A 98125-nucleotide genomic window follows, 5' to 3' on the forward strand; every position below is an offset into this window, starting at 1 on the left:
CATTTTTTAAGCGACCATAATTCTTCTTTTTTTAATGGCTTGAGTCAAGTAAGAAATTGCTATCTTTGCCCATTATTTTAAACCTAAAAATAATGATACAACTTCACGATAAACAATTTGTTCCGTTCATTTCGGCTACAGAAATAGAGTTTGCTATTGCTAAAATGGTGTCGCAAGTAGAGGCAGATTTTGCTGATGAAACACCCGTTTTTGTTGGAGTATTAAATGGTGCTTTCATGGTAGTTGCTGATTTTATGAAGCAGTATAAAAAACCATGCGAAGTGTCGTTTATTAAAATGGCATCTTACGAAGGAACAACTTCTACCAACGAGGTAAAACAATTAATTGGAGTTAATCAAGATTTGACAGGGCGCAGTGTTATCGTTATTGAGGACATTGTAGATACTGGTAACACCTTAGTAGAATTGAAAGAATTGTTTAAAAAACAAAATGTGAAGCATTTTAAAATTGCAACACTTTTTTTTAAACCTGAGGCTTACAAAAAAGATATCAAAATTGATTACGTAGGTATTCGTATCCCAAACAAATTTATTGTAGGGTATGGTTTAGATTATGATGGATTAGGCAGGAATTTACCTGAAGTTTATAAATTAAAAGAATAACGAAACAACAACATGACGAACATAGTTTTATTTGGAAAACCGGGTGCAGGTAAAGGAACTCAAGCTGAGTTTTTGAAAGAAAAATATAAATTAACTCACATCTCTACTGGCGATGTGTTTCGTTTCAACTTAAAAAATGATACCGAATTAGGCAAACAAGCCCGCGTATTCATGGATGCAGGTGATTTGGTACCTGACGAATTGACAACCAAAATGTTAATTGATGAGGTAAACAAGCACCCAGAAACAAATGGGGTTTTGTTTGACGGTTATCCAAGAACAATTGCTCAAGCAGAGGCTTTGGATGCTTTTTTAGAATCAATTGGATCAAAAGTAGCGGCTACAATTGCACTTGAGGCTGATGATGAAATTTTGGTACAACGCCTTCTAGAACGTGGTAAAACAAGCGGACGTGTAGATGATCAAGACGAGGAAAAAATCAGAAATCGTTACCAAGAATACAACGAAAAAACAGCTCCTTTAATGGACTACTACAATGCACAAAACAAGTTTTATGCGGTAAACGGAATAGGCTCTATTGCCGAAATTACAGAGCGAGTAAGTGCCGTAATTGACCAATTGTAATTTGATTGCTTTGGCACAACACACTATATCAACCAACTTATATCTACTTTGGAAATACTCATAATATTTTTGCTAATCCTTCTTAACGGTGTTTTCTCTATGTCGGAGATCGCTTTGATTTCGGCTCGAAAAAACCGCCTTGAAACCGCTGCAAAAAAAGGGAATAAAAGCGCTAAAATCGCACTTGATTTAGCCAATTCTCCCAATAAATTTTTATCGGCAGTGCAAATTGGAATTACCCTTATCGGAATTCTTACGGGTATCTATAGTGGTGATAAAATCACACAAGATGTTGAACTATTTGTGAGTGGTTTTGATTTGCTTAAGCCTTATGCTCAGCCAGTTGCTGTGGGTGTTGTGGTAGTGATTTTAACGTTTTTCTCTTTGGTTTTAGGTGAACTATTGCCAAAACGTATCGGACTTAATCATCCCGAATCTATCGCCAAAGCAGTAGCCTTACCAATGAAAATTGTATCGATTGTAACGGCTCCGTTTATTTGGTTGCTTACCACTTCGACTGATTTTTTATTGAATGTGTTGCAAATAAAACCAACAGCAGATGGTAAAGTAACCGAAGAAGAAATCAAAGCTATCATTAAAGAAGGTACTGAAGGGGGCGAAGTTCAAGAGATTGAACAAGATATCGTGGAGCGTGTTTTTCATATTGGTGATCGCAAGATTAATTCGTTAATGACGCATCGCAAGTCGGTTGTTTTTCTCCCGCTTCATGCCGATAAAGAAAAGGTTAGAGAATTCATGTTGAAAGAATTACACTCTATCTACCCGGTTTTTAATGACAATTACGATGATATTGTTGGGGTTGTGAACTTGAAAAATATCTTTTCGAACTTCGAAAATGATAATTTTAATTTAGCTAATATCATGACCGAGGCGCCATTTATGATGGAACAAACTACGGCCTACGTAGCGCTAGAAAATTTCAAAAAAACAGGAATTCACTACGCTTTTGTTTCTGATGAATATGGAGTTTTTCAAGGAATAATTACTTTGAATGACATCTTGGAAGCGTTAGTGGGTGATGCAGCCGATTTTTATAAGGATGATTTTCAATTGATAGAAAGAGAAGATGGCAGTTGGTTAGTTGACGGTCATTATTCTCTACATGATTTTTTAACTTATTTTGAATTGGATGAGCTCATTAATGATTACGAAGTAACTACTGTAAGTGGTTTGATTATGACTGAGTTGTCTCATATCCCAAAACAAGGAGAGAAATTAATTTGGCAAAAATTTGAGTTAGAAGTCATCGATATGGATGGTGTTAAGATTGATAAAGTAATGGTAAAATCCATTAATGTTTAAGAATAAATTGAGTTAAATAGCAAGGTAAACTGCTTGTAAAAAGCAAAATACTAAAGGAATATTCAACGGTAAAAAAAAGAAAATGACAGAAGGAAATTTTGTAGACTACGTAAAAATATATGTTTCATCCGGTAAAGGTGGTAAAGGATCTACGCACTTGCACCGTGAGAAATTTATTCAATACGGTGGTCCTGATGGAGGTGATGGAGGTCGTGGAGGACACGTATACATAGTAGGAAACAAAGGATTGTGGACTTTATTTCACCTAAAATTTGCCAGACACATTAAAGCGGGAAATGGCGGAGATGGTAGTGGCGACAGAAGTACGGGTGCTGATGGTGAAGACAAATACCTCGAAGTACCTTTAGGGACGGTAGTAAAAGACAAAGAAACAGGTGAGATTTTATTTGAAATAACCGAAGACGGTGAAAAAAGAATATTGTCTCGCGGTGGAAAAGGTGGATTAGGTAACTGGCATTTTAGAAGTTCAACCAATCAAACACCAAGATATGCGCAGCCAGGTTTACCAGGCGTAGAGATGGATGTTATTTTAGAATTGAAAGTTTTAGCTGATGTTGGTTTAGTAGGTTTTCCTAATGCAGGAAAATCGACTTTATTATCGGTTTTGACTTCGGCTAAGCCAAAAATTGCGGATTATCCTTTTACCACTTTGAAACCCAATTTAGGTATTGTGGCTTACAGAGATTTTCAATCATTTGTAATTGCTGATATTCCCGGAATTATTGAAGGTGCTGCCGAAGGGAAAGGATTGGGGCATTATTTTTTACGTCATATTGAACGCAACTCGACTTTATTATTTTTGGTGCCTGTAGATACGCCAGATATTAAAGGCGAATACGATATTTTGGTAAACGAATTGACCAAATACAATCCGGAAATGCTAGACAAAGAACGTTTGTTAGTAATTTCTAAGTGCGATATGCTAGATGATGAATTGAGAGCAGAATTAAAAACAGAGTTAGACGCTTCGTTTAAAGATATTCCGTATATGTTTATTTCGTCTGTAGCGCAGCAAGGACTTACCGAACTAAAAGATAAATTATGGAAAATGCTTAATGAGTAAGCTATTTTCTATTTCTACAAAAAAAGGATTTCAGTACTGAAATCCTTTTTTTGTTTAACATTGTTTTGTTCTAGGATTATTGTTAGTCGTGGTAAGTGTCAAATAAATATTGAAGTGTATCAGGAATAGAATTGGCTGGCATGGTAGGATAAATGGTTGATGCATTTAGCCAATTTTCGATTGTGATTTCAAAATCTTTCCCTACATCGTAGCGCACAGGAACTCCTAGTTGTTGCAAAGCCGCAGCATTGCACTCTTGCTCATAATGGTTGCGAATGGGTATGCTGAGTATCTTTTTTCCTAGATGAAGCGCTTCAGCGGGAGTTTCAAAACCACCACCGGTAATGATTCCGTGGCAATGAATAAGACTGTGGTTGAATAGTTGTTGATTGACTGGGAAATAGGTAATATTCCCGAGCGTATATGGTTCCTTGATATCTCCTAAAAACCAATGAAAGTGTATTGTGGGCATTTTATTAAAGGCTTTTTCTAAACATTCTTTGTCAAAAGAAGGAAGATAAACCGTAATATGTTCTTGGTCTTTCGGTTCCGCATTTACAATTTCATCTTTTATGATTGGCGGATGTATGAACGAATCGTACTTTTCAAAATGCAAACCAATATGTTTAGGTGACGGTGCGTAATGCTTTAAAATCAGTTCTCCCATGACACTTTTCTTTTCAGGCCGTGGCGTTTTCTCAGATTTAAAACTAGCTTGGTGTCCAAATTGTACCGAATGCACTTTTTGAATTTTACAGGCCAAAGCGGTAACAGAATCAAAATCGTTGATCACTACATCGTAATTTTTTAAAGGTAAACTACTAGCGTCTTTATAAATTTGTAAGGGTCTAAAATTTTTAGCAATGTTCCAGTAATGAAGTCCTCCGCAAGTGCTATAATGCAAACTACATCCTTTACTTCTAAACGCCACAGGCAAATTAATATCGAGGCTTGCATTGTTTCCGCTTAAAAAAAAATCTACTTCACCAAACTTTTTTAAGTACGGATACAGTTGTGTTGCTCTGCTAATGTGGCCGTTTCCTGTGGCCTGTATGGCATAAAATATTTTCATAAATAAGGAATTTATTTAATCTTTTCTGGAAATATGATGACTTGTTACGCTAAAATTTTTGAGACAATATCAGTCGTTACTAGATTCTCATGTAAATCATCGGTCATAAAATCTGTTTTACGATAATGGTAAATGCGCCATTTTTCTTTTCGATATTCTAATGCGGTCAAATTTTCAACCCAATCGCCACTATTCAAATACAGCACTTGTCCGTTCTCATTTTTGACAATCTTTTTTTGTGGCATGTGAATGTGGCCACATACTACATAACTGTATTTTTTTTCAATAGCGATTTCTGCCGCCGTTGTCTCAAAATTGGATACAAAAGCAACTGCTTTTTTGACACTATTTTTTATCATTTTTGAGAAGCTTCGTTTCTCTTTACCCATCGATACCAAAATCCAATTGATAAAACTGTTAATTAATATAAGTAAGTCATAGCCTTTACCACCGAGTTTAGCTACTATTTTGGCGTAGCCTTGCGTTGAAGAGTCAAATACATCGCCGTGAAAAATCCACGCTTTTTGTCCGTCAAGGTCTAATACTAGCTTATCAACTAGTTCTAAATTTCCAAGTATAAAATCAGAATATTTTCGGAGTGCTTCGTCATGGTTTCCGGTAATGTAGATTACGCGGGTGCCCATATTTGACATTTTAATAATGTAACGCAGCACTTCCATGTGTGCAGCAGGAAAGTAACTTTTGCTAAAGCTCCACATGTCAATAATGTCGCCATTTAAAACTAAAATTTTAGGTTTGATGGATTTTAAATAATGGAGTAGTTCTTTGGCGTGACAGCCGTACGTGCCAAGGTGAACATCACTGATAACAACTAAAGGTATTTTTCGCTTTCTTTTCATAAAAAGTTTTTACGAATGTACTCTTACAATGTTATGCCAATGTTGGTTTAGCGTTATGATTTAGAATTGTAACTGTTTTTGAGTTTGTTAGAAGTTTTTTAATGGAGTTGCTCCTTTAAATGGGATGAAAAAAATCCGTTTCCTGCACGAGAAAACGGATTTCTGCAAAGGATTTTTTTTTTATTATTCTTTAACAATAACTCTAATTCCTTTGGTATGGCTAGAATATTCTGGAGCGTACATGCTTTGAATGGTCGAAATTCCGTTCGAAAAATCGCCTTTGTTGTTCACGCGAACAGTATATTCCAAAACATATGTTCCTTTGTCAATCTTATCAAAAAAGAAATGAGTTGCTGCATCTTTTGTACTTTGATAAAATCCTAATCCACCTTTATATTGGTAAGTAGAAAGCACATCGGTAGGCTCAAAACAAGACGCTCGCATGTCTTTTAGATGTACAAATTCCATAGATTCTTTGGCGTTTATTACTAATCGAACGGTAACCAAATCACCAATTTGTAGCGGATTTGCAGCAGTGATTTTGTTTAATTGTTTGCCATTTGCCGTATCCTTGCTGAGATATAATTCTTTTAATACAGTCAGGTTTTGATTATCGCTGCTTTTAATTTGATCTAAATCTTCAAAATATTGCCAATAAATTCCGCCATAACCTGGAACATTTGATTTGTTTTGAATGTTGACGGTAGCCATTTCTTTTTTGATTTCAGCTGCTTTCCAAGTGAGTTTGAGGTATCCTGTTTCAGCTTCTTTATCTGTTTCGGAGCGTTTTTTGGTCAGTATTTTTTCGTCTCCAATCTTAACGACGGTATTGTCTTTGACACTCAGCCAATCTGTGCCTTGCATGAGTAATGCATAGATGGCTTCAGTAGTTGATTTTGTAGTTGGCCAATTTTTTGTTTGTTTATTTTTGAGCAACCAAACCTTCATGTCATCAACGGATTTTTTATCGTTTGTCACTTCTGTGAAAGCTTCAATGAGCAAAGCTTGTGTTTCAATAGGAGCCTGATACCAATACCAACCTGATTTGTTGGCAACCCAATACATACCCCAATCTTCATTATTCGAGGCTGTTTCCTTTAAGCTTTCAATTATCTTTTTGGCACTTTCTTGTTCGCCAAAACGATTTAATGTTAGTGCAGCTAAGCCCTTTTCATACAAAGAATAAGTCAACCATTCTTTTTTAACAGCATCAAGATATTTGTTGATGGTTTTAGTCAGCGTATCCGAAGTTGGATTTGTTTTTAGGAAAAAACTTCTGCTGAATAAAAAATGTAATTCAGTGTATGGGTTGCGCCAAATCAAAGTGGAATTATTAGCAGCGCTATTATTATGGCTTCGCAAAAACTGTTGGTCTAAGTACGGTACCGCTGTCTTTGTAATTGTACTGATACTTGCAGTAGTTTTTTCGTCAGAACTTAATTTTTGTAAGTGACCTAAACCAGCTACAATATGTCTGGTAATGTATTCGTTGGCATCGCTGCCATCAAACCAAGCAAATCCGCCAGATGATTTTTGCTTTTGTTTTAGTTTGTCAAATGTAGCTTCATGCGATGATTTCATTTTTTCTAAATCAAAAAGTGTGGCTAGTCTTTGTTTTTTTTCTTCCTCCGAAGTAGCATCACGGAGCCAAGGTGTTTCGGCCAAAATAATGGATTTGAGAGTTTCATTAGTTTCTAATGGACTGTTTTTGGTTCCCTTTTGACGCCAATTATCAAAAACTTGAGCAATTTTTGGGTTGCTGTTGATGATGTTCGTTGCTAGTGCATTAGCATAAAAACGAGCGAAGGTTTGTTCAGCACATTCGTGTTCGTACTCCATTAAATACGGTAATGATTGTACGGCGAGCCAAGTAGGATTTGAAGTATATTCAAAGGTGAATTGATGGTTTTTTAAAGTAGATGAAGAGTTGTTTTTTAAGTTATTAAAGGTGAATTCTTTCTTAGAATTATCTCTCACCCAAACCGGAATACTTTCTGTGACAAGCATGTTGTTTGTTAAAACGGGTACAATATTTTCCTCGCCATCTGAAAAATCTCCTGCTTTAGCCAAAATTTTATACTGTACACCTTGCAAACCTTCTGGAATGTAGATTTTCCAGCTTACCGTGGTATTACCAAAGGGAGCAATTGTAAAGTTTTTGGTCGGTTTGCTATTTGCCATTTTTAAATCAATTGACTGCATATTTGTGGCATCATACAATTGAAAAATTGCGATTCCAACTTTTGGATCTTTGGTGATATTGGCAATTTTGGCAGTGATGGTAATACTGTCTTTTTCTCTAAAAAAACGAGGTAGGTTAGGGGTTACCATCAACTCTTTTTGGGTAACAACTGTTTTTTCTAAATAGCCAGAAACCGCTTCTTTATTATGCGCCATTAAACGTAGTTTCCAGGCGGTAAGTGCTTCGGGTGAGGTAAATGAAAATTGTACTTTGCCCTTGGCATCACTTTGCAAATGCGGATAAAAAAAGGCAGTTTCAGATAAGTTAGTTCTTGCTTTTACTTCTGTTAAAGCTTGCAACGCATTTTTTGTGGTAATTATAATCACGCCATTTTTGCCCTTGTCGCCGTATAAGGCAGTTGCTTTAGTATCCTTCAGGACTTCAACATTTAGTATGTCAGCTGCTGGTATCGCCTTAATTTGTTCCATGCTCATAGGTACACCATCAACGATACATAGCGCATTTAATGGTGCCGAGGTACTAGCTGCTCCACGAATGATGATTTTGTCGTTAGCGCTAGTGATAGCAAGTCCTGCAACTTTGCCTTGTAGATTTTTGTCAATTGCTGCTGCGTTGTATATGTTATTATCAGCTTCCACTATGGTGACAGCTGCAGATAATGCTTTACTTTTTACACTGCCGTATCCTGAAACTACTACTACTTCTTCCAGAGAGTTTTGTTCTTCTTCCAACTGAATATCCAGTATTTTGCCATCAACAATAATTGTTTTTGCTTTGAAACCAATAAAACTAACGGTTAATGATTCTCCTGTGGCAGCTTCAATTTGGTAATATCCATCAAAGTCTGTTTGTGTACTTCGGTCTAGTCCGTTGATGGTTATTGATACACCAGGAAGTGGTTCATTTCCATCAGTGACTATTCCTGATATCATGGTTGCAGTAAGTGGTTTTCTGCTTTTTCGATTCAGTTCTTTTCGGTAAATAGCCTGCTGGTTTTGGGTAAAGGAATCGTTGAAATTAAAACCAAACCATAAAAGGTGTAAATCCTCATTATCCAATTCAAAATTATTTTTAATTGGGTTTAAATATCGAATGCTGCAGTATCCTTTTTCAAATCCTAAACTTGTTTTGAAATTTGTTGAATTATCAGTATAATTAGTAAAATTCAATCCTTCCCAATTTCTATATGTAAATTGATCTAAAGAACGATCGTACATTGAAGCAAGAATTTCAGCCTCTTGACTGTTGTTGTTTGCTTTTAATTGAAAAGACCATTTTTCGAGAGTTCCAGGTTGCAATTTGTCTCTAAAAGTCGCCACGTTAAAGGCTAAAGATTTAGTTTCTTTCAACAGTTCAACAGGAATTTCATCCGTAAATATTTGATTTTCAAAAAGGGTTTCTAGACCAATGATAACGCTATTTTCGAAGGTATTTGCGAAAGGAATTGTTACTATGGCTTGGTTGTTTTGCAATGGAACTGCTTTTTCAAAAAACAAATCTTCATGATAATTACCACTTACGTTTATAAAAAGTTCTGGAATTACAGATTGTAGCTGTAGTTTTACGAATCCATCCTTTTTAGGATTATTGTTTATGATTTTGGCTGTAATGATTTTACTTTTATCCAAGACATCACTACTTTGAATTAATTTAAAGTTCGTAGTAGTTTCAATCTTATTTTTCAAATGATCTACAGCCGAGAATACAATTTTATAAAAACCAGATTGGTATTTGGAAATGAAATCTAAAGCTATTTTTTTGTCTTTTTCGGTGTTAATTTCTTTGGTATAAAGAAGCAATTCTTTGCTGTTGGAATTATTCACTTTTTCATTTTTTTCAAAAGGAAACAGACGTTCAAATTCATCATCGCTGATGGATTGTATTTCGGGTTGCGGAAAAATTCTATCTTTAAACTTGCTAGTAAAGCTTCGAATAAAATACAGTTTGATTTCACCTTGAGTGGGAACAAATTGTCCGTTTAGATTCGTACTACTTAAAATGATTTCATTTTTATTTTTGGTTTCAATTTGTCCGGGTAGACTTGCATTAAGGACTAAATCGTGGTAACCTATTTTTAAATTAGTAGTTGCCGAGTGTGTTTCTCCATTGCTATCGGTTACGGTTGCGGTCACATTATAATTGAAAACAGGAAGCTGTTCTTTGATAGCATTTACTGGAGGAATGGCGGTAAAATCGATATTGAATTTTCCCGAAGCATCTGTAGTCGTTTCGCTGGTAGCAACAATTTCGGGTGCATTGTCGCCATAATATCTGTTTTGATATTGCGTAGATAGCTGTACCGTATATTTTACGGGTACATTTGATAGGTTACTGCCTGAAAAAGCTTTGGCTTGCCCAGTTACAGTAGCTTTGGTGCCCAATTCAAATCCTTTTTTTATGGGTTCAAAAGTAACTTCAAATTTTGGTCGTTTGTATTCTTCAACTTGAAATGAATGTTGACTATTGTCAAAATCAACATTGTCCCAAAAAGGATGTTCATCTTGCTCTAAATTATAAACGGTGTCTTTTTCATAATCATCAGGTTCTTCTGCAAGAATGCGAAAAGTTCCCGTTAAGGTCGAAGCCGGCAAAACAAATGAGCCTGAGAAAGATCCAAATTCGTTGGTAGTAGCTTCTATCTCTTTTATGGTTGAATTGTTGGTGTCTTCTATTACAATGGAAAAGGATGTTTTTGGAACTATAGTCGTTTTTCCTTTGCTTTTTTGCACTGCAATACCTTTATAAAACACAGTTTGCCCAGGGCGGTAAATGGCGCGATCCAAATAAAATTCAACTTTTCCTTTTACATCTTCATCATCGGTTTCGCTATAATCATCGATCGAAGAAATGTAATTTTTGTCTACTTGAAGTGTATCAGTTTCATGAATAATCGTTAGCGTTTCGTTGCTATAACCATAGTCTTTTTTTAATGGATCACGATAGGTAGCAATACCGTTTTTTCCAGTTTCAATTCGGAATCTAGGCGATTCCACAATAGCATTTGCTATAGGTTTACCTGTTTTTCTATTTAGTACTTGATAATTATCCGTTGCTTTTTTGTTCCATCCCAAAACTGATAAATTACTCACGGTTATGGTTTCGTACGCAAATGCTTTTTGATTTTCGGTTCCAGTTTCACTTTCTGTAAAAACTAAATAACGCCCGGTTGGTAGAGGCGGTAATACAATTTCTGTAGTGTAGTTAAAATAATTTTTTCGGTCTTCTAAACCATAGTTTTTGCTAATTTGAGGCTTTGTGTTTTTGGTCAAGGCAAGCATCAAACTGTCATTTTTCAAGCGATTGCCATTCAATTTATTCAGTATTTTTTGGTCCACTTTATAAAAAGATACTTTGATATTATCCGTATTGGTATAGGTGATAAAAGCCCTTGTGTTTTCGTTAGAATAAGTAAATTTTTGAAGTTGCATGTACAGCGATTTTTCTGTAATGGCTTGTTTTCTTTGTAGTGCTTGTTTGTATGCGTTTGATCGGTTGTTGATTATTAAAATGCTATCAAGCAAACTAATTGCCTGAATATTGTACTCAGGATGCACTGTTTTTGATGCCGAGTTATTAAGCAGTATTGCTTTTTCTAACTGAATTTTTTGAATTAAAGTTGCTTGTTTGGTTTGCTTTTGTAGCGTATTCAATGCCTTTGCGTAAAGTTCATTATTCGGCAATAACATGCTATTAAAGAATTGAATGCGCTCTAATTGCTTGCTTAAGTCATTTGAATATTTCTCTTGTTTTTGAAATAAGTGCAAAACTCGTTTTAACTTTTTATTTTTTATGGAGTCAAAATTCAAGGCTAAAAAATCAATAGATTTTCCAAACAAAGGCTGCTCTATTGGTTGAAAGTCTTTCTTGTCAATTTCCCAATTATATAATGTTTTGCTTATCGTTGCAATGTTTTCTTGAATAGCATAATTCAGCACGTTTTTATTTTCTAATTGCTCCTCATTTCCCAAGTCAAAAATGGCCCCAAATTTCTGTATTGGAGTTGCAAGTAATGCGTTTTCATCCGTAAAAGATTGTTCTAAGGCAGTTGCTATTTTTACTTGAAAATCATTTTGAGACCAAGTCATGAATTCGGAATCAATTCCTGTTGTATTTGTTCTGCTATCGATCAAATAGCCGTTTTTATTCTGATAATCTTGTAAGCATTTAGCAAAAATTAAGTTCAGGAGTGCTTTGCTGGCAGGGCTTCCTTGCTTGATTTCAAACTGCAAATTTTCAATGATTTTTGCTTGTGCGTTTTCGTCGACTACCTGCAGGTATTTTGATTTATAAAAAAAGCATTTGATAATTTGCTCTTCGTTCTTATTTTGGACTGCTTTCTTGTAAATTCTATCAACGAGTACAGAGGCAGATTTTATTTTACCCTGATTTTCGTTTGCAAGCACTTCTTGCCATTTTTTGTCAAATTGTTGCGATTGCATTACTGTGCAGGTAAAAAGCAGGAATAAAAGAATACCTCTCATAAATGAAGTTTTGTTTTAATAAAAAAGTTTTTCTTAGTAAGAATAGTATAAAAGTAGTGTATTTTCTTCTTTTTTTTATATGGGCTCCTAAATAAAAAAGCGATCTCCTTAACTGAATTAAGAAAATCGCTTTTGTGAAGTTTTTTAGTTTAAAAAAGGTTACTAGAGTATGGAATTAAACTACTTGCTGGCAAATACCGAATGAATAACCCAAGCTGGTCCAATCAACAAAAATTGTAAATCTTTTATGAAAGAGGGTTTTTTACCTTCAATTTTGTGTCCGTAAAACTGACCAATCCAACCAACTGAAAATACAATTACAGAGAAAAATAATAATGGAATAAATTGAGCAGCAATATAATTTCCTACTAAGCAAATAGCTGCAAAAAGTAGCATTTTTAATCCCATGCTGAACGATAATCTTAAATAAAAAAGTAGTACAAATACAAGAACTACAAAAGCCCAATTAGCAGTTATAGGATGTATAGCTGCTAGTGGAGCAAGTATTTCGTTAGGGAAGGTCATGAATAAACCTACCACCGAAAAGAAAATTACAGGTACACAAATGTAATGGATTTGCTTATTGGTCACATTTTGATGACTTACACTGTATTCCTCGAACCAAGTTTGTAACGATTTCATAAACTGATGTTTTGAGCTAATGTAATAAAAAGTTATTAAAATCATAAAACCACCATTAATTTTTTAAGGCTTCAGACTTTTCAATCTTTAGATTCCAAATATTTGGCAAGAACTTTGCAACCAACGCTTGTAATTCCTTTTTTCAAAGAAGAGGATTTCGAAGTGTATTCAGTTTAAAAAGGGATTGCTTTTTAAATTGTTGCTCTTATTTATTTTAATTACCTATTTTTGAATTATGAAACAATTTCTTTATTTACTTTTATTGCTACCAGCGATGATATGGTCTCAGTCTAATTTTGATAAAGCAGAAAAACTCTTCAAAGAAGGCAAATACAGCCAAGCCGAAGAGGGTTTTTTATCTTGTTTAAAAAACAATCCAAACGATTTAAAAGCAATTGAGTATTTAGGAGATATTGCAGGTCAAAATAAAGATTGGGATAAAGCGATATCCTATTACAAAAAATTAAAGGTAAGCAAGCCCTCAGAAGCAAACTACTTTTATAAATACGGTGGTGCCCTAGGTATGAAAGCAAAAGATGCCAATAAATTTAGGGCGTTAGGAATGATTGATGAGGTAAAAACTTCATTTGAAAAAGCAATAGCACTCAACCCGAAACACATCGATTCAAGATGGGCTTTGATAGAATTGTATATTCAATTACCCGGAATAGTAGGAGGGAGCGAGTCTAAAGCCATTAAATATTCGAATGAATTGTTGCGCTTGTCACCTGTAGATGGATATTTATCGCGCGGGCACATTGAAGAATATTTTAAGCGCTATAAAAATGCCGAAGTACAGTACAAAAAAGCCATTCAGGTAGGCGGTTCAAAAACCAGTTACCAAAAATTAGCTAGTTTGTACAAAAACAAAATGCGCGAACCAGAAAAAGCAAAAACTATTTTAGAAACCTATTCGAGCAAACAACAAGATTAAAATTCTTGTTTAAGCCAATAATTATAAACTCAATATCAGAATGCGTACACATTTTATAGCTATCGGAGGCAGTGCCATGCACAATCTTGCTTTAGCCTTACACAACAAAGGATATCAAGTAACAGGTAGCGACGATGCTATTTTTGAACCTTCAAAATCACGTTTAGAAAAAAAAGGAATTTTGCCTGTTGAATTAGGTTGGTTTCCTGAAAAAATTACACAAGATATTGATGCCGTAATTTTAGGAATGCATGCCAAAGCAGACAATCCTGAATTGTTAAAAGCACAAGAATTGGGTTTAAAGATTTACTCTTACCCAGAATTTTTATACGAGCAGTCTAAAAATAAAACGCGCGTCGTAATTGGTGGTTCACACGGAAAAACTACTATTACATCAATGATTTTACATGTAATGCATTACCACGATATTGCAGTCGATTATATGGTTGGTGCACAATTAGAAGGTTTTGATACGATGGTACATCTCACAGAAGAAAATGATTTTATCGTACTCGAAGGCGATGAATACTTGTCGTCACCTATTGATCGCCGTCCAAAATTTCATTTATACCAGCCGAATATTGCTTTGATTTCAGGAATTGCTTGGGATCACATTAACGTGTTTCCAACGTATGAAAATTACGTGAATCAATTTGAGATTTTCATCGAAAAAATCACCAACGGAGGTATTTTAGTTTACAATGAAAATGATCCGGAGGTAAAACGAGTAGCTGAAGCGGCAACTAATCCTATCCGTAAAATGGCATACAGCACCCCTGATTACACAGTTGCTGACGGAGTAACTTTATTAGAAACCCCTGATGGAGCAATGCCTATTGCAGTTTTTGGCGCTCATAATTTGAATAATTTAGCGGGAGCCAAATGGATTTGCCAAAACATGGGTGTAGATGAAGCTGATTTCTATGAAGCCATTGCTAGTTTTACAGGAGCCTCTAAACGTTTAGAAAAAATAGCTGAAGGTAAAGGCAAAGTTGCCTATAAAGATTTTGCACATTCGCCAAGTAAAGTGTCTGCAACTACAAAGGCAGTAAAAGAACAGTATCCGAACCGAAAATTGGTGGCTTGCTTAGAGTTGCATACCTATAGCAGTTTGAATGCTGAATTCTTAAAAGAATATGAAGGTGCATTAAATCACGCTGATGTCGCAGTAGTTTTTTATTCGCCAGATGCGGTAAGAATTAAACAGTTAGAAGAGGTGACTTATGAGCAAATTGCCAAGGCTTTCAATCGCGAAGATTTAGTGATTTATACCAATCCACAAGATTTTAAAGACTATTTGTTTAATCTTGATTTAGACAATTCAGCTTTGCTGTTGATGAGCTCGGGTAATTATGGCGGATTGAATTTTGATGAGGTAAAACAAATTATTCAATAATTCAAAAAAGATGAATACGTTGTATCGTTTAGAAAATACCAATAGTGATAATCCTGATTTCAGAAAGTTAGTGAGATTGTTAGACCAAAGCTTATGGGAAACCTATCCTGAACTAAAAGCGGATTATTGGGGTAACAATATTATTGAATTCAATCCGAATGTTGTGTTGGTATTTCGAAATGATGTAGCGGTAGCCTGTGCTTGTTTTAAAAAGTACGATACCAATTCGGTCGAAATCAAGCGGATGTTTGTGAGTCCTGAACATCGAGGTTTCGGTCTTGCACAGCACATGTTGCAGGAGTTAGAAAAAAATGCAGCAGCTTTAGGGTTCACGAGTTTAATTTTAGAAACTTTGGTGAAACAAACAGCAGCTATTGCTTTATATAAAAGTTTTGGCTTTGATGGAGTAGAGAATTATCCTCCGTACGAGGGCCGAGATTTAAGTGTTTGTATGCGTAAAACAATTTAAAGGATATTCAAATGGGGGAGCAATCTTTTTTTCCGATTACTAATTGGTCCGAAGACGATAAACCTCGGGAAAAATTAATGCTCAAGGGCAAAAGCGTTTTAAGTGATGCAGAGCTGATTGCTATTTTGATTGGATCGGGTAGTCGAAACGAATCGGCTGTTGCTTTGAGCAAACGCATTTTGGCTAGTGTCGACTCTAATCTAAATGCACTCGGAAAATTATCATTGGCTCAATTAACCCAGTTCAAAGGAATAGGCGAGGCCAAAGCAATTGCCATCATTGCAGCTTTAGAATTAGGTAGAAGAAGGCGTGCAGAAGAAGCCACGGAGCTCACCAAAGTAACTTCAAGTAAAATTATTTTTGAGATCATGCAACCCATCATTGGCGAATTGCCGCACGAAGAGTTTTGGGTGATTTACATGAATAATTCTAACAAAGTAATTTATAAATCGCAACTCAGCAAAGGAGGAATCACAGGAACCTTGGTCGATGTTCGATTGGTTTACAAAATGGCACTAGAAATGGGCGCAACAGCATTAATATTGTGTCACAATCATCCATCGGGAACTTTAGTGCCGAGTGATGCCGACAAACAAATTACCAAAAAAGTAAAAACAGCAGGCGAAAGTCTCGAAATAAAAGTGTTAGACCATCTTATTGTAACTGAAAGAAGTTATTTTAGTTTTGCTGACGAAGGATTAATGTAAATTACACCATGAAAAATAACACAATTACAGATGTTTTTTTTGACCTTGATCATACCTTGTGGGATTTTGACAAAAACTCAGAACTAACATTTGATAAAATATTCAAAAATCGTTTTCCCGAGGTACATACACCACACTTTATTGAGCAGTATGTTCCTATTAACCAAGAATGTTGGAAGTTATACCAATTTGACAAAATTACGCACGACGAACTGCGTTATAACAGATTAAAGCAATCATTTGATGCTATTGGTTATCACATCACTGATGCTGAAATTGAAATCGTAGCGAACGACTACATTACTCTTCTACCAGAGAACAATCATTTATTTGAAGGAGCCTTTGAAATTTTAGATTACCTTTCCGATCGCTATCAACTTCATATTATTACCAACGGTTTTGCTAAAGTGCAAGAAAAAAAGATGGCTAATGCTAATTTAGTCAAGTATTTTAAGACCTTAACCAATAGTGAATTGGCGGGTGTAAAAAAACCGAATACTGCTATTTTCGAATATGCATTAGAGGTTGCAAATACTTCTAAAGAACGCAGTGTTATGATTGGTGATAGCTTGGAGGCCGATGTTTACGGAGCACTTAATGCCGGTTTAGATGCTATTTTCTTTAATGAAGCAAAGCTAGAAGTTCCAAACGACATCAAACACATCACTCATTTATTAGACCTAAAAAAACATTTATAATCATGAAAAAATATTTATTAGTTGCCCTTATGTTGGTTTGTAGCTTGTCTAAAGCACAGTCTATCAATGATTACAAAGCTGTGATAGTTCCCGTAAAGTACGATTGGCTAAAACAAGATAATCAATATAGACTCAATACTTTGACCAAGTTTAATTTAGAAAAAGCAGGATTTCAGGTTTTTTACAATAAAGAAAGTATACCAAGTAGTTTTAATGACCGTTGTAATTTGTTGTATGCTACTGTCCTCAATCAAAGTAATTTTTTGACTACCAAATTAGTCGTGCAATTAAAAGATTGCAATGAAAAAGTGGTATTTGAATCTGAAGTTGGGAAGAGTAAAGAAAAAGAGTATAAAGTTGCGTATACTGAAGCTTTAAATGAAGCGTTTGAATCGGTTTTAGCTTTAGCATACCAATACAGTGGCGCAGCAGTAGTTGCTCAGGAAATAGTTGTCGCAAAACCGGTGGAGCAAATGAGCGCTCCAAAGTCGAGCGAGGTTGTTGTTGCTCCTTCTGCTTCCACAGCGTCTGTGACTTCGGGTGCTGATTTGTTGTATGCGCAAGCAACAGCGACTGGGTTTCAATTGATTGATAGTACTCCGAAAGTAGTGATGAAATTAATGAAAACTTCTCAGCCTAACTCATTTATTGCAATCAAAGGAGAATTGCAAGGTTCTTTACTTTTAAAAGACGGACAATGGTATTTTGAATATTATAAAAATGATGTCTTACTATCCGAAAAAGTAAACGTCAAGTTTTAAATTTCGTAATTGTCACACAATAAAAAAGCCAGAAATTGTTCTGGCTTTTTTTATAGTTTTAATATCCGTATTTGTCTTTCCAGCGATTTTTTAAAAATTCACGAATACTGTTTTCTCTCGAGTTATTTCCAGGAACATAAATTGGAGTTTTGCTCAAGGCATCAGGTAAAAATTCTTGTTCAGCAAAATTATTGTCGTAATCATGAGAGTATTTGTATTCTTCCCCATATCCCAGTTCTTTCATGAGTTTGGTTGGTGCATTACGCAAGTGAATGGGCACTGGTAAATCTCCAGTTTGCTTTACGAGCTGCTGCGCCGTTCCTATGGCTAGGTAAGAAGCATTACTTTTAGGCGAGGTAGCCAAGTAAACCGCACACTGACTGAGTATAATTCTACTTTCAGGATAGCCAATAGTACTTACGGCTTGAAAAGTGTTATTCGCCATGATAAAGGCGGTAGGGTTGGCGTTACCAATATCTTCACTCGACAAAATAAGCATCCGTCTCGCAATAAATTTTACATCTTCGCCACCTTCGATCATTCGCGCTAGCCAATACACGGCTCCATTAGGATCGCTCCCTCGAATAGACTTGATAAAAGCGGATACAATATCGTAATGCTGTTCACCTGTTTTATCATACAAAACGGTATTTTGTTGTACCAATGAAAAAACGAGATCATTGGTTATGGTAATATCTTCAGATGCTGAGGCGTTAATCACTAGCTCAAAAATATTCAATAATTTTCGGCCATCGCCACCAGAAAGTCGCAGTAAGGCTTCTGTTTCTTGCAAAACAATATTTTTGGTTGCGAGTATTTTATCTTGTTTGATGGCACGTTCCAACAAGGATTCTAAATCATTTTTTGTAAAGGCATTTAAAATATAAACCTGACAACGCGACAAAAGTGCAGGAATTACTTCAAAGCTTGGGTTTTCAGTTGTAGCACCAATAAGTGTAATCCAACCTTTCTCTACAGCGGCTAATAACGAATCCTGCTGCGATTTGCTAAACCGATGAATCTCATCAATAAAAAGAATCGGATTTTTAGCTGTAAAAAGTCCGCCACTTTGCTTGGCTTTTTCAATGACATCTCTGATATCTTTTACACCAGAATTAATGGCGCTCAATATATAAAACGGACGTTTTGATTCTTGTGCTATGATTTGTGCCAAGGTAGTTTTACCCGTTCCAGGCGGTCCCCAAAATATTAAAGAGGGAATACTGCCACGGTTGATCTGTTGTGTTAATGACCCTTCAGGTCCTACAAGGTGTAGTTGGCTGATGTAATCCTCCAGTTTTTGGGGGCGTATGCGTTCTGCAAGTGGAGCGTCCATTGAGGTTTGTTTGCTTACAAATCGCTCACTTTTGTAAAAATGTAACGATTTAAATTAAAATGTAAAATTACTATTTTTATTAAAAGTCTTTGGCTTTTTGTTGTTAGAACTGATTTAAGTTGATAAGATGTCAAAAAAGCATAAATTGATTTTGATGCCTTGCTGACAAAATAGCACGCTGTGTGGTTTGGATACATTTTTGAAGTTGGTTTGAAACAATTTTGTTAATTATGGAAAATGAATTTAAATATACAAACAAGGTTGTTTGGTTTCCTTTCGTCTTTGTTTTTATGATTTGGTTGGTTTATTGGTTACAAATTCGATTCGATTTTGATTTTGTAGAAAACGGCATTTTACCTCGAACAGCTTCAGGGTTGCAAGGCGTGTTGTTTAGCCCATTTATTCACGCTGACTTGGAGCATCTTTATAATAATACTATTCCGTTGATTGTTTTGTTATCTTGCCTACAGTTTTTTTACGCAGGTCAAGCAAACAAGGTGATTGTATTAGGAATCTTAGGTTCAGGACTGTTGACGTGGTTAATTGGTCGATCGAATTACCACATTGGCGCTAGCGGATTAATCTATGTATTGTTCAGTTTTATTTTTTTTAAAGGAATCCAAACTAGATATTACCGATTAGTAGCGCTCTCATTAGCTATCATTGTAGTTTATGGTGGTTTGGTTTGGTACGTTTTTCCTATGCCTGACGTTACAGAAGGGCAGTCTGTTTCCTGGGAAGGGCATTTGTCTGGATTGCTAACGGGCTGTTTCTTGGCGGTTAGTTTTGCAACGCCAAAGTTTAAAAAAACACCAAAATACGAATGGGAAAAGCCAGACTACGACCCGTCCGAAGATAAGTTTATGCAGCGGTTTGATGCAAATGGAAATTTTGTAAACTTGCCGCCTCCAGAAGAGCCAGAAGTGCTTGAGGAACAAGTTACAAGTTTATCTTATTTTACTTCAAATGCATTGGTGGTATATCATGTAAAACAAAAAAATGAACTAGAGCCGGAGCAATAGTTCATTTTTTATAATGTGATTTTGTTATTTATTGACGTTGTCTAACCGCTTCATACAAAAATGCGCCACAAGCTACAGACACGTTTAATGATCCTATAGTTCCAAACATTGGTAGTTTAGCTTTTTCATCAACCAACTTCAAAACAGATGGGTTTACACCTCTATCCTCCGAACCCATGATAATAGCCACTGGCTCATTTAAGGCTATATCGTAAATGTTTTGGTCCGTTTTCTCAGTGGCAGCGACTGTCTTTATTCCGCTAGCTTGCAGTAAAAAAAGCGCGTCTTTAATATGTTCTACTTTACAAATAGGAATGTTAAAAACTGCTCCGGCTGAGGTTTTAACGGTGTCACCATTTACAGGTGCTGAACCTGCTTTTTGAACAATTATTCCATTAACGCCGGTACACTCTGCAGTTCTTATGATGGCACCAAAATTACGTGCGTCAGATATTTGATCTAATATTAAAAACAAAGGCTTTTTGCCGTTTTCAATAACCGTTTCAATTAATGTTTCTAGGTCAAAGAATGAAATAGGGGAGATGGTAGCCACAGCACCTTGGTGATTGTTTGGTGTTAAGCGGTTGAGTTTTTCGACAGGAACGTAAGAGAAGTTAATATTGCCTCGCTTCATGACTTTCATTAAGTCTTTCATGAGTTCGCTACTAGCCTCTTTTTGAATGTATACTTTGTCAACCGTTGCGCCAGATTGTATGGCTTCGATTATTGCTCTTATTCCAAATATTTGATGTTCTTTTTCCATGTGGCAAAGATATAAAAAAAAACCACCCCGAAAAAGGGGTGGTTTTAGTTGTAAAATTCATCACTTTTTTAGCGTGTGAAGATTGCTGGCCAATTGGCACCACCTTGTCTAGTGATTGTAGTTGTACCTGAATCGTTATAAGTACTTCTCCAGTTTAAAGTAATTGTATTGCCTGAAGCAGCTGTAATGGTGTAAGTGTATGAGTCACCATATTGGTCTGTACCACTAGCAACTAAATTATTACAAAACCAAGTAACTCTTGAGCCTGCACTGTTCGCTGGATTGTCACCGTAGCACGAAGATCCGAACATTCCAAATGATAAATCACTTATAGCGTAAACTCCTGGTGTTGCAGTCTCAGTAAATCGAACTGTTCCAGATACTGATGTCCCGCAAGCCGCTCCTGCAGCCTTCATATTTGTAGTAACGTACGTATGCGTACCAGCTAGACTTTCTGTTATTGGACAAACCACATTGGCACTGTACTGAAATGGAGATGCAAAATAAGCGCCTCCAACTACGTTGGTGTTTGAATTAGACCTTGTAAATACGCGCCCGTCTTTTAGAACTTGTGCCAAACGAATTACAAATTGATCTCCACCGGTGTACTGTGCATCAGTTAAGCCAAGTTTAGTTTTCAATTCTGCAATTGTTACACTGATAACAGCTTGAGGTAATTCTCTTGTTCCAGCTGTAAAGTTTGCTGCTGCAATTGATTTAAGTAGTCCTTCAGCTTTTGGATTTGTACCATTTCCGGCAGAATTGTCAACAAATGAAACGTAAACATCAACTCTTTCAGTATCCTTGCCATCGTTTTTGTCTTGAACTTCTAGGGTTACTTGAAACTTAGCGTTTGCATCTCCAAGAGCGATACTTGGGTTGTCTACTTTAATTGTGCGAAGTGCTCCACCACCATTTACAGTGTTTTCTAGAACAAAGTCTACAGGATTATCTCCCTCACTACATGAGAACAAATAAGTAGATAGAACTACAACGCTAAGGTATTTTATTAATTTTTTCATGATTTATTTTTTTTAGTTACCAAATGGGAAACCTGTTTCAGGATTAGTATCCCAAAAAACACGTTGCGTTACTTTAGCTTTCTGTTTTATGTTTGGATTAGTACCAGTTACATCTGCAGGATATAAGAAAGAGCGAATGAAACCATCTGCTTTTTCATCTATGTTTGGTTGAATTCTTCTAGGAAATCCCGTTCTGCGGTAGGCATTGTAAGCATCTGTACCATTTCCAAAAAGTGATATAAAAAACTCTGTAATTACAACATCTAGTCTTTCGGCGTTACTTGTTGCAGCTTCATATTTGTCTGTTACAGCATTTATATAATTCGTATCTGCGCTTAGAGCAGGTGCAAAAGAGGCAATTGCAGTTTTATCTCTTGTAATAAATCCTCGTACTTTAGTCAAGGATTTTTGGATACCTGCGGTCATAAATGCTCGAGCATCACCAGTTCCTCCTGTAGATAGCGCTGCTTCAGCTCTCCAAAAATCAACTGTAGATGCTAAAACTATTGGCGTTATTCCACCTCCAGCTGCACCAAACGTAAGGCCGTTTATTGCTCTAAAAGTATTGTCATCAAATTTACCTCCGGCTGGATAAACACCAACAGCGGTACGTTTTTGTCTGTCATTTGGAATTCCTTCGTCATTTCCATGGTCTCTTCCCCAGTATCCTTGATCAGAGTCAATACGACAGTATACATATCCGCCAGCTGCATAGTGCGCAGGTGCAGGCTCTACAGTACATCTTAAGTCTTGCTCACTCACAGGAACTGTGTTTACTTGTCTGTAGAAGTAATATCTCATTCTTGGATCTTGAGCTGTTTTTCCGTTTTTCATTTCATTCATCAACCAGTTAGCTTGGTAACCATCCTCTATTCCTGAAGGAGTGTAATTGGCGATGTAAAGCGGATGCCTAGAGTCAGGATTTGAATTGCTAATACCCCAGTTGAATTCAAAATCTTCTCCTGTACCTATGAAAGAACCTGATGAAATGATGGTATTAAACTTTGTTATTGCAGTTGGATCAACTAGCTTAGTTTGCAGATAAATTTTAAGTTTTATTGTGTTTGCTAATTTAATCCATTTTGCCCAATTTTTATCGTAATAGAAATCGATTGCTGGAGTAGCTGTTGAAGTTGCATTGAAGTTAACAATTGCTTTATCTAATAATGATAAGGCTGCAGCATATACATCTCTGCCCGCGTCCAGTTTTGGAGTAAGGTTTGTCGTGCTTACTGCTTCAGAGTAAGGAATATCTCCAAAATAATCCACAAGAGTTACAATTGTGTACGCCTCGATTACCTGACCTATCGCGATGTGCTTGGTTAAACCTTTTTCTTCAGCAATAGGAGCTATTAAACGATTGTTTTTCAAAATTACTGCATACGCACTTGCCCAAGTACCGTTAAATGTGCTTGCCGAGTAGGCGTCATCTTGATAACTTCTACCAAACATGTATTTTAATCGGCTCACTTCAGCTCCAACTGTACCGAAACTTTGCATTGCTACTGCAAACTCTGTTTGTACTTTGTTTAATAATAAGTCTGGATTAGCTGCAGTTTCCGGTAATGCGTTCGGATCTTCTGTTAATTCTAGGTTTGTGGTTTCGCACGAGGAGAAAGTCACGATACTTATTAGTGCAATAAGTAAACCTGCTGTTTTTAATATTTTTTTCATAATGTTCATGTGTGTTTTTTAGAAAGAAGCTTTTATACTAAAACCATATCTTTTACCGCTCGGCCCGTTTAAGAAATCGAAACCTCTTCCGTTTCCTACTCCGGTACCAACAACGTTTGGATCAAAATTTACGCCTTTTGGAGTGTTGAATGCGTTATAGTACAAGTTGTAACCTGCTACGCTAAAACTAAGTGAACCGAAAGGTGTTTTTTCTAAAAATTTAGTTGGTAATGTGTAGCCCAATGATACCTCGTTCAAACGTACTACAGATCCGTCGTAAACGCTAAGTTCGTCCGGTCCGAAAGCAATATTGTTAAAGTAGTATGTTGAGTTGTTGATTTGAATATCGTTTGGTGTTCCGTCTTCTTTTACGCCAGGTAAAACGAACGTTTGTAATCTGTCAACAGTATCGGTAGTTAAACCTCTACCTAGCAACGCGGCAGTAGTTTGAGAATATACATCACCACCACTTACATAGCTTATTAAGAAGTTTAAGTTAAAATTCTTGAAAGTGAATGTGTTAGTAGTATTCAAAGTAAAGTCAGGATTTGGGTTTCCAATGATAAATGGACCTGCTTCAATAGCGTAATCACCCACGCTGTTAACTACAAAATTACCATTAGCGTCTCTTTTAATTCTAGACCCAACCATAACGCCAACTTGTTGGCCTTCGATAGCTTGGTTACCTAAGTTGGTAAAACCTGCCGTTGTAATTCTTTCTAATTCACCAAGATCTTTTACAATCATTTCTCCCTTGAAGAAGTTTGTTGATAAGTCCCAATTGAATCCCTTATCGTCATTTTTCACTAGGTGAAGATCAAGTTCAATTTCTAAACCATTACCTTTCAATAGTCCAATATTAGTAAAAGTAGATAAGAAACCACTTGATGGATCAATAGGTGTTTCGGTAATTAAATTTTTTGTTTCTCTTAAAAAATAGGAAGCATTTAAGCCAATTCTGTTATCGAAAAATTTCGAATCAAATCCAAATTCGTATTCACTGAGTAATTCAGGTCGCAGGTTGCTATTTCCTAAGCGTGAACTTGCCTGTTGTGAAGCGCTTATGACGCCGTTAATGTCTGAAAATGCTCTCGGATTTCCTTCAATAGTATTAGCAACTGGGTATGAATCTGCGAATCCGGCAGAAGTTCCATAACTAGCACGTAATTTTAAGAAGTTTAATCCTCTGTTACTTGTCATTGAAGAGAAAGCTTCTGTTGGAATAAAAGAGATGCTTCCTGCTGGGTAAATTATACTGTTGATAAACGTGTTAGAAACCCAGTCTTTTCGAGCTGACAAATTTACATACAAGTATTTTTGATAATTGAACTCAGCCAATCCATAAATACCAACGATGTTTTTGTTTTCGGTATATTGAATAGGTGATTGAGTACTAAAGTTATAATGTCTTTGAATTCCAAAAACTTGTTGACCTTCACTAAATACACCTTGTCTGTCATAAGATTGATATCTTGAAGTAGCACCTGCAGTAAAGTTAAGCCCTATTTCGTCTGTTAAATCATAGTTTCCATTCAGCATCAAGTTGTGATCCCAGATCAAATTGTTGTTATCAACTGTTCTATAGTTTCCTAAAACCGGTCCTCTAGGAGCACCAACATTTGTGTAAGAGCTATTTCTTTCATTATAAAAGTCAAATCCTAAACGGTAGTTTAATTTTAAGTTGCTGTTTATTTCATACTCCAATGCAGTGTTTCCAAATGTTCTGTGCGTTAATTGGTTTACTGACGAGTTGTTAAGAGTCCAATATGGATTCACAATGTCGTTTCCAGAACGATAGCTTAAGTTTGCTCCAGTTATAGGATGCTGTGATGGCCAGTTTTGCAAATCAACGTTTCGAGGTGTATAGAAAATATCAGCAAAAATAGACAAACCTGAACCGGCAACACCTGAACCGTTACTTCTAGCTACTGGTGGAGTTGTAAAATCAGTTCTTGAGAAATTCATTGTTCCGCTGATAGTAAATTTATTACTCAATTTAGATCTTCCTCCTGCACTAAAAGAGGTTCTTTGCAAAACATTTCCAGGAGTAAACCCTTCGTCATTTAAGTTTCCAAAGTTGAAATTGTATGAAGTGTTTCCGTTTTCAGATGCGCCTGCTAAGTTTACACTAGTATTGACAACAGCCCCAGTTCTAAAAAAATCTTTAACGTTATTAGTTGCTGGTTTATATGGTATACGCAAGCCTTGGTATTCTGGAAAAACAGACGCTAGCGCAGGTCTACTATAAGGGTGTAAAATGGTTCCATCAGCCGCGATTCCTGATCCTGTTGCGGCATAACCACCTAGGCCATCTTTATAAAATCCAGGTCCCCAGTTTGAAAAGAAGTTTCCGTAAGCTTGGTCAAATCCGTTACCAAATGTATTTTGATAGTCTGGTAAAGAAGCTATTTCATTAAAAAATAATGATTGGTTTACTGTTATCTCATTTTTCTTACTTCCTTTTTTAGTTGAACCACCTTTGGTAGTGATTAAAATTACTCCATTTCGTCCTGCTGTACCATATAGGGTAGTGGCAGCATAGCCTTTTAGGATATTTACGTTTGCGATGTTATTAGGATCTAAGTCAAGAAAACGGCTTGACCCTGAGTTTCCATCGGCAAAGTTCCCAGATGCATTTGTGTCACTTGAGAAAGGAACTCCATCCACAATGAATAATGGTTGTGTGTTTCCAGAGATTGAATTCAGTCCTCTAATGTTAATACTTGTACCAGAACCAGAAATACCACTAGTTTGGTTGATGATAACACCGGAGGCTTTTCCAGTTAAAACCCTGGCTACATCGCCTTCAGCTCTTTGTTCAATTGCTGCAGATTTGATTTCACTAACGGCATAACCAAGAGATTTTTTCTCTCTTTTAATACCTTGGGCAGTTACTACTACACTTTCAAGTTCCGTAGTTTCGTTCTGCATTTTAACATTCAGGTTTGCTGATTTCGCAACAACCTCCTGATTTTTCATCCCAATAAAACTAAACAATATGATGCTAGTTGGGCTTGCTTTGATAGAAAATTTTCCGTCAAAATCAGTCTGAGTTCCAGTTGTAGTTCCTTTGACTAATACACTTACGCCTGGTATTGGCATGCCTGCATTGTCCGTCACAGTTCCCGAAACTGCTCTCTCTTGCGCAAAGGTTAGTTGCGCTAGTAGTACTGCTAGTAGTACTAAAAATCCATTGAACTTTAGTTTCATTATTTAATTGTTTTGATTAGTAAGGCAAAACTCTTAATTATTTGTTAACTTTCCTAATTAAATTGTTATAAATTATCTTTTAACAAAAAATGTTGTGAATAATGTGTGTTTGTTGTGAATTATTGTGTTTATAGTGTAAGATTAATTGTATCTATACAATGTTGAATATTCCCGTTTATTACTGTTTTTGGAATAAGAGCGATGCTTCAATTAGGCTAAATGGATGTTGAATTTTTCAACTAATAAGTAGCGCTTATCTCAAGTGGGTATTGGTTTCATGGTTTAAGCAATAATTGAATTTATCTCTTATCGCGAGGCAGAATTTACTCTTTGTCTTAGAGCTAATTTTGGATTTATCCTCAAATGTTTTTTTTGGGGTTACAAAGTGATGTGGCTTGGGTTAGAAGTATTTTTAACTTTTGTTTTTCGAGGATTATAGTCAAAAAAAAACCACCCCGATAAGGGGTGGCTTATTAATCAAAATTAAGAGTTGATTACTCTAATCTACGAATTACTTCATAGAATTCTCTTGGTGCAGCTGGATTGTATCCGACAGTAAGTTTAATAACGTCTTTTCTGTTGTTTGTTCTTTCGACAACATTAGAAGTCCCACATTTAGAAAGTGTCAAGCTTGTTGGATTTGTTTCACAAGAAATTGCTGCAACACCGTTTAATAATGTTGGCTCGCCTGTAAAAGGATCCTTTGTTAAAACAGTTACTTTGTTATTGGCGTCAACTGTAAAATACCAGTTGTTTCCAGAGAAATTACCAACATATTCAGTATGCTTGTATAAAGTTTCGCTTAACGCTTCAATTACACGCGTCGCTCCAACTGGTGAAGCACTCCCTGGAGTATTTACTCCAATTCTGAAGTAAGTTCCTTCTAACACTTCATATCTACCTGCTAAACTGTTTGCTCCAAGTGCTTTCACTGTGATAGTAATCGTATTGTTTTCTGCAACTGACTCTGATGAGTCAACGATTTCTAAAACAATATCTTTAAAATCAAACGGTACCAAACCACCAGTTAGAATTTTTACAGATGCTTGAGCGCTTGTTTGCCCTGCAGGAATTGTAAATGTTTTCACAGGTAGTTCAAATTCTACTCCTTCTTTCGCTTCTGAAGTAGATTTAGTAGCTATAGTTACGGTAACATCTCTGTCTAAAGCAACGTTTTTACCGCCTGCGTAAGAGATGTCAAAACTAAATGTTTTTGGAGTGTTTGCTGCATCTTTAATGATGTTCACTTCTGTTGCCGTTTGTGCAAATGTTGTCAAAACTGGACCTTTTCCAAAGTCTGTTTCGTCTTGGTCTAAAATAGCATCACATGAAGTAAAAGATACTGCAAGTACGATCGCTGCTATGGTTTTAGATAATAAATACTTTTTCATAATTATATATTTTATTTCCAGAATGGATTATCATTGAATGCTGATGCAGCTGTTTGTGCTGGTACATTTTGAGAGTTTCTTGAAATCTCTGAAGAAGGATATAAAAGTCTTACTGGTCTCTTTCCTCCACCTTCTGCAGGTTGTGGTAAGTTTGCAGGGAAACCTGTTCTTGTTTTCTCAATCCACAATTCAATAGATGATGTACCGTTTAATGCAACCCATTTTTGGGTAATAATCGCTTGAACTTTGTTTGGCGATGAATCCCATGAAACGTTAGGGATATCTTGTGCTAAATAAGTTGTTGCAGCAGTAGCAGCATTAGGAACAGCTAATCTTGTAAATGAAGCACGTACTGCTTGTTCGTATTTCGCTTTTGCAGCAGCATCACCACCTGCTATGTAGCCTCTAGAAATGGCCTCAGCTTGAAGTAATAAACTTTCTGGTAACGACATAATCGTTTGGTTTTGAGTAGCACTCACCAATAATCCAGGACCAACTTTTGCTAAGTCTCTAGATGTGAATCCAGTACCTGGCAGCGTTGTTGTTTGAGGAGCACCTTTGAAAGCGCCTCCAGTTGTAGCTCCAGCATAAAGTCTAGATAATCTTGGGTCATTTGTTGTAGTTAAGTATCCAACTGTATAGTCAGATGCTACAGTAAAATCTCCTCTGTCAGTTTCTAAACCAGTTGATGGTCTTCTGAAGTATCCGAAAAATGGGCTTTGTTTGTTAGTATCATCTACATAACCAGGATTAGCAGCAATATCACTTGTAATGTATCCTGCTCCGTTTGCATCAATTAATGCTATTTGTGCACGAATGTAAGCATCTTGGTTGGTGTTGCTTAAACGTACTAGCATTCTCAGTTTTACAGTGTTTGCGAATTGAGCCCATTTTGTCATGTCACCACCATTGATGATGTCTTTTTCATGTGGATTCTCCGCATTAGCAGGTACACTAAGTGCTGTAGTAGCAGCCGTTGTTAATTCAGCAATAACTGCTTTGTATACAGTTTGTGCATCATCATACTTAGGAGTGATGTTTCCTGCTCTTAAATTAGCTTCTGTGTAAGGTACATTTCCGTAAAGGTCAACAAGGTATTGGTATTGAAAACCTTTTAAGATTGTAGCGATTGATTTGTAAGCGCTATAATCAGTTGAACCAGCAGGATCTGTGTAATTTTGAACGTATGTTAAATCTCTAAAGATTGTACCATAAGACGTTTCAAAAATTCCAGCATAAAATCCAGAGTTTACAGTGTATCTTGAAAATTCTTGATTTGACGACCAGTTTGATGGTGTTGCCCAGTTATATGCGATATATTGACCTAAGTAGGTCATTTGAGTTGCATTTAAACTTGCAAGATCTCTTTGTGCTACTGGTAATGTTAAGCCAGGAGTTGAAATACCAGGGTTATTTGGATTGGTGTCTACATCTAAATAATCACTGCAACTTGCAGTCATCACGGCTGCTAAAGTTAGCAGTGTACATGATTTTATGATTTTTACTATGTTCATGTTTTTAGGTATTAAAAAGTTAAGTTTAGGTTTACCCCAAATTGTCTTGTTGGTGGAGTTTGTGCTTGAGTACCAACTCCTACTGCATTTCCTGTAGTGAAGTTAAATTCAGGATCTGTTGTTGTATTTTCTTTCGGTCTTAAGGTAAGTAAGTTTCTACCAAAGAAACCAATGCTCAATGCATCGATACCCGCTTTTTTGATGAAGTCAGAATTGAAATCATAGTTCAAAGAAACCTCTCTTAGTTTTAGTGTAGTTGCATCAACAACATAATTTTCTTTCACTGTGTTGTATTCATCCCAGAAAGCATTTCCACCGCTTGCAGTCAAACGGTTGTTGTTTGCTACAAATCCGCCATTTCCATCAGAGTAAGATGAGTTAGGAAATACGAAAGGTTGTCTACCTGCTGAGGCGCTGTGTTGCGTTAATCCTGTAAACTCCAAGGCATCATTTAAGTTGTTGTAAAATACGTGTCCGGTTCTGTAGTCAGCAACAGCGTACAAGGTCCAGTTTTTATAGGTAAGCGTAGTGTTTAAACCTAAAATGTACTTAGGTGCAGTTTGCCCTTGTGTTCTGTTTTGAGAATCTTTAATAGGGTTACCATTATCACCAACAATTACTCTTCCTTCAGAATCTCTTAAGTATGAACTAGTTTTGATTAATGGGTAAGATTCGCCAACTTTTGCAACGATTTCTGCATCAGCAAATCCACCAATACTAACTTCGTCAAGGCCATCTGTTAGGGACATTACCTTTGTTTTTATACCAGTGTAGTTAACTCCTGCTTTCCAAGTAAAATCTTGATTTTTTATAAGTGTTCCTTTTACATCAAGTTCTAATCCTCGGTTTCTGATTTCTCCAATATTTGTTAGAATTCTTGAAGCTCCTGAAGCTAAAGAAGTGTTAATTGGAACAATTTGATCAGTACTGTTTGTTTGGTAGTAATTACCGTTAAAAATTAATCTGTTTTTGAACAATCCTAATTCAATACCAAATTCTCTTGAAAAAGTAAACTCTGGATTTAAATTTTGATCTGGATCAGTTGAGCTCTGAGATAAACCCGTTGTGGCTCCGTATGGAAAGCCAATTGGAGTTGCGAAAATTGCTTTCGTAACATATGGTTCACCGCCATCGTTTCCTACTTTTGCAATATTCAACGTCAATTTTAAATTATCAATCCCATTGTCGCTTTTTATACTTGGGAATGCTTCAGATGCTAGGAATGACAATCCTGCACTAGGATAAAAGAAAGATCTATTTTGAATTGGTAATCCAGATGACCAATCGTTTCTTGCTGTTGCACTAAGAAACAAATAATCTTTATATCCTAAAGTTAATTCAGAATAAACACCTTGTCTTCTGAATAAGGATCTGTTTTCTCCTCCTAGAAGTTCACCAGTTCTTGTTCCAACATTATAAAAATCTGGAATAGTTAAGTTGTTTCCACTTACGTTTACACTTGAACTTGAAATTAAACGTGTGTTTGCTCCTGCGGTTAATTTAAGGTTAAAGTTTTCGCTTAAATTTTTATCAAATTTTAAGATGATATCATTGTTTAAACGCTGACCAACTCCTATTCTTGATGCAGTACTAGCTCCGTAGGGGTCCATTGAAGAGTAAGTGTTAGCTAATTCAAAAGCGTATGTAAATGCTCCGAACTCTCTTTTGAAATCTTCTGAAAATGAAGTGTATCCGGTATTAACAGATAATGTTAAATAGTCTGTAAATTTGTAATCAATGTTCGAAAGTACATTGAACTCAGTATAATCGTTTTTCTCTCTTTGTGTGTCAAGAATGAAGTAAGGGTTTTCGTAGAATCTGTAGAAAGATACCTCGTTTCTGGTAAATTGTCCTGTTCTCCAGTTTTTCATTTGGTCCAAAGGAATGTGTAATGGCGTATTTAATACGTTCCAGTATACTGGTCTTCCTTGTCTTCCTGCTGTTTCACTTACTTGGTTTGAGTGAGCTCTAAAGAAACTTACGTTTCCACCAACAGTTAATTTATTGTATTTTCTACTACCTTTTAAACGTACGTTTGTTCTGTTGTACGTATCGTTTGGTACAGTTCCTGTTGTATTTGTTTGGTCAATAGAGAATAAAAAGTCACTGTTTTCGTCACCACCTTTAAATGTGATACCGTGTCTAGCAGAAACTCCTGTATCAAAAAAGTTACGGATGTTGTTTTTTACAGGTGTAAAAGGAACTTGCCATACTGATCCGTCATCTAATGTTTCACTTGCGTCAACTAGTCTTCCGTCAAAACGAGGTCCCCAGTTTACGTTTTCCAATGGGTAAAGTGTTCCGTCAGGAAATCCACCAACTCCAAATTCGCTTTGTACTTTTGGTAAGTAAGCTACTTGCTCTAATTGCAATGAGCTGTTGTAGTTGATAGAAAGTTTACCGCTTCCTTTTTTAGTTGTGATGATCATAACCCCGTTAGAAGCTTCTGCTCCATACAATGCAGATGCGTTAGCACCTTTAAGGATGGTTACGTTGTCAATGTCATTTGGGTTAATTCTGTCAAGTACTCCTCTCGCAGATGGAAATCCATCGATAACGATCAATGCTTCGTTGTTTCCTAGTATAGATCTGTTACCTCTAAGGACAACTCTTGTACTTGGGTTAACACCATTGTTTACTACGTTAACTTGCAAACCAGAAACTTTACCAGATAAAGCTGTAGCAACGTTTACGGCTCTTGTTTTAGTTAAATCTTCACTTTTGATGTTTTCAACCGCGTAAGACAATTCTTTTGGTTTTCTCTTGATACCCATTGCGGTAACAATTACACCTTCAAGTTCAACTGAGTCGTCTTTCAGTGTAACTTTTAAATTTGTTGAACTAGCTGCTAGCTCTTGGGTTTTCATCCCAACGTAGCTAAATACTAATACTTGACTTGCACTTGCTTTGATGGTAAATTTTCCATCAAAATCAGTTTGTGTTCCAGATTTTGTTCCTTTAACCAATACGCTTACTCCTGGTATAGGTAAGCCTGCATTGTCAGAGACAACTCCTGAAACCGCTCTCTCTTGCGCAAAAGTTATTTGCGCCATTAGTGCCAACAAAAGCACTAAGATTCCATTGAACTTTAGTTTCATTTTTTAATATTTTGAATTAGTCTCGCAAACCTCTTAATAATTTCTTAACATTCCTAATATTAGTAAAACCATTTAGTGTTAAAATTTAAAATTTAACATTGTAGCTTAAATGAATAATGCTGTTTTGGAAATTGAATTTATCTTCTAACGTTACTCCGTTTGCAAGCGCTAGTTTTAAAACTCCGTTTTTAGTTTGTAGTCCAATGCCGAAGCCAATACCCAATCGTGATGTTGTGTTAGTGTTTGGCAATGAATTGGATTCGTCCTTTGCGAGGCTGTAGTCTAAAATAGTGTGGAAATATAATTGGTTGTTTAGGTTGGTTCTGAATTCAGTTTGTAATACAGTTGCTATTGATGCTTGGAGGCTGTTTTCGTTAAAGCCTCTCAAGCTGTTAAATCCGCCAAAGCGGTATAATTCATTTTGTAAAATATTTTTGCTTTTCAATAAGTAGCTGTTTGATTGTAAAATGATATTGTTTTTTTGTGTTAATGTGATCGTGTAGTTCCAATTTATGCTTGCAGATAATTGTTTTTGGGTTTCGGGGTTCGCTGTGTTGGTTAAGTCTCTCTTTCCTAGTCCGAAATTCACTGATAGGTGATTGGGGTTTGTGTTGTTTTGTTTGTTAGTGGCTACTTTGTAATTGTATCCAATTGTTAAAAAGGAGTTTGAATAATCGTTAATTATTGCACTGTTGATGTTTTGGATGTCACTTGATGTTGTGGTTTGATATCCGAGTGTTATTTTTTGTCGCGACTTTAGATCGTAGGTAGCCGCGATCATGGTTTTGGTATTTTGAAACGTACTGTCTTGTCTGAATAAATTCAACTCTGCTTTTAGTCCAATTGGAGAGTTAAAAATAAACGGTAGTTCAAGGCTGGCGTCAAATGTTTTTTGATCTTGTCCATCACTTTTCCAGTCGATGTGAATTTTTTCGCCTCTTTTAAGTATGTTTTGTAATTCGATGTTGGCATATCCGTTGAATTGAATTTTTTGAGCATCGTTATTTCGAAAACCGATAAAGCCATCGAAAGTGTTTGCGTTTTGTTTTTCGAGGTAGACATACACTGCAGTTGAATCGGTTGTAAGTAGGACCTCTGGGTATTTACTGTTTTTTGCAAATCCTAACGTTTCAAATTGATTGTATATGTTGGATAATGTCTCTTTGTTGTAGGTTTTGGTTAAGTATTTCTTTTTGATTTGGGTCAAGAGGCTTTTTGGTAGTTGCAGATTGTTTGCTTGTTCTACGATGATATTGGTTAATTTTCTACTCGAGCTTTTATAAATTTCAAGTTCGGCTTGCAGTAGATTTTTTTGTCTTTCGATGTTTTTTAGTCTGATATTAGCAAGAGCGTTGCCTTGTTGTTCATAAATGGAAAGTATGTTGCTTAAAAATTGGTCCAAATCTTCGTACTCGATTGTGTGTGTTTTTTTAGTTTTGCTAAAAGGAGGTATTTCAAAATTATTCGGTGCGTTAATAACTACTGATTTTATCCTTTCGCCGAAATAAATAGTGCTACTGTAAACGCTGTCATTTATTTTTACCGCTGTTTGAACATTGCTATCTAAAAATCCTTTTTTAATTAATCGCTGGTTGATCGTGGTAACTGTTTTTTCTATGGACTGTAAGTTTATGTGTTTCTTTAGGCTGAGTAAAGTGTCTGGTAGTGTTTGGTTTTCGGTTGTTGCTGTTTTGAATTGTAAATAGAATGATTGTGCACTCATTGTGATTGTACAAAGTAGAAAAAGCAGCAGCACTAAATTATTTTTCAATTGAGTTTGTGTTTTATGATGAGCTGGAAATCTTTTTTACTCACTTTTCGAAGTCAAATTTATGACATTTTTGGGCTCGCTTAGTCTGTTTTGGAATGTTAAATTAAGGAAATGATTGTCTTTGTTGGTTAAAGATCTTTGACTTACAATTATTTGCTCTTAAAAATAAATTCAAATGATGTTGTAATCTCAAAAAAAATAAATACATTTGCAACCCCGTAAAAAGCGGGAATTTAATATAATAAGAAATTTTTAGTATTAATTATGCCAACAATTCAACAATTAGTAAGAACAGGAAGAACTCAGATAACTAAGAAGAGTAAATCGGTTGCTTTAGATTCTTGTCCTCAAAGAAGAGGGGTTTGTACGCGTGTTTACACTACAACACCAAAAAAACCAAACTCTGCAATGCGTAAAGTTGCGCGTGTACGTTTGACAAATGGTAATGAAGTGAATGCTTACATCCCAGGTGAAGGACACAATTTACAAGAGCACTCGATAGTATTAGTTAGGGGTGGAAGGGTAAAAGATTTACCAGGAGTTAGATATCACATCGTTCGTGGTGCACTTGATACGTCAGGAGTAGCGGGAAGAACGCAAAGAAGATCTAAGTACGGAGCAAAACGCCCAAAAGAAGCAAAAAAGTAATTTAAAGTTTGTATGTAGCAAGGCCTAATGGTTTTGCATGCGTATCTATTTTATTAAAAAAAAGACATGAGAAAAAGAGCGGCAAAGAAAAGACCACTTTTACCAGATCCAAGATTCAATGATCAACTGGTAACACGTTTCGTAAACAACTTAATGTGGGATGGAAAAAAATCGACAGCGTTTAAAGTATTTTATGATGCAATTGACATCATTGAGTCTAAAAAACAAGATGCTGAAAAATCATCACTAGAAATCTGGAAAGATGCATTAACGAATGTTATGCCTCACGTAGAGGTTCGTTCACGTAGAGTGGGTGGAGCTACATTCCAAATTCCAATGCAAATTCGTCCAGATAGAAAAATTTCTATGGCGATGAAATGGTTAATTCTTTATTCAAGAAGAAGAAACGAAAAGTCAATGGCTCAAAGATTAGCTTCAGAGTGTTTAGCTGCAGCAAAAGAAGAAGGAGCTGCTGTTAAGAAAAGAATGGATACTCACAAAATGGCAGAAGCTAACAAAGCTTTCTCTCACTTTAGATTTTAATTCGTAAGAAATGGCTAGAGACTTAAAATATACAAGAAATATTGGAATTGCTGCTCACATTGATGCTGGTAAAACAACAACAACAGAGCGTATCCTTTTTTATACTGGTAAATCACACAAAATAGGTGAAGTACACGATGGTGCTGCAACTATGGACTGGATGGCTCAGGAGCAAGAAAGAGGTATTACTATTACTTCTGCTGCTACAACTTGTGAGTGGAATTTTCCAACTGAACAAGGCAAAGTGTTGCCAGAATCAAAACCTTACCACTTTAACATTATTGATACTCCTGGTCACGTTGACTTTACCGTAGAGGTAAACCGTTCATTACGTGTATTAGATGGTTTAGTGTTTTTATTTAGTGCTGTAGATGGTGTTGAGCCACAGTCAGAAACTAACTGGAGATTAGCTGATCAATATAGAGTTCCACGTATGGGATTCGTTAATAAAATGGACCGTCAAGGATCTAACTTTTTGGCAGTTTGTCAGCAAGTAAGAGACATGTTAAAATCAAACGCTGTAGCGATCACTTTGCCAATTGGTGAAGAGAATGATTTTAAAGGTGTTGTTGATTTGGTTAAAAACCAAGCTATCGTTTGGCATGATGCTACTCAAGGGGCAACTTTTGACATCATCGATATCCCAGCTGATATGGTTGACGAAGTGAAAGAGTACAGAGATATTCTTATCGAAGCAGTAGCTGATTATGATGAGAATTTACTTGACAAGTACATGGAAGATCCAGATTCTATTACAGAAGAAGAGATCAACAATGCGCTTAGAGCTGCAACTATGGATATGGCTATCATTCCTATGATTGCAGGTTCTTCTTTCAAAAACAAAGGAGTTCAGTTCATGTTAGATGCAGTATGTAAATACTTGCCATCTCCAATGGATAAAGAAGGTATTTCAGGAATTCATCCTGATGATGCTGAATTATTAGAAGAAGATCAAACTCAAATCTTGCGTAAGCCAGATGTTAAGGAGCCATTTGCTGCTTTAGCATTTAAAATTGCTACTGACCCATTCGTAGGTCGTTTAGCTTTCTTCCGTGCTTACTCAGGTCGTTTGGATGCAGGTTCTTATGTATTGAATACACGTTCTGGTAACAAAGAGAGAATTTCTCGTATCTACCAAATGCACGCAAACAAACAAAACCCAATCGAATATATCGAGGCAGGTGATATTGGAGCGGCAGTTGGATTTAAAGATATCAAAACTGGAGATACATTGTGTGATGAAAAACACCCAATCATTCTTGAGTCAATGAAATTCCCTGCACCGGTAATTGGTATCGCTATTGAGCCAAAAACTAAAGCTGACGTTGATAAAATGGGTATGGCTTTAGCTAAATTAGCTGAAGAGGATCCAACATTTACAGTGAGAACTGATGAAGCTTCAGGACAAACTATTATCTCAGGTATGGGTGAGCTTCACTTAGATATCTTGGTTGATAGAATGAAGCGTGAATTCAAAGTTGAAGTAAACCAAGGTGAGCCTCAAGTTGAATACAAAGAAGCTTTTACAAGATCAGCTCAACACAGAGAAACTTACAAAAAACAATCTGGAGGTCGTGGTAAATTCGGTGATATCGTATTTAGATTAGAGCCTGCTGATGAAGTAGATGGTAAAGTACCTGTTGGATTGCAGTTTGTAAATGAAGTAAAAGGTGGTAACGTTCCTAAAGAATATATTCCTTCTGTAGAAAAAGGTTTCCGTGAAGCTATGAAACAAGGTCCTTTAGCAGGATACCAAGTAGATAGTTTGAAAGTTACTTTATTAGATGGATCTTTCCACCCTGTGGATTCTGATGCACTTTCTTTTGAATTAGCGGCAAGAATGGGTTATAGAGAAGTGGCTAAAGCTGCTGGTGCTGTAATCTTAGAGCCAATCATGAAAATGGAGGTTATTACACCAGAAGAAAACATGGGAGATATCGTAGGTGATATTAACCGTCGTAGAGGTCAAGTGAATGATATGGGTGACAGAAATGGAGCTAAAACTATCAAAGCTGATGTGCCATTATCTGAAATGTTTGGATATGTAACAACATTAAGAACATTGTCTTCAGGTCGTGCGACTTCAACAATGGAATTTTCTCACTATTCAGAAACGCCTTCTAATATTTCAGAGGCAGTAATCAAAAAAGCAAAAGGAAACGCTTAATCTTTAAGAAAATGAGTCAAAAAATCAGAATAAAATTAAAATCTTACGATCACATGTTGGTAGACAAGTCTGCTGAGAAGATTGTAAAAACAGTAAAAACTACTGGTGCTGTTGTAACTGGTCCTATTCCGTTGCCAACTCACAAAAAATTGTTTACAGTATTGCGTTCACCGCACGTAAACAAAAAAGCAAGAGAGCAGTTTGAAGTAATGTCATACAAGAGATTGATTGATATTTATTCATCTTCATCAAAAACTATTGATGCTTTAATGAAACTTGAATTGCCAAGTGGAGTAGAAGTAGAAATAAAAGTATAATTTTTTTATATTTTAATAAAAAAAGCGAAGCAGAAATGTTTCGCTTTTTTTTATGTTTTTTTATTTGCTTTTTTATTATGTTTTTTTGATAAAAAATCTTGTAATCCCTTGTGAATCGGGTGTTTTAATGGTTTTTCTCAACTTTATTTTTTGGTTTTTTTGATTGGCAAATAATGGGTTTGTGACCTGATTTTTGATCGCAAAATTTTTTGTTTTCTGTTTTTTGTTTTCTTTAATTGTGATAATGAGGGATTTAATTTTTGTAACTGTTTGGTATATTCGATTTTAATATATACTTTTGCACTCCCTGTTTGAAAGCTTCTGTTGTTTTCAAATTGAAGGGAGTTTTAGTAATTAATAATTAATATTTATGTCTGGGTTAATTGGTAGAAAAATCGGCATGACTAGTATTTTCGACGAAAACGGGAAAAACATTCCTTGTACAGTAATCGAAGCAGGTCCATGCGTTGTTACCCAAGTCAGAACCAAAGGTGTTGACGGGTATGAAGCGTTGCAACTAGGTTTCGATGACAAAAACGAGAAACATTCCACAAAAGCGGCTTTAGGTCACTTTAAAAAAGCGGGAACTGTTGCTAAGAAAAAAGTCGTTGAATTCCAAGATTTTGCAACTGAACAAAAATTAGGAGATCTTATTGATGTTTCTATTTTTGCTGAAGGAGAGTTTGTAGATGTACAAGGTGTATCTAAAGGTAAAGGTTTTCAAGGGGTTGTAAAACGTCACGGTTTTGGTGGTGTTGGTCAAGCAACTCACGGTCAACACAACCGTTTAAGAGCGCCAGGTTCTGTGGGAGCTTCTTCTTATCCATCTAGAGTATTCAAAGGAATGCGTATGGCTGGTAGAATGGGAGGAGACAATGTAAAAGTTCAAAACCTTAGAGTTTTAAAAGTAGTTGCTGAGAAGAACCTACTTGTTATTAAAGGATGTGTTCCTGGTCATAACAACTCTTATGTAATCATTCAGAAGTAATGGAAGCAAAAGTATTAGATTTCAACGGAAAAGATACTGGAAGAAAAGTGCAACTTTCTGATTCAGTATTTGGTATCGAACCAAACAAACACGCTGTATACCTTGATGTGAAGCAATATCTTGCTAATCAAAGACAAGGGACGCACAAAGCTAAAGAAAGAGCTGAAGTAGCGGGAAGTACACGTAAAATTAAAAAACAAAAAGGAACTGGTACTGCTCGTGCGGGTAGTGCAAAGAATCCATTGTTTAAAGGTGGTGGAACTGTTTTTGGACCAAGACCAAGAAGTTATTCATTCAAATTGAATAAAAGCTTGAAGCGTTTGGCTAGAAAATCAGCTTTCTCACTTAAAGCTAAAGAGTCAAACATTATCGTTCTTGAAGACTTTAATTTTGAAACTCCAAACACTAAAAATTTCATTAACGTTTTGAAAGCTTTAGAGTTAGAAAATAAAAAATCATTATTTGTATTGGGTGATACCAATAAAAATGTATATTTGTCCTCACGTAATTTGAAGGGTTCAAATGTTGTAAGTAGCTTAGAATTAAGTACTTATGATATTTTAAATGCTAATAATTTAGTTCTTTTAGAGAGTTCTTTGGAGGTAATTGAAGAAAATTTAAGTAAATAATAGGATATGAGCATCATAATTAAGCCTATAGTAACGGAAAAAGTAACCAAAGAAAGTGAAGTTTTAAACCGCTTCGGATTTGTTGTGAACAGAAAAGCAAACAAAGTTGAGATTAAGAAAGCTGTTGAAGCTGCTTATGGAGTAACTGTTTTGAGTGTGAACACAATGAACGTAAGACCGGATAGAACTACAAAATACACTAAAAGTGGTTTAATCAGTGGAAAGACAAATGCAATCAAAAAAGCAATTGTTCAAGTACAAGAAGGAGAAACAATTGATTTTTACAACAATATCTAAGATAAAATGTCAGTAAGAAAATTAAAACCTATTACCCCAGGTCAGCGATTTAGAGTTGTGAATGGTTATGACGCCATTACAACTGATAAGCCGGAACGCTCTTTGATAGCGCCGATAAAAAACTCTGGAGGTAGAAATAGTCAAGGAAAGATGACCATGCGTTATACGGGTGGTGGTCACAAGCAGAGATATCGTATTATTGATTTTAAACGTGCTAAGGATGGTATTCCTGCTACCGTAAAATCAATCGAATACGATCCAAATCGTACTGCTTTTATCGCATTATTAGCTTATGCTGATGGTGAGAAAACATATATTATTGCACAAAACGGTTTGAAAGTAGGACAGAAATTAGTTTCTGGTCCAGAATCTCAGCCTGAAATTGGTAATACTTTGCCTTTAAGTAGAGTTCCACTAGGAACTGTTATTTCTTGCATCGAGTTACGTCCAGGTCAAGGAGCAGTTATTGCTCGTTCAGCTGGTACTTTTGCTCAGTTAATGGCAAGAGATGGAAAATATGCAACAATTAAAATGCCATCTGGAGAAACAAGATTGATCTTGTTGACTTGTTCGGCTACAATTGGAGCTGTATCGAATTCAGATCATCAATTAGTAGTATCAGGAAAAGCTGGTAGAACTAGATGGTTAGGAAGAAGACCTAGAACAAGACCTGTTGCAATGAACCCTGTCGATCACCCAATGGGTGGTGGTGAAGGACGTTCTTCTGGTGGACATCCACGTTCAAGAAATGGAATACCAGCTAAAGGTTATAGAACTCGTTCTAAGAAAAACCCGAGTAATAAGTATATCGTAGAACGTAGAAAGAAATAATAAGATATGGCACGTTCATTAAAAAAAGGACCTTTCGTTCATTATAAGTTAGATAAGAAAGTTCAGGAAAACATAGCAGGTGGAAACAAAGGAGTAGTTAAGACTTGGTCTAGAGCTTCTATGATTACTCCAGATTTTGTTGGTCAAACTATCGCAGTTCACAACGGTCGTCAATTTGTACCGGTATACGTAACTGAGAACATGGTAGGTCACAAATTAGGAGAATTTTCACCAACTAGATCTTTTAGAGGTCATGCTGGAGCAAAAAATAAAGGTAAAAAATAAGAAGCAATGGGAGTTCGTAAAAGAGAAACAGCAGATGCGAGAAAAGAGGCTAATAAGTCTATTGCTTTCGCAAAATTGAATAACTGCCCTACTTCACCTAGAAAAATGCGCTTAGTAGCGGACTTGGTAAGAGGTCAGAAGGTAGAAAGAGCACTTAACATTTTGAGATTTAGTTCTAAAGAAGCTTCAAGAAAATTAGAAAAATTATTATTATCTGCGATCAACAACTGGGAGCAAAAAAATAGTGAAGCTAGTTTAGAAGAAGCTGGATTATTTGTTAAGGAAATCCGTGTAGATGGTGGTATGATGTTGAAAAGACTTCGTCCAGCACCACAAGGAAGAGCACACAGAATAAGAAAACGTTCTAACCACGTAACAATCGTGTTAGGAGCTATCAATAACACACAAAGCAATTCTTAAGCAGCATGGGACAAAAGACAAATCCAATTGGAAATAGACTTGGTATCATCAGAGGATGGGACTCAAACTGGTATGGTGGAAATGATTACGGTGATAAATTAGCCGAAGATCATAAAATCAGAAAGTATATCCACGCTCGTTTATCAAAAGCTAGTGTATCTAAAGTAATCATCGAGAGAACTTTGAAACTTGTAACCGTTACTATCACTACTGCTAGACCTGGTATCATTATCGGAAAAGGCGGACAAGAGGTAGACAAGTTGAAAGAAGAACTTAAGAAAGTTACTGACAAAGAGGTTCAAATCAATATTTTTGAAATCAAAAGACCTGAGCTTGACGCGTATCTAGTTGCTACAAGCATCTGTCGTCAAATCGAAAGCAGAATTTCTTACAGACGTGCAATTAAAATGGCTATTGCTGCTTCTATGCGTATGAACGCTGAAGGTATCAAAGTTTTAATTTCTGGTCGTTTGAATGGTGCTGAGATGGCTCGTTCAGAAGGTTTCAAAGAAGGTAGAATTCCTCTATCAACTTTCAGAGCTGATATTGATTATGCTTTGGCAGAAGCTCATACTACTTATGGTAGAATGGGAATCAAAGTATGGATCATGAAAGGTGAAGTTTATGGAAAGAGAGATCTTTCTCCACTAGCCGGAATGGACAAAAAACAATCTGGTGCCGGTGGTAAAGGTGGTGATTCTCCAAGAGGAGATAGAAAGCCTTTCAACAAAGGTGGAAAGCCAGACGCTCGTAAACGAAAGTAATTTTTAAAGTAAAGAAAAATGTTACAGCCTAAAAGAACAAAATACCGTAAGGTACAAAAGGGTAAAATGAAAGGGAATTCTCAAAGAGGGCATGAACTTTCAAATGGAATGTTTGGAATTAAATCTGTACATGAAGATGGAATGTTCTTAACCTCTCGTCAAATCGAAGCTGCACGTATTGCTGCAACTCGTTACATGAAAAGAGAAGGACAATTATGGATTAAAATATTTCCAGACAAACCTATCACTAAGAAGCCTTTAGAGGTACGTATGGGTAAAGGTAAAGGAGCAGTTGAGTATTGGGCTGCTGTTGTTAAACCCGGAAGAATTATGTTTGAAGTTGGAGGAGTACCTTTGTCAGTTGCAAAAGAGGCGTTACGCCTTGCAGCTCAAAAGCTTCCAGTAAAAACTAAGTTTGTCGTAGCTAGAGATTTCGAAGCATAATCTATATTATTATGAAACAATCAGAAATAAAAAATCTTTCTGCAGCAGAGTTGCAAGAGAAGCTTAGCCAGACTAAGAAAACCTATGCTGATCTAAAAATGGCTCACGCTATTTCACCAATTGAGAATCCACTTCAAATTAGAATCGTGAGAAGAACAGTTGCAAGATTAGCTACCGAACTTACTAAAAGACAATAACTGTAGTCTGCTGAAAGATGGAAGAAAAAAGAAATTTAAGAAAAGAGAGAATTGGTGTTGTAACTTCTGACAAAATGGATAAGTCTATTGTTGTTGCTGAAGTACGTAGAGTAAAACACCCATTATACGGTAAGTTCGTGTTGAAAACTAAAAAGTATCACGCACACGACGAAATGAACGACTGCAATGTTGGAGATACAGTAAGGATTAGTGAAACACGTCCTTTGAGTAAAACAAAATGTTGGAGGTTAGTTGAAATCTTAGAAAGAGCTAAATAATTATGGTACAACAAGAATCAAGACTAAAAGTAGCAGATAACACTGGAGCAAAGGAAGTTTTAACTATCCGTGTTTTAGGAGGTACTAAAAGAAGATATGCCTCTGTTGGTGACAAAATTGTAGTTTCTATCAAAGATACTGCTCCTAACGGAAGCGTTAAAAAAGGAGCTGTTTCAACTGCAGTTGTTGTACGTACCAAAAAAGAAGTGAGAAGAGCCGATGGTTCATACATCAGATTTGATGATAACGCTTGCGTTTTATTAAATGCTGCTGGTGAAATGAGAGGTACTCGTGTTTTTGGTCCAGTAGCAAGAGAACTTCGTGAAAAACAATTCATGAAAATTGTATCATTAGCACCAGAAGTGCTTTAATTCGTTTTAAGATGATAAAGCTAAAAATTAAATCAGGTGACATCGTAAGAGTAATTGCTGGAGATCACAAAGGTGCTGAAGGTAAAGTTTTACGTGTTGACCGCGAGAAAAACAAAGCAATTGTTGAAGGTGTAAATATGGTTTCTAAACATACGAAACCAAGTGCAAAAAGCCCTCAAGGTGGTATTGTAAAGAAAGAGGCTCCAATTCAAATTTCTAATATTTCTCTTATTGATCCTAAAACTAAGGAAACAACAAGAGTAGGTGTAAGAGTTGAAGGAGATAAGAAAGTAAGATTTTCAAAAAAATCTAATCAAGTACTATAGTAATGGCGTATATACCTAGACTAAAAGAAGAATATAAGAGCAGAGTAATTGCTGCTCTTAAAGAGGAATTCGGATACGTAAACGTAATGCAGGTTCCAAAATTGGACAAAATCGTTTTAAGTAAAGGAGTTGGTGCAGCTGTATCTGATAAAAAACTTATTGACTATGCAGTTGAGGAGTTAACAAAGATCACTGGACAGAAAGCAGTTTCTACAATTTCAAAGAAAGACGTTGCGTCATTTAAATTGAGAAAAGGAATGCCGATTGGAGCAAAAGTAACTTTACGTGGTGAAAGAATGTATGAGTTTTTAGATAGACTTATCACTTCAGCTTTACCACGAGTAAGAGACTTTAGCGGAATTAAAGCTACTGGTTTTGATGGAAGAGGTAATTATAACCTTGGAGTTTTAGAGCAAATCATTTTCCCTGAAATTGATATTGACAAAGTTAACAAGATTTCAGGAATGGATATCACTTTTGTAACTACTGCTAAAACAGATAAAGAAGCAAAGTCTCTATTAACAGAATTAGGATTACCTTTTAAAAAGAATTAAGACATGGCTAAAGAATCAATGAAAGCCCGTGAGGTGAAGAGAGAAAAAACAGTAGCAAAGTATGCTGAGAAAAGAAAAGCTTTGTTAGAAGCTGGAGATTTCGTAGGTTTGCAAAAGTTACCAAAAAACGCTTCCCCAGTTCGTTTGCACAATCGTTGTAAATTAACAGGTAGACCAAGAGGATATATGCGTCAATTCGGTATTTCACGTGTTACTTTTCGTGAAATGGCAAACAACGGATTGATTCCAGGTGTTAAAAAAGCATCTTGGTAATACGCAAGAGATTGCGTTCTGATACAGACTTGACTTTGTGTTAAGTCTGTATTATTGATATTTATAAATTGGTTTAAGGTTCAATAAATAGTTTATTGAAAACCAAGACCGCAAATTAATACATATGTATACAGATCCGATTGCTGATTATTTGACAAGAGTTCGTAATGCTGTGGCTGCAAACCACAAAGTTGTAGAAATTCCTGCATCTAATCTAAAAAAAGAAATAACTAAGATCCTTTTCGATCAAGGTTACATCTTGAGTTACAAATTTGAAGACAACGCTGTTCAGGGGTCTATCAAAATTGCTTTGAAGTATGATAAAGATACTAAGGAGTCAGTAATTAAAGATATCCAGAGAATTAGTAAACCAGGTTTACGTAAATACTCAAGTTCTGCTAATATCCCAAGAATCCTTAATGGATTAGGAATTGCAATTGTTTCAACTTCAAAAGGGTTGATGACAGGTAAGCAAGCGAAGCAGTTAAATGTGGGTGGTGAAGTAATTTGTTACGTATACTAATTTAAAGACTATAATAAGATGTCAAGAATAGGTAAAAATCCAATTGTAGTTCCTGCGGGTGTAACTGTTGAAGTTGCTAACGGTGTTATTACAGTTAAAGGAAAAAATGGTCAACTAACTCAGGAGTTTTCGGACGTCACTGTAACAGTTGAAGATGGTACTGTTCAAGTGAGCAGATCATCTGATCACAAAGATCAAAGAGCAAAGCACGGTTTATACAGATCATTAATCAACAATATGATTGTTGGTGTTACTGATGGTTTTACTAAATCATTAGAATTGGTTGGAGTTGGTTACAGAGCTTCAAATCAAGGACAAAAATTAGATTTAGCATTAGGTTTTTCGCACAATATTATTTTAGAGATTGCTCCAGAGGTAACTTTAGAAACTATATCTGAAAAAGGTAAAAACCCAATTGTTAAGTTAACATCATTTGACAAACAACTTTTAGGTCAAGTTGCTGCGAAAATCAGAGGTTTCCGTAAGCCAGAGCCATATAAAGGAAAAGGTGTTAAATTTGTGGGTGAAGTATTAAGAAGAAAAGCAGGTAAATCAGCTTAAAAAATAAGATTATGTCATTAACAAAACCTGAAAGAAGACAACGTATTAGATTCAGAATTAGAAAGACAATTAGTGGTACTGCTACTAATCCAAGACTATCTGTTTTTAGAAGTAACAAAGAAATTTACGCTCAATTAATTGATGATGTGAATGGAGTTACTTTATTGGCAGCTTCTTCAAGAGAAAAAGAAATAGGTAACGGTACGAACATTGAAGTGGCTACTGCAGTTGGAAAACTAGTTGCAGAAAAAGCTTTAAAGGCTGGTATAGAAGTAGTAACTTTCGATAGAGGAGGATACTTATACCACGGTCGTATTAAATCATTAGCAGAAGGCGCAAGAGCGGCTGGACTTAAATTCTAATATAGTATGTCTAATAGTAAATACAAGAATGTAGAGTTAGTAAAACCAACTGGTCTTGAATTAAAAGATCGTTTGGTAAGTGTAAATCGTGTTACTAAAGTTACAAAAGGTGGTAGAGCATTTGGTTTTTCTGCTATTGTAGTTGTAGGTGATGAAAACGGAGTAGTTGGACACGGATTAGGAAAATCTAAAGATGTTTCTGAAGCAATTGCGAAAGCAGTAGAAGATGCAAAGAAAAACTTAGTGAAAATTCCTTTGAATGGTCAATCTGTTCCTCACGAACAAAAAGGTAAATTTGGTGGTGCACGTGTATTTTTAATTCCTGCCTCTCATGGTACTGGAGTTATTGCTGGTGGAGCTGTTCGTTCAGTTTTAGAGTCAGTAGGAATTCATGATGTATTATCAAAATCTCAAGGATCTTCAAATCCTCACAACGTAGTTAAGGCGACTTTTGATGCTTTATTACAAATGAGAAGTGCTTACACTGTTGCAAAACAAAGAGGCGTTTCTTTAGAAAAAGTTTTTAAAGGTTAATTCAAGGAAATTATGGCTAAATTATTAGTAAAACAAGTTAGAAGCAAAATCAACTGTCCGCTTTCTCAAAAAAGAGGATTAGAAGCTTTAGGTCTACGTAAGATGGGACAAGTTGTAGAGCATGATTCAAACCCTACAATCCTTGGGATGATAAATAAAGTTAAACACTTAGTTTCTGTTGTAGAAGCTAAATAACAAATACTGTTATGAATTTAAGTAACTTACAACCTGCTGAAGGTTCTACACACAATCAAAATAAGAGATTAGGTAGAGGAGAAGGTTCTGGAAAAGGTGGTACTTCTGCAAGAGGTCACAAAGGAGCAAAATCTCGTTCTGGTTATTCTAAAAAGATTGGTTTTGAAGGAGGGCAAATGCCACTTCAAAGACGTGTACCTAAGTTTGGTTTTACAAACATCAATCGTAAGAACTACGAAGGTGTAAATCTTGATACACTACAACTTTTAGTTGATAATGGTGTTATTACAGATACTGTTGATATGACAGTTTACGTTGCTAACCGTTTGGCTACCAAAAATGAAATCGTTAAGATTTTAGGTAGAGGTGAATTGAAAGCAAAATTAAAAGTAACCGCTCACAAATTTACTGCTACTGCAAAAGCTGCTATTGAAGCTGCTGGTGGAGAAGCTGTAACAATGTAATTTTTCAATTAGTATGAAGAAATTTATTGAATCAATAAGTAATGTTTGGAAGATTGAAGAACTAAAGAATAGAATCTTGATGACAATCGGATTACTCTTGGTTTATCGTTTTGGAGCACAAGTTACCCTGCCAGGGATTGATGCTTCAGAGTTAGCTAATTTAGCTGGGCAAACTAAAGAAGGAATTGGTTCAATTCTTGATATGTTTACAGGAGGCGCATTTTCCCAAGCATCAGTTTTTGCTTTGGGAATTATGCCTTATATTTCTGCATCTATTGTGGTTCAGCTGATGGGAATTGCTATTCCTTATTTGCAAAAGCTTCAAAGTGATGGAGAGAGCGGTAGAAAGAAGATCAATCAAATCACACGTTGGTTAACTATTGGTATTACGCTTGTTCAAGGTCCTACTTACATTTATAATTTGTACAGAACTTTGCCGGCTAAAGCCTTCTTATTAGGGTTCAACTCTTTTGAGTTTTTATTCTCTTCAGTTGTAATTTTAGTTACGGGTACCATTTTTGCAATGTGGTTAGGGGAAAAAATTACTGATAAAGGTATTGGTAACGGAATCTCTCTATTGATTATGGTTGGTATTTTGGCTCGTTTGCCACAGGCATTCATTCAAGAGTTTACTACAAGGGTAACCAATAATAATGGTGGTCCAATGCTTTTAGTAATCGAAATTATTGTTTGGTTGTTAGTTATCATATCATGTGTCCTTTTGGTTATGGCTGTGAGAAAGATTCCAGTTCAGTATGCTCGTCGTACAACTTCTGGTGATTTTGAACAGGACATGCTTAACGGAAATAGGCAATGGATTCCATTAAAGCTTAATGCATCTGGTGTAATGCCAATTATATTTGCACAAGCTATTATGTTTATTCCTGCTGCACTTGCAGGTTTGTCTAAATCTGATGCGTCACAATCTATTGTTGGTGCTTTTAGTAACATGTTTGGATTTTGGTATAATTTAGTTTTTGCAACATTAATTATTGTATTCACTTTCTTTTATACTGCCATTACGGTTCCTACAAACAAGATGTCAGATGATTTGAAGCGTAGCGGTGGTTTCATTCCAGGTGTTAGACCAGGTGTTGAAACTTCTGATTACCTAGACAAGGTGATGTCCTTAATAACTTTTCCAGGTTCTTTATTTCTTGCCTTAATCGCTGTGTTCCCGGCAATTGTTGTAAGTGTTATGGATGTTCAGCAATCTTGGGCAATGTTTTTTGGAGGTACTTCATTAATAATTATGGTTGGAGTAGCTATTGACACAATGCAGCAAATCAATTCATATTTGTTGAATAAGCATTATGATGGTTTAATGAAAAGTGGTAAAAATAGAAAAGCGGTAGCTTAATCTTATGGCAAAACAATCAGCAATAGAACAAGACGGATCAATCATCGAAGCATTATCAAATGCGATGTTCCGTGTAGAATTAGAGAATGGGCATATTGTAATTGCGCACATTTCAGGAAAAATGCGAATGCATTATATTAAATTGCTTCCGGGTGATAAAGTAAAACTAGAAATGAGCCCTTACGATTTGTCTAAAGCAAGAATTACTTATAGATATTAAAGGATATTCAAAATGAAAGTTAGAGCTTCAGTAAAAAAGAGAAGTCCCGAGTGCAAAATTGTGCGAAGAAAAGGGAGATTGTACGTAATAAACAAAAAGAATCCTAGATTTAAACAAAGACAAGGATAATTATGGCAAGAATAGCAGGGGTAGATATCCCAAAAAATAAGAGAGGTGTTATTGCACTAACCTATATCTTCGGATTAGGTAGAAGTAGAGCTGTTGAGATTTTAGAAAAAGCTCAAGTAAGCCAAGATAAAAAAGTTCAAGATTGGAATGATGACGAGATCGGAGCAATTCGTGAGGCGGTATCAGCTTTTAAAATTGAAGGAGAATTACGTTCTGAGGTTTCTTTAAACATCAAGCGTTTAATGGATATTGGATGTTACAGAGGTATTCGTCATAGAACTGGTCTTCCGTTAAGAGGACAAAGAACTAAAAACAACTCTAGAACAAGAAAAGGTAAAAGAAAAACTGTTGCTAACAAGAAAAAAGCAACTAAATAATAAGTAATATGGCTAAAGCAACTGCAAAAAAACGTAAAGTTATCGTTGAATCAACGGGAGAAGCTCATATTTCTGCTACCTTCAATAACATCATCATTTCTTTGACTAACAAAAAAGGTGAAGTTATTTCTTGGTCATCAGCTGGTAAAATGGGCTTTAGAGGTTCTAAAAAGAATACTCCATATGCGGCTCAAATGGCAGCAGAAGACTGTAGTAAAGTAGCTCTTGAAGCTGGACTTAAAAAAGTGAAAGTATATGTTAAAGGACCAGGAAACGGACGTGAGTCTGCTATTCGTTCTTTACATAATGGTGGAATTGAAGTGACTGAAATCATTGACGTTACTCCAATGCCTCACAACGGATGTCGTCCTCCAAAAAGACGTAGAGTATAAAACTCAAAATTTAAGTAAATAGTATAACCTAGATTGAATATAGATTATCGAAGGATCCGACCTGAATTCATAATCTCAATCTTAAACAATTTAAAATGGCAAGATATACTGGTCCTAGTACAAGAATCGCTCGTAAATTTGGCGAGGCAATTTTCGGAGACGATAAAGCTTTCGAAAAAAGAAATTATCCTCCTGGACAACACGGGATGGCTAAAAAAAGAGGAAAAAAATCTGAATATGCTGTTCAATTAATGGAAAAGCAAAAAGCTAAATATTCTTATGGAATTTTAGAAAAACAATTCAGAAATTTATTCGAAAAAGCGTCAGCTACTAAAGGTGTTACTGGTGAAGTTCTTTTACAATTATGTGAGTCTAGATTAGACAACGTTGTATACAGAATGGGTATCGCTCCATCTAGAAGAGGTGCACGTCAAATCGTTTCTCACCGTCACATCACGGTAAATGGTGAAAATGTAAATATTCCTTCATACCACTTGAAACCAGGTGACGTAGTTGGTGTTCGTGAAAAATCTAAATCTATAGAGGCTATCGAACGTTCTTTATCTAATTCAAGTCATGTTTATGAGTGGATTACTTGGAACAATGAGACTAAATCTGGAACTTTCGTTACTGTACCAGCTAGACTTCAAATTCCAGAAAACATTAAAGAACAATTAATCGTAGAGTTGTACAACAAATAATAATTGACTTAGTCGAAATTTATGGCAATATTTAATTTTCAGAAGCCCGATAAAGTTATCATGATCGATTCAACCGATTTTGAAGGTAAGTTTGAATTTAGACCTTTAGAACCTGGTTACGGATTGACTGTTGGTAATGCACTTAGAAGAGTTTTGCTTTCTGCATTAGAAGGTTATGCAATTACATCTGTCCGCATAGAAGGTGTAGATCATGAGTTTTCTACTATTTCAGGAGTTGTTGAAGATGTTACCGAAATTATCTTAAATCTAAAACAAGTACGTTTCAAACGTCAAATTGAGGATATAGATAATGAATCAGTTACAATTTCTGTTTCAGGTAAAGATCAGTTAACAGCTGGTGATTTTCAAAAATTTATTTCAGGTTTCCAAGTTCTTAATCCAGAGCTTGTAATCTGTAATTTAGATAGCAAGATCAAACTTAATTTCGATTTAACTATTGAAAAAGGTAGAGGATACGTTCCTGCCGAGGAGAATAAAAAACAGAATGCTGCAATTGGAACGATTTTTACTGATTCTATCTTTACACCAGTAAAGAATGTAAAATACGCTATTGAAAACTTCCGTGTAGAGCAAAAAACAGATTATGAAAAATTAGTTTTTGAAATTAAAACTGATGGTTCAATCAATCCAAAAGATGCTTTGACTGAGGCTGCAAAAGTTTTAATTCACCATTTCATGTTATTCTCGGATGAAAGAATTACACTCGAGGCAGACGAAATTGCACAAACAGAATCGTATGATGAAGAGTCATTACACATGAGACAATTGCTTAAAACTAAGCTTGTTGATATGGATCTTTCTGTAAGAGCATTAAATTGCTTGAAAGCGGCTGAAGTTGATACACTTGGTGATTTAGTATCGTTCAATAAAAATGATCTAATGAAATTCCGTAATTTTGGTAAAAAATCTTTAACGGAACTAGATGAACTAGTTGCAATTAAGAATTTGAACTTCGGTATGGATTTAGCTAAATACAAACTAGATAAAGAATAAATTGCTTCATATTTTGATCTCCAAAGCGGATAGTATCAAGATGAAAGTATAAAAAAACACGTCATGAGACACGGAAAAAAATTCAATCACTTAAGCAGACAGACTGCACATAGAAAATCTATGTTAGCAAATATGGCTTGTTCTCTAATCGAGCACAAGCGTATTAATACTACTGTTGCTAAGGCAAAAGCGCTTAAACAATTTGTTGAGCCTTTAATTACAAAGTCAAAATCTGATACTACACACAACCGTCGTATTGTTTTTGCTTACTTACGTAGCAAGTATGCTGTTACTGATTTGTTCAGAGATGTAGCTGCTAAAGTAGGTGACCGTCCAGGTGGATACACTCGTATCATTAAAGTTGGAAATCGTTTAGGAGATAATGCTGATATGGCAATGATCGAATTAGTTGACTTCAATGAACTTTACAATGGTGGTAAAAAAGAAGTTAAAAAAGCTAAAAGCCGTCGTGGTGGTAAAGCTAAAAAAGCGGATGAGACTACAGAAGCTCCAGTTGCTGAGACTGAAACAACTACTGATTCTGCTGAGTAATTATGAGAATAATTGTTCAATAAAAATCAAGGATAAGCTACTCGTAGTTTATCCTTTTTTTTTAGCATTTTGTGAACAAATCTTCATCCTTTTATAATCAAAGGTTAATTAGTGATGCTCTAATTCTTATTGGGAGTCGCGCTAAAATTTATCATATTAAAATTCATAAACTACTAATGAAATACACAACACAACAAAAAGCTATACTTTTACTAAGTGACGGAACTATTTTTCATGGAAAATCTATCGGGATTTCAGGGAAAACATTTGGAGAGGTTTGTTTTAATACTGGAATGACTGGTTATCAAGAAATTTTTACTGATCCTTCGTATTTTGGGCAAATAATGGTAGCTACTAATGCGCATATCGGTAACTATGGTGTTAATGATTTAGAAATTGAGTCTGATGGAATTAAAATCGCAGGATTGGTATGTAAAAACTTTAGTTTTAATTACTCAAGAGCAGATGCTGAAGGTAGTTTAGAAGAATATTTTATTAAGCACAATTTGATCTCTATTTCAGATGTAGATACGCGTGCGCTTGTAAGTTACATTCGTGACAACGGGGCTATGAATGCTGTGATCTGTACTGACGGAACATCAGTAGAAGAGTTGAAAGAAGAATTAGCAGCTGTTCCTGACATGAAAGGACTAGAACTTGCATCGAAGGTATCAACTAAAGAACCGTATTTTTATGGTGATGAAAATGCTACTTATAAAGTTTCAGCTTTGGATTTAGGTATTAAAACCAACATTTTGCGAAACTTAGCCAAAAGAGATTGTTATATTAAAGTTTTTCCTTTTGATTCCTCTTACGAAGAATTAGCTGCTTTTGAGCCAAACGGGTATTTTTTATCTAATGGTCCCGGTGACCCTGAGCCTTTGGATAGTGCTATTGCTGTTGCAAAAGCCATCATCGCTGATAACAAACCATTGTTCGGTATTTGTTTGGGACATCAAATTATAGGTTTGGCCAATGGAGTATCTACTTATAAGATGTTCAATGGGCATCGCGGTATCAATCATCCAGTACAAAATTTAGTTACTGGAAAAGGTGAGATTACTTCGCAGAATCATGGTTTTGCAGTTAGTAAAGAGGAATTGGATGCAAATGAGGCTCTTGAAATTACACATTTGCACCTCAATGATGGTACCGTTGCGGGAATGCGCATGAAAGATAAAAATTGTTTTTCTGTTCAATACCATCCTGAAGCGAGTCCAGGGCCGCATGATTCATCGTATCTTTTTGATCAATTTATTCTGAATATGCAATAAAAATTGTTTTTTTAATTATGGATTGGGTCTAACTTTTAGTTAGGCCCTTTTTTTTGCTTTCGTGAATTATTTCATTTTCAAAAAAAAATAGTTCTTATAAATTAGTAAAAGCATTATTTCTCAAATATTTATATCGTTTTCGTTAATAACATTCATTTTTTTCATTCCATGGTTTCGAAAGATAGAATATATTTGTATTTTAAATTTTAAAAATTTTAGTATATGAGTATTATAATCAAAATTCACGCAAGACAAATTTTTGACTCAAGAGGAAATCCTACTATTGAAGTAGATGTAATTACAGACAATGGTGTTTTAGGTAGAGCTGCAGTTCCATCTGGAGCTTCAACTGGAGAGCATGAAGCTGTAGAATTACGCGATGGTGGAAAAGCATTTTTAGGAAAAGGAGTTTTGAACGCTGTGAAAAATGTAAATACCGTAATTGCTGAAGAGTTGGTTGGTGTTTCTGTTTTTGAACAAAATCACATAGACCAATTAATGATTGACTTAGATGGTACTCCAAACAAATCTAATTTAGGTGCAAATGCTATTTTAGGAGTTTCTTTAGCTGTTGCAAAAGCGGCTGCTAATGAATTAGGATTGCCTTTGTATAGATACGTAGGTGGTGTTTCTGCAAACACATTGCCTGTGCCAATGATGAATATTATCAATGGTGGTTCGCACTCTGATGCTCCGATTGCTTTTCAAGAATTTATGATTTTCCCTGTAAAGGCAACTTCATTTTCGCAATCCATGCAAATGGGTACTGAGATTTTCCATAGTTTGAAAAAAGTACTTCACGATAGAGGTTTGTCTACAGCAGTAGGTGATGAAGGTGGTTTTGCTCCAAACTTAGCTGGTGGTACTGAAGATGCTTTAGATACTATTAAATTAGCAGTTGAAAAAGCAGGATATTCTTTTGGCGACGAGATTATGATTGCTTTAGACTGCGCTGCGGCGGAGTTTTATGTAGATGGAAAATACGATTACTCTAAATTTGAAGGAGAAACTGGAAAAGTTAGAACTTCTGCTGAGCAAGTAGATTATTTGGCTGATTTAGCAACAAAATATCCAATCATTTCTATTGAAGATGGAATGGACGAAAATGACTGGGAAGGGTGGAAATTGTTAACAGAAAAAATTGGAGATAAAGTACAATTGGTTGGTGATGATTTATTTGTTACTAACGTAGAGCGCTTGTCAACTGGAATTGAAAAAGGTATTGCAAATTCAATCTTAATTAAAGTAAATCAAATTGGTACTTTAACAGAGACAATTGCAGCAGTAAATATGGCAAAAAATGCAGGTTATACATCTGTGATGTCACATCGTTCTGGCGAAACAGAGGATAACACTATTGCTGACCTTGCAGTAGCATTGAATTGCGGACAAATTAAAACAGGATCAGCTTCTCGTTCTGATCGTATGGCAAAATACAATCAACTATTGCGCATCGAGGAAGAATTAGGAAATACTGCCTATTTTCCTGGTAAAAATGCTTTCAAAATAAAGTAATTCTTACCTATTTCTTTTAAAAAGCCATTCGCTCCTAGTGAATGGCTTTTTTTTATTTTATTTAACAATTTCATTGTGGGATTCTCTTTTTAATTAGTCTGTAATTCCCTAAATTTGAGAAATTATTATTTAAAAAAGTTTATTTTCAATTATATTATGTCAAAGATAGCAACATTAGAGATTGATGGACAAAAAATTGAATTACCTGTAATTGTAGGTAGTGAAAATGAAGTGGCCATCGATGTGAACAAATTACGTGATTTAACAGGTGTAATCACACTTGATCCAGGTTATAAAAACTCAGGCTCTTGCAAGAGTGATATTACCTTTTTGGATGGTGAGTTAGGGATACTGCGTTATAGAGGATATGCTATTGAAGATTTGGCTGAAAAAGCAGATTTCTTAGAAGTATCTTACCTATTAATTTTTGGAGAACTTCCAACTGCCAATCAATTAGCGCAATTTGAAAATGATATTCGCAAATACACGCTTGTAAATGAGGAAATGAAAAACATCATTGATGGATTTCCTAAAACGGCTCATCCAATGGGTGTTTTAGCAGCTTTAACGAGTGCATTAACGGCGTTTAACCCTAAATCGGTTAACGTTGAAAACGAAAAAGAAATGTACGAGGCAGTTTGTAAAACAATGGGTAAATTCCTTGTTATTGCTACTTGGACATACAGAAAAAGTATGGGTTATCCGTTGAATTATTACGATAATACAAAAGGATACGTTGAAAACTTTATGCGTTTGATGTTTGAATTACCAACAGGTCCCTACTCAGCAAATCCTGTAGTAATTGATGCATTGGATAAATTATTTATTTTGCATGGTGACCACGAGCAAAACTGTTCTACTTCGACAGTACGTATGGTAGGTTCGTCACACGCTGGTTTGTTTGCTTCTATCTCTGCAGGTGTTTCAGCACTTTGGGGGCCATTACACGGAGGAGCCAATCAAGCTGTATTAGAAATGCTTGAAGAAATTCACAAAAACGGTGGTGATGCTGATAAATATATGGCTAAAGCCAAAGATAAAAACGATCCTTTCCGTTTGATGGGCTTTGGACATAGAGTTTATAAAAATTTTGACCCGCGTGCTAAAATTATCAAAAAAGCGGCTAATGAAGTATTAGCAACGCTTGGAGTAGAAGATCCAATTTTAGCAATTGCTAAAAAATTAGAAGAAGCAGCTCTTGAAGATGAATACTTCAAATCAAGAAACTTGTATCCTAACGTAGATTTCTATTCAGGAATTATATACAGAGCATTAGGTATTCCTACTGATATGTTTACGGTAATGTTTGCAATTGGGCGTTTACCAGGTTGGATCGCGCAATGGAAAGAAATGCGTGAAAATAAAGAGCCAATTGGGCGTCCAAGACAAGTGTATACTGGACATCCATTGAGAGAATTTGTTGCAACCGATAAAAGATAAAATCAGTTTAAAAAGCTTCACTAATTGGTGAAGCTTTTTTTATATTTGCCAAAAGCTAAAAATACATGTTAAAGTTAAATATCAAAACTGAAACTTCGCGGCTTCGAGCGGTAGTTTTAGGATCTGCAGTGAGTAACGGCCCAACTCCAAAAGCAGCTGAAGCTTATGATCCCAAATCATTAGAACATATTTTAGCTGGAACCTATCCTATCGAAGCAGATATGGTTCAAGAAATGAATGCATTTGATGCAGTTTTGAAGAAATATGAAGTTGAAGTTTATAGGCCAGAATGTATTGAAAACTACAATCAAATTTTCACGAGAGACATCGGATTTGTAATTGATGATGTTTTTGTAAAATCGAATATTTTACCCGATCGAGAACGCGAATTAGACGCCATAAATTATATCATTGACCAAATGGATCCGCTAAAAGTGGTGCGTCCTCCCGAAGAAGTGCATATTGAGGGTGGTGATGTAATGCTTTGGAATGATTACATTTTTATCGGAACCTATAAAGGGAGTGATTACGCTGATTATATTACTGCGCGCACCAATGGCTTGGGTGTTCGGTATATTAAGGATTTGTTTCCTCATAAAAAAGTAAAAGATTTTGATTTAGTTAAATCAAAAATAGAAGCCAGAGATAATGCACTGCATCTTGATTGCTGCTTTCAACCTGTTGGGAAAGACAAAGGGATTATCTATAAAAATGGTTTCAGAGAAGAAGCAGACTATGTTTTTTTGGTTGATCTTTTTGGAAAGGAAAATCTTTTTCACATTACTAGAGACGAAATGTACCACATGAATTCAAATATTTTTTCTATCGATGAAAAAGTGGTCGTTTCTGAACGTAATTTTACGCGATTAAACAATTGGCTGCGTTCACATGATTTTATCGTTGAGGAAATTCCATATGCTGAAATTGCCAAACAAGAAGGACTATTACGTTGTTCAACTTTGCCTTTAATTAGAGAATAAATAATGGTTTTAATGTTCAATGTTTGTAAAAGAACATTTTGAACTAACGAACTTTAAAATAAAATTTATGAAACAAACTACCAATTCAATAGTAATGATTCGTCCGGTGGCATTCCGAATGAACGAACAAACAGCTGTCAATAATTATTATCAAAAAGTAATCGATGGTTTGTTGCCAGCGACAGTTAATGCAAAAGCGCAACAAGAGTTTGATGCTTTTGTAGAAAAGTTACAAGTGGCAGGTATTGATGTTACCGTAATTGAGGACACGCTTAGCCCGGATACGCCGGATAGTATTTTTCCCAACAACTGGATTTCTTTTCATGAAAATGGTGATGTAGTTATGTATCCCATGTTTGCAGAGAATCGTCGTTTAGAACGCCGCGAGGATTTATTTGATGTGCTAGAAGAGAAAGGATTTGTAATTCAAGAGGTCATGGATTACACATCCGCAGAAGAAGATGGCTTTTTCTTAGAAGGCACCGGAAGCATTGTATTAGATCGCGCTAATGGAAAAGCATATTGTGCACTGTCTCCGAGAGCTGATGAGGAATTGTTTATCGAGTTTTGCGAGGATTATGATTTTGCTCCAGTTATTTTTGAAGCCTATCAAACAGTTGGTGAAGAGCGTAAAGTGATCTATCATACTAATGTTATGATGTGTATTGGTGAAACTTTTGCAGTAATTTGTGCTGATTGTATCGATGATAAGAAAGAGCGCAAAATGGTTTTAGACAATCTAAAAGAAAGTGGCAAAGATGTTATTTTGATTACAGAAGATCAAATGAATAATTTTGCAGGAAACATGTTAGAGCTGCGTGGTACCGATGATAAACGTTATGTGATCATGAGTGCTGCTGCGCACCAAGCCTTGAATGCAAAACAAATTGCTCAATTAGAAAAACATGCTGAAATTTTGAGTTCTAGTTTAGATACTATCGAAGCTTGTGGCGGAGGAAGTGCCCGATGTATGATGGCAGAGGTTTTTTTACCAAAAGCGTAAACAAATAAATATCAAAGAAATAAAGGGATTGGCTGTTCAAAAAGCAATCCCTTTTTTATTACACTAAGTTGCTTTTTATAATATTAATAATCGCGCTAACGATATATTGAATTCCGATGGCGATTACAATAAAGCCAATAATCCTTGAGATAGCTACAATACCAGATGCTCCAAGAAAATTTGCTAAGTAATGTGCGCTTCTAAGAATTATAAAAATGACCACCGCAATCGCTAAGATTGCAAAACAAGAGATGATAATTTCAAGGGTAGAATTATGTTCTTGGTAAAAGGCAATTAATAACGAGATAGACCCAGGACCTGCAAGCATTGGAATCGCAAGCGGAGTCAAAGCAATATCATTTCGTTTTTGAGCCTCATTTTCTACTTTTTTGTTAATTCCACGTTTCTTGGTGAATTTACCCGATAGTAACGAAAAACCAGAACTTACAATGATTATTCCACCCGCAATACGAAGTGCGTCAATGCTGATTCCAAAAAACAGTAAAACGTATTGTCCAATAAAAAACGAAACAATTAGAATGATAAAAACATTAATTGCAGTCCAAAGCGAAATTCTAGAGCGTTCTTTTTTGGTGTCGTTTTGTGTGAGTCCAACAAAAATTGGCACCGTTCCGATAGGGTTTAATACTGAAAAGAGGGCAACAAATAAGTAAATGAATAGATCCATAATTTTGATTTTATAAAGTAAAAGTACTGTTTTTTTGTTTTTTAGTGTTAATGGAATGTTTTTAATTGCGGGGCAAACTTAAAATTAAAAGCAGACTGTCTACAGCCTCTTTTTTGCGTACTTTTGTGGCTTATACCATTTGAAAATGACAAAAAATAAAAAAACTTTAGTTCTAGGAGCGAGTACAAAGCCAGATCGTTATGCTTTTAAAGCAGTTACAATGTTAACAGATAAAGGACATTCAGTATTAGCGGTAGGGCAAAATGCAGGCGAAGTAGCAGGAATAAAAATTCAAACTAAGGCAATTCCTTTAAAAAATATTGATACGGTAAGTTTATATTTAAATCCCGCTCGTCAAAGAGACTATTATAATTATATAGTTGAGGCGAAACCAAAACGAGTTATTTTTAATCCTGGAACTGAAAATCCAGAATTTTATCAGTTGCTAGAGTTAAACGGAATAAAAGTAGAAGTAGCTTGTACTTTGGTGCTATTGGCTACAAATCAATTTTAATGATACCTGGGCTTATTTGTATTGTATAAATTGTAAATTATTTGTTTTTTGGATGTTGGCGCTAGGCTGATGACGGAGCTGTGATGCACATTAAACGCAAACAAATTGCTATCTTTGTGGCTATGGAATTCTCTTCAAAATTAATAGAAAAAGCAGTTAACGAAATTTCACAATTGCCGGGTATTGGTAAACGAACGGCACTGAGATTGGCTTTGCATTTGCTAAAACAACCCAAAGATCAAACCGTTTTTTTATCGCAGGCATTGTTGTCCATGCGTGAGGATATTCAGTATTGTGAGAGTTGTCACAATATTTCAGATCAGGCGGTGTGTGAAATTTGCTCCAATAGTAATAGAAATCATCAACTCATTTGTGTAGTTGAAGACATCCGTGATGTAATGGCTATTGAAAATACAGGACAATTCAGAGGTATTTATCACGTTTTAGGAGGTAAAATATCTCCAATTGATGGGGTAGGTCCTAGTCAGTTGAATATTACTTCGCTTGTAAATAAAGTAAAAGAAGGTTTGGTCAGCGAAATTATCTTTGCCTTGAGTTCCACAATGGAGGGCGACACAACTAATTTTTTTATTTACAAACAAATTGCCGACTGTGATATCATTGTTTCAACAATTGCAAGAGGAATATCTGTAGGTGACGAATTAGAGTATGCTGATGAAGTTACCTTAGGGCGAAGTATATTGCATAGAGTTCCTTTTGAAAAATCCTTAAAAAATAATTAGATCTTTAAATACCAAAACAGACTTTTTATATCTTAAATGAAAAGCTATATTTGTGTTAAAAAAAAATAAAATATAATGAGCAAATCTGCACTCTACTTGTTTTTTGTTGTAAGTATCATGCTTACTTCGTGCATCTCAACCCAAGATTTAATTTATTTACAGCAAAAAGACAAGTCAAGTCCTACATCGCAAATTACAGCTTTAGAAGGTAAACCTTATCGCTTGCAGGTTAATGATGTTATTCGATTAAATATAAAAACTATTGATCCTAAATTAGCCCAGCTATTTAGTACAAACAACGATGGTGCGGCGGCAAGTCAATCTGAAGCGGGCTTGTATTTTGATGGTTTTACAGTAGATGATCATGGCAATATTCGTATTCCTGTTTTAGGAGAGATGAATGTAATTGGTTATACGCTTGAGGAAATTAGAGTGCGTATCGAAAAACAGTTGTTAGCAGAATATTTTAATAAAGAAGCCAATTTATTTGTTACCGTGAAATTGGCAGGACTGCGCTTTACCATTAATGGCGAAATTGGTGGTCCTGGTACAAAAACTATTTATCAGGAACAGGTTAATATCATGGAGGCTATTGCAAATTCTGGTGATATAACTATAACCGGCGATAGAAAAGCTGTGACTATAATTCGTAAAACCCCGACGGGCGTGCAAATAGGTGATATAGATTTGACGGATATCAATGTCATGAATTCTCCATATTACTATTTACAACCTAATGATTTTATCTATATTAAGCCATTGAAACAAAAAGTTTGGGGAACCGGGAAAACAGCTTTAGAGTCTTTCGGAACTGTAATGACTCTTTTTTCTGTGGTTTCCACTGTTTTCTTATTACTTAAAAATTAATACCACAATAACAGCATGCTAGATATAAAGGATTTTGCGGTTTTTGAAAATCAAGTTAGTTTTGATTTCAAAGGTTTTTTAATAAAAATTGGAAGTTATTGGAAATGGTTTTTAATCAGTTTGCTAATTACTTTTACAGTAGCCTATCAAGTAAATATTCGAAAAGAAAAAATTTACGGGATGGAAACCATGATTTCAATTAAAGAAGAAAATAATCCTTTATTCACCTCAAATACTAGTTTAACTTTCAATTGGGGAGGCACATCAGATCAAGTTCAAACTATTGCTACGACTTTACAGTCAAGATCTCATAATGAACTTGTAGTTGATAAATTGCAGTTTTACATTAGTTACTTAACACAAGGCGAATACAATTTAATAGACGCTTACGGTGCAACGCCTTTTTATGTAAATATCGACAAGTCAAAAGGTCAATTGGCTGGAGCAAACATTGCCATAAAATTTATTTCTGAAAGCGTTTATGAAATTCGCATTCCTTTTGAGGGTACTAATGCTTCAATGATTACTTATGCAAATAACACGTATAGCAATACAGCTGTACAAGAGGGAGAATTTGTCAAAAGATACAAAGTAGGACAACAAGTCAATTTGCCATTCTTAAATTGGAAATTAGAAATCAAAGAAAATCCAGGTCTGTACAAAGGCAATGAGTATTTTGTGCGATTTAATGATTTTGACGGAACTGTGTCTGGTTACAAAGGGATTAATGTGCAGTCTAGCGAAAAAACTAGTTCGATCATTACATTGAGTATGCAAGGAACCAATAAAGCTCGAATGGTAGAGTATCTCAATGCTACTGTTAAAATGTTGATTAGTAGGCAACTTGAGGATAAAAATCGTTTTGCTACCAATACGATCGCTTTTATTGATAGTACTTTGATTGCAATGGAAGCACAGCTCAAAGAAACTGGAAATGAACTCAAATCGTTCCGAAAAGGCAAAAACATGTTCGATGTGGAAGATGGTGGTGCCAAGTTTTCAGAAAAAATTTCAGAATTCGATCTAAAAAGAGACGAAGTAAACCGAAAGCTAGCCTATTATAACTCTTTGAAATCCTACCTTAAAAGTAGTGTTAATTACGCCAAACTTCCTGCGCCTTCAGTAGCAGGTATTGATGATCCCAACATTGTGGCAAATGTCTCTCGCTTAATAGCATTATCAACACAACGCTCAGAAATGGCTTACGCTGTTAAAAGCGAAAAAATATTTCAGGATTTTGACAATCAAATGGAAGCGATAAAAAATGTTTTGTTAGAAAATATCGCTACCGCAAAATCTGCACTTCAATACGATTTAGCAATTGTTAATAGTCAAATAAGTGCCACCGAAAGCACAATAAAAGCACTTCCAGAGGAACAGCAAGAACTTATAAAAATCAAGAGAAAATATGACTTAAGCGACAATATCTACAATACTTTTTTACAAAAAAGAAGTGAAGCCGATATCGTTAAAGCAGCTAATTTATCTGATGTGCATTTTATAGATCCCGCTAAGGATATAGGAGGAGGATTAATTGGTCCTAAAACTTCGGTGAATTATGTTTTAGCACTCTTTTTAGGATTATTGATTCCGTTGATATTTGTATTCATTATTTTCTTTATCAACAATTCGGTTCAAAACAGTGAAGATATTAATAAGTTAACTAAAATTCCGTTAATCGGAATCATTGGCGTCAATAAAGAAAGCGGCAATTTAGCGGTATTTGATAGGCCTAAATCAGCTTTATCTGAGTCGTTCAGAGCAATCCGTTCTTCTTTGCAGTTTTTATACAAGCAACAAAATCTCGATGGAGCCAAAACCTTGATGATTACCTCTTCGGTCAGTGGAGAAGGGAAAACATTTTGTTCGATAAATATCGCTACTGTATTTGCACTAAGCGAGAAAAAAACGGTTGTTATTGGTTTGGATTTACGAAAGCCAAAACTGGCAGGTGAATTTAATTTAACTAATGAAGTCGGTGTGGTAAACTACTTAATTGGTCAAAAAACTATCCCCGAAATCATTAATAAAACTCATATTCCGTACCTCGATGTTATTTTGTCAGGTCCTGTACCACCTAACCCAAGTGAGATGATCATGAGTCAGGGTATGAAGGATTTAATTGAATCATTAAAAAAAGAGTACGATTATATAATTCTTGATACTCCTCCTGTTGGATTGGTTTCAGATGCTCTTGAATTAGCACAATTTTGCGATGTTACGTTGTATATTGTTCGTCAAAATTATACTAAAAAAGAAATGATCTCATTGTTAAATAACCGAGTAAAACGTGGTGAGTTAACAAATGCTAGTATTGTTCTAAACGGTCTTGAAAACAAGGCAAAATATGGTACGGGTTATGGTTACGGCTACGGTTATGGTTACGGGAACTATGGCAACGGATACTATGAAGAGGAGAAAAAGAAAAGTGTTTACCAAAAGGTAGCACAAAGAATATTGAAAAAAGGCAAAAAATAAATCCGCTAATTATGAATCAGCAACAACAAGAAAGCATACTGATCACTGGCGGTGCAGGATTTATCGGATCCAACCTTTGCGAGTATTTTTTGAGCAAGGATTACAAGGTTGTCTGCTTAGATAATTTTGCAACAGGTCACAGGCATAATTTAGTAGCCTGTTTAGATAATCCTAATTTCACTTTATTAGAAGGAGATATTCGAAACCCTGCTGATTGCAGTGCTGCTGTTCAAGGAGTAAATTATGTATTGCATCAAGCAGCTTTGGGATCGGTACCAAGATCAATTAACGATCCTGTGACAACCAATGAGGTAAATGTTAGTGGTTTTTTAAACATGCTAGTTGCCGCGCGTGATGCAAAAGTAAAACGTTTTGTTTATGCAGCTAGTTCTTCTACTTATGGAGATTCGACTGCTTTGCCAAAAGTTGAAGAAGCGATTGGACAGCCACTATCGCCGTACGCAATTACAAAATATGTGAATGAATTGTATGCTACTATTTTTAGTCGTACTTATGGTTTAGAAACCATCGGATTGCGTTATTTTAATGTTTTTGGACGAAAACAAGATCCTAATGGTGCTTATGCAGCTGTTATTCCAAAATTCGTGCAGCAGTTAATCCGACACGAGAGCCCCATAATTAACGGTGACGGAACATATTCTCGCGATTTCACCTATATCGATAATGTAATGCAAATGAATGAACTGGCTATGCTTAGCCAAAAACCTGAGGCAATAAATACGGTTTACAATACTGCTTTTGGTGATCGTAATACATTGAATGATTTGGTTGGGTATTTAAAAAGATATTTAAGTGCCTACGATTCCGAAATAGCCAATGTACAAATACAGTACGGACCTGAAAGATTGGGTGATATTCCACATTCATTAGCAAGTATTGATAAAGCTAATGAACTCCTTGGTTATGACCCTCAATTTAATTTAGAAAAAGGGCTAAAAGAGGCAGTAGATTGGTATTGGAGTAACCTCAAAAAATAAATTAGTTATTAATTAAAGTCTCTCAAGGTATTTAATTATGTTACCAGAAGGGATAAAAAGTCACAAACAAAAAATGAATATTACAAAAATATGTTGTATTGGAGCTGGATACGTAGGAGGACCTACTATGGCAGTTATAGCCCAAAAATGTCCCCACATTCAGGTTACAGTGGTCGATTTAAATGAAGAGCGCATTGCTGCTTGGAATGATCCCGATACCAAAAACATACCAATTTATGAGCCTGGATTAGATGCAATTGTTGCCGAGGCAAGAGGTAGAAATTTATTTTTTTCTACGGAAGTGGATAAAGCAATCGAAGAGGCGCAACTGATTTTTATTTCTGTAAATACGCCAACCAAAACCTACGGAAAAGGCAAAGGTATGGCAGCTGATTTGAAATATATTGAGCTTTGCGCCAGACAAATTGCAAGGGTAGCAAAGGATAATAAAATAGTGGTTGAAAAATCAACACTGCCAGTTCGTACTGCCGAAGCTATTAAGAGCATTTTAGACCACACAGGTAATGGTGTTCAGTTTCAAATTTTATCTAATCCTGAGTTTTTAGCAGAGGGTACAGCAGTTCAAGATTTATTGCAGCCAGATCGTATTTTGATTGGTGGCGACACCACTTCTGAGGGGCAAAAAGCTATTGATGCGCTCGTAGAAGTATATGCAAATTGGGTTCCTACAGAGCAAATTCTAACTACAAATGTGTGGTCATCAGAGCTTTCGAAACTTACTGCAAATGCTTTTTTAGCACAACGTATTTCTTCTGTTAATGCCATGTCTGAACTCTGTGAAAAAACAGGTGCTTCTATTAATGAAGTAGCAAAGGCTATCGGTATGGATAGTCGAATTGGTCCGAAATTCTTGAAAGCTTCAGTTGGTTTTGGAGGATCTTGTTTTCAAAAAGACATTCTTAATTTGGTGTACATTGCTAAGTCGTATGGTTTACACGAAGTGGCAGTCTATTGGGAGCAAGTGATTATCATGAACGATCATCAAAAAAGACGCTTTTCAAGTCGAATCGTTCAAACCTTGTTTAATACAGTTTCAGATAAAAAAATTGCATTTCTAGGTTGGGCTTTCAAAAAAGATACAAATGATACGAGAGAATCAGCTGCAATTTACGTGGCAGACGATTTAATTAATGAGCACGCGCAAATCGCGGTTTTCGACCCAAAGGTATCCGCTAAAAAGGTTTTAAACGATTTGAATTATTTAGAAACTAGAACTGCAGATCAAAATGCAGCCTATGTTCTTTCATTTGAAAATCCTTATGAAGCATGTAAAGATGCACATGCTATTGCAATCTTAACGGAGTGGGATGAGTTTATTCACTACGATTGGCAACAAATTTATGATAACATGCAAAAACCTGCTTTTATCTTTGATGGTAGAAATTTACTAAACGAAGAGCAATTGCGTACTATTGGGTTTGTGTATCAATCGATTGGTTCATAAGTAAAAAGCTAACTAGCCGCACTAAGTTTCTTTGGCATAAATAATACTTACTAATGAATTGGTATGTAGTGTATACAAAACCCAAGTGGGAAAAAAAATTAGCTTTGCAGCTGCAAAGTCGAGGTATAAATTGTTATTGTCCAATTGTTGTTCAAAGTAGGCAGTGGTCTGATCGAATAAAAAAGGTAGAAGTACCCCTTTTTAATTCCTATGTTTTTGTGCAACTTGCAGAAGAGGATAGGCAATTAGTATTTGATGTACCTGGAGCAGTGCGTTATTTATTTTGGTTAGGAAAACCAGCTATTGTTCGAAACGAAGAAATAGAAACAATCCAAAATTGGTTACAAGTTGCTAAAGAAAATAAAGTATCGCTTACACAGCATCAAATTGGAGATTGTATTGAAGTGCCAACCGGTCCCTTTGCAGCACAAAATGCGGTGGTGCAAGATATTAAAAAAACACATTATGTTCTGGTGCTCGAAGGAATGGGGTGTGTTCTAAAAATGAAAATTCACAATCAATAATACAAAAGAGCGAAGGGATTTTGGTAAAAATTAAATAAAAGTTGGTCCTTAAAAAGTCCTATTCAAAATATAAGAATCAAGAAGAAATGAAGAAAATTTTAATAACAGGAGGAGCTGGTTTTATTGGGTCGCATGTGGTACGCTTATTTGTTAACAAATATCCGGAATATGATATTTATAATTTAGATGCTTTGACCTATGCCGGAAATTTAGAAAATTTGTCTGATATTGAAAAAGCACCGAATTACAATTTTGTAAAAGGTGATATTGCCGATGAAACTTTTGTAAACTCTTTGTTCGAGGAGCACCAATTTGATGGAGTAATACATCTAGCTGCTGAATCGCATGTAGATCGTTCTATTACTGATCCACTTTCTTTTGTAAAAACTAATGTTTTTGGTACTGTTCACTTATTAAATGCTGCCCGTAAGCAATGGGTGAATAACCAAGAGGGCAAGCGTTTTTATCACATTAGTACCGATGAGGTATATGGATCATTAGGAGCAGAAGGATTGTTTACTGAAAGTACAGCATACGATCCAAACTCACCTTATAGCGCCAGTAAAGCAAGTTCAGACCATTTTGTTCGTGCCTATGGCGAAACCTATCAATTGCCTTATGTATTAACCAATTGTTCTAATAACTACGGCCCAAATCATTTTCCTGAAAAATTAATTCCGTTGTTTATTAATAACATCATTAATAACAAATCTTTACCTGTTTATGGTGATGGTAATTATACTCGTGATTGGTTATTTGTGGTAGATCACGCTCGAGCAATTGATCTTGTTTTTCACCAAGGTAAAAATCACGAAACATACAACATAGGTGGTTTTAATGAGTGGAAAAATATTGATTTAGTACGTTTGTTGTGTACCATTATGGATCGAAAATTAGGCAGACCAGAAGGTACTTCTACAGGCTTGATTACTTATGTGAAAGACAGACCAGGACATGATTTGCGCTATGCAATTGATGCCTCTAAAATTAATAAAGAATTAGGATGGGAGCCGTCAGTGACTTTTGAACAAGGTTTAGAGCAAACGGTAAATTGGTACTTAGAAAATGAACAGTGGTTGCAAAGTGTCACTTCGGGTGATTATGCTTCTTATTACGAAAAACAATACAAATAGGTAAGTAGTTCTTTTTAAATTACCTAGAAGGGTTGATTTTTTTAAGGTTAGAAAACTTTAAAAAAATCAACCCTTTTTTAGTTGTTTGAGATGAGGCAAATGAGTTTTGCTTTTTTAAAGTGCAGTCTTTTTTTTACCATCAAATATGAAGAAGTCTATCTATAAATGCGCTATTCTAGCTATATTTGCTCTCTGAAACAAGCAATTCTTATTCCTTTTAATGGGAGTAAGGATTGCGAAGCGGTGCTTTTTTGTGAGCGAAATGCGGTCTAAGTTGGAGTAATAGTATTGAAAAACAGCGTGTTTGATTTTTTTTTTAGATACATTCAATTTGGTTTTTTAATAACGACAACTGTTTTAAGAAATATCTCATAGATAATGAATCCGCTGTTTTAGGTAGAAAATAGCAACACATTTCAACAAAAGTATTTTTCTTTTTTATAAATACATTTTAATAACATGGGTTTACCAATAAAAATTGCAGTAATCGGATTGGGTTACGTAGGCTTACCGCTCGCAAGACTATTTGCTACAAAATACAGTGTGGTTGGTTTTGATATCAATCAGAGTCGAGTAGATGCGTTGCAATCAGGTATTGATACTACTTTAGAAGTTTCGAACAGTGCGCTTCAAGAAGTATTGTTGACAAATGCGTCAGATCAAGTGGGATTGTATTGTACCACAGATGATTCCTTTTTGGAAGCTTGTAATTATTATGTGATTACTGTACCAACACCAGTAGATAAAAATAACAGACCCGATTTACGACCTTTATACGCCTCGAGCGCAACGGTTGGTAAAATGCTCAAAAAAGGAGATATTGTAGTATATGAATCTACAGTTTTTCCGGGAGCTACTGAGGAAGAGTGCGTACCAGTTTTAGAAAAACATTCAGGATTGAAATTTAATGTCGATTTTTTTGTCGGGTATTCACCTGAACGCATTAATCCCGGAGACAAAGAGCATACAGTTGATAAAATCCTTAAAATTACTTCGGGATCCACGCCAGAAATTGGTCTCAAGGTAGATGCTTTGTACAAAAGTGTCATTACCGCAGGAACGCATTTGGCTCCAACCATTAAAGTAGCCGAAGCGGCCAAAGTGATAGAAAACTCTCAACGAGACATCAATATTGCTTTTGTAAATGAGTTGGCTAAAATTTTTAATTTAATGCAAATTGATACGCAGGCCGTGTTAGAGGCAGCGGGAACAAAGTGGAATTTTTTACCCTTTAAACCCGGCTTAGTCGGAGGTCACTGTATTGGTGTTGATCCGTATTACTTAGCTCAAAGAGCACAAGAATTTGGTTACCATCCTGAAATTATTTTAGCAGGTCGTAGACTTAACGATAGTATGGGCGATTACGTAGCCTCACAAATTGTTAAATTGATGATTAAGAAAGAAATAACAGTTCATGGCTCCCAATTATTGCTATTAGGTATTACCTTTAAAGAAAACTGTCCCGATGTACGCAATACTAAAATTGTAGATATTGTCAAGGCTCTTGCTGATTATGGTATTGCAATCACCATTTATGATCCGCTAGCAGATCCACTCGAAGTGCAACACGAATACAAGCTAACAACTACTAGAACGCTGCCTGAAAATAAATTTGATGCCGTTGTTTTGGGAGTAGCACATCGTGAATTTCTTCCTATTGAGTATGCACTGCTGCAAAAAGAAAACAGCGTGTTGTATGATGTGAAAGGCGTTTTAGGCACTGCAGCTGACGGAAAATTATAAAACAATTCGTTTTTATTAAAAGCGATTATACAAAAAATAGTTACATAACTATGGAAAATAAATCAACTGTCACACACGTGATTTTAACTGGAGGAGTAGGAAGCAGGTTATGGCCTTTATCCCGAAAAAGCCAGCCCAAACAATATTTAGAGTTATTTGCAGGCAAGTCGTTATTCGAAATGACGGTCGAGCGCAACCGCAATTTAGCGAATCAAATTATGGTGGTTGGTAATATAGATAACTGCCATCTCAGTAAAAATGTTTTAGATAAAGTAGGAACTTCTTATATTGATATTGTAGAGGCTACACCACGAAATACTGCGGCAGCAATTGCTTTTGCTGCTTTTGCATCAGATCCAGAGGCTATTTTAATTGTGACACCTTCGGATCATATTATAGCAAACTCTGAAGCCTATGAAGCTGCCATTAATGAGGCAGTTGAAAAAGCTTCTAATGGGCACATTGTAACCTTCGGAATTTTACCTACCAAGCCAGAAACGGGTTATGGTTACATTGAGCGCAAGGGAGATACAGTGCTTTCCTTTCGAGAAAAACCGAATCAAGTGACAGCACGCGAGTTTATTGCACGTGGTAATTTTCTCTGGAACAGCGGTATGTTTTGTTTTAAAGCGAGTGTTTTTTTAGCAGAATTACAGGCGTTCACTCCTGAGGTTTATGAAAAATCAAAAATAGCATGGGAGGCCAACAAATCTGGACAACTTGACTTAGAGCTTTCTTTGGAGATTCCTTCTATCAGTATCGATTATGCGGTGATGGAACGAAGTAAAAAAATCAAAGTGGTAACATCTGAGTTTTTATGGTCTGATTTAGGTTCATTTGAATCGGTGTATGACTATTTGCACAGTAACGGTCATCCTGTAGATGCTAATGGGAATATGGTTATTGGAACTACTAATTTCACCGCTTTTGTAGGTTTAAAAAATACTATTTTTGTACATACTGATTCGGCTAATTTAATCCTTCAAAAGGACTGTTCGCAGGATGTGAAAAATATTTACAACGCGTTGGAACGTGAAAACCCAGCACTTTTGCAGTAATGGAAAAAAATAGCAAAATTTATATTGCTGGTCACAAAGGAATGGTTGGGAGTGCTATTTGGCGCGCTTTAACAGCTAAAGGCTATACCAATTTGATAGGCGCTGCAAGTGCTGATTTAGATTTGCGCGATCAAATTGCAGTTCAAACATTTTTTTCGAAAGAACAACCCGAAATCGTAATTGATGCAGCGGCTCGCGTAGGTGGAATTTTAGCCAATATGACAGCGCCTTATGAGTTTTTAATGCAGAATCTTCAAATTCAGAATAATTTAATTGACACTGCCTTGCGTACTAATGTGAGTCAGTTTGTTTTTTTAGGGAGTTCTTGTATTTATCCAAAAATGGCGGAACAACCCTTGAAGGAAGAATACTTACTTACCGATTCTCTAGAGCCTACTAACGAATGGTATGCGATTGCAAAAATAGCAGGAGTAAAAGCCTGCGAAGCCATTCAAAAACAATACGGCAAAGCTTTTTTTAGTTTGATGCCAACAAATTTGTATGGGAGTTATGATAATTTTGATTTGAATAGCTCGCATGTTTTACCTGCGATGATTCGTAAATTTCATGAAGCTAAAATCAATAGCAGTCCATCGGTTGGATTGTGGGGAAGTGGTACGCCTTTGCGTGAATTTTTATATGTAGACGATTTGGCTGCGGCTGTTGTTTTTGCATTAGAAAACAACATGACCGAATCATTTTATAATGTAGGGACTGGTACGGATCTTTCTATTAAAGATGTGGCAGAGACCATTAAAAGAATTGTTGGTTATACGGGAACTATTACTTGGGATGCTAGCAAACCAGATGGTACGCCGAGAAAATTGATGGACGTCTCGAAAATGAAGGAGATGGGATGGAAAGCGCAAGTTAGCCTAGAAACAGGCATTCAAAAAACATACGAATGGTATCTTAACAATCAGGAAACCGTTCAACAAAGAAGTAATTAGAAACAATTACGAAAGGGTAGACACAATAAAATCTACTAAAAAATAGCAATAATGAAAGTAGCATTAGTAACAGGTATTACAGGTCAAGATGGCGCATATCTAGCCGAACTTTTATTAGATAAAGGATACATGGTTCACGGTATCAAGCGCAGAGCATCGTCGTTTAATACCACGCGAATCGATCATTTGTATCAGGATCCACACGAAAAAAACCAGCGATTCAAATTGCATTACGGTGATTTGACTGATTCGATGAATCTTACTCGAATCATTCAAGAAACGCAACCAGATGAGATTTACAATTTGGGTGCTATGAGTCATGTAAAAGTGAGTTTTGACATCCCAGAATATACAGCTAATGCGGATGGAATAGGAACTTTGCGAATTTTAGAAGCGGTACGTTTATTGGGCTTAGAGAAAAAAACCCGAATTTATCAAGCTAGTACTTCTGAATTGTACGGATTGGTACAAGCGGTTCCACAATCTGAAACGACACCTTTTTACCCACGTTCGCCTTATGCGGTCGCTAAAATATATGCCTATTGGATTACTGTTAATTATAGAGAGGCATACGGAATGTTTGCTTGCAATGGTATTTTATTCAATCACGAATCACCTTTGCGCGGGGAGACTTTCGTTACCCGTAAAATCACACGTGCCGTGGCACAAATTGCTTTAGGTCAGCAAGACATTTTATACATGGGTAATTTAGAAGCGCAGCGCGATTGGGGTCATGCCAAAGATTATGTAGAGGCCATGTGGCGCATTTTGCAACAAGAAAAACCAGAAGATTTTGTGATCGCTACCGGAATTACAACCAAGGTACGCGACTTTGTACAAATGGCTTTTGCTGAGGTAGGTTATCAACTGCGTTTTGAAGGCGAAGGAGTTGATGAGATTGGAGTTGTAGCTGAAATTGATGCTGAACGTTTGAAAGCAATTCAAACAAAAAACCAAAATAAAGTAGCAATAGGAACAGTCGTGGTGCGCGTAGATCCCACTTACTTTAGACCTACCGAGGTTGATTTACTTTTGGGCGATCCCACAAAAGCGCAACAACAATTAGGATGGAAACCTAAATATACACTTGCCAGTTTGGTTCAAGAAATGGTGGCTGCTGATGTGGTGCTTTTTAAGAATGGAAAATGATAATTTTAAGAAATAGTTTTTTAAATATCAATACAGTTACATTCAAAACTTTTTTTTGAAATACATTTGTCAACCAACCAAATACTCGAGTTACCACATATACTAAAAATTTGAAAATAATTAAATAAGAAATTACATTTCCCTGTAAAAATTTGTGTTTTGCAGATACGATTTAATTTTCAAGAATAATTAAAAAAAAAATTACATGTTAAAAAACAAAGTTTTATTAATTACTGGCGGAACGGGTTCTTTTGGTAATGCAGTATTAAATCGTTTTCTGTACACAGATCATTTCAGTGAAATCAGAATTTTTTCTCGAGATGAGAAAAAACAAGACGATATGCGAAATCAACTTCAAAATGATAAATTAAAATTTTACATTGGGGATGTTCGTGATTATGCTAGTATAGAACGTGCCATGCGTGGTGTTGATTATGTTTTTCATGCAGCTGCACTGAAGCAAGTTCCTTCTTGCGAGTTTTTTCCATTAGAGGCAACAAGAACCAATGTTTTTGGTACTCAAAATGTTATTGATGCGGCATCTTTTCATAAAGTAAAAAAAGTCATTTGCTTAAGTACGGACAAGGCTGCTTATCCAATAAATGCTATGGGAATTTCTAAAGCATTAATGGAAAAGGTTGCTATTGCTGCTTCAAGAAATAATCCAGATACCACAGTTTGTTTAACGCGTTATGGAAATGTTATGGCTTCTAGAGGTTCTGTAATTCCATTATTTTTAAAACAAATAAAAAATAATCAAACAATCACTATTACCGATCCTAAAATGACACGTTTTTTAATGTCATTGGATGAAGCAGTAGAGTTAGTTTTGTTTGCTTTTGAACATGGTAATGCAGGCGACTTATTTGTCAACAAAGCACCTGCTGGTACCATTGGTGATTTAGCTGAAGCCTTGAAACAGTTATGTAACGCTACTACAGAAGTTAAAATTATTGGTACACGCCACGGTGAGAAACTTTACGAAACTTTGTGTACTCGCGAAGAAATGCAAAAGGCAGAAGATATGGGAGAGTTTTATAGAATTCCTGCTGATAATCGTGATTTGAATTACGCTCAGTATTTTTCAGAAGGCGAACAAGAGGTGTCTGTTGTTGAAGATTATCATTCTCATAATACGGAGCAATTGGGTGTAGAAGGAATGAAAAAGTTGTTATCGCATTTACCATTAATAAGAAAAGAAGTTTTTGGTGAAGATGTGCCTCAAATGCCAGGGTAATTAGTGATCAATGGACAGTGTTCAGTGATGAGTATTCAGTTATTAAGAAATAGTTTTTAAATTCAATATTATGAAAGTGCTTCCGCAATTAATTAAAGGAAATAGTAATGCCGATGATAGAGGTGTTTTGCATTTTAATAATGACTTTAATGCTTTTGGAGTAAAAAGAATTTACACTATTCAAAATCGGGATACTAAATTTGTTCGAGGTTGGCAAGGTCATAAAATTGAGCAACGTTGGTTTTCTGCAATTCAAGGTTCTTTTAAAATTTTTCTTATTGCAATTGATGACTGGAATGCTCCTTCAACTAATTTAATTCAGCATGAATTTATTTTAGATGCACAAAAAATGGATGTTTTACACGTTCCTTCGGGATACGTTTCAAGCATTCAATCGCTAGAGAAATCCTCAAAATTATTACTGATGTCTGATTATTTATTAGGCGATATTAATGATGAATACCGATACGATATTAATTATTTTACAAAATAGAAAGGGTCTCCCTTTAACAAGAATCACACTATGCTAAAAATTGGAATTACAGGACAAGCCGGATTTGTTGGCAAACATTTGTACAATACCTTAGCTCTTTTTCAAGAAGAATTTGAAATAGTAGATTTTCAAAAAGACTTTTTTGAGGACGAAGTTAAACTAAACGAGTTTGTTTCTAAATGTGATGTTATTGTGCATCTTGCAGCGATGAATAGACACAACGACCCACATGTCATTTATGATACTAATGTAGGTTTAGCAACTAAATTGGTTACTGCGCTTGAAGCCACTAAAAGCAAAGCTCATGTACTTTTTTCATCATCTACTCAAGAAGAAAGAGATAATTTGTATGGCAAGTCTAAAAAAGAAGCAAGAGAATTATTAGCTAGTTGGGCAAAAAAATCAGAGGGAAACTTTACAGGATTAATTATTCCAAATGTGTTTGGACCTTTTGGTCATCCAAATTATAATTCAGTTGTAGCTACTTTTAGTCATAAAATTGCTAGAAATGAAACGCCAACTATTGATGTGGATGGTGATTTGAAACTTATTTATGTTGGTGAATTGGTAGATGAAATAGTAAAAGAAATTAGATCTGGTGAAAGCAAAGATGAAGTTCTAGTGCCACATACATCAGAATCTAAAGTTTCTAGAATCCTTTCCTTATTAGAAAAATACAAATCAGATTATCAAGATAACGGCATTATTCCAGAATTAGATAGCCGATTCGAAGTGAATTTATTCAATACGTTTCGTTGCTATATGGATATTGCTAATCATTTTCCTGTAAAATTTACGCAGCATACAGATCCAAGAGGCGCATTCGTTGAGGTAATTCGGTTGAATGTAGGCGGACAAGTTTCTTTCTCCACGACTGTACCAGGAATAACTAGAGGAAATCATTTTCATACCCGAAAAATTGAACGTTTTGCCGTAATAAAAGGAAAGGCTTTAATTCAATTGAGACAAATAGGAACGAAAGATACACATGATTTTTATTTAAATGGTGATGAACCAGCTTATGTTGACATGCCAGTTTGGTATACGCACAATATCAAAAATGTAGGTGATGAGGAATTATATACCATTTTTTGGATCAATGAATTTTATGATCCGAACGATCCTGACACCTATTTTGAGAACGTATAATTAATATAATATGAAAGAAAAACTAAAAGTGATGACAGTTGTTGGCACACGTCCAGAAATCATAAGATTGTCAAGGGTAATGGCCGCGTTGGATGCTTCTGAAGCAATTGAACATATTATTGTTCATACTGGGCAAAACTACGATTATGAACTCAATCAAATTTTTTTTGATGATCTATCCATTCGTAAACCAGATTTTTTTCTGAGTGCTGCTGGTGCTACTGCAACAGAAACAATTGGACAAATTTTGATAAAGATTGACCCTTTATTAGAAGCTGAAAAACCAGATGCATTTTTAGTTCTAGGCGATACAAATAGTTGTCTTTGTGCAATTCCTGCTAAAAAGAGACAGATTCCTATTTTTCACATGGAGGCGGGAAACCGCTGCTTTGATCAAAGAGTACCGGAAGAAACTAATCGAAGAATTGTAGATCATGTTTCAGATATAAATTTGACATATAGTGATATTGCACGAGAATACTTATTAAGAGAAGGTTTGCCTGCAGATAGAATAATCAAAACAGGTTCACCTATGTTTGAAGTTATTAATCACTATTTACCAGCAATTGAGTCCTCCGATGTTTTGGAAAGATTAAAACTCAAGGAGCAAGAGTTTTTTGTAGTGTCTTCGCATAGAGAGGAAAATATTAATAGTGAGAAAAATTTTCAAAGCTTAATGGATAGCTTAAATTTGATTGCTGAAAAATACAATTTTCCTATTATTGTCAGTACCCATCCACGTACTCGAAATATGATTGAAAAGAAAAATATTAAGATGCATTCGAAAGTTCAATTTTTAAAACCTTTAGGATTTAATGATTATAATGCATTGCAAATGAGATCATTCGCTGTTTTGTCTGACAGTGGTACAATATCTGAAGAATCTTCAATTTTAAATTTTCCAGCTCTAAATATAAGGGAAGCCCATGAGCGACCTGAGGCAATGGAGGAAGCTTCTGTGATGATGGTTGGTCTTAATCCGGAACGAATTATGCAAGCTTTACTTCAATTAAAAAATCAAAGTAGGGAAAAAAGTCGCACGCTACGTCAAGTGACAGATTATTCAATGCCAAATGTTTCGGAAAAGATGGTGCGTATCATTTTGAGTTATACTGACTATGTAAAGAGAACTGTTTGGAGAACTGATAATTAAAGCAATATGAAAGTATTAATGATCAATTCAGTTTCCGGTTATGGTAGCACAGGATCAATTTGTGTTGATATTGCTACTGAATTAGATTTGTATGGTCACGAATGTTTTATCGCTTATGGTCAAGTTACCAAAGGATATAAAAATGGATTTAAAATAGGTACTTCTACCGAAAATCATTTACACAATTTAGGCTCTAGAATTTTTGGAAAACAAGGTTATTTTACACATTCAGGAACCAAAAAGTTAATTGCTTTTATAAAAGATTATAATCCGGATATTATCCATCTTCATAACTTACATGGTAATTATTTGAATTTAGAAATTTTATTTAAATACCTTATTGAAGTGCAAAAACCTGTTGTCTGGACACTTCATGATTGTTGGGCTTTTACTGGTAAATGCGCCCATTATACGGATATTCAATGTTTTAAATGGCAAATACATTGTAACAACTGTCCTCAAGTTCAAAAATATCCGCCTAGCATGCTCTTGGATCGTTCCAGTGTTATGTTTGACGACAAAAAAGAATGGTTTACTAGTTTAAAAAACATGACCATAGTTCCAGTATCTAAATGGCTTGCTCGCGAAGTGAGTAAATCCTTTTTAAATAAATATCCCATTAAACCTATTTATAACTGGGTGAATCATGAGGTTTTTAAGCCGTTGCTGCACACTGATTTTCATAGTAAGTACGAAGTATCACCCCGCAAGTTTACTGTTCTAGTGGTTAGTGCCGGTTGGCATGAAATTGATGTGAAATATCAAGATGCTATCTCTTTATCAGCTATGCTACCTGATGATATGCAACTAATAATGATTGGTAAAGTGGATAAACCAGAGTATTTGCCGAAGAATATTAAACATATTGATTATTTAAATGGTCCTGTTGAATTGGCCAAGGCCTACTCATTTGCTGATGTATACGTTCATTTATCTACTGAAGATACCTTTGGAAAAGTAATTGCAGAAGCTTTGAGTTGTGGTACTCCCGCTGTAGTGTACGATGCAACGGCTTGTCCAGAAATTATTGATAGCAATTGTGGCTATGTGGTACAAAAAAGAAATGTCCAGCAAGTAATGGAAGCTATTTTTAAGATAAAAGTAAAGACCAAAGCACATTATGCTACACATTGCAGAAAACGTGTTGTTGAAAATTTTGAGTACGCCACCAATATTCAACAAACTATTGGTGTCTACAATAATATATTACAAGAATGATTATACATTTAATAATTATTGCTTTAATCCTTATTCTAGGATTTCATTTTTCTAGAAAAAAAGATTCTGAAAGTGATTATATTAGAAAAAAGTACATCCGCATTGTTTGCGCGATTTTGCTGTTACAATCTGGCTTGCGGAATGTAGCGGTTGGTTCTGATACTTATGCGTATTTTTTATCTTTTAATGATTCCATGCGAAATTCATGGCATGAAGTTTATGAAAGAATTATTGATTTTTACAGCTATAATATTGGTAAAGATCCGGGTTATTCCGTTTTTGAAAAACTAGTGTCAAGTACATTTCCAGACTACCAATTCCTTTTAATGGTAATTGCCATTATTTTTTTTACGGCTCTGGGAAATTTTATTTATCAAAATACAACAAGGCTAATTGATGCTATGTTGGCTTTTGTGATTTATTCTGTTTTGTTTTATAGTTTCTTCTCTATAACCGGTCACAGACAGACCATTGCAACGGCAGCAGCATTGTATGGCTTTGAATTGATTAAAAGAAAAAAGTTAATCTTATTCTTGATCATTATCTTGATAGCCTCAACCATACATAAATCGGTGCTTCTTTTTATCCCTTTTTATTTCATTGCACAAATTAGTAAGCCGAAGTTTTTTTTCAGAATAGTCTTGATTCTTTTTCCTTTTATCATGGTTTTTAGAGAGAGTCTGTCTACCTATTTAAAGGCCTTAGGTGGTTATGAAGAATATGGTATCAATGCAGCGGCCGGTACTTCAACATTTACCACCCTGTTTTTATTGATTTCTATTGCGGCCTTGCTTCGAAGTAAAATTATTTTAAAAAACAATATAAAAGCACAACAGTATTATAACGCTTTTGCAGTAGCCCTACTTTTCATTCCTTTAACTTGGGTAAATCCCTCTGCAATGAGGGTCGTGCAGTATTTTTCTATTTTTATGCTGTTATTTATTCCAGAAATAATCTATTCCTTTCAAGTAGTTTCGCCAAGGGTAAAAAAACATCTTACCGTTTTCACTGTTATTATCTTGATTGTATTGTTTTTAAAAGCAAATGGGAATGCCGCACCGTATGGCTTTTTTTGGGAAGAGATGCGCTTAGGAGAAAATTACTTTTAAAAAAAATATTTTGTGTTGTAAATTCTTTTTCTAGTGATGAAGAATTCTAAAAAAATAGATTTTTTTAAAGATAGTTTGCATCCTGAAGATAACACAATACTTTTAGTTGATAATTTTTTAATTTTTTAAATAGATGAAATGCATTTCAATTGTAGTTTTAAATTACATCAATTATTCTGACACAATTGATTGTGTTGAGAGTATTATTAACCAAAAAAATAAAAACTTCAAAGTAGTTATAGTAGAAAATGGTTCACCGAACGATTCATTTTTTATTTTAATGGAAAAGTTTGGGCAGCACCCGTTAATAACCATTATTCGAAATAAAAATAATTTGGGGTTTGCTAAGGGAAACAATGTTGGAATAAATTATTCAAATAATGTTTTAGGTATCGATTATATTTTCGTTTTAAACAGTGATACTATTTTAAATGAAAATTTAATAGATGATATATTTAAATTAAGTGTGGAGGATGATGTAGCTGTTTTTTCACCCACCGTAACAGATGAATTCGGGGTTGTGCAAATACCAACAATTAATGTAAATGATATCAAAAGTTTTACCTTTAAAGCAATTTTAAGTTTGTTTTTAGCTTTATTTTTGAATTCACCAGGGATGAATAGACTGTACAAACAATACAAAAAAAACAACCATGCAAATGAGGATAGTACCGGAATGCACAATAACTTCACACCGTTCAAATATAGTCTTCACGGAAGTGCTTTTTTTTTAACACCATTGTTTTTCAAATATTATAAAAATCCCTTTCCTGGTACCTTTTTATATTGGGAAGAAATTAATTTAATATGGTATTTACATAAAGTCAATTTAAGAGCTGCAGTTTATGAAACATCTGGAGTTTTTCATAAAGAATCGATGTCGATTTCTCAAATTGCAGCGCCAAGCAAAGTTTCAATGTGGAAATTAAAAAAATCTTTTTCAAGTCTGTTAAGATCCCTTCCATTATATTTTTGTAATTACAACTATGTTGTTAAAACGTATAATTCAAAGTAAATATGAATAATCCAGAAACAAATGTGCCAATAGCTTTAATTTTTTTTGCTCGACCAGACTTATTAGCAGTTACTTTTGAAGCAATAAGGGCAGCTAAACCAAAAAAAATGTTTTTAATACAAGATGGTCCACGTTTACAGAATACAAATGATATTCAAAAAATTTCACAATGTCGCGAAATAGTTGACGATGTAGATTGGGAATGTGAAGTTTTTAAGAATTATTCCGATGAAAATTTAGGTTGTGGTTTGAGAGTTTATTCTGGTCTCTCTTGGGCATTTAAATATGTAGACAGATTAGCAATAATCGAAGATGATTGCGTTCCTTCATTGGGCTTTTTTGAATTTACAAGCGATTTACTGGAGAAATATAAAGTTGATGATAGAGTAGGTATGGTTTGTGGAATGAACAATTTGGAATTTTATGATTCAACTCCTTATGACTACTTTTTTACAACTTCAGGTTCAATTTGGGGATGGGCTACTTGGAAGAGGGTGTGGGATAACATGGAATATAATTTAGATTATGTACAAGATGGAGACGCAGAAAGATTAATAAATAATTTATACGGACAGAAGTACTATAAAGAAGGTAAAGACAAATTAAAAAGTATTTCACAAGGTGTTAGATTAAGCTCGTGGTCATATCAACATGGAATGAACTTATTTTTGAATTCACAATTAAATATAGTGCCGAAATACAATTTAATAACAAATATAGGAATGTCTGAAAACGGTGCAAATTCCGTAAGTTCAATAAAGTACATGCCTAAAGGCCTGCGAAGCTTGTATTACATGAAGACCTACACCGTCACTTTTCCATTAAAGCATCCCAAATATATTATTAATGATATTGAATTTAAAAAAAAGCTTGATCGTTTAATGGGAAACGGATATCCTTTGGTAAAATTTTACAGGTTAATTGAGTCTGTTACCTATCGTATTATAGGAGGTGATTTCAAATCAATTTTTAAAGGTTTCAAAAGAAGGTTTAGTCATTAATAAACCATCAGAAGCAATTTTGCATCCAAAACAAAATATAGAAATAGCTCTAATAATAATTATTAATTCATATTAGTAAAAAATAATGACCAGAAATATAAATCCAAAAGTAACCATAATCACTACTGTATATAACAAGGAGGAATTAATTCATAAATGCATAAGTTCTGTTCTTGCGCAAAGTTTTACAGACTTTGAATATATTTTAGTTGATGATGCCTCCACTGATAATTCTCCACAAATATGTGATGATTATGCAAAAGCAGATAATCGGATTAAGGTAATTCATAGAGAAAATGGCGGACACGCTATTGCCAGAAATACAGGTATATTGCATGCGACGGGCGAGTATCTAACTTTTTTGGATGGAGATGATTATTTTTGTGACAACCATGGTGTTGAAGAGATGGTAAGACTAGCAGACGAAAATAAAAGTGACATTGTTATAACTGATTTTTTAAGTGTTTGGAATGAAGCAAATAAGCCTAAAATAACTAATTCTACAGGTTTAAATATACTTGAATATTTATTAAAAGAAGATATTTATCATCCAACACCTTGTTCGAGGTTGTTTAAAAGAGCAATTTTTGATAATAATTTATTTAAAAATCTTATCAGTGATGATGAAGAATGGACACCTAAAGCTTTTTACTATGCGGAAAAAGTTTGTATCATGCCTAAATTAATTTATTTTAGAACAACTCCAGATAACTCAGTAACTCGCATTAATACAGAGAAAAATTATTTTAGGAAAGCAAATGATAAGGCTTTGACAGCGGGTATGATAATAAAATTTTTTGAAGGAGAAAATATTTCACTTTCTCAAAAGAAGATACTTTATAAAAGGTTTGTATCACTTTACCTATCAAGTCTTCACATTTATGCGAACGTTTTATCGGATGTTAAATTGAAAAAAGATTTACTTGTAAGATTAGATGAAAACAAATTTGTGCTGAAATACTCCAGGATGTCTAAAAGTTTTAAACATGATATTCTTTATTGGATTGCTAAATATTTTGGTTTAAATGGTATAATTTCCTTTTTTAGATATTTTAGTAGGTAACATTCTAAAAAGATTTTGAAGGTTTTTTTGAAAAAATATAAAATCATAATGTAACCATTTTAAAACAGAATCATAGTGACTCAAAGCAGTAATAAACAAATTAAAACAGCAGCAATTATTTCCTATATATCTATTATTTTTAATATTATTAGTGGGTTAATATATACTCCCTGGATGGTTAAAAGTATTGGTAAATCAGATTATGGTTTGTATGTTTTGGTTTCTTCTTTTTTAATTTATTTTACGATTGATTTTGGCTTAGGTCAAGCAACGGCTCGTTTTTTAGCCAAATATCGCGCTGAAAATGAGGAGCAAAAGGTAAACCAATTGTTGAGTTTAACTACTAAAATTTATTTAGGTATAAGCTTAATAATGATGACAGCGCTAATAGTTGTGTTTTTTTTTATTCAAAATATTTTCATGCAATTAAATGCAGCCGAAATTGAAAAATTCAAAATCATCTATGTAATTGCAGGTTTGTTTAGTGTGGTTTCGTTCCCGTTCATGTCTCTGAACGGCATTTTTATTGCTTATGAACGCTTTGTTGTACTTAAGCTTTGCGATATTTTAAGTAAAATAGGGGTAATACTTTTTATGGTTTGTGCCATTTTATTGGGCTATAAATTGTACGCCCTAATTGCCATAAATGCATTTATAGGGATTATTGTTATTGTGTTTAAATTGAGCTATATATTTAAAACTACTGCAATAAGAATCGATCTAAAATATACAAGTAAAACTTTAACCCGAGAACTTTTTAGTTTTTCTATTTGGAGCAGTATACTCGGAATTGCACAACGTTTGATTATAAATATTGCTCCTACTCTTTTGGGTATTTACTCAGGCACTACGGCTATCGCAGTTTTTTCAATTGGGATACTAATTGAGAGTTATGTTTGGACCTTTGCCAGTGCATTAAATGGTTTATTCTTACCAAAAGTTTCTGGCTTATTATCTACTTCCGCAAATAGAGAGCAAGTATTGCAATTAATGGTAAAAGTAGGTAGAATTCAATTGTTTTTAATTGGGATATTGTACATTGGTATGATAACCTTGGGGCAAGAATTTATCATCCTCTGGATGGGGTCTGAGTTTACTAATTCTTTTCCCATAGTACTTATGCTAATTTTTCCTGGTTTTTTTACGCTTACTCAAGAAATTGCTTCCACATTGTTATATGTTGAAAACAAAATTAAATTTAAAGCTATCATTTATATGGTTGCCGCAATCACGAGTATGGTTTTATCTGTGTTTCTGATACCATATTTTGGCACAATAGGTGCTGCTATGGGCATTGTAATTTCTCTCATAATTTTTGAAGTGATAGGTGTCAATATTTTTTATTATAAAATTATGAAAATAAATATATTTTATTTCTTGAAGGCTTGTTTGTTTAAAATGCTACCATCTTTGGCAATAGTTTTAGCATTTGGTTTGGCATTGAATTATTATATTTCGGCGATTAATTTTGTTGTTTTTTTTATTAAGGCTGGTTTAATTGCTGCTGTATACCTGCTTGTTATGTGGTTTTTTAGCTTAAACAAATATGAAAAAGAATTAATTTTATCTATTTATAAAAAATTTACGCCTAATAAATTAAACTAAATGCCTCTAATCAGTATTATAATTCCGGTTTACAAAGTCGAAGCCTATTTGCATAAATGTATCAATAGCGTGTTGGATCAAGATTTTAAGGATATTGAAATTATCCTTGTTGATGACGGTTCACCCGATAATTGTCCTGCAATTTGCGATGCTTTTGCAAAAAAAGATGCCAGAGTAAAGGTCATCCATAAAAAAAACGGTGGCTTGTCAGATGCTCGTAATGAAGGTATGAAAATTGCTACTGGAGAATACCTGATGTTTTTAGATAGCGATGATTATTGGGACGGTAAAGATTGCTTGTTTAACTTGGTACAATCCATGCAAGTTTCCAACGCCGATATCATTTTGTATGGCGCTAAAGATGTATTTGTAGAGAGCAATACCACCAGAGTAGCAAGAGGAAATTATGACATAGCAACTATTAGAAAAGGGAAAGATGCCGCAATACAGTCCTTATTTGCAACGCATCATTTTCCAGGTTCGGCTTGGATATTAACTATTAAAAGAAGTTTGGTATTAGAGCATGAATTGTTCTTTGTCACTGGCATTAAAGCCGAGGATATTGATTGGCTTATTCATTCGTTTAGCAAAGCAGCATCTTTCGATGCAGTGAATGATGCGTTTTATATGTATATCAAAAACAGACCGGGAGCCATAACGACAACTGCCGATTCAAAAAGTGCAATAGATATTTTGTTTTCAGTATCAAAATGGAGGCCTTTATTAGAGAAAGATTTATCCCCTACCAATACTTACTTGTTGTCTTACTTGGCCTATCAATATATAACGGCTTACATTATTTATGCGGATGTTCCTGCAAATGAAAAAAGCTCATTGTATGCAGCACTGCAAAAAAATGTCGGGATATTAAAATATGCGCAAGGTAAAAAGACGGTAATGAGTAAAATAATAATACAGTTGTTTGGGGTTGAATTAGGAGCTAAAATTTTTAAAACAGTACATTTTGTGATGAACAAATGGCCTAGCTTAAAAAAAATTGTTTAATACAATGAATAAAAAAAGAATATTAGTAATTTCTGGCGAATCCTGGCGCGACGATAGTAATGGCGGTAATGTGTTATCTAATTTGTTCAGCACTTTTACTGACGAATATGAATTTGCGCAAATTTATACGAATCCAGCAATGCCTTCTAATGCTATTTGTACAAAATATTTTCATATTTCTGAAGGAGAAGTCATAAAAGCATTCCTTAAAAACCAAACTTTTGGAAGAGAACTCCAAACTTCAGACTATTTGAATCAAGATAGCAAAGAGGTAGCAAGTACCTCAAGTGCTACTTGGCTTACTTTTTTAAAAAAATTAAACTTCCCTATATTTCACACCCTGCAAGATTTAATATGGAGAGGTTCAAAATGGCAAACACCTGAATTGGAGAAATTTGTTCTAGACTACAATCCAGATGTGATTTTTGCACCAATGTATTATAGTCTTTTTATGCACCGTATTGATCGTTATGTAGCGAATTTGACAGGAAAAAAAATGATTTCTTACGTTTCTGATGATCATCTTACCTTTCGTCAGTTTTCTATTTCTCCTGTATACTGGTTTAACAGACTACTATTGCGAAAAAATGTTATTGCTACCGCAAAACACTATTCCTTGTTGTATACAATGACACAAGAACAGCTTGAAGAATATCAGCCGGTACTGAAAGTACCAATGAAAGTATTGAAAAAAACGGGAAATTTTGAAGGGGTTCCTCCGTTAAAAATAGACTGTGGAAATCCTTTAATTTTAATGTACGGTGGAAATCTAATTTACAACCGTTATAAAACATTGCATAAATTAGCACACGCAATAAAAGAAATAAATCAAAATGGGATTAAAATTCAGCTCCATATTTATACACAGACACCCATCACTGAAAAACTAAAATTGTTGTTGGATGATGGTCAAAACAGTTTGTTATTAGGTAAGGTCTCGATGAAAGAGTTAACTATTAAATATGCGGAGGCTGATTTAGTACTGCATGTAGAATCATTCGAATTAAAGCAGCGATTACTCACCAGACTTTCTTTCTCTACTAAAATTATTGATTTAATGCATACCGGAAGAGGAATTTTGGCCATTTGCTCTAAAGAGAGTTCTCCTTACAAATACCTTAAATCCCAGGATGCCGCCATCTGTGTTGCTGATGTTTCCGATATAAAAAAGACATTATTAGATTTATTAGCCTTTCCGAAACAAATTAATGAATATGCAAGTAAAGCATGGGATTGTGGTAAGAGAAACCATAATGAAAAAAATATTATTAAGGATTTACAGGCCGATTTTAAATCAATGATAAATGAATAATAGTATGATTCATCCCTTAATTTCAATAGTAGTTCCTGTTTATAATGTTGAATATTACCTTCAGGAATGTCTGGATAGTTTGATAAACCAAACGTATCAAAATATTGAAATTATCATAGTTAATGACGAAAGCCCTGATAATTGCCTGCAAATTATTGAGGATTATGCGCGGAAAGATGCTCGTGTAAAATACATTGATCAAAAAAACACAGGACTTTCGGGTGCCCGTAATGCAGGTATCAATCTCTCGAGAGGTGACTTCATCATGTTTGTTGATAGCGATGATTGGATTGATGTAGATTGTTTGGAACAAATGTCAAAATATGCTGCGAATCATGATTTAGTCCTAGCCTCTTATTACCGAGAATTTATTAATAAATCTCAAATACGCAAATTAAATTGTGCAGGGTTTTATTCGTCAGAGTTTATTCAAAGAAGAATTGTAGGGCTACTGGAAGAAGAATTGTCTGATCCATCACAAGCTGATAGTTTAGTGACCGTTTGGGCAAAAATATACAAGAGTGACATTATAAAGCGGTATTCATTACAATTTATTTCAACCAAAGAAATTGGAACATCAGAGGATTTGTTATTTAATTTAGAATATCTTGAATATTGTAAAACCTGTTTTGTTATTGACAGCCCTTTGTATCATTACAGAAGGTATAATTTAAATTCATTTACCTCGACAAATAAGAAAAATTTATTTTTAGACTGGAAAAATTTGTTTGTAAAAATCAATACAATGATTGCCAACAAAAATGAAGATTTTCAGCAGGCTTATTACAATAGAGTGTCCTTAAGTCTTATTGGTTTGGGAATTAACGAAATGAGTAGTTCGGATTCTTTTGTTAAAAAGTACAAAAATTTAAAGGATTATTTAAATGATGATCTTTACGTAAAAGCTTTTTCAAAACTAGATTTTAGTTTTTCACCGTTACATTGGAGGAGTCTCTTTTATTTCGCGAAAATTAGATTTACTTTCGGAGTTTTTGTGGTTTTAAAAGTCATTTATTACATCGTGAAATCTAAGAATAAATAATTTGATTGGTATAAAATGACTAAACCTAAACTCATCCGAACAGCAACGGTAGCCATGTCTTTGGATTATTTATTGAAAGGACAGCTCGCTTTTTTAAATAAAAAATATGATGTAGTTGCAGTTTCAGGAGCAGATGAACACTTAGAAGCAGTGGCGTCAAGAGAAAAAGTGCGAACTGTTTCAGTGCCTATGCAACGACCGATCAAACCATGGCAGGACCTTATTTCTCTCTGGAAATTGTACCGTTTGTTTCGGTCTGAAAAACCTCATATTGTACATTCTATAACGCCAAAAGCGGGCTTGTTAAGCATGACTGCCGCATTTTTTGCAGGAGTTCCTGTAAGGATCCATACTTTCACCGGATTAATTTTTCCTTCAAAAACAGGTATCCTGCAACAAATTTTAATTGTAATGGATAAAATTCTGTGTTTGTTTGCCACACATATTTATCCAGAGGGGCAAGGAGTTCTTCAGGATTTAAAAAAGTTTGGCATCACTAATAAAAAGCTTTCGGTATTGGCAAACGGTAATGTGAACGGAATTGATGTAGAATATTTTGACCCCAAACAACTAGAACCAGCTAAAATTGTCGCACTAAAACAAGAATTGAATATTGAAGTAACTGATTTTGTTTATATTTTTGTTGGTCGTTTAGTAGCAGATAAAGGTTTAAAAGAATTGGTGGCTGCCTTTTTGAAATTGGAGTCACAAGTTAGGGGAATCAAACTACTATTGGTAGGTCGGCTAGAGCCTGAACTCGACCCGCTTGATGAACACACTATACAAGCTATTCATGAGTCAAATAGTATCATTGAACTTGGCTTTCAAAAAGACGTGCGGAAGTATTTTTCGATAGCCAATGCGCTCGTATTTCCTAGCTACCGCGAAGGTTTTCCAAATGTAGTATTGCAAGCAGGAGCTATGGGGTTACCCACAATTGCGACCGATATTTCTGGATGTAATGAAATTATTAAACCAGGATACAACGGAATTTTAGTGCCTGTAAAAAATGATGTAAAACTTTTTGATAGTATGTTTCAATTGGTGACAAATAGGGTGTTTTGTAACGAACTAGCTTTCAATTCACGAAGTGTAATTGTTGAAAAGTACCAACAGCGATTAGTTTGGGAAGCCATAGCGGCTGAGTATAATAGAATTTTATATGATGTATAAAGATTTTTTTAAAATCATTTTTGATAAATTAGCCAGTGCAATAGGATTGGTTTTGCTTAGCCCTATATTTTTGATTTGTACCATAGGATTGTTTTTTGCCAATCACGGCAAACCCTTTTTCTTTCAAAGCAGACCAGGTAAACACGGGAAAGTGTTTCGAATTATTAAGTTCAAAACAATGAATGAAAAAAAGGATACAACTGGTAAATTGCTTTCAGACGCAGAGCGATTGACAGTAATTGGGTCTTTTGTGCGCAAAACCTCATTAGATGAAATTCCTCAATTAATTAATGTGTTAAAAGGCGATATGAGTTTAATAGGGCCAAGACCATTGCTAGTATCCTATTTACATTTATACTCTGATTTTCAAAATCGCAGGCATGAAGTAAAACCAGGCATTACAGGTTGGGCACAAGTGAATGGGCGCAACGCCATAAGTTGGGATAAAAAATTTGAATTGGATGTCTTTTATGTAGATAACCAGTCTTTTGCACTAGATTTCAAAATTTTATTAATGACAATTCAAAAAGTAGTAAAAAGCGAAGGTATTAACGCTGCTAATGCAGCTACAATTGAACCTTTCAATGGCTGAGAAGTTATTTTTGTACGGGGCAAGTGGTCATGGTAAAGTGTTGTTTGACTTAATTCAGTCGAATAATCAATCAGTTGATGGCGTTGTTGATGATAACCCACTTTTGTACGATCTACTGGGAGTTCCAGTATATAGGAGTACTGAATTAAATCAGTTTCAAGGGAAGTTACTTATTTCAATTGGAGACAATGCCGTGCGTAAAGGGATTGCAAGGACTTGGTCCTCTAAAAAATTCTTTAAAGCAATTCATCCTAAAGCTACCGTCTCATCCTATGCAAACGTAGGGGTTGGCTCCGTGGTAATGGCGCACGCTGTTGTGCATGCGGATGTACAAATAGGAGTACATTGTATAGTAAATACGGGGGCTTTGGTAGAGCATGATTGTAGCATCGGTGATTTTGTACACATCTCACCTAACGCTGCTGTAGCAGGTAATGTGATAATAGGCGAGGGAACACATGTAGGAATTGGTGCTTGTATCATTCAGGGAATTCAAATTGGTAAATGGGTTACAATAGGCGCAGGAGCCGTAATTATTAAAGATGTGCCAGATTATGCTGTTGTAGTTGGTAATCCTGGAAAAATTATAAAATATAAAAAGAATGAATAATTCAAAAATTTGGTTGTCCTCTCCACACATGGGAGGCAATGAACAAAAATACGTACAAGAAGCTTTTGATAGTAATTGGGTAGCGCCTTTGGGTCCTAATGTTAGTGGTTTCGAAAAAGATTTAGAATCGTACTTAGGGAACAACGCACATGTTGGCGCTTTAAGTTCAGGTACAGCAGCATTGCATTTAGGGTTGGTGCTCCTTGGGGTACAGGCTGGTGACGTAGTTTTATGCCAAAGTATGACTTTTTCTGCATCAGCAAATCCAATTTTGTATCAAGGTGCAATACCAGTGTTTATAGATAGTGAGACCGCTACATGGAATCTTTGCCCCGAAGCACTTGAGCAAGCAATTGTACAGGAAATAGCCAAAGGAAAAAAGCCTAAGGCTATTATTGCAGTGCATCTATACGGAGTTCCGTATCAAATTGAAGCCATAAGAGCGATAGCAGATCAATACGAGATTCCTATTTTAGAAGACAGCGCAGAAGCATTGGGCAGTACGTACAAAGGCCAAAAATGTGGCACTTTTGGTGATATTGGCGTCCTGTCTTTTAATGGTAACAAAATTATTACCACTTCTGGAGGTGGTGCTTTGGTGGCAAAATCAGAGGTAATTAAGGAGCGAGCCATTTTTTATGCTACCCAAGCAAGAGATGCAGCACCGCATTACCAGCATAGTGTTATTGGCTATAATTACAGAATGAGTAACATTTGTGCCGGAATTGGTCGCGGACAAATGGAAGTACTAGATGATCATGTAGCAAAACGTCGTGAAATGCATGATTTTTACGAAGAATTATTTCAAGACCAAGAGGGTATAACTGTATTCACCGCGCCTGACTCGGATTATTTTGCAAATTATTGGCTAAGCGCTATCGTCATAGATCCCGAGAAAACAAATGGTTTGACTAGCGAGAAATTACGCTTGGCACTTGACGAGCACAACATAGAATCGAGACCATTATGGAAACCCATGCACCTACAACCTATTTTTGAGCAATATGCCTATTATGGTACAACGGTTTCTCAGGACCTGTTTGAAAATGGATTGTGTTTGCCATCAGGGTCGAATTTGACTGAAGATGATAAAACACGAATTAATTTAGCAATAATGGAAATACTAGTCAGTTTTAAATAACGCGTTGAGTGAAATTAGTAGGAACGTCAGTTGGAGTATTTTTTATGTAGTAAAACCGAACAACACTTCTCGGTACGCTTCGCTACGCAAAGTGACGCATATCGAGAACCGTTTTAATTGAAATTTTTCCATTTCCTCAGTTCAAGGGAAGGGGGCTACACTTTTTTCTTCCCCAACCTTTGGAAAAAAAACTTGATCAGGCATAAAATCGAAAGTAAAAATCAATTTCACCCTGCGTGTCGGCATTCTTTTTTTGTCTAAATTCGAAAGCGAATAGTAAAATAGTTTTTTGTTTTTGACTTGAGACAAAAAATACGCTATAACTATTTGTAAAATATTTTTGTTAGTGGAAAACTCTTTCAATCAAAAATCCGATGAAAACAAAATGATTTTCGATAGAAATATTGCGTTTATAACAAGTCACAATTTGATTTTTTTAGTTGTAATATTAATTCATTCTTCGTCCTAGATACTCCATACATACTCCGTACATACCCCATACATAACCGCAACATATCCTATAGTTGTTTTCAGAAAAATCAGGTTTGTAATTTCAAAAATATTTTTAGAAATGCGGGTGTGTAATAACGTATTTTAATTCTTATATTTGTCCTGTAAGTTATATCAAATCAATCAAAAATTTTGCGTAATTCTTCTACAAAAAAACCTACTCAATTTATCGCTGCCATTGCAGATAAGCTGAATTTGAGAATAAACATGAAAAACTTAGGCTACTTACCGAGATGGATTATTGTGAGTATTGACATGATGATTTTAATGATTTGTTTCGTGTCTACTTATTTAATTTTTAAAGGGATGCGGATGGATTACATTGTGACCCATCACAACATTGCATTTGTTTCCTCTTTTTTTGGAACCAATTTGTTTTTCTTTTGGCTCTTCCGTACCTATTCTGGTATAATTAGACACTCTTCTTATATCGATGCTATAAAATTATTCTTCTCTCAAGCAGCAGTGTTGATAGTATTCGTCTTGTTGAATTTTATTTGCTTGGTTGCTCTTGGTTTTAAACCTTTATTAAACACGGCTTTATTTTTTAATACAATTTTGTCCTTTTGTGGTTTGTTTTTATACCGCGTTTTGGTGAAACAAGCGTTTGAATTGTATTTTTCGGATAAAAAGAGCGCAAATCTTATTCGAACGGTGATTTACGGGACCGATGCAAATGCTATTTCGGTTGCCAATGCACTTAATTTTGAAACACCTGCTCGTTTTAAAATTGTCGGATTTGTGGATAAAAACAATCAAAATGCGTCCAAAAGGATGTTAGATTTACCCATATTGGTCTTGAAAAAGAAATTACCAACATTGATGCGATCTGTAAATGCCCAAAGTGTCATTATTGCAGATAAGTCGTTGTCTAAAGAAGACCAAATTGCATTTGTGGATCAATGTTTAGAATATAACTTAAAAGTCTATACCGTACCATTGATTTCGGATTGGGAAAATCAAAAGGAAATTTCGCAAAAAGTAAAGACCATTGAGATTGAAGATTTACTGGAGCGTAAACCTATCGTTTTAGATAATAAAGGGATCTCTAAACAATTAAAAGATAAAGTAATCTTAATTACAGGGGCTGCAGGATCAATAGGTAGCGAAATCGTAAGACAAGTGATTACTTTTAATCCAAAATTGGTCATCATGCTGGATCAGGCCGAAACGCCATTGCATCATTTGCAACTAGAAATGGGGGTTTTAGGAAGTAATGTTGAGGTTCGTACTATAATTGGTGATATCCGAAATGAAGAGGCAATGGATATGGTTTTTAAAACCTATGCGCCACAAGTTGTTTTTCACGCTGCAGCTTACAAACACGTGCCCTTAATGGAGGACAATCCTTGTCAAGCTATTTTTACAAATGTAGCAGGTACAAAGCTATTGGCAGATTTATCATGTTTGTATAAGGTCAAAAAATTTGTAATGGTCTCTACAGACAAGGCAGTAAACCCAAGTAATGTGATGGGAGCTAGTAAAAGAATCGCGGAGAAATACGTGCAATCACTTCAGTTGAAAAATCAACAGGAGAACGGAAAAGCAGCAACAAAATTTATCACCACCCGATTTGGTAATGTTTTAGGATCCAATGGATCTGTAGTGCCGTTATTTACAAAACAAATTGCACAAGGTGGTCCTGTAACCATAACACACAAAGATATTATCCGTTATTTCATGACGATTCCCGAGGCATGCCAATTAGTGCTAGAGGCAGGCGCAATGGGTAAAGGAGGCGAAATTTATATTTTTGACATGGGTAAACCTGTTCGAATTATAGATTTGGCTCGTAAAATGATAAAATTAGCCGGATTTGTGCCTGAAAAAGACATAAAGATTGAAGTAGTGGGTTTAAGACCAGGAGAGAAATTGTATGAAGAACTTCTCAATGATACGTCAAAGTCTATCCCGACTCATCATGCAAAAATCATGATTGCTCAAGAAATCCAAGAGGAGTACGAGATTCTTCACCAGGAGATTTACGAATTGTTATCAATTTCTAAAAATTTCGATGGGGATGCCATCGTAGGGCAAATGAAAAAAATTGTACCCGAATTCAAGAGTATGAATTCGAGTTTCGAAATATTAGACAAATAGAAAAAATACATAGATATATAATAATAGGATTAAACGAAACAGGCACTTAGGAGCCTGTTTTTTTTTGTCCTTAATTTTAAGAAAATGGCATCACCTTTTAGGTTTTAACTGCGTGTAGTTCATGTTAGACTGAGCGCAGTCGAACTCAAGATTAGCAGAATCAGTGTCAGATTGAGCGCAGTCGAAGTCAGTCTGAGTACAGCCATTGTAAGGATGAGCGCTGTCGAAACCTCAATAAAGTAAATGTTAATGATATTGATTATCATTAGAAAGTCATATCGATACATAGCTATTAAATTTGCGAAGGCTATCGAAAGTTTTTTCTATTTTTTTTTTTTTTTTTTTTTTTTACCGATAATATTATAAATGAAGTGTTAGGTAATTTTATCCAGACGGTTTGGTATAAGTTAAAAAGTCGAGTGGGGTGTTGTAATTGCAAGCGTTGCAGTGTAAGTTAATGCTAGAATTTAAAAGTGTCTAAGCATAAATGTGACAAGTTTGTATGATTATAATTACTATCTTTGGCACCTTTATAAACTGATAAATATGAAACACATTCTAAGACAGAAATTAGCAGTTATTGTTGTTTTTGTATTGTTGTTCTCGTCTTGTGCTTCTCGCCAAGATATGATTTATTATCAAGATATTGATAATCAAGGGGTACAAAAAGGCTTGAGTAGCTACGAAATTAAAATCCAACCAGATGATGTACTGTCACTTTCGATTTATGCTGATGATGCAGAGGCAGTAAAGTCATTTAACTTAAATTTAGCCCCTGATATGTCTACGGGTGCTAATGCTCGACCATCTTACCTTGTAGATGCTAATGGGTATATTGATCTTCCTACCATTGGGAAATTCAAAATTAGTGGGTTATCTCGCAGTGAGGCTTTGCAAGCACTGGAGAAGGAGTTGTCAAAATACATCAAAAAGCCAACAATTAGTCTTAGAATAAGTAATTTTAAAATCGCCGTACAAGGAGAGGTTAATGCACCAGGAGTTTTTCCTATTGTGTCAGAACGAGTGACTCTAATGGAGGCAATAAGTATGGCAAAAGATTTGACGATATACGGGAAACGTAATAACATTTTAATTATTAGAGAGCTAGATGGTGTTCGATCTTATAATAGAGTCGATATTACAAAAGTATCATTCATGAATTCACCTTTTTATTACCTATCTCAAAACGATGTGGTGTATGTGGAGCCTAATCAGAATAAAATTAACGGGTCTGCAATTGGTCCAAGTACTACTTTCATTTTTTCAATTACAGGCATTTTGATTTCTCTCGCAACATTGATAATAACTTCTTCTAAATAAAATAGTAAACATGGAAAATAATTTAATGGGAAACGATGCTCCTGAACAAGATTTTCAGATAAGAGCTATTGTAGATCAGTATCTATACTATTGGAGGTGGTTTGTATTAGGAGTAGTACTTAGTTTAAGTGTTGCTTTTATTTATCTTAGATATTCAGTACCGCAATACAAAGCGGCGATGACTATTTTAGTAAAAGATGATAAAAAGGGAGGTTTGTCATCTGAATTATCAGCATTCGCAGATATGGGAATTTCAGCTGGAAAAAGTAATTTAGATAATGAAATCGAAATCTTAAAATCACGCAGCCTAGTCGAAAATACAGTACGTAAAATGAATTTGAATATTTCGTTTATCGTCGAAGGCAAGGTATTGAGTGCCAATCTTTATAATAGTGCCCCAATTTTAATTAATTACCTCGAAAAAAAATCTGATTTTTATAAAGAAAGTCGATCCTATCAGTACCTAGCTTTGTCTAACGATACTTTTCAGTTTACAGATTTGCTTGGCAAAGGAAATGTTTTAGAGGGTGGGAAAAAGGTGTTTCGTTATGGTCAAGCAATTAGAACCAAATACGGTACCTTAGTGATCAATAAATCGTTGGTCAATTTGCAGCCTTATAGTGAGGATGTAAAGCCAATAAATATTGTTATTAACCCATTAGAAAGTGTGGCGGCAAGTTTTAAAGCTCGTTTAAATGTGGCGCCATTAAGTAAAACGAGTAGTATTGTCGAACTTTCTATGGTGGATCCTGTGGTTGAAAAAGCAGAGGATTTTTTGAATAATTTGGTGCAGAATTACAATGAAGAAGCTGCTGCAGATAAAAATTTTATTTCTGAAAATACTTCAAAGTTTATCGCTAATCGTTTAGCATTAATAACAGAGGAACTCGATGGAGTAGAGAAGAACGTTGAAAGGTTTAAAACGGATAATCAATTAACAAATATTGAGTCCGAGGCCCAGCTATTTATGGAGGGTTCAAACCAATACGACAATAGAGGAATAGAAACAGATATCCAATTGAATGTAGTGGCATCATTAATGGATTTCTTAAAGAAAAGCACCGCATCTGATTTGTTACCTGCTAATATTGCTAGTGGTGAGGCTAAAGAGTTGATTGAGCAATACAATCAATTAGTGCTTACACGGAATCGAGTTCTCAAAACGGCAACAGAGGCCAATCCCACGGTAGTAAAAATTAGTGAACAAATCACTGCCTTGAAATCAAATGTGGTCGCTAGTTTAAGTCGCCAAAAAAGCAATTTGATGATTCAAAAGAGAGATTTGGGAAGTCAAGAAGGTATTTTTAATAGTAAAATAAAAAAAATTCCGTCGCAAGAACGTCAATTTAGGGTGATCGCTCGCCAACAAAAAGTAAAAGAAGAGTTGTACTTGTATCTTTTGCAAAAACGCGAAGAGACAGCTATAGCGCTTGCTGCTACTGAGTCAATTGCACGTGTAGTAGATTCTGCTAAAGGCTCAAAAACGCCAGTAGCTCCAAAAAAGAATATTATCTATCTTGGTGCTTTGCTCTTAGGCTTGTTAATTCCTTTTGCAATTATTTATTTGATGGATCTTTTGGATACTAAAATTAAAAGTCGCTTGGATTTAGAGGGTAAAACTTCAGTGCCTTTTATTGGTGATGTTCCTTCATCAGACTCTCCTTCTGAAATTATCAGGTCAGAAAGCCGTACGAGTACCGCCGAAGCACTTCGAATTATCCGAACGAACTTAGAGTTTATGTTGACCAAGGTGCCTGAAGGTATCGCAAAAACAATTTTTTTGACATCGACCTTTCCTAAAGAAGGTAAAACCTTTGTTTCAGTAAATTTAGCGGCCACTTTTGCTTTATCAGGAAAAAAAGTCTTGCTAATCGGTATGGATATTCGTAATCCAAGACTAGATGAGTATTTGTCGATTCCAGATCGTGGTGTAACTAATTATTTGTCTAGCAAAACACTAGTTTTAGAAGATTTAATTGTGAAATATGATGGTTTTGAAGATTTCCACATTCTACCAGCAGGTATTATCCCTCCCAACCCAGCTGAGTTATTAATGAATAAAAAAGTAGATGGACTTTTTGAATCACTCAAAAAACAATACGATTACATCATCGTTGATACAGCGCCCGTAAGTTTAGTGACAGATACTTTATTGATAGCGAAACATGCGGATTGTTTTATCTACGTAGCTCGCGCTAACTTCTTAGAAAAACGAATGCTTAATATACCAAACACTTTGTTCAAAGAACAAAAGTTGCCTAACATGTGTATGCTTCTAAACGATACCGATTCTACTAAAGGTTATGGTTATGGTTACGGCTATGGAGCAAAAGTCGAGAAAAAAGTGTGGTACAAACGACTACTAGGAATCAAATAAACAATACCGTCCAAAAAAAAGCGGGTACTGTAGTGTTAAACTGCAGTACCCGCTTTTTTTATGTTATTTAGGTCTTATGTTTTCAAGCCGGTTTTAAAGACTTGTACTTTTAAAAAATTGATTGTTACCAATAGCTTCTTCAAGAGGTTTTAGGTCTTTTAAAAGTACTTTGTTTTCAAAAGCAGCAATGTGTTTTAAATGATGTACATCCGTGCCTACATAAGTATACATGCCTTTCTGTAGTAATTGATTTGCGATTTTTGCAATCGCTTCACCATAATAACCTACTACCGAAAGTAGGTTCAATTGAAAAACGCAGCCTGCTCGCAAAAGTTTATCATACTCGCTGCTGTTGTTGTGATAAAAAAGGTAGCGTTCAGGATGTGCTAGCACTGGAGTGTATCCCGCCACTTGCAAGTCAAACAAAATATTGTACAACTGTATTGGTGCATTGATGTATGACATTTCTACTAAAACATAATTATCTTTTAAAGTCAATAGAGTGCCTTCTTGAAAAAGAGTGACGAACAGATCGTCCATCAAGTATTCTGCTGCAGCTTTAAAAGGCAATACAAATCCGTTTGCTTTTAAGTCAATTAAAGTAGATTGTTCCTTTTCAATAATACCCTCCTTGGTGTTATTCCATACATGTTGAATAATATGAGGAGTAGTAATGATTTCAGAAATCCCAAAACTTTGCAACGCCTTTACAAGAGCTTGGGTGTCGCTCATAGCTTGAGCCCCATCATCAATACCTGGAAGCAAGTGAGAGTGTATGTCAATATGATGATCAGGGATTAAGTCCCTCAAGATCGGTTTGGATTTTAAGAATGTAAACATGCTGCAAATATATATAAAGTCCACTATTATTGTACGCCTCTTGGTATATTCAATTTCGATACATGACTCCATTTTATTACTGTTGACATTATTGATGGATAGGATGTCTCTTTTGGCGTCCCACCTTTCTTGCCCTTGCCTTTTGTTTAGGCAAGACCAAGAAAGGCGTCGGGCTATTCGCTA

Annotated in this window: 95 protein-coding genes; 80 read left to right on the forward strand and 15 right to left on the reverse strand. The window is 35.3% G+C overall.

Annotated elements, in window-relative coordinates; all coding sequences use genetic code 11:
- Positions 1-92 precede the first annotated feature (92 nt).
- From hpt to obgE, 4 genes are all read left to right on the forward strand, one after another.
- A complete protein-coding gene (gene hpt / locus KBJ98_RS12640; protein WP_166138070.1) occupies positions 93-623 on the forward strand; it encodes a hypoxanthine phosphoribosyltransferase in 531 nt (176 codons plus the stop codon).
- Between the two features lie 12 nt (positions 624-635).
- Positions 636-1208 carry an adenylate kinase gene (locus tag KBJ98_RS12645; RefSeq protein WP_210791191.1) on the forward strand — a complete coding sequence of 191 codons (573 nt, stop codon included), beginning with the start codon at positions 636-638 and terminating at the stop codon, positions 1206-1208.
- Between the two features lie 99 nt (positions 1209-1307).
- Positions 1308-2531, forward strand: a complete 1224-nt coding sequence (locus KBJ98_RS12650; protein ID WP_394369382.1) for a hemolysin family protein — start codon at positions 1308-1310, stop codon at positions 2529-2531.
- A gap of 82 nt (positions 2532-2613) precedes the next feature.
- Complete coding sequence (obgE, locus tag KBJ98_RS12655; RefSeq protein WP_210791195.1) at positions 2614-3615, forward strand: GTPase ObgE; 1002 nt, start codon at positions 2614-2616, stop codon at positions 3613-3615.
- A gap of 82 nt (positions 3616-3697) precedes the next feature.
- Here obgE and KBJ98_RS12660 read toward each other — a convergent pair whose 3' ends face one another.
- From KBJ98_RS12660 to KBJ98_RS12675, 4 genes are all read right to left on the reverse strand, one after another.
- Entirely contained in the window at positions 3698-4687 is a 990-nt protein-coding gene (locus tag KBJ98_RS12660; RefSeq protein WP_210791196.1) for a glycosyltransferase family protein, read from the reverse strand.
- A gap of 44 nt (positions 4688-4731) precedes the next feature.
- A complete protein-coding gene (locus tag KBJ98_RS12665) occupies positions 4732-5547 on the reverse strand; it encodes a UDP-2,3-diacylglucosamine diphosphatase (protein ID WP_210791198.1) in 816 nt (271 codons plus the stop codon).
- Positions 5548-5730: 183 nt separating this feature from the next.
- A complete protein-coding gene (locus tag KBJ98_RS12670) occupies positions 5731-12231 on the reverse strand; it encodes an alpha-2-macroglobulin family protein (RefSeq protein ID WP_210791200.1) in 6501 nt (2166 codons plus the stop codon).
- Between the two features lie 180 nt (positions 12232-12411).
- Positions 12412-12873, reverse strand: coding sequence for an Mpo1 family 2-hydroxy fatty acid dioxygenase (locus KBJ98_RS12675; RefSeq protein WP_210791201.1), 462 nt, complete (start codon positions 12871-12873; stop codon positions 12412-12414).
- A gap of 235 nt (positions 12874-13108) precedes the next feature.
- Between KBJ98_RS12675 and KBJ98_RS12680 the strand changes: the two genes are divergently transcribed.
- The 6 genes from KBJ98_RS12680 to KBJ98_RS12705 are packed head-to-tail and all read left to right on the forward strand — an operon-like array spanning position 13109 to position 17838.
- The gene (locus KBJ98_RS12680) at positions 13109-13807 is read left to right on the forward strand and encodes a tetratricopeptide repeat protein (protein ID WP_210791203.1); all 699 of its coding nucleotides are present in this window, start codon (positions 13109-13111) and stop codon (positions 13805-13807) included.
- 40 nt (positions 13808-13847) lie between these two features.
- Positions 13848-15203 (forward strand): UDP-N-acetylmuramate--L-alanine ligase, encoded by a 1356-nt coding sequence (locus KBJ98_RS12685; protein WP_210791206.1) that lies wholly within the window; start codon positions 13848-13850, stop codon positions 15201-15203.
- 10 nt (positions 15204-15213) lie between these two features.
- Complete coding sequence (locus KBJ98_RS12690) at positions 15214-15672, forward strand: GNAT family N-acetyltransferase (protein ID WP_210791208.1); 459 nt, start codon at positions 15214-15216, stop codon at positions 15670-15672.
- An 11-nt stretch (positions 15673-15683) separates the two neighbouring features.
- Complete coding sequence (radC, locus tag KBJ98_RS12695; RefSeq protein WP_210791211.1) at positions 15684-16379, forward strand: RadC family protein; 696 nt, start codon at positions 15684-15686, stop codon at positions 16377-16379.
- Positions 16380-16387: 8 nt separating this feature from the next.
- Complete coding sequence (locus tag KBJ98_RS12700; protein WP_210791213.1) at positions 16388-17077, forward strand: YjjG family noncanonical pyrimidine nucleotidase; 690 nt, start codon at positions 16388-16390, stop codon at positions 17075-17077.
- A gap of 2 nt (positions 17078-17079) precedes the next feature.
- On the forward strand, positions 17080-17838 hold the full coding sequence (locus tag KBJ98_RS12705) for a hypothetical protein (RefSeq protein ID WP_210791215.1): 759 nt from the start codon (positions 17080-17082) through the stop codon (positions 17836-17838).
- Between the two features lie 58 nt (positions 17839-17896).
- Here the strand turns inward: KBJ98_RS12705 and KBJ98_RS12710 are convergent, their stop codons facing one another.
- The gene (locus KBJ98_RS12710) at positions 17897-19174 is read right to left on the reverse strand and encodes a replication-associated recombination protein A (protein WP_210791216.1); all 1278 of its coding nucleotides are present in this window, start codon (positions 19172-19174) and stop codon (positions 17897-17899) included.
- 230 nt (positions 19175-19404) lie between these two features.
- On the opposite strand from KBJ98_RS12710, the gene KBJ98_RS12715 reads away from it, so the two are divergent.
- Positions 19405-20196: a rhomboid family intramembrane serine protease gene (locus tag KBJ98_RS12715; protein ID WP_210791217.1), complete on the forward strand. Its 792-nt coding sequence runs from the start codon at positions 19405-19407 to the stop codon at positions 20194-20196.
- A gap of 28 nt (positions 20197-20224) precedes the next feature.
- Here KBJ98_RS12715 and rlmB read toward each other — a convergent pair whose 3' ends face one another.
- The 8 genes from rlmB to KBJ98_RS12755 all read right to left on the reverse strand — a co-directional run bounded on the left by rlmB (position 20225) and on the right by KBJ98_RS12755 (position 34639).
- Positions 20225-20959, reverse strand: a complete 735-nt coding sequence (gene rlmB, locus KBJ98_RS12720; RefSeq protein WP_166138122.1) for a 23S rRNA (guanosine(2251)-2'-O)-methyltransferase RlmB — start codon at positions 20957-20959, stop codon at positions 20225-20227.
- 68 nt (positions 20960-21027) lie between these two features.
- Positions 21028-21981: a hypothetical protein gene (locus KBJ98_RS12725; RefSeq protein ID WP_210791218.1), complete on the reverse strand. Its 954-nt coding sequence runs from the start codon at positions 21979-21981 to the stop codon at positions 21028-21030.
- A 12-nt stretch (positions 21982-21993) separates the two neighbouring features.
- Positions 21994-23655: a SusD/RagB family nutrient-binding outer membrane lipoprotein gene (locus tag KBJ98_RS12730; protein WP_210791219.1), complete on the reverse strand. Its 1662-nt coding sequence runs from the start codon at positions 23653-23655 to the stop codon at positions 21994-21996.
- An 18-nt stretch (positions 23656-23673) separates the two neighbouring features.
- Positions 23674-26865, reverse strand: coding sequence for a SusC/RagA family TonB-linked outer membrane protein (locus KBJ98_RS12735; protein WP_210791220.1), 3192 nt, complete (start codon positions 26863-26865; stop codon positions 23674-23676).
- A gap of 494 nt (positions 26866-27359) precedes the next feature.
- Positions 27360-28256 carry a hypothetical protein gene (locus KBJ98_RS12740; protein WP_210791221.1) on the reverse strand — a complete coding sequence of 299 codons (897 nt, stop codon included), beginning with the start codon at positions 28254-28256 and terminating at the stop codon, positions 27360-27362.
- 11 nt (positions 28257-28267) lie between these two features.
- Positions 28268-29770, reverse strand: coding sequence for a SusD/RagB family nutrient-binding outer membrane lipoprotein (locus KBJ98_RS12745; protein ID WP_210791223.1), 1503 nt, complete (start codon positions 29768-29770; stop codon positions 28268-28270).
- 11 nt (positions 29771-29781) lie between these two features.
- A complete protein-coding gene (locus KBJ98_RS12750; RefSeq protein WP_210791225.1) occupies positions 29782-32868 on the reverse strand; it encodes a SusC/RagA family TonB-linked outer membrane protein in 3087 nt (1028 codons plus the stop codon).
- 85 nt (positions 32869-32953) lie between these two features.
- Positions 32954-34639: a BamA/TamA family outer membrane protein gene (locus KBJ98_RS12755; RefSeq protein ID WP_210791227.1), complete on the reverse strand. Its 1686-nt coding sequence runs from the start codon at positions 34637-34639 to the stop codon at positions 32954-32956.
- Positions 34640-34903: 264 nt separating this feature from the next.
- On the opposite strand from KBJ98_RS12755, the gene rpsL reads away from it, so the two are divergent.
- From rpsL to ctlX, 37 genes are all read left to right on the forward strand, one after another.
- On the forward strand, positions 34904-35287 hold the full coding sequence (rpsL, locus tag KBJ98_RS12760) for a 30S ribosomal protein S12 (protein ID WP_007136570.1): 384 nt from the start codon (positions 34904-34906) through the stop codon (positions 35285-35287).
- A gap of 66 nt (positions 35288-35353) precedes the next feature.
- Positions 35354-35830, forward strand: coding sequence for a 30S ribosomal protein S7 (gene rpsG, locus KBJ98_RS12765; protein ID WP_166138146.1), 477 nt, complete (start codon positions 35354-35356; stop codon positions 35828-35830).
- A 10-nt stretch (positions 35831-35840) separates the two neighbouring features.
- A complete protein-coding gene (gene fusA, locus KBJ98_RS12770; protein ID WP_166138149.1) occupies positions 35841-37997 on the forward strand; it encodes an elongation factor G in 2157 nt (718 codons plus the stop codon).
- Between the two features lie 11 nt (positions 37998-38008).
- Positions 38009-38314, forward strand: coding sequence for a 30S ribosomal protein S10 (rpsJ, locus tag KBJ98_RS12775; RefSeq protein ID WP_007803605.1), 306 nt, complete (start codon positions 38009-38011; stop codon positions 38312-38314).
- A 370-nt stretch (positions 38315-38684) separates the two neighbouring features.
- Positions 38685-39302 carry a 50S ribosomal protein L3 gene (rplC, locus tag KBJ98_RS12780; protein ID WP_072945403.1) on the forward strand — a complete coding sequence of 206 codons (618 nt, stop codon included), beginning with the start codon at positions 38685-38687 and terminating at the stop codon, positions 39300-39302.
- Entirely contained in the window at positions 39302-39931 is a 630-nt protein-coding gene (gene rplD / locus KBJ98_RS12785; RefSeq protein WP_166138152.1) for a 50S ribosomal protein L4, read from the forward strand. The genes rplC and rplD overlap by 1 nt, the downstream gene beginning before the upstream one ends.
- A gap of 6 nt (positions 39932-39937) precedes the next feature.
- Positions 39938-40228: a 50S ribosomal protein L23 gene (gene rplW / locus KBJ98_RS12790; protein ID WP_166138155.1), complete on the forward strand. Its 291-nt coding sequence runs from the start codon at positions 39938-39940 to the stop codon at positions 40226-40228.
- 6 nt (positions 40229-40234) lie between these two features.
- Positions 40235-41059 (forward strand): 50S ribosomal protein L2, encoded by an 825-nt coding sequence (gene rplB / locus KBJ98_RS12795; protein ID WP_166138158.1) that lies wholly within the window; start codon positions 40235-40237, stop codon positions 41057-41059.
- Between the two features lie 6 nt (positions 41060-41065).
- Positions 41066-41344 carry a 30S ribosomal protein S19 gene (gene rpsS / locus KBJ98_RS12800; RefSeq protein WP_007136562.1) on the forward strand — a complete coding sequence of 93 codons (279 nt, stop codon included), beginning with the start codon at positions 41066-41068 and terminating at the stop codon, positions 41342-41344.
- 6 nt (positions 41345-41350) lie between these two features.
- On the forward strand, positions 41351-41764 hold the full coding sequence (gene rplV, locus KBJ98_RS12805) for a 50S ribosomal protein L22 (RefSeq protein WP_024981512.1): 414 nt from the start codon (positions 41351-41353) through the stop codon (positions 41762-41764).
- A gap of 5 nt (positions 41765-41769) precedes the next feature.
- A complete protein-coding gene (gene rpsC, locus KBJ98_RS12810) occupies positions 41770-42528 on the forward strand; it encodes a 30S ribosomal protein S3 (RefSeq protein ID WP_121337683.1) in 759 nt (252 codons plus the stop codon).
- 18 nt (positions 42529-42546) lie between these two features.
- Positions 42547-42972 (forward strand): 50S ribosomal protein L16, encoded by a 426-nt coding sequence (rplP, locus tag KBJ98_RS12815; RefSeq protein WP_017495016.1) that lies wholly within the window; start codon positions 42547-42549, stop codon positions 42970-42972.
- Positions 42973-42983: 11 nt separating this feature from the next.
- A complete protein-coding gene (gene rpmC, locus KBJ98_RS12820; RefSeq protein ID WP_166138161.1) occupies positions 42984-43169 on the forward strand; it encodes a 50S ribosomal protein L29 in 186 nt (61 codons plus the stop codon).
- Positions 43170-43186: 17 nt separating this feature from the next.
- On the forward strand, positions 43187-43447 hold the full coding sequence (rpsQ, locus tag KBJ98_RS12825) for a 30S ribosomal protein S17 (protein WP_166138164.1): 261 nt from the start codon (positions 43187-43189) through the stop codon (positions 43445-43447).
- A gap of 2 nt (positions 43448-43449) precedes the next feature.
- Positions 43450-43818 (forward strand): 50S ribosomal protein L14, encoded by a 369-nt coding sequence (gene rplN, locus KBJ98_RS12830; protein WP_026717863.1) that lies wholly within the window; start codon positions 43450-43452, stop codon positions 43816-43818.
- An 11-nt stretch (positions 43819-43829) separates the two neighbouring features.
- Positions 43830-44144, forward strand: a complete 315-nt coding sequence (rplX, locus tag KBJ98_RS12835; protein WP_166138168.1) for a 50S ribosomal protein L24 — start codon at positions 43830-43832, stop codon at positions 44142-44144.
- Positions 44145-44146: 2 nt separating this feature from the next.
- Entirely contained in the window at positions 44147-44698 is a 552-nt protein-coding gene (gene rplE, locus KBJ98_RS12840; RefSeq protein ID WP_166138172.1) for a 50S ribosomal protein L5, read from the forward strand.
- Positions 44699-44701: 3 nt separating this feature from the next.
- A complete protein-coding gene (rpsN, locus tag KBJ98_RS12845; RefSeq protein WP_026707007.1) occupies positions 44702-44971 on the forward strand; it encodes a 30S ribosomal protein S14 in 270 nt (89 codons plus the stop codon).
- A gap of 124 nt (positions 44972-45095) precedes the next feature.
- Entirely contained in the window at positions 45096-45494 is a 399-nt protein-coding gene (gene rpsH / locus KBJ98_RS12850) for a 30S ribosomal protein S8 (protein WP_086452756.1), read from the forward strand.
- A gap of 18 nt (positions 45495-45512) precedes the next feature.
- A complete protein-coding gene (gene rplF, locus KBJ98_RS12855; protein ID WP_210791229.1) occupies positions 45513-46055 on the forward strand; it encodes a 50S ribosomal protein L6 in 543 nt (180 codons plus the stop codon).
- Positions 46056-46066: 11 nt separating this feature from the next.
- Positions 46067-46417: a 50S ribosomal protein L18 gene (gene rplR / locus KBJ98_RS12860; RefSeq protein ID WP_121925772.1), complete on the forward strand. Its 351-nt coding sequence runs from the start codon at positions 46067-46069 to the stop codon at positions 46415-46417.
- A gap of 6 nt (positions 46418-46423) precedes the next feature.
- The gene (gene rpsE, locus KBJ98_RS12865; RefSeq protein WP_166138177.1) at positions 46424-46951 is read left to right on the forward strand and encodes a 30S ribosomal protein S5; all 528 of its coding nucleotides are present in this window, start codon (positions 46424-46426) and stop codon (positions 46949-46951) included.
- Between the two features lie 12 nt (positions 46952-46963).
- Positions 46964-47146 carry a 50S ribosomal protein L30 gene (rpmD, locus tag KBJ98_RS12870; protein WP_210791232.1) on the forward strand — a complete coding sequence of 61 codons (183 nt, stop codon included), beginning with the start codon at positions 46964-46966 and terminating at the stop codon, positions 47144-47146.
- An 11-nt stretch (positions 47147-47157) separates the two neighbouring features.
- Positions 47158-47610, forward strand: coding sequence for a 50S ribosomal protein L15 (gene rplO, locus KBJ98_RS12875; protein ID WP_166138183.1), 453 nt, complete (start codon positions 47158-47160; stop codon positions 47608-47610).
- Between the two features lie 13 nt (positions 47611-47623).
- Positions 47624-48970: a preprotein translocase subunit SecY gene (secY, locus tag KBJ98_RS12880; RefSeq protein ID WP_166138186.1), complete on the forward strand. Its 1347-nt coding sequence runs from the start codon at positions 47624-47626 to the stop codon at positions 48968-48970.
- A 4-nt stretch (positions 48971-48974) separates the two neighbouring features.
- Positions 48975-49190, forward strand: coding sequence for a translation initiation factor IF-1 (infA, locus tag KBJ98_RS12885; RefSeq protein WP_007136545.1), 216 nt, complete (start codon positions 48975-48977; stop codon positions 49188-49190).
- 12 nt (positions 49191-49202) lie between these two features.
- Positions 49203-49319: a type B 50S ribosomal protein L36 gene (ykgO, locus tag KBJ98_RS12890; RefSeq protein WP_008992256.1), complete on the forward strand. Its 117-nt coding sequence runs from the start codon at positions 49203-49205 to the stop codon at positions 49317-49319.
- A gap of 2 nt (positions 49320-49321) precedes the next feature.
- Complete coding sequence (gene rpsM, locus KBJ98_RS12895) at positions 49322-49696, forward strand: 30S ribosomal protein S13 (protein ID WP_210791234.1); 375 nt, start codon at positions 49322-49324, stop codon at positions 49694-49696.
- A gap of 8 nt (positions 49697-49704) precedes the next feature.
- Positions 49705-50088 (forward strand): 30S ribosomal protein S11, encoded by a 384-nt coding sequence (gene rpsK / locus KBJ98_RS12900; RefSeq protein WP_024981527.1) that lies wholly within the window; start codon positions 49705-49707, stop codon positions 50086-50088.
- Positions 50089-50183: 95 nt separating this feature from the next.
- Positions 50184-50789 (forward strand): 30S ribosomal protein S4, encoded by a 606-nt coding sequence (gene rpsD, locus KBJ98_RS12905; RefSeq protein WP_166138191.1) that lies wholly within the window; start codon positions 50184-50186, stop codon positions 50787-50789.
- Between the two features lie 21 nt (positions 50790-50810).
- Positions 50811-51803: a DNA-directed RNA polymerase subunit alpha gene (locus KBJ98_RS12910; RefSeq protein WP_035668087.1), complete on the forward strand. Its 993-nt coding sequence runs from the start codon at positions 50811-50813 to the stop codon at positions 51801-51803.
- Between the two features lie 63 nt (positions 51804-51866).
- Positions 51867-52355, forward strand: a complete 489-nt coding sequence (gene rplQ, locus KBJ98_RS12915; RefSeq protein ID WP_210791236.1) for a 50S ribosomal protein L17 — start codon at positions 51867-51869, stop codon at positions 52353-52355.
- A gap of 176 nt (positions 52356-52531) precedes the next feature.
- On the forward strand, positions 52532-53629 hold the full coding sequence (gene carA / locus KBJ98_RS12920) for a glutamine-hydrolyzing carbamoyl-phosphate synthase small subunit (protein WP_210791238.1): 1098 nt from the start codon (positions 52532-52534) through the stop codon (positions 53627-53629).
- A 222-nt stretch (positions 53630-53851) separates the two neighbouring features.
- Positions 53852-55144, forward strand: coding sequence for a phosphopyruvate hydratase (gene eno, locus KBJ98_RS12925; protein WP_210791240.1), 1293 nt, complete (start codon positions 53852-53854; stop codon positions 55142-55144).
- Positions 55145-55300: 156 nt separating this feature from the next.
- Positions 55301-56584, forward strand: a complete 1284-nt coding sequence (locus tag KBJ98_RS12930; RefSeq protein WP_210791241.1) for a citrate synthase — start codon at positions 55301-55303, stop codon at positions 56582-56584.
- A 65-nt stretch (positions 56585-56649) separates the two neighbouring features.
- Positions 56650-57564, forward strand: coding sequence for a dimethylarginine dimethylaminohydrolase family protein (locus KBJ98_RS12935; RefSeq protein ID WP_210791243.1), 915 nt, complete (start codon positions 56650-56652; stop codon positions 57562-57564).
- A 67-nt stretch (positions 57565-57631) separates the two neighbouring features.
- Positions 57632-58567, forward strand: coding sequence for a citrulline utilization hydrolase CtlX (gene ctlX, locus KBJ98_RS12940; RefSeq protein ID WP_210791245.1), 936 nt, complete (start codon positions 57632-57634; stop codon positions 58565-58567).
- Between the two features lie 58 nt (positions 58568-58625).
- On the opposite strand, the gene KBJ98_RS12945 is transcribed toward ctlX, so the two are convergent.
- Positions 58626-59255: a MarC family NAAT transporter gene (locus KBJ98_RS12945; RefSeq protein ID WP_166138212.1), complete on the reverse strand. Its 630-nt coding sequence runs from the start codon at positions 59253-59255 to the stop codon at positions 58626-58628.
- A 145-nt stretch (positions 59256-59400) separates the two neighbouring features.
- On the opposite strand from KBJ98_RS12945, the gene KBJ98_RS12950 reads away from it, so the two are divergent.
- The 32 genes from KBJ98_RS12950 (at position 59401) to KBJ98_RS13105 (ending at position 97102) form a co-directional block, all read left to right on the forward strand.
- On the forward strand, positions 59401-59769 hold the full coding sequence (locus KBJ98_RS12950) for a CoA-binding protein (RefSeq protein WP_166138215.1): 369 nt from the start codon (positions 59401-59403) through the stop codon (positions 59767-59769).
- A gap of 122 nt (positions 59770-59891) precedes the next feature.
- The gene (gene recR / locus KBJ98_RS12955; protein ID WP_210791291.1) at positions 59892-60512 is read left to right on the forward strand and encodes a recombination mediator RecR; all 621 of its coding nucleotides are present in this window, start codon (positions 59892-59894) and stop codon (positions 60510-60512) included.
- Between the two features lie 75 nt (positions 60513-60587).
- On the forward strand, positions 60588-61379 hold the full coding sequence (locus tag KBJ98_RS12960) for a polysaccharide biosynthesis/export family protein (protein ID WP_210791247.1): 792 nt from the start codon (positions 60588-60590) through the stop codon (positions 61377-61379).
- 15 nt (positions 61380-61394) lie between these two features.
- Complete coding sequence (locus KBJ98_RS12965) at positions 61395-63857, forward strand: polysaccharide biosynthesis tyrosine autokinase (RefSeq protein WP_210791249.1); 2463 nt, start codon at positions 61395-61397, stop codon at positions 63855-63857.
- An 11-nt stretch (positions 63858-63868) separates the two neighbouring features.
- Positions 63869-64855, forward strand: coding sequence for an SDR family oxidoreductase (locus tag KBJ98_RS12970; protein WP_210791251.1), 987 nt, complete (start codon positions 63869-63871; stop codon positions 64853-64855).
- A gap of 73 nt (positions 64856-64928) precedes the next feature.
- Complete coding sequence (locus KBJ98_RS12975; protein WP_210791253.1) at positions 64929-66320, forward strand: UDP-glucose 6-dehydrogenase; 1392 nt, start codon at positions 64929-64931, stop codon at positions 66318-66320.
- A gap of 53 nt (positions 66321-66373) precedes the next feature.
- Positions 66374-66844, forward strand: coding sequence for a UpxY family transcription antiterminator (locus tag KBJ98_RS12980; RefSeq protein WP_210791255.1), 471 nt, complete (start codon positions 66374-66376; stop codon positions 66842-66844).
- Between the two features lie 86 nt (positions 66845-66930).
- Positions 66931-67977, forward strand: coding sequence for a dTDP-glucose 4,6-dehydratase (gene rfbB, locus KBJ98_RS12985; protein ID WP_210791257.1), 1047 nt, complete (start codon positions 66931-66933; stop codon positions 67975-67977).
- Positions 67978-68436: 459 nt separating this feature from the next.
- On the forward strand, positions 68437-69720 hold the full coding sequence (locus KBJ98_RS12990) for a nucleotide sugar dehydrogenase (protein WP_210791259.1): 1284 nt from the start codon (positions 68437-68439) through the stop codon (positions 69718-69720).
- Positions 69721-69770: 50 nt separating this feature from the next.
- Positions 69771-70778, forward strand: a complete 1008-nt coding sequence (locus tag KBJ98_RS12995; protein WP_210791261.1) for a mannose-1-phosphate guanylyltransferase — start codon at positions 69771-69773, stop codon at positions 70776-70778.
- Positions 70778-71728, forward strand: a complete 951-nt coding sequence (locus KBJ98_RS13000; protein WP_210791263.1) for a GDP-L-fucose synthase family protein — start codon at positions 70778-70780, stop codon at positions 71726-71728. The genes KBJ98_RS12995 and KBJ98_RS13000 overlap by 1 nt, the downstream gene beginning before the upstream one ends.
- Before the next feature lie 51 nt (positions 71729-71779).
- Complete coding sequence (gene gmd / locus KBJ98_RS13005) at positions 71780-72877, forward strand: GDP-mannose 4,6-dehydratase (RefSeq protein WP_210791265.1); 1098 nt, start codon at positions 71780-71782, stop codon at positions 72875-72877.
- Between the two features lie 205 nt (positions 72878-73082).
- Complete coding sequence (locus tag KBJ98_RS13010) at positions 73083-74114, forward strand: polysaccharide biosynthesis protein (protein ID WP_210791267.1); 1032 nt, start codon at positions 73083-73085, stop codon at positions 74112-74114.
- 70 nt (positions 74115-74184) lie between these two features.
- Positions 74185-74607 (forward strand): WxcM-like domain-containing protein, encoded by a 423-nt coding sequence (locus tag KBJ98_RS13015; protein WP_210791269.1) that lies wholly within the window; start codon positions 74185-74187, stop codon positions 74605-74607.
- Between the two features lie 30 nt (positions 74608-74637).
- Entirely contained in the window at positions 74638-75756 is a 1119-nt protein-coding gene (locus tag KBJ98_RS13020; protein WP_210791270.1) for a polysaccharide biosynthesis C-terminal domain-containing protein, read from the forward strand.
- A 10-nt stretch (positions 75757-75766) separates the two neighbouring features.
- On the forward strand, positions 75767-76909 hold the full coding sequence (gene wecB / locus KBJ98_RS13025) for a non-hydrolyzing UDP-N-acetylglucosamine 2-epimerase (RefSeq protein WP_210791271.1): 1143 nt from the start codon (positions 75767-75769) through the stop codon (positions 76907-76909).
- Between the two features lie 6 nt (positions 76910-76915).
- Positions 76916-78127, forward strand: coding sequence for a glycosyltransferase (locus KBJ98_RS13030; RefSeq protein WP_210791272.1), 1212 nt, complete (start codon positions 76916-76918; stop codon positions 78125-78127).
- A complete protein-coding gene (locus KBJ98_RS13035) occupies positions 78124-79236 on the forward strand; it encodes an EpsG family protein (protein ID WP_210791273.1) in 1113 nt (370 codons plus the stop codon). The genes KBJ98_RS13030 and KBJ98_RS13035 overlap by 4 nt, the downstream gene beginning before the upstream one ends.
- 133 nt (positions 79237-79369) lie before the next feature.
- On the forward strand, positions 79370-80251 hold the full coding sequence (locus KBJ98_RS13040; RefSeq protein ID WP_210791274.1) for a glycosyltransferase family 2 protein: 882 nt from the start codon (positions 79370-79372) through the stop codon (positions 80249-80251).
- Between the two features lie 107 nt (positions 80252-80358).
- Positions 80359-81252 carry a hypothetical protein gene (locus tag KBJ98_RS13045; RefSeq protein WP_210791275.1) on the forward strand — a complete coding sequence of 298 codons (894 nt, stop codon included), beginning with the start codon at positions 80359-80361 and terminating at the stop codon, positions 81250-81252.
- A gap of 85 nt (positions 81253-81337) precedes the next feature.
- Positions 81338-82315, forward strand: coding sequence for a glycosyltransferase family 2 protein (locus KBJ98_RS13050; RefSeq protein WP_210791276.1), 978 nt, complete (start codon positions 81338-81340; stop codon positions 82313-82315).
- 75 nt (positions 82316-82390) lie between these two features.
- On the forward strand, positions 82391-83920 hold the full coding sequence (locus tag KBJ98_RS15325) for an oligosaccharide flippase family protein (RefSeq protein ID WP_317192501.1): 1530 nt from the start codon (positions 82391-82393) through the stop codon (positions 83918-83920).
- A complete protein-coding gene (locus KBJ98_RS13060) occupies positions 83921-84925 on the forward strand; it encodes a glycosyltransferase family 2 protein (RefSeq protein WP_210791280.1) in 1005 nt (334 codons plus the stop codon). It begins immediately after the preceding gene.
- Positions 84926-84929: 4 nt separating this feature from the next.
- A complete protein-coding gene (locus tag KBJ98_RS13065; protein WP_210791281.1) occupies positions 84930-86237 on the forward strand; it encodes a glycosyltransferase family protein in 1308 nt (435 codons plus the stop codon).
- Positions 86230-87279, forward strand: coding sequence for a glycosyltransferase family 2 protein (locus KBJ98_RS13070; RefSeq protein ID WP_210791283.1), 1050 nt, complete (start codon positions 86230-86232; stop codon positions 87277-87279). The genes KBJ98_RS13065 and KBJ98_RS13070 overlap by 8 nt, the downstream gene beginning before the upstream one ends.
- A 15-nt stretch (positions 87280-87294) precedes the next feature.
- Positions 87295-88452: a glycosyltransferase family 4 protein gene (locus tag KBJ98_RS13075; protein ID WP_210791285.1), complete on the forward strand. Its 1158-nt coding sequence runs from the start codon at positions 87295-87297 to the stop codon at positions 88450-88452.
- On the forward strand, positions 88445-89044 hold the full coding sequence (locus KBJ98_RS13080; protein ID WP_210791292.1) for a sugar transferase: 600 nt from the start codon (positions 88445-88447) through the stop codon (positions 89042-89044). Before KBJ98_RS13075 ends, KBJ98_RS13080 begins: the two co-directional genes overlap by 8 nt.
- The gene (locus tag KBJ98_RS13085) at positions 89037-89654 is read left to right on the forward strand and encodes an acetyltransferase (protein ID WP_210791286.1); all 618 of its coding nucleotides are present in this window, start codon (positions 89037-89039) and stop codon (positions 89652-89654) included. Before KBJ98_RS13080 ends, KBJ98_RS13085 begins: the two co-directional genes overlap by 8 nt.
- A complete protein-coding gene (locus KBJ98_RS13090; RefSeq protein WP_210791287.1) occupies positions 89647-90795 on the forward strand; it encodes a DegT/DnrJ/EryC1/StrS family aminotransferase in 1149 nt (382 codons plus the stop codon). The genes KBJ98_RS13085 and KBJ98_RS13090 overlap by 8 nt, the downstream gene beginning before the upstream one ends.
- A 717-nt stretch (positions 90796-91512) precedes the next feature.
- Positions 91513-93405 carry a polysaccharide biosynthesis protein gene (locus KBJ98_RS13095; protein ID WP_225899137.1) on the forward strand — a complete coding sequence of 631 codons (1893 nt, stop codon included), beginning with the start codon at positions 91513-91515 and terminating at the stop codon, positions 93403-93405.
- A gap of 546 nt (positions 93406-93951) precedes the next feature.
- Complete coding sequence (locus KBJ98_RS13100) at positions 93952-94725, forward strand: polysaccharide biosynthesis/export family protein (RefSeq protein WP_210791288.1); 774 nt, start codon at positions 93952-93954, stop codon at positions 94723-94725.
- Positions 94726-94735: 10 nt separating this feature from the next.
- Entirely contained in the window at positions 94736-97102 is a 2367-nt protein-coding gene (locus tag KBJ98_RS13105; RefSeq protein WP_210791289.1) for a GumC family protein, read from the forward strand.
- 93 nt (positions 97103-97195) lie between these two features.
- On the opposite strand, the gene KBJ98_RS13110 is transcribed toward KBJ98_RS13105, so the two are convergent.
- A complete protein-coding gene (locus tag KBJ98_RS13110; protein ID WP_210791290.1) occupies positions 97196-97942 on the reverse strand; it encodes a tyrosine-protein phosphatase in 747 nt (248 codons plus the stop codon).
- Between the last annotated feature and the right edge of the window lie 183 nt (positions 97943-98125).

It is taken from the genome of Flavobacterium erciyesense, from assembly GCF_018069925.1.
Classification (GTDB): domain Bacteria; phylum Bacteroidota; class Bacteroidia; order Flavobacteriales; family Flavobacteriaceae; genus Flavobacterium; species Flavobacterium erciyesense.

What these genes read in the sequence shown, in the direction of transcription:
- hpt (WP_166138070.1), top strand. Translation starts at nt 93, where the DNA reads ATGATACAACTTCACGATAAACAATTTGTTCCGTTCATTTCGGCTACA.
- KBJ98_RS12645 (WP_210791191.1), top strand. Translation starts at nt 636, where the DNA reads ATGACGAACATAGTTTTATTTGGAAAACCGGGTGCAGGTAAAGGAACT.
- KBJ98_RS12650 (WP_394369382.1), top strand. Translation starts at nt 1,308, where the DNA reads ATGTCGGAGATCGCTTTGATTTCGGCTCGAAAAAACCGCCTTGAAACC.
- obgE (WP_210791195.1), top strand. Translation starts at nt 2,614, where the DNA reads ATGACAGAAGGAAATTTTGTAGACTACGTAAAAATATATGTTTCATCC.
- KBJ98_RS12660 (WP_210791196.1), bottom strand. Translation starts at nt 4,687, where the DNA reads ATGAAAATATTTTATGCCATACAGGCCACAGGAAACGGCCACATTAGC.
- KBJ98_RS12665 (WP_210791198.1), bottom strand. Translation starts at nt 5,547, where the DNA reads ATGAAAAGAAAGCGAAAAATACCTTTAGTTGTTATCAGTGATGTTCAC.
- KBJ98_RS12670 (WP_210791200.1), bottom strand. Translation starts at nt 12,231, where the DNA reads ATGAGAGGTATTCTTTTATTCCTGCTTTTTACCTGCACAGTAATGCAA.
- KBJ98_RS12675 (WP_210791201.1), bottom strand. Translation starts at nt 12,873, where the DNA reads ATGAAATCGTTACAAACTTGGTTCGAGGAATACAGTGTAAGTCATCAA.
- KBJ98_RS12680 (WP_210791203.1), top strand. Translation starts at nt 13,109, where the DNA reads ATGAAACAATTTCTTTATTTACTTTTATTGCTACCAGCGATGATATGG.
- KBJ98_RS12685 (WP_210791206.1), top strand. Translation starts at nt 13,848, where the DNA reads ATGCGTACACATTTTATAGCTATCGGAGGCAGTGCCATGCACAATCTT.
- KBJ98_RS12690 (WP_210791208.1), top strand. Translation starts at nt 15,214, where the DNA reads ATGAATACGTTGTATCGTTTAGAAAATACCAATAGTGATAATCCTGAT.
- radC (WP_210791211.1), top strand. Translation starts at nt 15,684, where the DNA reads ATGGGGGAGCAATCTTTTTTTCCGATTACTAATTGGTCCGAAGACGAT.
- KBJ98_RS12700 (WP_210791213.1), top strand. Translation starts at nt 16,388, where the DNA reads ATGAAAAATAACACAATTACAGATGTTTTTTTTGACCTTGATCATACC.
- KBJ98_RS12705 (WP_210791215.1), top strand. Translation starts at nt 17,080, where the DNA reads ATGAAAAAATATTTATTAGTTGCCCTTATGTTGGTTTGTAGCTTGTCT.
- KBJ98_RS12710 (WP_210791216.1), bottom strand. Translation starts at nt 19,174, where the DNA reads ATGGACGCTCCACTTGCAGAACGCATACGCCCCCAAAAACTGGAGGAT.
- KBJ98_RS12715 (WP_210791217.1), top strand. Translation starts at nt 19,405, where the DNA reads ATGGAAAATGAATTTAAATATACAAACAAGGTTGTTTGGTTTCCTTTC.
- rlmB (WP_166138122.1), bottom strand. Translation starts at nt 20,959, where the DNA reads ATGGAAAAAGAACATCAAATATTTGGAATAAGAGCAATAATCGAAGCC.
- KBJ98_RS12725 (WP_210791218.1), bottom strand. Translation starts at nt 21,981, where the DNA reads ATGAAAAAATTAATAAAATACCTTAGCGTTGTAGTTCTATCTACTTAT.
- KBJ98_RS12730 (WP_210791219.1), bottom strand. Translation starts at nt 23,655, where the DNA reads ATGAAAAAAATATTAAAAACAGCAGGTTTACTTATTGCACTAATAAGT.
- KBJ98_RS12735 (WP_210791220.1), bottom strand. Translation starts at nt 26,865, where the DNA reads ATGAAACTAAAGTTCAATGGATTTTTAGTACTACTAGCAGTACTACTA.
- KBJ98_RS12740 (WP_210791221.1), bottom strand. Translation starts at nt 28,256, where the DNA reads ATGAAAAAGTATTTATTATCTAAAACCATAGCAGCGATCGTACTTGCA.
- KBJ98_RS12745 (WP_210791223.1), bottom strand. Translation starts at nt 29,770, where the DNA reads ATGAACATAGTAAAAATCATAAAATCATGTACACTGCTAACTTTAGCA.
- KBJ98_RS12750 (WP_210791225.1), bottom strand. Translation starts at nt 32,868, where the DNA reads ATGAAACTAAAGTTCAATGGAATCTTAGTGCTTTTGTTGGCACTAATG.
- rpsL (WP_007136570.1), top strand. Translation starts at nt 34,904, where the DNA reads ATGCCAACAATTCAACAATTAGTAAGAACAGGAAGAACTCAGATAACT.
- rpsG (WP_166138146.1), top strand. Translation starts at nt 35,354, where the DNA reads ATGAGAAAAAGAGCGGCAAAGAAAAGACCACTTTTACCAGATCCAAGA.
- fusA (WP_166138149.1), top strand. Translation starts at nt 35,841, where the DNA reads ATGGCTAGAGACTTAAAATATACAAGAAATATTGGAATTGCTGCTCAC.
- rpsJ (WP_007803605.1), top strand. Translation starts at nt 38,009, where the DNA reads ATGAGTCAAAAAATCAGAATAAAATTAAAATCTTACGATCACATGTTG.
- rplC (WP_072945403.1), top strand. Translation starts at nt 38,685, where the DNA reads ATGTCTGGGTTAATTGGTAGAAAAATCGGCATGACTAGTATTTTCGAC.
- rplD (WP_166138152.1), top strand. Translation starts at nt 39,302, where the DNA reads ATGGAAGCAAAAGTATTAGATTTCAACGGAAAAGATACTGGAAGAAAA.
- rplW (WP_166138155.1), top strand. Translation starts at nt 39,938, where the DNA reads ATGAGCATCATAATTAAGCCTATAGTAACGGAAAAAGTAACCAAAGAA.
- rplB (WP_166138158.1), top strand. Translation starts at nt 40,235, where the DNA reads ATGTCAGTAAGAAAATTAAAACCTATTACCCCAGGTCAGCGATTTAGA.
- rpsS (WP_007136562.1), top strand. Translation starts at nt 41,066, where the DNA reads ATGGCACGTTCATTAAAAAAAGGACCTTTCGTTCATTATAAGTTAGAT.
- rplV (WP_024981512.1), top strand. Translation starts at nt 41,351, where the DNA reads ATGGGAGTTCGTAAAAGAGAAACAGCAGATGCGAGAAAAGAGGCTAAT.
- rpsC (WP_121337683.1), top strand. Translation starts at nt 41,770, where the DNA reads ATGGGACAAAAGACAAATCCAATTGGAAATAGACTTGGTATCATCAGA.
- rplP (WP_017495016.1), top strand. Translation starts at nt 42,547, where the DNA reads ATGTTACAGCCTAAAAGAACAAAATACCGTAAGGTACAAAAGGGTAAA.
- rpmC (WP_166138161.1), top strand. Translation starts at nt 42,984, where the DNA reads ATGAAACAATCAGAAATAAAAAATCTTTCTGCAGCAGAGTTGCAAGAG.
- rpsQ (WP_166138164.1), top strand. Translation starts at nt 43,187, where the DNA reads ATGGAAGAAAAAAGAAATTTAAGAAAAGAGAGAATTGGTGTTGTAACT.
- rplN (WP_026717863.1), top strand. Translation starts at nt 43,450, where the DNA reads ATGGTACAACAAGAATCAAGACTAAAAGTAGCAGATAACACTGGAGCA.
- rplX (WP_166138168.1), top strand. Translation starts at nt 43,830, where the DNA reads ATGATAAAGCTAAAAATTAAATCAGGTGACATCGTAAGAGTAATTGCT.
- rplE (WP_166138172.1), top strand. Translation starts at nt 44,147, where the DNA reads ATGGCGTATATACCTAGACTAAAAGAAGAATATAAGAGCAGAGTAATT.
- rpsN (WP_026707007.1), top strand. Translation starts at nt 44,702, where the DNA reads ATGGCTAAAGAATCAATGAAAGCCCGTGAGGTGAAGAGAGAAAAAACA.
- rpsH (WP_086452756.1), top strand. Translation starts at nt 45,096, where the DNA reads ATGTATACAGATCCGATTGCTGATTATTTGACAAGAGTTCGTAATGCT.
- rplF (WP_210791229.1), top strand. Translation starts at nt 45,513, where the DNA reads ATGTCAAGAATAGGTAAAAATCCAATTGTAGTTCCTGCGGGTGTAACT.
- rplR (WP_121925772.1), top strand. Translation starts at nt 46,067, where the DNA reads ATGTCATTAACAAAACCTGAAAGAAGACAACGTATTAGATTCAGAATT.
- rpsE (WP_166138177.1), top strand. Translation starts at nt 46,424, where the DNA reads ATGTCTAATAGTAAATACAAGAATGTAGAGTTAGTAAAACCAACTGGT.
- rpmD (WP_210791232.1), top strand. Translation starts at nt 46,964, where the DNA reads ATGGCTAAATTATTAGTAAAACAAGTTAGAAGCAAAATCAACTGTCCG.
- rplO (WP_166138183.1), top strand. Translation starts at nt 47,158, where the DNA reads ATGAATTTAAGTAACTTACAACCTGCTGAAGGTTCTACACACAATCAA.
- secY (WP_166138186.1), top strand. Translation starts at nt 47,624, where the DNA reads ATGAAGAAATTTATTGAATCAATAAGTAATGTTTGGAAGATTGAAGAA.
- infA (WP_007136545.1), top strand. Translation starts at nt 48,975, where the DNA reads ATGGCAAAACAATCAGCAATAGAACAAGACGGATCAATCATCGAAGCA.
- ykgO (WP_008992256.1), top strand. Translation starts at nt 49,203, where the DNA reads ATGAAAGTTAGAGCTTCAGTAAAAAAGAGAAGTCCCGAGTGCAAAATT.
- rpsM (WP_210791234.1), top strand. Translation starts at nt 49,322, where the DNA reads ATGGCAAGAATAGCAGGGGTAGATATCCCAAAAAATAAGAGAGGTGTT.
- rpsK (WP_024981527.1), top strand. Translation starts at nt 49,705, where the DNA reads ATGGCTAAAGCAACTGCAAAAAAACGTAAAGTTATCGTTGAATCAACG.
- rpsD (WP_166138191.1), top strand. Translation starts at nt 50,184, where the DNA reads ATGGCAAGATATACTGGTCCTAGTACAAGAATCGCTCGTAAATTTGGC.
- KBJ98_RS12910 (WP_035668087.1), top strand. Translation starts at nt 50,811, where the DNA reads ATGGCAATATTTAATTTTCAGAAGCCCGATAAAGTTATCATGATCGAT.
- rplQ (WP_210791236.1), top strand. Translation starts at nt 51,867, where the DNA reads ATGAGACACGGAAAAAAATTCAATCACTTAAGCAGACAGACTGCACAT.
- carA (WP_210791238.1), top strand. Translation starts at nt 52,532, where the DNA reads ATGAAATACACAACACAACAAAAAGCTATACTTTTACTAAGTGACGGA.
- eno (WP_210791240.1), top strand. Translation starts at nt 53,852, where the DNA reads ATGAGTATTATAATCAAAATTCACGCAAGACAAATTTTTGACTCAAGA.
- KBJ98_RS12930 (WP_210791241.1), top strand. Translation starts at nt 55,301, where the DNA reads ATGTCAAAGATAGCAACATTAGAGATTGATGGACAAAAAATTGAATTA.
- KBJ98_RS12935 (WP_210791243.1), top strand. Translation starts at nt 56,650, where the DNA reads ATGTTAAAGTTAAATATCAAAACTGAAACTTCGCGGCTTCGAGCGGTA.
- ctlX (WP_210791245.1), top strand. Translation starts at nt 57,632, where the DNA reads ATGAAACAAACTACCAATTCAATAGTAATGATTCGTCCGGTGGCATTC.
- KBJ98_RS12945 (WP_166138212.1), bottom strand. Translation starts at nt 59,255, where the DNA reads ATGGATCTATTCATTTACTTATTTGTTGCCCTCTTTTCAGTATTAAAC.
- KBJ98_RS12950 (WP_166138215.1), top strand. Translation starts at nt 59,401, where the DNA reads ATGACAAAAAATAAAAAAACTTTAGTTCTAGGAGCGAGTACAAAGCCA.
- recR (WP_210791291.1), top strand. Translation starts at nt 59,892, where the DNA reads ATGGAATTCTCTTCAAAATTAATAGAAAAAGCAGTTAACGAAATTTCA.
- KBJ98_RS12960 (WP_210791247.1), top strand. Translation starts at nt 60,588, where the DNA reads ATGAGCAAATCTGCACTCTACTTGTTTTTTGTTGTAAGTATCATGCTT.
- KBJ98_RS12965 (WP_210791249.1), top strand. Translation starts at nt 61,395, where the DNA reads ATGCTAGATATAAAGGATTTTGCGGTTTTTGAAAATCAAGTTAGTTTT.
- KBJ98_RS12970 (WP_210791251.1), top strand. Translation starts at nt 63,869, where the DNA reads ATGAATCAGCAACAACAAGAAAGCATACTGATCACTGGCGGTGCAGGA.
- KBJ98_RS12975 (WP_210791253.1), top strand. Translation starts at nt 64,929, where the DNA reads ATGAATATTACAAAAATATGTTGTATTGGAGCTGGATACGTAGGAGGA.
- KBJ98_RS12980 (WP_210791255.1), top strand. Translation starts at nt 66,374, where the DNA reads ATGAATTGGTATGTAGTGTATACAAAACCCAAGTGGGAAAAAAAATTA.
- rfbB (WP_210791257.1), top strand. Translation starts at nt 66,931, where the DNA reads ATGAAGAAAATTTTAATAACAGGAGGAGCTGGTTTTATTGGGTCGCAT.
- KBJ98_RS12990 (WP_210791259.1), top strand. Translation starts at nt 68,437, where the DNA reads ATGGGTTTACCAATAAAAATTGCAGTAATCGGATTGGGTTACGTAGGC.
- KBJ98_RS12995 (WP_210791261.1), top strand. Translation starts at nt 69,771, where the DNA reads ATGGAAAATAAATCAACTGTCACACACGTGATTTTAACTGGAGGAGTA.
- KBJ98_RS13000 (WP_210791263.1), top strand. Translation starts at nt 70,778, where the DNA reads ATGGAAAAAAATAGCAAAATTTATATTGCTGGTCACAAAGGAATGGTT.
- gmd (WP_210791265.1), top strand. Translation starts at nt 71,780, where the DNA reads ATGAAAGTAGCATTAGTAACAGGTATTACAGGTCAAGATGGCGCATAT.
- KBJ98_RS13010 (WP_210791267.1), top strand. Translation starts at nt 73,083, where the DNA reads ATGTTAAAAAACAAAGTTTTATTAATTACTGGCGGAACGGGTTCTTTT.
- KBJ98_RS13015 (WP_210791269.1), top strand. Translation starts at nt 74,185, where the DNA reads ATGAAAGTGCTTCCGCAATTAATTAAAGGAAATAGTAATGCCGATGAT.
- KBJ98_RS13020 (WP_210791270.1), top strand. Translation starts at nt 74,638, where the DNA reads ATGCTAAAAATTGGAATTACAGGACAAGCCGGATTTGTTGGCAAACAT.
- wecB (WP_210791271.1), top strand. Translation starts at nt 75,767, where the DNA reads ATGAAAGAAAAACTAAAAGTGATGACAGTTGTTGGCACACGTCCAGAA.
- KBJ98_RS13030 (WP_210791272.1), top strand. Translation starts at nt 76,916, where the DNA reads ATGAAAGTATTAATGATCAATTCAGTTTCCGGTTATGGTAGCACAGGA.
- KBJ98_RS13035 (WP_210791273.1), top strand. Translation starts at nt 78,124, where the DNA reads ATGATTATACATTTAATAATTATTGCTTTAATCCTTATTCTAGGATTT.
- KBJ98_RS13040 (WP_210791274.1), top strand. Translation starts at nt 79,370, where the DNA reads ATGAAATGCATTTCAATTGTAGTTTTAAATTACATCAATTATTCTGAC.
- KBJ98_RS13045 (WP_210791275.1), top strand. Translation starts at nt 80,359, where the DNA reads ATGTTTTTAATACAAGATGGTCCACGTTTACAGAATACAAATGATATT.
- KBJ98_RS13050 (WP_210791276.1), top strand. Translation starts at nt 81,338, where the DNA reads ATGACCAGAAATATAAATCCAAAAGTAACCATAATCACTACTGTATAT.
- KBJ98_RS13060 (WP_210791280.1), top strand. Translation starts at nt 83,921, where the DNA reads ATGCCTCTAATCAGTATTATAATTCCGGTTTACAAAGTCGAAGCCTAT.
- KBJ98_RS13065 (WP_210791281.1), top strand. Translation starts at nt 84,930, where the DNA reads ATGAATAAAAAAAGAATATTAGTAATTTCTGGCGAATCCTGGCGCGAC.
- KBJ98_RS13070 (WP_210791283.1), top strand. Translation starts at nt 86,230, where the DNA reads ATGAATAATAGTATGATTCATCCCTTAATTTCAATAGTAGTTCCTGTT.
- KBJ98_RS13075 (WP_210791285.1), top strand. Translation starts at nt 87,295, where the DNA reads ATGACTAAACCTAAACTCATCCGAACAGCAACGGTAGCCATGTCTTTG.
- KBJ98_RS13080 (WP_210791292.1), top strand. Translation starts at nt 88,445, where the DNA reads ATGTATAAAGATTTTTTTAAAATCATTTTTGATAAATTAGCCAGTGCA.
- KBJ98_RS13085 (WP_210791286.1), top strand. Translation starts at nt 89,037, where the DNA reads ATGGCTGAGAAGTTATTTTTGTACGGGGCAAGTGGTCATGGTAAAGTG.
- KBJ98_RS13090 (WP_210791287.1), top strand. Translation starts at nt 89,647, where the DNA reads ATGAATAATTCAAAAATTTGGTTGTCCTCTCCACACATGGGAGGCAAT.
- KBJ98_RS13095 (WP_225899137.1), top strand. Translation starts at nt 91,513, where the DNA reads ATGAAAAACTTAGGCTACTTACCGAGATGGATTATTGTGAGTATTGAC.
- KBJ98_RS13100 (WP_210791288.1), top strand. Translation starts at nt 93,952, where the DNA reads ATGAAACACATTCTAAGACAGAAATTAGCAGTTATTGTTGTTTTTGTA.
- KBJ98_RS13105 (WP_210791289.1), top strand. Translation starts at nt 94,736, where the DNA reads ATGGAAAATAATTTAATGGGAAACGATGCTCCTGAACAAGATTTTCAG.
- KBJ98_RS13110 (WP_210791290.1), bottom strand. Translation starts at nt 97,942, where the DNA reads ATGTTTACATTCTTAAAATCCAAACCGATCTTGAGGGACTTAATCCCT.